The sequence below is a fragment of the Ensifer sp. ENS03 genome, assembly GCF_014852035.1.
GTDB classification, from domain to species: Bacteria; Pseudomonadota; Alphaproteobacteria; order Rhizobiales; family Rhizobiaceae; genus Ensifer; species Ensifer adhaerens.
The window spans coordinates 113,439-226,732 of record NZ_JACVAV010000011.1 but is presented as its reverse complement, the minus strand read 5'-3'; the positions used below and the strand labels follow the sequence as shown (position 1 = coordinate 226,732).

Below are 113,294 nucleotides of genomic sequence, written 5' to 3'. Positions count from 1 at the left end.
GGGGGGAGCCCATCGCGCGAGCGTCAGGATGGCTGCGCGATGGCCTCGTTCATTTGGGCCTGCTGACCGTAGAACACGCGAATGGCAAGAACGACACCAGCGATGAGCACAGCGACGCCGGCTGCCTCCATCATCGTCGGCCAACGTGCATGGACAACAAGTCCGCCAACTACGCCGAAGGCCGTTTCCGACACGATCAGCTGTGCCGCGAGCGCAACAGGAAGCGTCCTCGACGCGACATTCCAAGCCCATACCCCGCACACGGTCGCCATCAGTGCCAGCGACGTTCCCCATAGATAGAGGGAGCCGGCGGCTTCCCAACCGAAACCGAGCTTCGGAAGCTGGAAAAGGTCCATCGCCGCACCAACCGGGTAGAAAACCAGCATCTGGAGACCACCGCCGATCAGGATCAATGCGGACCATATGCCCGACGGCATCGCCGGGCGGATTGCGAGCGCTGCCTGATTGGCGATCGCGAACCATACCCATAGACCGACCGCGGCCAGGGCAAGCGGAATACCAATCCAAAGCGAGCGAACGGAACCGAGACTATCTGCGGTGAACGCCGTGCCGTTGACCAGCACGAGACCGATTGCCACCAGTGCAAGCGGTGTCATCAAGAAGCGCCATGGCAGTGACGCCTGACCCCGGTTTCCAATGACGGCAAGCACAATCGGAACCAGGCCAAGGAAGGCAGGCGCAATGACCGGGCCGGCGTAGATTGCCGCTCCCGTTACCGTCAGGAAGTAGCCGACATAGCCGATGAAGGCCAATCCCGTGGCAGCCATGGCGTTTTGGAACGTCAGGTGGCGCAATGCCGTCTCGCGTTCTGAAAACAGAATGAAGACCCCAACCGTCGCCGAGACCACATGCCGGATAAGAGCAAAGTCGAACGTGGAGAAGTCGCCGATTATGAACGGCACGACGAAATTGAGGGAGAAGGCAAAGGCTGCAAAGAGCGCGGCAAACACGCCGACCGAAAACTGCCTGTTCATCATGAGCATAGCCTCAGAGTTTTGATCGAGCTTTGCCGATTTTTCGTTGCCAAGCTCCGTTTCCACGATCCTTAAAGGGATAATCCTTCCCTTCACGCGCTTCGACGCATAAGTTCGCAAGAGGGTTTTCGAAAAACAGAAACATGAACTGGAACGATGTCCGCTACTTCCTTGCAGTGACACGCCAGGGCGGCCTCACCGGCGCTGCGCGTGAAGTGAAAGCGAGCGCTTCGACGGTGGCGCGACGGATAGAGACCCTGGAATATGCACTGAAGACGCGCCTGTTCGAGCGCCGGCCGGACGGCTACGAGCTCACTGACGCAGGACGGGCGATGGTCGAGAAAGCAACGGCGATTGAAACCGCCATGCGCGAACTGGAAGGCAGCTTTTGCGGCCAGGACGGTCGCGTCTCGGGGGCGGTTAGGATTATCACCGTCGACACGCTCGCACATCACCTGCTGATGCCAAACCTGCCTGCTTTGCAGGAAGCCTATCCCGATCTTTCGTTGGGCGTTTCGGTCAACGCCACGTCCTTCGCCCAGATTCCACAGCGAGAGACGGATATCGGCCTTCGGCTCTGCCGCCCTGAACAGGGCAACTATGTGGTGCGCCGGATCGGCACGATCGCGTTCGGCCTCTACGCGTCGAAAGCCTATCTTGAGAGCCACCCCGTCCGGGAAAATCATTTGCCGATCACCGGCCATAGGCTGATTACCTGGGGCGATCCCCTGTCGTTCCTTGTCGTGCCCAAGACCCTGCGCTCGTGGGTCGAAAGCGGCATCGCCAACCTGACGGTCGATACGATGCAGGCGCAGGTGCTCGCGATGAAGGCGGGCAACGGCCTCGGCGTATTGCCGTGTATCCTTGCCGACACGGAGGACGAGCTTGTCCGGGTCAAACCAGACCTTTGCAGGCAGGAGGAAGCCATTTGGCTTGTCGTTCATGAAGGGGTTCGCGACACCAAACGCATTCGTGTTGTTGGCGATTTCCTTGAGACGATCGTGAAGCAAGGGCAGCGCGCGCTTTCCGGTCGAATTTCGGAACAACTGCAGGTGAAGTGACGCATGAGTGTCTTGTCTTTTGGCAGGGCGAAAGGGGCGTCACGGCGCGAAACAATCAGCGGTCACGTTGGCGGGGGTATCATGGATCGCTTCGAAGCAATGAAAATGCTGCTCGCAGTCGTTGATGCCGGCAGCATCTCCGCGGGAAGCAGGAAATTGAATGCTCCACTGCCAAGCGTCAGTCGCAAGGTTGCCGAACTCGAACGGCACCTGGGGGCGAGCCTCATCGTGCGCACCAGCCGCAACCTTCAACTCACCGATGCGGGCCGGGAATATGTCGAGGCTGCCCGAAAGATCATGGTCGATCTGGAGGAGGCGGAGCGGCGAGCCTCGGGCGAATACCAGACACCGCGCGGCACGCTGACGATCACCATGCCGGTCGAGTTCGGCGCCCGCTACATCATGCCGATCGCCCTTGGTTACATGGAGAGGCACCCGGAGGTATCGCTGAACCTCATTTCGCTCGACAGAACGGTCCATCTTGTCGAAGAGCAGGTCGATATCGCCATTCGTCTCGGCGACCTTGCGGATAGTTCTCTCTATGCGGTCAAGGCCGGAGAGTTTCGCCTGCTGACCTGCGCCAGCCCGGCATATCTTGAGCGTCGGGGTGTGCCGACGCATCCGGGCGATCTTGAAGGCCATGACGGAATACTCTTCAACAAGCGGACGTTCTTCTGGACGTTCGATGTCGACGGCCGCCCGATGGAGGCCGTTCCCCGCAATCGTCTTGAGGTGAATACCGCGGCCAATTGCGTGGCCGCGGCGGTCGGCGGAGCCGGCATCGCCCGCTTGTTCGATTACCAGATCCCGGACGAGTTGTCGTCAGGCGCCCTCGTGCCGGTTCTGGAGGGTTTCGACGGCGCGTCAAGACCGATCCACATCGTCTATTCCGGTCAGGGCATGCTCACGTTGAAGGTGCGCTCCTTCATTGACTGGGCCCTCCCTCGCCTTCGCACTGTCTTCGGGCGGAGTGAGGCCTTGAAGGCCTAGTCGGCGAAGGCGCGGCGAACTTCGTCGACTGCTCGTGACGGATCCTGAAGGTGGGGGAAGTGGCCAACACCCTTCAGAACGGCGAATTTCGAACCGGTTCGATCGGCGAACTCCTTGCCCATCTCCGGTTTGATGTAGATGTCCTTTTCGCCCCAGATCACCTTGATCGGGGTCTTGAGCCTAGACAGATTGGCCTCAAGATAATCTTCATCCCGCGTGAAGTGGGCGTAATAGAATGCGAAGGCGTCGGCTGTCGTCACACCGTCGCGCATCCAGGATTCCTTCATGTCCGATTGCACCTCGGACGGCAAGTCGAACTGGTTTTCCGGTGCAAGGCCACGCCGATGTACGTTCTCCAAGATCTCGTCGCTTGTCTTGTTCATATAGGCGCGCGTTGGTATTGCCGTCGGTTCGGCCTTCAGATTTTGAAGGCTCTCGTACATCCAATGCGGCCTGTTGAACGGCGCAAAGTCGCCGACGATGATCTTCTTCGCGACCGTCGGTTCTTCCAGTGCAAGAAGCAGAGCGGGAAGACTGCCGATGTCCGAGGCGTAGATCACCAAATTCGATCGGTCGATGCCCGATCTGTCGATATAGGCTTTGAGAACCTTGGCGTAGTCTCTTGGTGAATAGGAGAACCGCTCCGGGGAAGGGCGCGACGACTGGCCATAGCCAGGCCAATCGAACGCATGCACTTCGTACTGTGCGCCCATAGTTTCCGTGATCTTCGCCCAGACGCCCAGCGTCTCGGGAAAGCCGTGCAGGAAGAGAACCGTGCCGTTCGGATTGCCCTGACGGGAAACCATTCGTCGGAGCGTTATGTTCTCGTCGATCGTGATGAAGTCGATTTTCAGGGCCGTTGCGGAGCCGATTGGGCCTGCGTGTCCTGGTGCGGTCGATGCCATGATCGCAGAAGCTGTTGCGACGACGGTCTTGAGCGATGCCATGTCTTTAAGTCCTTCCGGTCTCTGAATGGTGAGTGTGACCAGAGCATCGGGCATCGAGCAGTCCGTCGGCAGATGCAGTTTTTGAGAGGCACCCTCTTGAACTCGGGCAAATTCGCTCTCGAGTGGACGCCAGGGCATTCAAGCGAGAGGATGGCTCTCAGATTTGCTCAGTACCGGGCAGCAGGTGCGATCCGTAGATTCCCGTCATTCATGGATCGCCGGGTTTAGCGACGATCCCGAACGAAGCAGCGAGACGAGACCGTCACTCGCGACGAAAGGAATGAGGAAAATGAACGACATCACGGCCTCCCCGCACAAGGAGATCGCGGAAAAGACAAGAGCGCTCGCCGGCCACTCTACCGTCGGCACGAACGACCTCGATGCCGCAGCGGCGTATTATGACAAGCTCCTTGCCGTCTTCGGCATCGGCCGCGTGCTCGTCCAGCCCGGACGCGCTGTCTATTACGGCCACCGTACCCTCGAATTCGGTGTGACGAAGCCCTTCAACGGAGAGACAGCGGTTGCCGGCAATGGCACCATGGTCGCCTTTGAAGCGCGCTCTCGAGCCCAGGTCGATCAGGCTCATGCCACGGCACTGGAAGCAGGAGGTTCCGACGAGGGTGCTCCCGGCCCGAGAGGCCCGGACGGCGGTGACCCCTATTGTGCCTATTTCCGAGATCCCGAAGGCAACAAGTTTCTCGTCTACCGCAAAGGCCCCGACGAGGTTTGATGATCAATGGAGTGCGGGGGCCGTCGCGCGGAGCGAGCCCCCCGCTCGACATGTTTCCGCGCATCTTTTGAACAAGAGCTCTGCGCGGATCTCTCCAATGCGCCTTCTGGATTAGCGGACAGGAGTTTTTTGAAATGAACCTGGAAAACAAGGCTGGCGACGGGCCGCTCACGCGGCGCTCGTTTCTGTTTCGGGGCGCCGCGATCGGTGTAGCCGCCGCCGTGCTGCCCGGAACCGGCATCGCAGCCGACATCGTGAAAGCGACGGCGACGGGCGATGCCATCCAACCATTCAAGGCCGACATTCCCGAAAATGCCCTCATTGACCTCAGAAGGCGCCTGGTCGCAACCCGTTGGCCGGACAGCGCGACCGTCTCGGATCGGTCCCAGGGCGTCCAGCAGCGCAAGCTTCGTGAACTCGCGCAGTATTGGCAGTCCTCCTATGATTGGCGCCGGGCAGAGCGTAAGCTGAACGCGTTTCCCCAATTCCTGACGAAGATCGACGGGCTCGACATCCATTTCATCCACGTACGCTCCCGCCATGAGAACGCTCTTCCGCTGATTATGACCCACGGGTGGCCGGGTTCGATCTTTGAACTGCTTGACGTCATTGATCCGCTGACGGATCCGACTGCACATGGCGGCAAGGCCGAAGACGCCTTCCATCTCGTCATCCCTTCAATCCCAGGCTTCGGCTTTTCGCAAAAACCAGACACGACCGGTTGGGAGGCGCAACGGATCGCCCGTGCCTGGGACGCCCTCATGAAGCGGCTCGGCTATAACAGCTATGTCTCGCAAGGCGGTGATTGGGGCGCAATCATCAGCGATGCCCTGGCGCGTCAGGCGCCAGCCGGACTGCTTGGCATCCACGTCAACAGGGTGGAGCGTTCGACGACGCTTCCAGCGGACGCTGCCAAGGCGTTGAAGAACGGCGGGCCGGCTCCCGAGACCATGTCTGCCGACGAAAAGAAGGTTTTCGACGAGGCTCGCGACTTCCTGAACAATGGTTTCGGCTACGCCTCGATCCTCAGTACGCGCCCGGAAACGATCGGCTACGGCCTTGCCGATTCACCGGTGGGACTTGCAGCCTGGCTCTTGGACAAGATCGCCGACTGGGTGTTCACGCGTGGCGATGCGGAACAGGCGCTCGGCAAGGACGCCATCCTCGACAACATCACCTTGTATTGGCTGACCAACTCAGGGCCCTCAAGCGGACGTATCTATTGGGAGAACGTCAAGGCAGGCGCGAAGCTCACGCCAGCCAGGGTTCCTGTGGCCGTCACCGTCTTTCCGGGCGAGGTCTATCGGCCACCGAGACAATGGCTGTCAAAGGCTTATCCAAAGCTCGTCTACTACAACCGCGCCTTAAAGGGTGGGCACTTCGCCGCCTGGGAGGAGCCCGAAATCTTCGTCGAGGAGATCAGAGCAGGCTTCAAGTCTATGCGCTCTTAGACGACGGATCGCCATTCCAAGAAGCCAAGCAAGCTCCACGCGGATTGCCGCGCGGTCACCAAGGGAGCCGATCTCAGCCGGCATCGGCATCCGCTTCGCAACAGAATACTGAAGTCGAGTAGTCAGTAGCCGACGTGCTTGATCCGATGCGATACCGGGATGTCGATGATGGCGAGGAATTTGACGACCGCGTCGAAAGCTTGCGTTAGCGCAACGAGGCCTGACGCCAAACATCTAGCAAGGAGCAGCCGGGTTTCGCGGATCGAGCACATTGGAGGGCTCAAATCATGGTCGAGATGGAACAGAGGGATCTAACGTTATGCGATTGCACGATTGAGGTTGCTGAACTGTTTGCCAGCATCCCGGCTGCTGGCATTGACGACGGCTTTTTGCTCGATCTTCTTAGCGTTCGCCTTGAGGCATCACGGGACCGTCTGACGCGGCCTCATCCGCGCGCGAGGGACGACACGTCATCCGAAAGAAAAGCTCTATGCTGACACTGACAAACCGACGAGTTTTGCGCGTCGAGCGCGACGCCAGTGGCGATTTCTCCGTGCCGGCGGCGACCATGTCGTCGGCGCTGCGTCTGCCCCCGACTGAGCTTAGAAATCGCCTCGACCGGGGAGAAGTCAAGAGCCAGGTTGAGATCGGTCAAGGGGAGCACCTGGGCACATTCCGGTTGACGCTTCGGTGCGGCGGGCGTCTCTGGAATGCAACCGTATCTTCCGATGGTACGGTGATCGATGAAGTCTTCACGTTCGATCGCGAGCGCTTGGTGAACTGGCGCCGTCGCCACGGCACCAGCGGCAAGGGCCCTTAACGGTCATTCAGATCTTCAACGATTGCGATCCTTCCGGAATAAAGTTGCGTTTCGACAAAGAACGATCGGAAGAACTGCCCCAGCTTCTCCCTTGAACAACGATCATGGATCGCCCGCTTTGAAATCGATTGCGGATCATGACCTTTTAGGCGCCAAGGAGAGCACATTGACCGAATACACATTGGACACAGCCGTCGGAGTGATTGCGTGCGAGCTTCCCGGTGCCGCGGAACTCTTCAGACAGCACGGTATCGGATTTTGCTGTGGTGGCGATGTACCGCTTGCGCAAGCGGCCGCGGATGCCGGCATAGAGGCCGCTGATCTGCTCGATCGGCTTCAGGCGTTGGAGCTTGCCGCAAGACGCGAGGCTCCGGATGCTACAGGCGAGCTTATCGCTCATATTCTGGACCGTTATCACCAGACCCACCGCACCGATCTGGAATGGTTGATCCCGCTTGCCCAAAAGGTGGAGCACGTCCACGGTGCTCATCGCTCCGCGCCACTTGGTCTTGCCGACGCGCTGGCCGAGCTCAAGGACCACCTTCTTCCCCACATGGCGCGGGAAGAGCTTGCGCTCTTTCCGATGATGCGCCATGAGCCCGATCCGGACATCCGACATCTGATTGCCGGCATGCGGGACGATCATGCATGCGAGAGCCGGAGCCTCGCCGTGATCGAGCATTTGACGCATGGTTTTACACTTCCGGACGGGGCCTGCAGGTCCTGGACGGCGCTCTATGTCGGAGTTCAAAAATTCTGCGACGATCTCGTTACACATATGCATCTGGAAAACAGCGTTCTGTTTCCGCGGTTCGCTGGCATTGATGCATTTGAGGGTTCCGCTCTCTCGCCAGCAGCGCGTTCCACGGGGTGAGGCCCTGACAGGTCTTTCCGGCATCGCTTTGCCCAACGGGAGGAGGCGGAACTTCACACATCTTTTTGCACGCAATCCGACCCGGCGCTTAGCGCCGGGCACACTTTCACTGTTTTGAGCTGGCGCCGACGTGCCCCCACGAGGCACCGCGGCGATCAATTTGCTCTTCGCGAGCCGAGCTCACAGGGCGGAACTTGTTCGCAAGACGCGCAGTAGTTGTGGGTGGCGGGCTGCCTGCCGTCCCCTGGCAGATATCGCGGGGAGGGCAGGCCACGGGCCGGGCGATCCGACTTCAAAGGTATTGTTCTTGCGCCGGTCGGCCGCCGGCTTGACGCGAAGTCCTTTCCCCAGCTCCACCTGAGCATCAATCCGTGCACGACATGCGACAATCAAGGATTGCAATCAACGAAGCTGTCTTTGTTTGAGCTAGATCAAAGAATGTCCCGCGCCAAAGTTTCAATGCTCCGGCAACGATTTGCGGGAAAACACCCTGGAATGAAACTCTTCCGTCTTGTCCTTCTTCTCTGCCTCAGCCTGTGGGGCGCTGTATCCGCCAGCGCAGCATCGGTGCTTCAGGAGTTTTTGCCGACCACCACAGCCTCCGATCTTGTGCCAGGAGCGGACGGTTTTGGCGCTGTGCGTGATGATGTGGCGGCGGCCCCGGTGCTGAAGGGCGGTCAGACGGTGGCGTGGGTTTTCGTGACCTCGGATTTCGTCGGAACGACCGGCTATTCCGGCAAACCCATCCATACGCTCGTGGCGGTGGACAAGGATGCGAAGATCGTCGGCGTCCGGCTGGTGAAACATTCGGAACCCATCGTCCTCATCGGCATTCCGGACGCCAAGGTGAAGGCGCTTGTAGCCGGCTACGCAGGCCTTGATCTCGTCGCCGAGGCGAAATCCGGCGGTACGACCCACGAGGTAGATATCATCTCGGGCGCGACGGTGACGGTCATGGTCATCGACGATTCGATCGTCCGGTCCGGGCTAAAGGTTGCGCGCGCGCTCGGGCTTGGCGGATTGACACCGGAAGCGGACAATGCCGGCCCGCGCTTCGAAATCGATCCCGCGGCTACCGCGCCGGCCGACTGGGTCGAGGCAGAAGGTGACGGCACGCTGCGCCGCCTGTCGCTCGACGTTGCGCAGGTCAATGCTGCTTTCGCCGGCCATCCCGATGAGCGCGCCCGCGAGCGCGCGATTGCGCAAGCGCCGGAAACGACATTCATCGAGATGCAGGCGGCACTGGTCTCGGTCCCTTCCATCGGCAAGGCCTTTCTCGGGGCAGCCGAAGAGAAAAACCTTCAGGCTTGGCTTGGCGAAGGCGAACACGCGATCGCCGTGGTCGGACGCGGGCTCTATTCCTTCAAGGGATCAGGCTATGTGCGCGGCGGCATCTTTGATCGCATCGTGCTGATCCAGGACGATGTTTCCGTTCGCTTTCGTGATAGCGACCACCGTCGCCTGGGCGCAATCTCGCTTGCCGGTGCGCCGGAATACAACGAGATGGACCTGTTCCGCATTAAAGCAGGCCTCGGCTTCGACCCGACAAAACCTTTCCGCATACAGCTCCTGGCCCAACGTGAGGTTGGACCGGTCGAAAAAGTCTTTCATACCTTCGATCTGGGTTACCAGCTTCCGCAGAAGTATCTGCGTGCTGTCGCGCCACCACCGGTGAAGGACGTTGCAGCCGTTGCTGATCGTGACGAGGAGACTGCACAGTCCGACCTGTGGAAACGCATCTGGGACGACTCGAAGCTGAAGATTGTCGTGCTCGGCGCCATGTTGGTCGTGCTGACGGGCGTGTTCTTCTTCCAGACCTATGCGGTCAGGAACGCGCGAGCGTTCTACATCTTTCGCATCATCTTCCTGACAGTAACGCTGGTCTTTCTTGGCTGGTATGCCAACGCGCAGCTTTCTGTCGTCAATCTGATGGCGCTCTTCGGCAGTCTCGTCAACGGGTTCAGCTGGCAGGCTTTCCTGCTCGATCCGCTCACCTTCATCCTGTGGTTTGCCGTTGCCGCGGCACTCCTGTTCTGGGGACGAGGAGCCTATTGCGGCTGGCTCTGCCCCTTCGGCGCACTGCAGGAGCTGACCAACCAGATCGCACGCAAGCTGCGTATCCCGCAATGGACATTGCCATGGGGCCTGCACGAGCGGCTCTGGCCGATCAAATACATGATCTTCCTCGGCCTTTTCGGGGTCTCTCTGATGAGCGTCGAGCAGGCAGAGCATCTGGCCGAGATCGAGCCATTCAAGACAGCGATCATCCTGAAGTTCATCCGCGCCTGGCCGTTCGTGGCCTATGCCACAGCACTTCTCGTCGCCGGGCTCTTCGTCGAGAGGTTCTATTGCCGCTACCTCTGCCCGCTCGGTGCGGCGCTCGCGATCCCTGCGCGCATACGCATGTTCGACTGGCTCAAGCGCTACCATGAATGCGGCAACCCCTGCCAGACCTGCGCCCACCAATGTCCGGTGCAGGCGATCCACCGGACCGGCGAGATCAATCCGAACGAGTGCATCAACTGCCTGCACTGCCAGGTGCTCTACCAGTCCGAAACCGTCTGCCCCGTCGTGATCAAGAAGATGAAGTCGCGGGCGAAGCTTGCGGCAAGCCCGGGCGGCGTGCCGACCCATCAACCCGCAGCCAAAGTTTAATCGAAGCCAAGGTTCAAGCAAAAAGGAACCAGATCATGGAATCAAAGGAACACAAGGGACTAAGCCGGCGAGCACTTTTCAGCGCGACTGCAGGCAGCGCCATTCTGGCGGGCACTGTAGGGCCGGCCGCACTCAGCCTCGGCGCTGCAGGATTGGCGACACCGGCCCGTGCGGCCACGGGTGCCGACGGCTCGGTCGCACCGGGCAAGCTCGACGATTACTACGGCTTCTGGTCCTCCGGTCAGACCGGCGAGATGCGCATTCTCGGCATTCCCTCGATGCGCGAACTGATGCGCGTGCCGGTGTTCAACCGTTGCTCGGCCACCGGTTGGGGGCAGACCAATGAATCGATCCGGATCCATCAGCGCACGATGACGGAAAAGACGAAGAAGCAGCTTGCCGCCAACGGCAAGAAAATCCACGACAACGGCGACCTGCATCACGTCCATATGTCCTTCACCGACGGTAAATATGACGGTCGCTACCTGTTCATGAACGACAAGGCCAATACGCGCGTGGCGCGCGTGCGCTGCGACGTGATGAAGACCGACGCCATCCTGGAGATCCCCAACGCCAAGGGCATCCACGGCATGCGTCCGCAGAAATGGCCGCGTTCAAACTATGTGTTCTGCAACGGCGAGGACGAGGCCCCGCTCGTCAACGACGGCTCGACGATGACGGACGTGGCGACCTACGTGAACATCTTCACCGCCGTCGATGCCGACAAGTGGGAAGTGGCGTGGCAGGTGAAGGTCTCGGGCAACCTCGACAATTGCGATGCCGACTACGAGGGCAAGTGGGCGTTCTCCACCAGCTACAACTCCGAAATGGGCATGACGCTGGAGGAGATGACCAAGTCCGAGATGGACCATATCGTCGTCTTCAACATCGCCGAAATCGAGAAGGCCATTAAGGCCGGCCAATATGAGGAGATCAACGGCGTCAAGGTGGTGGACGGGCGCAAGGAGGCAAAGTCGCTCTTCACGCGCTACATCCCGATCGCCAACAACCCCCACGGCTGCAACATGGCGCCGGACAGGAAGCATCTGTGCGTTGCCGGCAAGCTTTCGCCAACCGTCACCGTGCTGGACGTGACGAAGTTCGATGCCCTGTTCTACGACAATGCCGAGCCGCGCAGCGCGGTGGTTGCGGAACCGGAACTGGGCCTTGGCCCATTGCACACCGCCTTCGACGGGCGCGGCAACGCCTATACCTCGCTGTTCCTCGACAGCCAGGTGGTAAAGTGGAACATCGATGAGGCCATCCGCGCCTACGCCGGTGAGAAGATCAACCCGATCAAGGACAAGCTCGACGTTCAGTATCAACCCGGCCACTTGAAGACGGTGATGGGCGAAACGCTCGATGCCGCCAACGACTGGCTCGTTTGCCTGTGCAAATTCTCCAAGGACCGGTTCCTGAATGTCGGCCCGCTGAAGCCGGAAAACGATCAGTTGATCGACATTTCCGGTGACAAGATGGTGCTGGTCCATGACGGCCCGACCTTCGCCGAGCCGCATGACGCCATCGCCGTCTCCCCCTCGATCCTGCCGAACATCCGCTCGGTCTGGGATCGCAAGGATCCGCTGTGGGCCGAAACCCGCAAGCAGGCCGAGGCCGATGAGGTCGACATCGACGAATGGACTGAGGCCGTGATCCGCGACGGCAACAAGGTTCGCGTCTACATGACCTCGGTCGCACCCAGCTTCAGCCAGCCGAGCTTTACGGTGAAGGAGGGCGACGAAGTCACGGTCATCGTCACCAATCTCGATGAGATCGATGACCTTACCCATGGCTTCACCATGGGCAATCACGGCGTGGCGATGGAGGTCGGCCCGCAACAGACGAGCTCCGTTACCTTCGTTGCGGCCAATCCTGGCGTCTACTGGTACTATTGCCAATGGTTCTGTCATGCCCTGCACATGGAAATGCGCGGCCGCATGTTCGTGGAACCGAAGGGCGCCTGATCGATGCGGCTGTCCGTTCTCCTGATCGGCTTTCTTCTCGCCTCTCCGCTCTTAGCGGCGGAGCGCGCAGTCGTGCCGGATGCGGGCAGTCTTGCCGCAGCCATCGCCGGGGCCCAACCCGGCGATGTGCTGGTGTTGACCGACGGGGCCTATGACGGCCCCGTCACCATCGACCGACCACTGACCATCACCGGTCCGCGTGGAGCGGTGGTGAATGGGCTTAAGCAGGGTAGCGTGGTGACGATTGCCGCGTCGGACGTCACCTTGACGGGGTTCACCGTCACCGGTTCGGGTCGCATCAACCAGGATCTCGACGCCGGGGTCAAAATCGTTCAAGGCGCCGATCGCGCCCGTGTCGAAAAGCTGCTCGTCACCGACAACATGCACGGCATCGACGTCCATGGCGGCCGCGACACGATTGTCTCCGGAAACGAGATCATCGGCACGCGCAGCGCCCGCATGAACGAGCGCGGTAACGGCATCTATGTCTGGAACAGCCCCGGTACGCTGCTTCAAGACAATATTATCCGCTACGGTCGCGACGGCATCTTTTCGAACGCCAGCGCCGACAGCATCTATCGCCGCAACATCATGCGCGACCTGCGCTTTGCCGTGCACTTCATGTACACCCGCAACACCGAGGTTTCCGACAACATCTCGATCGGAAACCATCTGGGCTTTGCGATCATGTTCTCCAACCGCGCGAAGATCCTGAACAATCTCAGCCTCGGCGACCGCGAGCATGGGCTGATGCTGAACTATGCCAACAATGCCGACGTGTCAGGCAATCTGGTGCGCGGGGGCACGAAGAAATGCCTGTTCATCTACAACGCCCACAAGAATCTGGTCTGGGGAAATCGCTTCGAGAGCTGCGGCATTGGCATACATTTCACCGCCGGTTCGGAAAAGAATGTGCTGACAGGCAACGCCTTCATCGCCAACCGCGAGCAGGTCAAATACGTCGGCACCCGCAATATGGAATGGAGCCATGAAGGCCGGGGCAATTTCTGGTCCGATCATCCGGCCTTCGACCTCAACGGCGACGGCGTTGCCGACAGTTTCTACCGCCCCAACGACCTGATGGACCAGATCCTCTGGTCGCAGCCCGCGGCAAGCCTGCTCACCGGCTCGCCGGCCGTGCAGATCGTTCGCTGGAGCCAGCGGGATTTTCCCGCCACGCTGCCTGGAGGCGTGCGCGACAGCGCGCCGCTGATGCGCCCCCTGACCATCCCTGTCCCGCTCGAAATCCTTGCCTATGAGGCCGAGGCCGCAGGGCGCTGGACTGAAGGAAATTACGATGACACCGACGCTGACAATCTCCAGGCTCACTAAGCGTTTCCAATCGGTGGAAGCGCTCAAGTCCGTGTCCCTTGCGCTGGAGCCGGGACGGCGCGCGGCACTGCTCGGCCATAACGGTGCGGGCAAGTCGACGATGATGAAGATCGTGCTTGGCCTCATCCCCTTCGACAGCGGCGAGGTTTCGGTTTGCGGCTCGGCGCCCGGTTCGCCCGCCGCGCGGACCCAGGTGGCGTATCTGCCGGAAAATGTCGCCTTTCACCCGGCTTTGACGGGAGAAGAACAGCTTCGCCACTATCTCGCACTGCGTGGCGAAAACCCGAAGCAGGCCACAGAGCTTCTTGCGAGGGTCGGACTTGGCCATGCGGCGCGGCGTCGGATCGGTACCTATTCCAAGGGCATGCGCCAGCGGGTGGGTCTGGCCCAGACGCTGATCGGCCGCCCCCGTCTCCTGGTGCTGGACGAACCGACCTCGGGCCTCGACCCGGTGTCGCGACGGGACTTCTATGACCTGCTCGACGGGTTGGCCGCAGAAGGAACCGCCATCCTGCTCTCCTCCCACGTGTTGACCGAGGTGGAGGCCCGCACCGACAGCATCCTCATCCTTTCCGGTGGGGAACTGGTGGCAGAAGGTACGCTTGCCGATCTTCGCACCCGCGCGGCACTTCCGGTCGCCTTTTCCGTTCGCCCCGCACCGGGCCATGCGCCGGCGCTGGCAGCGACCTTTCCCGAGGGGGTGGAAGGGGAGGACGGTCTCTTGCGCCTTCGCGGGTCGCAGTCGGAAAAACTGCCGCTCCTTGCCCGCATTGCGGCGCTTGGGAGCGCCATTGCCGATCTCGATGTCATCCCGCCCAGCCTCGAGGACATCTACAGCCACTTCAGCCGGAGGGACGGGCAATGAGCCGCATCCTTGCCACCGCCGTCAGCGAATTCCGTATCGCTTTGCGCAATCGTTGGGTCTCTATCGCCACCGGCATGATGGTGCTGTTCGCCCTGGTGCTGGCCGCCGCCGGCTCTGCCCCGACGGGCGATGTCGGCGTCGACCGGCTCTCCGTAACGGTCGCCTCGCTCACTTCGCTTGCGGTCTATCTGGTTCCGCTTTTGGCATTGCTGATGAGTTTCGATGCGGTGGCTGGCGAAGTGGAACGCGGCACGCTGCCACTGCTTCTCACCTATCCCGTCTCACGCCTGCAGATTCTGCTCGGCAAACTGCTGGCGCATCTCGCAATCCTCGGTCTTGCCGTGACGCTTGGCTACGGCGCGGCGGCGCTCGCAGCCGTCTGGTTCGATCCTGGAGCAACCGCAGGGCTTGGCGCCCTATGGCGGCTGATCTGGTCCTCTGTGCTGCTGGGTGCGACCTTTCTTGGCACCGGCTATGCGCTTTCGGCTTTGGCGCGACGGCCGTCGGGGGCGGCGGGCTTGGCCATCGCGCTCTGGCTGGTGGCGGTGGTGCTCTACGACCTCGCCCTGTTGGCGTTAATCGTGACGGATGGAGGCGGTGCCTTCACCACACACGCATTGCCCGTTGCGCTGCTTGCCAACCCTGCCGACGCCTTTCGCATCTTTAACCTCTCGGCCGCACAGGCCGTTTCTGCCGCAGGCGGACTGGGTGGCGCCGCCGGCACGATCCCGCTCTGGCAATCGGCAGCCTCCCTTCTCGCCTGGCCACTCGCCGCCATAGCCCTTGCCGCCGCAGCCTTCCGAAAGGTGACCCCATGAGGACCCGACTTCGCTTCGTGCTCGTCGCGGCCGCTCTGGCGCTGCTCTCCGCCTGCAAGGAGGACGTCGCCCAAAGCATCGTGCCGCAGGACATGACGCCCGAGACCCTCGGTCATTACTGCCAGATGAACCTTCTGGAGCACCCCGGCCCGAAGGCCCAGATCTTTCTGGAAGGAAGCCCCGCGCCGCTCTTCTTCAGTCAGGTGCGCGATGCGATCGCCTATGCGCGTGGGCCGGAGCAGATTGCGCCGATCCTCGTCATCTATGTCAATGACATGGGGGCTGCGGGGGCAACGTGGGACCAGCCCGGTGACGGCAACTGGATCGCCGCCGACAAGGCGTTCTACGTGGTCGGCTCTGCCCGGCGAGGCGGCATGGGTGCGCCCGAAGCCGTGCCGTTTTCAAGCCGCGACGAGGCTGCGGCCTTCGTTCTTGCCGAGGGCGGCCAGGTGCTTGCGCTCGCCGATATTACCGATGCCATGGTTTTGACGCCGGTGGAGACCGGCTCGGAACCGCGAGCGGACGACGAAGACTATCTCGGCCGTCTGCGCGCATTGCCCCATCCAGCCGGAGGTTGACCCCATGCTGCTGACCCGACGCCGCTTGATTGCAATTTCTGCAGTTCTCGCAACGGCGCCCGCCATCGCCCACGCCAACGCGGCAACCCGCTTCTGGACAGGTCAGGCTCTTGGCGCGCGTGCCTCGATCCGCATTGCGCACCCCGAGGCCGGGACGATCGTCTCCAGGGTCATGGCGGAGATCGACCGTCTGGAAAACATCCTTAGCCTCTACCGTGCCAACAGCGCGCTTTGCCGGTTGAACCGCGACGGTCATCTTCAAGACCCGCCATTCGAGCTTTTGGAATGTCTGTCACTGGCCGACGCAGTCCACCTGGCTAGCGGCGGGCGCTTCGATCCGACGGTACAGCCGCTCTGGACGCTCTGGGCTCAATCGGCTGCAAACGGCACGCGACCCGGCCCGGCGGACGTTGATCGCGTGCGTGGCAACGTCGGCTGGGGCAAGGTCAAGCTCGATGCAGCAGCGATCACGTTGCATCCGGGCATGGCGCTGACGTTGAACGGCATCGGCCAGGGGTATGTCGCCGACCGCGTAGCAGCAATGCTTGAAGCTGAGGGACTGACGGACATTCTGATCGATACCGGCGAGTTCCGTGCGCTCGGGGGACGACCGGGCGGCGGCGGATGGCCCGTCCGGCTGGAAACAGGCGAGCGCCTGCCGCTGCGCCAGCGGGCGGTCGCCACCTCCGCCCCTCTCGGCACGACCTTCGATCAAGCAGCCAGAGACGGACATATTCTCGACCCCCTGACCGGAATGCCCGCGCCAGCAAACTGGCGCTCTGTCTCGGTGTCGGCATCATCCGCTGCCATCGCCGACGCGCTGGCGACGGCTGCATGCCTGATGCCTGATGCCGGATCGATCGTTGCGATGAACGCGCGTTTTGACGGCGTCCGCCTGGAAGCCGCCTCCGTTTAAGGTGGGCGACCAAGGAACGTCATCGGGGGCTTGAGAAGGGTCGGATCCGTCTCGGCCCCGATCGGCGAAAGGTAGGCGGCTGCGACCGCAGCGACGATCGCCTGTGATGGTGTTGGTGTTCTTCCTGAGCGCGCCGAAGGGGCAGTGCTTGCGGACTACCTCGCCTCCACTGGTCCTGTTCCGCGCCCATCGAGAAGCCAGGCAATGTTGACCTGCAGGATGCCGGCCATCATGTCGAGGCGGTTGGCCCTCGGTTCTGCGCGGTCATTTTCCCAGCTGATCCAGGTCTCTTCGGTAACACCCGCGATTGCGGATATCTCTTCGATCGAAAGCTTGATGGCATCGCGGGCAAGCGAAATGCGGCCACCGATCGTGTCGTCGGTGGCGTCGGCCGTGGCGCGGGGTGCAAGCATGTCGTTCATGATGTCGATGATCCTTCTGTCGGGAGGTACGCCCGCAACGAGATCGCGGGCGTCGGTTGTGGACGCGAGTGGCAGAGCTTAGCCACCGTCCTTGGCGAGCCAGGCTTTGATCTGGTCGGGATGATCCGCGATGTACTGGTCGACAGCCTTTTCGTAGGAGGTCTGCTGGGCGTTAAACATCGCGGCTTCAAGATCGGCGATCGGCAGCTTCATGCGCGACAGCAGGCCTGAGACTTCGGGGTTGTCTTTTTCGATGTCCTTGCGTGCCAGCACGTCCACACGTTCGGCCTTGCCGAGCGCGTTCTTCGGATCCGCTATATAGCGAAGCTCGTACTTGCCGAACATCCAATGCGGGCTCCAGGCCGTGGCGACAAACCAATCCTTCTTGCGCATCGCGCGGTCAATGGTCGTCAGCATGCCGGCCTCACTGGAGATCTGCAGCTTGTATCCGTCGAGCGCGTAGTTCTTGACTGCCTGCTCGGACAGACGCGTAAGGCCCGCGCCGGGATCGATGCCCTCGATCCTGCCCTTGAGCTTCTCCTTCACATCGTCCTTCTTGAGGTCGTCGATCGAGGCGATTGCGTCTTCGGGAATGTATTTCGGAACCACCCAGCCGAGCCTGGCGCCGTCGTAAACGGTCCCGAGGGTCGTTACCTTGCCCTTCACCTTGGCGAAGTAGTCGGCGTGGGTTTCCGGCAGCCAAGCCATCATCATGGCATCGAGGTCGCCGCGGCTGACACCCTGGTAAAGCGGAGCGATGTCCGTTTGGACCAGTTCGACCTCCTGGCCGAGCTCGTCCTTGATCAGTTTTGCGGCGAGCTTGGTGACGAACTCGGCGTCCGACCAGGCGGCCCAACCGATCCTGACGGGTGGCTTTTCCTCTGCGGCAGCCGCGCCAAACGTACCGGCGGCAATGCTGGCCGCAAGGCTGATGGTCGCAAGGGTCTTGAACATGGATGTTCCTTTCTTGAACGTTTGCAAGCGGCAGCACGAACGCTGCCAGATGGATGGGAAAGTCCGCAGCGTCAGGCAGTGACGGGGGAGGTCCGGGGTTGTTCCTGTCGCCGGCGGAACAGGACGCGCCACGGGCTGGCGCGCTCCTTGCCGAAGCTCTGGGTGATCCGGTCGAGAATGACGGCGAGAATGACGACAGCGAGACCGCCTTCGAAACCGGTTCCGACGTCGAGACGCTGGATGCCGGTCAGGACCGTGTTGCCGATGCCGCCCGCACCGATCATCGAGGCGATCACCACCATGGAGAGAGAAAGCATGATCGTCTGGTTGATGCCGGCCATGATCGAAGGCATGGCGTTCGGCAGTTGCACCTTCACGAGCAGCTGCCAGGCGGTGCAGCCGAAGGCGTTGCCGGCCTCGATGAACTCCACATGCACCTGACGGATGCCGAGATTGGTGAGCCGCACGACCGGCGGCATCGAGAAGATCACCGTAGCGATCGTCCCGGGCACGGCGCCAAGGCCGAAGAACATCGCCGCCGGGATGAGGTAGACGAAGGCCGGCATGGTTTGCATGAGGTCCAGCATGGGTCGCACGGATGCCGCGACGCGATCGCTGCGCGCCATGGCGATGCCAAGCGGCAGGCCGATGAGCATGGCAACGAGCGTCGATGCGATGACGAGCGACAGGGTTTCCATCATCGCGGACCAAAGGCCCATGTGTTCGACCAGCATCAGTGAAAGGGCGGTAAAGACCGCAAAGCCGAAGCCGACGCGCCATAGCGACAAAAGCACGAAGATCGCGAGCCCGAGGGCCAAGGGGGCGGCGAGAAGTGCCGCCTGGATGCTGTTGGTCACGGTGCCGATGGCGGCAGCGATCAGATCGAGCAGCGGTGCGAAATTGTCGAGGATGTAGTTGACGGCGCTGTCGACGCCGTCACCGATATCGAAAGTCATGAATTGTCTCCGAAGGACTGGATCAGGCGGTGCGATCGAGCGTTTCGAGTAGCGCGGATTTGCTGATCGAGCCGAGGTAGCGGTTGGCTTCGTCGATGACAGGCATTGGGAACGCGCTTGCAGCCACCTTCCCAAGCACGTTGGACAAGCTTTCCGACGCCGGGATCGGCTCGATATCCGGCAGGAAGGCGCGCCGATAGGGGTCGGCGGCGCCGTCGCGGGCGGTTGCGATCAACGAAGACCGGCTGATCATGCCGTGATAGGTCTTGTCGCGGCCGAGAATGATGGCGACCTCGCGATCGTAGTGTTCCATGCGCTCAAGTGCAGCTGCGGCCGAAACACCCTGTCGCTCGATGATCGTTACCTGCGTCTTGCGGGCCACGTCGCCGGCGCGGAAGACCTGAGAGACATCGACATTGCGGAAGAACGACCGCACATAGTCGTTGGCGGGCTTCAATACGATTTCGTCCGGGGTGCCCACCTGCACGACCTCACCATTTTGCATGATGCAGATGCGGTCGCCGATCCGCATGGCTTCGTCGAGATCATGGCTGACAAACACGATGGTCCGACTGTGTTCGGCCTGAAGGCGGACAAGTTCGTCCTGCATCTCGGTGCGGATCAGCGGGTCAAGGGCAGAGAAGGCTTCGTCCATGAGGAGCACGGAGGGCTCGGCGGCGAGCGCTCGCGCAAGGCCGACGCGCTGCTTCATGCCACCGGAGAGCTGGTCGGGGCGGCTGTCGTCGTATCCTTCCAGCCCGACAGCGTGCAGAGCCGTTCGGGCGCGGGCCTTGCGCTCGGCCTCGCCGACGCCAGCGACCTCGAGGCCGAAGGCCGCGTTGTCGATAACGCTGCGGTTCGGCAGCAGCGCGAAGGACTGAAAGACCATGCTTATGTCGCGGCGGCGCAAGGCGATCAGTTCGCTGCGCGGCAAGCGTGCTACGTCTTTGCCATCGATCTCGATGGAACCGGAGGTCGGTTCGATCAGGCGGTTGAGGAGGCGCAGCATCGTCGACTTGCCGGAACCCGAAAGCCCCATGATCACGAAGATCTCGCCGGCCCGAATGTCGAAGGTCGCGTTGTTGACGCCGATGGTGCAACCCGTCTCGGCGTGGATCTGCGCCTTCGTGCTGCCGGCTTTAAGAAGGCTCAGCGCCTCGTCCGGCCGCTCGCCAAAAACCTTGAAAACGTTCTTGATACTGATCTTGACCGGTTGCTCGTCGGCCGAGCGGTCGCTCTCAGTTTGAAATGCCATATGTTCTGGGCCCGGCTCCGGAAGCGGGGCACTCTCCTTTGTGTTTGAAAGGCTGATGAAACGATCAGCGAAACGGAGAAGCGCACGACCAGAAAGGCCTGCGCAAATACGACATCATGTCGCAATCCGATTGTCTTTTGGCACGCTCGTGCAGAAATGTCCACATTGTGAGAATAGAAAACTAAGTCATGGCGGTATTTGTCGCAGAAAATGGAATGCTTTCGCGCATTCTGAATGCGGTTATTCGGTGGCGGATGTGCAGGCGCCCGAAGACGAAAACGCGTTCGCCGGAGAAGCGAACGCGCGCGGCAGGGCCGGTCACTATTTCTTCAGCTTGCCGTAATCGAATTTTGGTGCCTTGGAGAGGTCATCCTTGTTGGTGTCGACATAGGCCTTCCAAGTGCCGTTGTCGTTGGCAAGTGCAATTGACGCCGGGTCGATGACGACATAGCTCTCGCCCACGCCGAGGAAACCGCCGACGCTTGCGACGATGCCGATGACGGACTTGCCGTCGCCGATGACGACGTCGGAAATCTCGCCGATCGTCTCGTTCTGCTTGTTGTAGATATCGACGCCGATGAGCTGTGAATTGACGATATCGGTGTCTTTAATTTCCACATATTTCAGCGGCATCGTTGCGGTGGTGCCCATCGTGATGCCAGGGCCGACCAGCATCGCATCTGCGCCGTTTGCTGCGGGTTCTTGCGCGAAGGCAGCGCTGGAAACGAGGGCAAGGGAAAGCGCGGCGGCGGTCACATAATTCATGCATATCTCCTGTTCAGTCTCGCCACCGACCGGGGCGGTCGTGGCGGCTTCTAAACGGAGCCTGCTCAAAAAAGTTCCACGGAATCATTGGTATAAGCAATCTCGCGAAGTCTTCGATCTTTTCGCCTTCGTCCCCTATCCCTGCACAATCTCTACCGGAGACCCGCGACCGGGCGGTCGATCGCAGCTATCCCGCCTGTGGCGCGCTGGCACCGGCTGTTCGCACAGGCGCGAGGACCCCGCGGTAGCAACCAATAATTTTCACTTGAAGCAATTTCACCCAGGGTTACTTGTAAACGATTGCTGGATGCGAAACCGCTCTTTGCGAACTGTTACCCGCTCGCCAGTTCCTCGACGCTGAGCGCGATCGTTCCGGTCACAGTCTGGAGAGGCTGCAGGCGGACGAGGCCGCCGTCGCGTTGATCGCGGTGCGCGTTCGGCCGATGGCTCATCGGCTCGAAGCAAAAGAAGCTGCTTGTCGCCGACGGCGAGTAGAGAACGAAGAACCGAAAATGCCCATCGGCCTCGAGCGAAGCGGCAAGCCCCGTTTCCGGCCATTCGATGCGGGCTCGTCCATCCCAGCCGTCGAAGGCATTGTTCAGCCAGGTCGGGGGCAAGGGGGAACCGGATGCAAAGTTCATGTTCTGAGGGATGGGGTCGGGGCGGTCTGGCAGATGACCTTCCCGTTCGCTCCAATATCGGTCGGCACGGGCAATGAGGCGCGTTTCAGGCGTGCGCGGAAAGAATGGATGGAAGCCCAGTCCGTATGGCAGGGCCTGGTCGGCGCGGTTGGTGATGGAGAGCGAGAGGATCAGGCGCGGTCCGTCGATGGCGATCGTCTCTATCGCTTCATAGGCAAAGGGTGTGGCAACGCTTGCCTGCTGGTCCAAGCGAAGGGTGAGCGATTGCCGATCGCGCTGCAGGATCGACCAACGTCCAAGCCAGCCGTCTCCGTGCAAAACGAGCGGATCGGTCGTGTTTGCTTCCAGCCTGTAGTCGCGACCGTCAAATTGGAAGCCATTGGCCTCAATGCGGTTGCCAAAGGGCACCAGCGGAAAGCAGGCCTCGGCGCCGAACACTTGCGAGGCAAGCCCCGGTGCCGACGTCGGCGCCAGTAAATGAATACCGCGCCAGCGGGCCGACAGGATCGCGCCGCCAAGCGGGCTCACCTCGACAGTGAGCCCTTCTTCGTTTTCGAGGAGGACGATGTCTTCCGTCATGCCCTAACTGCGACGACCGGCGGCGGCCGAGCGCAGATTGTCGAGCAGCACCGCGAGCAGAAGGATCAGACCGCGCACGACATACTGGTAGAAGGCCTGGATGTTGAGCAGGTTCATGACGTTTTCGGCAATGCCCATGATGAGAACACCGACGATCACGCCGGTCATCGCCGCCCGGCCGCCGGCAAGCGAGACGCCGCCGAGCACACAGGCAGAAATGACCGAGAGTTCGAGACCGGTTGCCGCATTCGGCTGGCCTGACGTGATGCGCGAGGCGAGCAGCACGCCGGCAACAGCGCAGACGAGGCCCTGCAGTGCGAAGATCCATATGCGCATGTTGGAGACATTGACGCCGGCGAGGCGTGAGGCTTCCGGGTTGCCGCCGATCGCGAGCGTGTTCTTGCCGAAGACAGTGCGGTTCAGCACGAAACCGAAGACGAGGAAGAAGCAACCCATCACCCAGATTGGCGTAGGGATGCCCAGGAACTTCGACAGTGCCAACTGATAGAAGCTCGGGTCGTTGATGCCGACGGCGCGACCGTCAGACGCAATCAGCGCGAAACCGCGCACGATCTGCATGGTGGCAAGCGTCGTGATCAGCGCGTTGATGCGGAAATGCGCAATCACCACGCCGTTGACGAGGCCGACGAAGCCGCCGCACAGGAGTGCCGCAATCAGGCCGACGAGGATCGAGCCGGAGGCGTTCGATGCCATGACGGCGGCCATGCCCGAGAAGGCGACGGTCGAGCCGACCGAGAGGTCGAAGTCACGCGAGGCCAGGCAGAACATCATCGTGCAGGCGACGATGCCGATGGTGACGACCGACTGCAGCAGGCCGAGCATGTTGCGCTCAGTCAGAAAGTTCGGAACCGTCAGCGCCACGATGGCGAAGGCGACGGCGAAGATGACGACCAGACCCTGTTCGCCGAGAAGAAGTTTTTTCAAGGAAGTCATGACGGCTGAACCTGCTCGGTTGGAACATCGGGAAGGGCGGCGGCGAGGATGCGTCGTTCGTCGAAATCGGTGCGCGCGAAATCGGCGGCGATCCGGCCCTGGCACATGACGAGGATACGGTCGGTAATGCCCATCACCTCGGGCAATTCGCTGGAGATGACGACGATCGCCATGCCCTGACCGGCGAGTTCGTAGAGGATTTCATAGATCTCCGACTTGGCGCCGACATCGATGCCGCGCGTCGGCTCATCGATGATCAGCACCTTCACGCCCTGTTCGGAGAGCCAGCGGCCAAGGATGACCTTCTGCTGGTTGCCGCCGGAGAGATTGATGATGTCCTGCTTGCGGGACGGCGTGCGCACCCGAAGTTTGGCGATGAAGCGGTCCGCCAGTTCCGCTTCCTTCTTGCGGTTCAGGATGCCGAAGGGCGAAAAGTGCCGGCGCGACGAAATCGCCATATTTTCTTCGATGCTGCGCCCCTGAACGATGCCGTCGAACTTACGGTCCTCTGGGCACAGGACCATGCCGGCGCGGATCGATTGTGGCGGGTTGTCGGCCGGCACGATCGCGCCGTCGATCGTCACGGTTCCCTGGTGGCGTCTGTCTGCGCCATAGACCAGCCGGGTCATCTCGCTGCGGCCAGCGCCGATCAGGCCGAAAAAGCCAAGGATCTCGCCGCGCCGGACCGAGAAGCTCAAGGGTGTCTTCAGCTTCGGACCGCAGATCGCGTCGACGCGCAGACGTTCCGCGCCGAGATCGCGGCGCCGCCAGCCCCAGATGTTTGAGATCTCGCGTCCGACCATCTCGGCGATGATCTGGTCGCGCGTGACCTTGGAAATGTCAGGATGATGGGCGGCGAGCTTGCCGTCGCGCAGCACAGTCAGGCTGTCGCAAAGCCGGAAGATCTCGTCGAGCCGGTGGGAGACATAGAGGATCACGGTGCCATTCGAGCGCAAGCGTTCGATCAGGGCAAAGAGGATTTCGCTTTCGCGGGACGACAGCGACGAGGTCGGCTCGTCGAGCGCGATGACGCGCGCATCAAGCATGACGGCCTTGGCGATCTCGACCATCTGGCGCTCGCCGATCGAGAGCGAGGCGATCTTGGCGGACGGATCGACGTCAATGCCGATTTCCGCAAGCTTCTCGCCGACGACGCGAAGCAACTGGCGCCGATCGATTACCCCGCCCTTGCCGGGGAAGTGGCCGAGCCAGAGGTTTTCGGCGACCGTCAGTTCCGGAACGAGCTGCAGTTCCTGGTGGATGACGATGACACCGGCGCGAAACGCATCGCGCACGGAGCGATAGCCTTGTGCTTCGCCTTCAATACGGATCTCTCCGTTATCGGCAGACTGGTCGCCCGAGAGCAGGCGGATAAGCGTCGACTTGCCCGCGCCGTTCTCGCCCATGAGGCCATGGACGGCGCCCTTGCGCACAGAAAACGAGACGTCCGACAGCGCCTGGACGCCGGGATAGCCCTTGGAGATCGATTGGAATTCGAGGAAGTCGTGCATATGCGGCTCCGATACGGAACGCCAGGCAGCCGAGCCGCCGGGCCGATAGAGCGGGATGAGGAAAGTGTGCGCGGTTTTCCGCCCGCATCCCGCTCTAAACTACCAGAATCGATCACGTTGATTGTTTGGGGTCGCTCCGACCCAAACAATCGTGATCTCGTGTCGCAACCAGCGATTACTCGATGCCGAGATCCTTGCGTACGGCCTCGTAGTTGTCGCGCAGCGCAAGCTGGCCGGCGGTCAGGGTCAGCTTTTCCGGTTCCTTGCCGTTGGCGATCCACTCATACATGTTGAGTGCGGTCTCGTAGCCGTGGCGCTTCGGCGAGATGATGACGGTGCCGAAGAAGCCGGTCGCTGCAGGCTTCTTGAACTCGTTGATCGCCGAGTCCGCGCCGCCAATGCCGACGCCGATCATGCTGTCGGGAGCAATGCCGACCGTCTCGGTCGCGCGCACGGCGCCGAGTACCGCTTCGTCATTGAGGCCGATCGCAACCCACTTCTTGATGCCGGCGTTCTTATTGAGCACGATCGTCGAGGCGTTAAGTGCTGCCTCCGTATCGGTCTTGGCCTGCGGCGCGTCGAAGATGTTGGCTTCCGGGAAGCCGTTGGCCTTGAGAACTGAAAGTGCGCCCTCAACGCGGTCGACCGCCGTCGGGAGCTGGTCGTAGGAAACGCGGATCGCGCCGACGTCCTTCATGTCCCAGCCACGCTTCTTGATTTCGTCGACCAGGGCTTGACCAACAGCTTCGCCGATTTTCGTCGCCGAAATGCCCATGTGGGGCACGTCTTCGATCGGGCTGCCGTCGGCGTTGACCAAACGGTCGTCGACCGTCATCAACTTGAGGTCGTTGGCGGCCGCTTTCGCGACGATGCCGGGGCCGAGCTTGACGTCAGGGGTGCAGACGATGAAGCCCTGCGCGCCCTGGGCGCCGAGATTGTCGATTGCCGACTGAACCTTCTCGCCGTCTTCCGCACCGATCTTGACCAGCGTGAAGCCCTTTTCCTTAGCGGCGACGTCGGCGAACTTCCATTCGTCCTGGAACCACGGCTCTTCCGGCTGCTTGACGATGAAGCCGATTTTGACGTCGGCAGCGAACGCCGAGGTTGCCGCAAACACGGCGACGGTACCAGCCAGAATGGCTGCCTTGATAAAGCGCATGATGTCTCTCCCTGGTGAACTGCCTCCTGCAGTGAGCATTTGTGTATGATGAATCATCATATTCGTCAATTGCCTTTGTATGATGAATGAGATAGTGATGTATAACGATAATGTGCTTCGCTGCGTTGTCGCCTCCAAGCGTCTGCGCTATGGAGCGACAGGGAGACGGGAGCGGGAGGAAAATGGCGGTGGAAGAGCAGGACTACAGCAACGGCGCGCAGGAGCGCGGCCAGCGTCGCCCTCGGGTTCAAAAGAATGTGACGCGCGCCATCGCCTCGGACATCTGCGCCGACGTCTTTCCGGTCGGCTCCTTCCTGCCGCGCGAAAACGACCTTTGCGAACGTTATGGCGTCAGCCGGACCGTCATCCGCGAAACCTTGAAGGTGCTGGAATCGAAGGGCATGGTCCGCGGCCGTTCCCGGGTGGGCACGATCGTCTGCAACAAGGACGAGTGGAACATCCTCGATTCCCAGGTGCTCGAATGGATCGGCGAGCGCATCTTTGAATTCGATCTTTTGAACTGCGTTCTGGAGGCGCGTCGCGCGATCGAGCCGGCGGCCGCTGAGTTTGCGGCCGAACGCGCGACCGTCCAGGAAATTGCCGACCTCGAGCGCGCCTGGCAGGCGATGCGTGACGGCGAGCGCGATGTCGTCGGCTTCACCGATGCCGACGTCGCCTTTCATACCTGCCTGCTCAAGGCCAGCCATAACCAGGTCTTCCTGCAACTCGTCGGCATCATCCAGGCGGCGCTGAAGTTCTCGCTGTATGCCTCCAATGAAGTTGCCGAACGTCGTGACGAAGCAATCGATATCCATGGCGAACTGGTCGAGGCACTGCGTCTGCGCGACAAGGCGAGGGCGCGCGACTGTTCCACGCGCATGCTGGATCTTGCCGCCCGCGACCTCAAGCTTGCCGTAGAACGTCACCGGCCCGCCCCGTCGGCGCGCTGAAACCCCTTCCCGGCGGCCGACGTCGTCGCCTTGTTTGACCCAGCGGATATCGCACCATGAAGATCACCAAGCTCACCACCTACATCGTTCCGCCGCGCTGGCTGTTTCTGAAGATCGAGACCGACGAGGGCATTGTCGGCTGGGGTGAGCCGGTTGTCGAAGGCCGCGCCCTGACCGTGGAAGCCGCCGTCAACGAGCTTGCGGACTATCTGATCGGCAAGGATCCGCTGCTGATTGAGGACCACTGGCAGGTGATGTATCGCGGCGGCTTCTACCGCGGCGGTGCGGTCCACATGTCGGCGATTGCTGGCATCGACCAGGCGCTCTGGGACATCAAGGGCAAGGCCTATGACCAACCGGTGCATGCGCTGCTTGGCGGCCAGGTGCGCGACCGCATCAAGGTCTATTCCTGGATCGGCGGTGACCGTCCGTCCGATGTCGCCAAAAATGCCCGCGACGTCGTCGCCCGCGGCTTCAAGGCCATCAAGCTCAATGGCTGCGAGGAGATGCAGATCGTCGACACCTGGGAGAAGGTGGAAAAGGCGGTCGAAACCATTGCGACGATCCGCGAGGCGATCGGCCCGCATATCGGCATCGGCGTCGATTTCCACGGTCGCGTGCACCGGCCGATGGCGAAGGTCCTGGCGAAGGAACTTCAGCCCTTCAACCTGATGTTTATCGAAGAACCGGTGCTTTCGGAAAACCGCGAGGCGCTGAAGGAAATTGCCAACCATTGCTCGACGCCGATCGCGCTCGGTGAGCGGCTCTATTCGCGTTGGGACTTCAAGTCGGTGCTGGCCGACGGCTATGTCGATATCCTGCAGCCGGACCTGTCGCATGCCGGCGGCATCACCGAATGCCGCAAGATTGCTGCGATGGCGGAGGCCTACGACGTGGCGCTGGCACCGCATTGCCCGCTGGGACCGATTGCGCTTGCCGCCTGCCTTCAGGTCGATGCCGTCAGCTACAACGCCTTCATCCAGGAACAGAGCCTCGGCATCCACTACAACGAGGCCAACGACATTCTCGACTACATCTCCAACAAGGAGGTGTTCCACTACGCGGACGGCTTCGTGTCTATCCCGCAAGGCCCTGGCCTCGGCATCGAGGTGGATGAGCAATATGTCATCGAGCGCGCAAAGGAAGGCCATCGCTGGCGCAACCCGATTTGGCGCCACGCCGATGGCAGCGTAGCCGAGTGGTAGGGAGCGCGGATATGGCGGGTCGTCTTGAGGGAAAACGCGTCGTTGTCACCGGCGCAGCGCAAGGCATCGGCCTCGCGATCGCTGAAGCCTTCCTTGGCGAGGGGGCGGGCCTCTTCCTCATCGACCGTGATGGCGACCTCTTGGCGAGCGAAGCCGAGCGCCTGCGTATGTCGGGCGGGAAGGTCGGCTACGCCACGGCCGATATCACCGATGCCGATGCCATCGAGCAGGTCGTTGTTGCCGCCGCCCGTGAGATCGGTCAGCCGAATGCGCTCGTCAACAATGCCGGCGTCAACGTCTTCTTCGAGCCGTTGAAACTCTCGGATGCCGATTGGCAGCGCTGCTTCGACATCAATCTCAAGGGTGCGTGGAATTGCAGCAAGGCTGTGCTGCCGGGCATGATCGAGGCGGGCGGCGGCGTCATCCTCAATATTGCCTCGACCCACGCCTTCACCATCATCCCGCACACCTTCCCCTATCCGGTCGCCAAACATGCGCTTCTCGGCATGACCAAGGCGCTGGGGCTCGAATATGCCGGGCAGGGCGTGCGCGTGAATGCGCTGGCGCCGGGTTATGTCCGCACGCAGAAGGCCGTGGAATACTGGAACAGTTTCCCCGATCCGGTCGCCGCCGAGGCCGATACCATGAAGCTCCATCCCGGCGGCCGCATCGCAACACCGGAGGAAATCGCCAAGGCTGCACTCTTCATGATCTCGGACGAATGCCCGTTCATGAACGCCACCTGCCTGACGGTCGATGGCGGTATGAGCGTGCTGCACCATCCCTGAAGGGCCACTTCGACAGCTTCCCTCCACTTTTTTCGACCTCCGGCCTCACCAGCCGGAGGTTTTTCTTTGCCTTCACGTCACGCCGGTCATCGCTTGACCTGAAATAACTCCGATTATATGAGAAATGAAAAGAGCGCGAGCGCTCGAGGTAATCGGGGAGGACACATGTCCAGGAAATTAAGATCGCAGCATTGGTTTGGCGGACTGGACAAGGACGCCTTCATTCATCGCAGCTGGATGAAGAACAACGGGTTGCCCGACGACGTCTTCGACGGGCGGCCGGTGATCGGCATCTGCAACACTTTCTCGGAGCTGACGCCCTGCAATGCGCATTTCCGCGCGCTGGTCGAACACATCAAGGCAGGCGTGCTCGAGGCCGGTGGCCTGCCGCTGGAGTTCCCGGTGTTTTCCTGCGGCGAGTCCAATCTGCGGCCGACCGCCATGCTTTTCCGCAACCTCGCCTCGATGGACGTAGAGGAGGCGATCCGCGGCAACCCTATCGACGGCGTCGTGCTTATGGCGGGCTGCGACAAGACCACGCCGTCGCTGGTGATGGGGGCCGCCTCCTGCGATCTTCCTTCGATTGTCATCTCCGGCGGGCCGATGTTGAACGGCCGCTTCAAGGGTCGCACGATCGGCTCAGGCACCGATGTCTGGAAGTTTTCCGAAGACGTGCGTGCCGGTGTCATGTCGCAACAGGATTTCATGGCGGCCGAAAGCGCCATGTCGCGCTCGCCAGGCCATTGCATGACGATGGGCACCGCCTCGACCATGGCGTCCATGGTTGAAGCGCTCGGGCTTGCGCTGCCCGGCAATGCCGCCTGTCCGGCGGTTGATGCGGGCCGCGCCCGGCTGGCGCGGCTGACCGGGCGGCGGATCGTCGAAATGGTTGCCGAGGACCTGCGCCTGTCGAAGATCCTGACCCGTGACGCCTTCGCCAATGCCATCCGCGTCAACGGTGCGATCGGCGGCTCCACCAACGCCGTTGTGCATCTCCTGGCAATCGCCGGGCGGATTGGCACGAAGCTCTCTCTCGACGACTGGGACCGGCTCGGCCGCGATATTCCGACCATCCTCAACCTCATGCCTTCGGGGCGCTATCTGATGGAGGATTTCCACTATGCCGGCGGGCTGCCCGCCGTCATGAAGGAGATTGCTGCGCTTCTGGAACTCAGCGCCCTGACGGTGACCGGCCAAAGCGTCGGCGCCAACATCGAGTCTGTCGAGAACTACAACGACGACGTCATCCTGCCGCTCGATCGGGCCCTGACGTCGAGTGGCGGCATCGCCGTGTTGCGCGGCAACCTTGCGCCTGACGGCGCGATCATCAAGCCTTCCGCGGCGACCCCGGCGCTGATGCAACACCGCGGCCGCGCTGTCGTGTTCGAAACCATCGACCAATACAAGGCGCGGATCGATGACCCGGATCTTAACATCGACGAGACCTCGATCATGGTGCTGAAGAACTGCGGCCCGAAGGGCTATCCGGGCATGGCCGAGGTCGGCAACATGGCTCTCCCGCAGAAGCTCCTGAAAAAGGGCGTGCGCGACATGGTGAGGATCTCGGATGCCCGCATGTCGGGGACGGCCTTTGGCACCGTCGTCCTGCACACGGCACCCGAAGCTGCGGTTGGCGGCCCGCTGGCCCTGGTAAGGGATGGCGACTGGATTGAGCTCGACGTTGCCGGCCGCCGCCTCCACCTCGACGTGAGCGACGAGGAACTGGCGCGCCGAAAAACCGCCTGGACCGCGCCACCCCCGGAAATGGTCGGTGGTTATCAGGGCCTCTATGTCGAGCGCGTGATGCAGGCCGACACCGGCGCGGATCTCGATTTTCTTGTCGGCGGCCGCGGCCACGCAGTTCCGCGCGAAAGCCATTGAGGAGGCGACGGTGGACGACTTTCGTATCGAAAGCCTTCATGGCATCCACGCCATCCTCTACGCGCTTTTCGACAAGGACGAAAAGCTCGATCGCGCCGCCATGCGCCGCCAGACGGAGATCTGCCTGGCAAGCGGCGTGCACGGCATGGCAGGGCTCGGCCTTGCGACCGAGGCCTCCAAGCTCGACGAGGCCGAGCGCATGGCAATCATGGAGTGGCTGGTCGAGGATACGGCCGGCCAGGTGCCGGTCGCCCTGACGATCTTTGGCGCGTCGGTCGAGGAACAGGTGCGCCAGGCGCGCCATGCGGCACGGGCCGGCGCCGACTGGCTGATCCTCCAGCCGCCGATGGTCGGCCAGTTCTCGGCCGCCGAGTACATCCGCTTCTTCGGCCGCGTCGCCGATCAGACCGAGCTGCCGCTTGCCATTCAGAACGCCCCGGCCCTGATGGGACGAGGGCTGACGGCCGCCGATATTCGCGAGCTGGTGCGCCAGCACCCGAACATCCGGCTGGTCAAGGGCGAGGGGCCTGTCGTCGACATCGCCCATCTCATCGAGGTTACCGAGGGCCGGCTGCCGGTATTTAATGGTCGTGCGGGCCTCGAGCTGCTCGAGAACCTGCGCATCGGTTGCCACGGCCTGATCCTTGCGCCAGATTCGATCGACTATGCCGTGCGCGCCTACGAGTTCTTTTCAGACGGTTGGGACGAGCACGCGCAAGAGGCTTATCGGCGGATGCTGCCCGGCGTGGTCTTCACCATGCAGGGCATCGAGACGCTGCTTTGTTACGGGAAGCGACTTTTCGGCGAACGGGCGGGCATAACCATCCACGACCGTGCGCCGGCCATGCGACCGACCGCGATTGGCATCGAGATGACCCGCCGCTACGCGGCCGCGATGGGTGGCTTTTCCTGATCGGGGCGACCGGCTATGAACGGGGCGGAGATGCAATGGAGAGAGTGGGCATGAAGGCAATCGCTCGGGAGGATCGCGGCCTGCCTGCTCGCATCGCAGGCGATATTGGCCGCCGCATCACGCTCGGCGAGCTGAAGGTGGGCGATACCCTGCCGAAGGAAGCCGACATGCTGACGACACTCGGTGTCAGCCGCACGACGCTGCGCGAAGCGCTGAAGATCCTGTCGACCAAGGGCTTCATTGAGGCAAAGCCCCGGCTCGGGACACGCGTGCGGGCGGCCGAACACTGGAACACCCTCGATCCCGTCGTGCTTTCGTGGCAAAGTGATGCGGAGGATCAGGCAACGCTTGCCGAAGAACTGTTCGAGCTCCGCCTGTCGATCGAACCGCTTGCTGCACGCCTTGCCGCCAGACGCGGATCTGCGGCCGAGCATGCAGAGATTCGGGCGGCTTTCGCACGAATGGCGGAAGGCGGCGCTCGTGTCGAAGACGCGATCGAGGCTGATATCGCCTTTCACCTCAACATCTTTCAATCCGCCCACAACCGCTTCCTCTTGCCGGTTGCTTCCGTCATTCGGGCAGCGCTCTCCATCAGCATCCCGAAGACGATGGCGGCTACAGGCGGTTTCGGCCAATCCCTGGCCCAGCATGAGGCGATCCTCGTCGCGATCGAAGAACGCGACGAGGACAAGGCATTCGAACGCGCTGCAGCGTTGATCGCGTCGACCTACAAGCGCAATTTCGCCTCCTAACCAGTTGCTCCGGCGATACCGCCCGCAAGTTCGAGATCGTCACCGCGGCTCACGGGGAGACCTGATCCAGGAAAATCAGGCGCAGAGGTTCTTCAAGGAGGGTATCGATTTCGGTCGCGAAGGCTTGAAAATGGGGTGTCGCGAAGTGCGCGTCGAGCGCAAGCTGGTCGGCGAAAGCTTCGCGCATGTAGAAGGTACCGGGCTCATCCCGCAGCTCGAACAAGACATAGTCGAGGTTGCCGGGTTCTGCCCGCGTTGGAGCGATGAGACCAAGCAGGCCTTGCCGGAGGGCCTCGCGTTGGTGCGGTTTGGCCTTCAAAATCGCGATGGAGATTACCTTTTCTGTGGTCATGACGGTTCCTTTCGTCGGGCGCTGGTGCGAACGATCTCGGGGGTGGTTCTGCGGATTGATGGTGTGAACGGGTTTGAAATGCCGTGGGCTGATCGGGGTGCATCGACCACGAGTGACGGTAGTACCGTTCAGCCCGGTCCGATAATCCGTCACGGACAGAAATGTTATTTCGGAGTTGGCGAATAATCTGTGCTCGCGTTGCCGGATCGCCGGCCTCGGTTCCGGCGGCAGGCCGCTGCGTAGAGCAAATCTCCTAGAACTCGACCGCCGACGTGCCCCTCGTTTTCTATGATCGGATGGCGTCGAGGACGGTCTGTATCAGTCGGCCAGACGACACGTTGCGTGGCCTGAGCAAACCGATCTCACGGCTCGGCGCATTCGGTAGCGGTAGCCGGGCGACGCGCAGCTTGTCGAAGAGCGGCGAGCGCCAGTCGGGCATCAGCGACACGCCGAGCCCAGCCTCAACCATCATCGATATGGCTTCAAGTGAATCAAGCTCCAGCCACTCTCGAGGGAGAATTCGCTGGGTTTGAAGGTAGGTATCGGCCAGTCGGCCACCCCAGTTGCTTCTGTCGTATCGAATGAACGGTTGCTCGCGAAGCAGGCGGTCGACGGGGGTCTCTGAAAGGTCCGGGGGGGCCAGGAGTACGAACCGTTCCGACCGGATGAGGTCCCAGTTGAGCGTCTTTGGAATGGGGAAGGGCGGTTTGACAAGGATTGCCGCGTCGATCTTCTCTTCAGCGACACTGTTATAGAGTTCGGCCGACGTGCCCGGCAGCAGGAAGATGTCGATGCCCGGCGTCCTGTCGAAAACCCGCCGCAAGGCGTTCGGAAGAAGGCCGGTCAGAACCGTCGAGATGGCGCCCAGACGGAGTTCTCCGAATGCCTGGTCGTCGCGCGCCACGCCTTTCAACTGCCTGACTTCGGCGAGAACGCGCCGGCTCTTTTCCAGGATTGCGAGGCCCGCTTCGGTTGGCTTCACCCGCCGGCCTGATCGCGCAAGAAGAGGCAGTCCGATCTCGTCTTCCAACGCCTGGATCCGTTGCGCGACCGCCGCTGGCGTGACGCCCATGCGGCGTGATGCCTCGGCGAGCGAGCCATGCTGAACCACCGCCAGAAAGGTTTCGAGAAAGCGCGTTTCCATCGTTATTTTTACTATCGTCTGAAGGGATAAAAAGGAAGGTTTTTCTTCCGTTTCCGCCTTGGCATAGTGCCGTCAAACAACAGGAGGAAGAGTTGGATCTTCAGTTGAACAGCAAGACGGCGCTCATATTCGGCGCCGGTGGTGGGCTTGGCGGCGCGATCGCCAGGTCGCTCGCGGCCGAAGGCGTTTCCGTCGTTGTCGCCGACATCCACGAGGAAAGCGCCACGGCGACGGCAGAGGCAATCAGCGGCGCAGGCGGCAAGGCCATTCCGCTCGTTTGGGACATCGGCGACCTTTCCCTGATCGGTCAGAAGCTCGATGCCATAAAAGCTGCGTTCGGACCGGTCGACATCCTTGTCAACAACACCGGGGGGCCGCCGCCAACGCCCGCCGCCGGACAGTCGCCCGACGATTGGTCGAAATATTTCGACCTCATGGTTCGCTCGGTGATCGCGGTCACCGATGCCGTGCTTCCGGGTATGCGCGAGCGCCAATGGGGACGCATCATTACCTCGACGTCCTCCGGCGTCGTCGCGCCGATTGCAAATCTCGGGATATCGAACAGCCTGCGCCTGGCCTTGGTCGGCTGGTCGAAGACCCTGGCGCGTGAGGTTGGTCGCGACGGTATCACCGCAAACATCGTACTGCCGGGGCGTATTGCCACCGGTCGGATCGTCTTTCTGGACGAACAGAAGGCCAAGCGCGAGAACCGCCCCGTCGCCGATGTCACGGCTGAAAGCACCGGGTCGATCCCGGTCGGCCGCTACGGCGATCCGAAGGAATATGGCGACACCGTCAGCTTCCTTGCGAGCCCCCGCGCATCCTATATCACCGGCTCAGTCATCCGTGTCGATGGCGGGCTGATCAACAGCATCTGATGTGCGAGGTTTCTAATGACACTTGAGCCTCACGTCGTTGAAACCCTGAAGAGCGTCTCCACCGCGACGCTCACCACGGTTCTCCTGAAAAAAGGGCTTCGCAACATCTGGCTGCGCGGCACGAAACCACTGAAGCCCGGCCAGGGACGGGTTGTCGGCAAGGCCTTTACGCTGCGCTTCATTCCTGCCCGGGAAGACCTCGCCACGCCTGCGAGCTGGGCGTCGCCAATCTCCACGCGGGCGGCGATCGAAGCGATGCCAGAGGGCTGCATCGCCGTCGCCGATGCAGTGGGCGTCAGTGATGCCGGCATCTTCGGCGACATCCTGTGTGCCCGCATGGCGAAACGCAAAGTTGCCGGCCTCGTTACCGACGGCGTGATGCGGGACGCCGAGGGGGTGCTGGCGAGCGGCATGAAGGTGTGGTGCAATGGTGTTGCGGCACCGCCTTCAGTCGCAGGCTTGACCTTCGTTGGATGGCAGGAGCCAATCAATTGCGGCGGCGTTGCTGTTCTGCCTGATGATATTGTCGTCGTCGACGACGACGGCGCAGTCCTGATCCCGGCCGCGCTTCTCGAAGAGGTGCTCGCTGAGGCACCCGAGCAGGAGCGTATGGAAGCCTGGATCATGACTGAAGTGGATCGGGGCGTGCCGCTTCCCGGTCTTTACCCGATGAACGCTGAAACGAAGGCCCGGTACGAGGCCTGGAAGGAAAGCCAGAAATGACGTTCAGCACGCAATCCAAGGGCGTCTACGCCATCGCGACGACACCGTTCTTCGAGGACGGCTCGATCGATTTCAATTCGATCGACAAGTTGACAGACTTTTATGAGGAGAGCGGTTGCACCGGCGTCACGATCCTTGGAATCATGGGCGAGGCCCCGAAGCTCGAACCGGAGGAAAGCAGAGCCATCGTCAAGCGGGTGGTCTCCCGGTCGAAGATTCCTGTCATCGTCGGGGTATCCGCTCCAGGTTTTGCCAGCATGCGCTCGCTGGCGCGTGACTCGATGGAGATGGGTGCTGCCGGCGTCATGATCGCTCCGCCACCTGCGCTGCGCACGGATGATCAGATCGTCAACTATTTCGCAGGTGCGGTGGAAGCGGTCGGCGAAGATGTGCCGTGGGTTTTGCAGGACTATCCGCTGACCCTCACGGTTGTCATGGCGCCTGGCGTCATCGCGAAGATCATCGCCAACCATTCGTCCTGCCTGATGCTGAAGCACGAGGACTGGCCCGGTCTTGAGAAAATATCAAAGTTGCGCGCCATGCAGAAGGCGGGCGAACTTCGCGAATTTTCCATCCTGTGCGGCAATGGCGGCCTCTTCCTCGACTTCGAGCCGGAGCGCGGTGCCGATGGTGCCATGACCGGCTACGGCTTTCCGGACATGCTTACCGAACTGATGGAGCTTTCTGCGGCCGGGAAAAGGGATGAAGCGCACGATCTATTCGACGCGCACCTGCCGTTGATCCGTTACGAGCAGCAGCTCGGGATTGGCCTTGCCATTCGCAAGCACGTTCTGAAGCGTCGCGGCGTTATCGCCACCGACGCGCAACGCAAGCCAGCCCAGATGCTGACCCCGACAGCGCGGGCGGAAGTGGACTATCTGCTTGCCCGTCTCGCGAGATACGACAGGCGAGCTGCTTTCTAGGCCGCTTCTTCTCCCCGGGGGCCCCCGTCCGTCTCTGATCTGAAGCGGCGGACGGGTTTTTAAAGGTCGTTCCCGTTCTGCGACTTGTCATTGCGGTCTGTGCTCGCGCTCGCGCGCCTGATACTCTGACCTTGCCGATTGTCGATACACCTGTTTCAGAACGAGGTTTGACGATGCAGGGCCAGGAAACTTTCCTTGAAAGAACGTTGCGTATCGGTGTGATCGTTGTGGTCGCGATCCTGCTTGCGGCGATCCAGTACGTGGTGTCTTCGCGAGGCCTCTATCCGGTTCTCTGAGAGAAAATCGCGACCTCCTGAGCTGGCGGCCTCGGAAATTATCCTTGCGGCCTCATCTGTATATCGAAACAGCCCCGCCGCCCAACACCGAGATGGATGTTGGAGGCCGGGGCTTGCCTCACATTTAAGCGAGCGTGTAGGCCGTCTTGACGGTGGTGTAGAACTCGGCGGCGTAGCGCCCCTGCTCGCGTGAGCCGTGGGACGAGCCCTTGCGCCCGCCGAAGGGCACGTGGAAATCGACGCCCGCCGTCGGCAGGTTGACCATCACCATGCCGGCTTCGGCATTGCGCTTGAAATGGGTCGCGTGCTTGAGGCTGGTGGTGGCGATGCCCGAGGACAGACCGAAGGGCGTGTCGTTGGCGACCGTGAGCGCCTCATCGTAGTCCTTGACGCGGATGACGGATGCGACCGGCCCGAAGATCTCTTCCCGAGAAATGCGCATCGCGTTCGTCGCTTCGGTAAACAGCGCCGGCTGCAGGTAGAAGCCGGGCGTGTCGCGCTTCAGAAGCTCGCCGCCGAAGGCAAGCTTGGCGCCTTCCTGGCGGCCGATGGCGATATAGTCGGTGTCCTGGTTGAGCTGGCTCTCATCGACCACCGGACCGATCTGGGTGCCGGCCTTCAAGGCGTCGTCGATCACAAGCCCCTTCATCCGTTCGCCCATGGCCGCCACGAAGCGATCGTGAATACCCTCGGTGACGATGAGCCGGGAAGACGCCGTGCAGCGCTGGCCGGTCGAGAAGAAGGCGGAATTGACCGCCGCCTCGACCGCGACCGCAAGATCGGCGTCGTCGAGCACGACGAACGGGTTCTTGCCGCCCATCTCCAGCTGGTATTTGCGATTGTGTTCGACGGAGGCGAGCGCCACGCGTTTGCCCGTGCCGGTCGAGCCGGTGAAGGTGATGGCGTGAATGTCGGGACTGTCGAGCATCGCCTGGCCGACGACCGAGCCCTTGCCCATCACGAGGTTCAACACACCCTTCGGCAGGCCGGCGCGGTGAAGAATGTCGACGATGGCCCAGGAACTGCCGGGCACAAGTTCGGCCGGCTTGAAGACGACGGTGTTGCCGTAACAGAGCGCCGGCGCGATCTTCCAGGCGGGAATGGCGATCGGAAAGTTCCAGGGCGTGATGATGCCGACGACACCGACCGGCTCGCGGGTGATCTCGACGCCGATATTGGGTCTTGCCGACGGCAGCACTTCGCCCGCCAACCGCAGGCACTCGCCGGCGAAGAAGTCGAAGATCTGGCCGGCGCGCACCGTCTCGCCGATGCCTTCGGCCAAGGTCTTGCCTTCCTCACGCGACAAGAGCTTTCCGAGTTCGTCCTTGCGGGCAAGGATCTCGTCGGCGGTCTTCCTCAGGATCGCGTGGCGCTCGAGAATACCGGAGCGCGACCAGGCCGGAAACGCCGCCTTGGCGGCAGCGATCGCCAAACGCGCATCCTCGGCTGACGCGCGGGCATATTCGCCGACCACGTCGTTGGTATCGGACGGGTTGATGTTGCGGAACGCTTCGCTACCGGCGATCCATTCCCCATCGATCAGGTTTTTCTGCACCATATCTATCCTCCGCGGCGCTCACACTTTGATCATGTCTCTGCTTATCGGATGCGATGGATCCGGCAGAAGGAACAATCTTTCGACCCCGCCATTGCCAAAACGGCAAACCCTAATCGCGACCCGAGCGTTGCCGTATCGGCAATGCCAACCGCTAAAAATTGTGCTTTATGAGATGCCGAATTCCATCATCATCGCTCCCATAACAAGCAAGGGGAACGATATGTCTCGTTTTATGATGAACCGCCGAGGTTTCCTTTCGAATGCGGCCGCAATGGGCGCGATTGCCGCAACTCATAGCCTCATCAATGTTTCACCAGGCCTTGCGGCCGATTCCGCGACGATACGCATGCAGCTCGGTTGGCTGCCATCGAACGGGCTTCTCGGAGAGCTCGTGGCCCGCAAGAAGGGTTACTACGCCGAGAAGAGCATAGAGCTCGAAATCGTGCCCGGCGGACCGAATGTCGATGGTGTTGCGGGTGTTGCCGTTGGTCAGTCGACCATCGGTCAGATTTCCTCCAGCCCGTCAGTCATGCTGGCTCGTTCGGCCGGCGCACCGATCAAGGCATTTGCCGCCGGCTACCAAAAACATCCCTTCGCCTATTTCTCTCGCAAGGCAAATCCGATCGCCAAGCCTCAGGACATGATTGGCAAGACGATCGCCGCGATCCCGACCTCGGTCATTCTTCTGCGCGCGCTTCTCGCCAAGAACGGCATATCGGAAGACCAGGTCAAGATCGTCAACATGGGCTCGGACATGAACCAGCTCGTGACCGGCCAGGCCGATGCGGTCTGTGGCTGGCTGACGAACGTCAACGCCCTGAAAGTGCTTGGGGATGACCGGGTCGATCTGACGCTCTGGGATGGCGGTATCCGGCTTTATGCCAACGTCTACTATACCACCGACGACCAGTTGCAAAATCACGCGGACCAGCTCGCAGCCTTCGTATCCAGTTCGGCGCGCGGGTGGGGTTATGCCCGCGACCATCAGGAAGAGGCCGTCGACATCCTGCTTGAATCCTACCCCAACCTCGACAAGGCGAGCGAGCTGGAGGCCATCGGACCGCTGATGAAGTTCGTGTTCAACGAAACCACCGCGAGCGAGGGTTGGGGAGGCATGGACCAGGCAAACTGGGCGGAGCAAATCAAGACCTATGCGGACCTCGGCCAGTTCACAGGTCCGGTTCCCAACGTCGACGACGTCTACACAATGGCAATCCTGGATGCGACAGCCGATGTCCGCAAGAGCGTAGGATAAGGCGATGTTGGAAACGCTTATCAGACCCGGCCAGGCTTCGCTCGGCAACGCCGCGGTGTCGGTGAAAAACCTTCACATTCGCTTTGGCGCGGATGATTCAGGCTTCACCGCACTCTCCGATGTCTCGGTCGAGATACCGGCCGGCTCGCTCGTGACAATGCTCGGCCCATCCGGCTGCGGCAAGTCGACTTTGCTGCGTACGGTCGCGGATCTCGTGCACATCACCGACGGTTCGGTGTCCGTCCATGGCCAGACACCGCGCAAGGCGCGCGAGGGACGCGATTTCGCCTTCGTCTTCCAGGAAGCGACGCTGCTGCCGTGGCGAAATGTGATCGACAATGTGCGTCTCCCGCTGCTGGTGGGGAAACGCGAACCGGGCGCGACCTATGCCGATCCGGAAGAGCTTCTCGCCCTCGTGGGCTTGAAGGGGCGCGAGAAGGCGATGCCGCACGAATTGTCGGGCGGCCAGCGCCAGCGCGTGGCGATCGCCCGGGCACTGGTGACCCGCCCGCGTATTCTCTTGATGGACGAGCCTTTCGGCGCGCTCGACGAGATCACGCGCGACAAGCTGAACGAAGAACTGCTGCGCCTCTGGCAGGAAACCGGCACGACGATCCTCTTCGTCACCCATTCGATCCCCGAGGCCGTCTTCCTCGGTCAACATGTGCTGATGCTCGCCGCCCATCCCGGCCGCGTCAAAGAGTTCATGAAAGTCGACTTGCCCTACCCGCGAACTCTCGCGATGCGCGACACGGTCGAGTTCATCCAGGTGACCGCCCACCTGCGCAAACTTTTGGGAGAATGCTGATGGCGAATGCCCTTCCTTCACAGGCGGAAGGCCGCGCTTTGACCGACGGCAACCGGTTCCGGATACTCGATGGTCTTGCCGCTGCGATCCTGCGACATCTTCCGGCGACACTCGCGATCCTTGGCTGCATCCTTTTGTGGCAACTCGTCGTCTGGGGTTTTTCGGTGCCGACCTTCATGGCGCCCGGACCGGTCGACGTCATCAAGGCCTTCGGCGAAAACGCCGGCGTGCTCTGGACGAACTTCTGGCCGACGCTCATGGAGGCCGTTCTCGGTTTTATCTTCGGCAATGTCATCGCCGTCCTTCTGGCGGTCTGGTTCGTCTATAGCCCGCTCGCGGAACGCGCCTTCTATCCGATCGCGGTCATCATCAAGTCGATCCCGATCATCGCGCTTGCCCCGATCCTGGTGCTGCTTGTCGGCAACGGCATCGCGCCGAAGATCATCATCGCCGGCCTGATCTGCTTCTTCCCGACGCTGGTCAACATGGTGCAGGGACTGAAGTCGGCGAGCCCCGCAATGCTCGACCTGATGCGCATCCTGTCTGCCAGCAATTCCGAAATCTTCTGGAAGGTTCGCCTGCCGGGCTCGCTGCCCTTTCTGTTCGCCGCGCTGAAGATTGCGGCAACCAGCAGCGTGATGGGCGCGATCGTCGCCGAATGGATCGGCTCCAGCTACGGTCTCGGTGCGCTGATCATCGAGGCGACCTACAATTTCCGCTCGCCGCTGCTTTACGCGACGGTGGTGATTGCGGCCTCGCTTGCCGTGGTTCTCTTCTTTGCCGTCTCCTACGCGGAATCGAAGATCGTCCGCTGGAAACCGACGACAGACCACTGACCCCCAAACCCTTTGCTGCCGGACCTGGATAACCGGGTCCGGTCAACGACGAAGTCACTGGCTGTGAGCTCCTCACATTTCGCCGGACACGTCCCCTATGGAGGAACGACCATGGAAACAATCAGAGAACCCCTGCGCAATGCCCGGGTCGTCGACCGCTCGGACGTCGTCGTCGTCGGCGGTGGACCGGCTGGGATCTCCGCCGCGGTTTCGGCGGCACGCACCGGAGCCAGCGTCACGCTTATCGAACGCTATCCCTATGTCGGTGGCCTTGCCGCAGGCGGTATGGTTCTGGTGCTCGACGACATGGTCAACGGCGTCGAAATCACCGTGCGTGGCATCTGCATGGAAATGATCGAACGGATGAAGACGCTCGGCCTTTGCGTCACGCCGACGGATGGCGACCGCCAGCTCGATATTCGCGATACGCCGGAAGCCTGGCAAAGATGGGCGCGCTGGGGCCTGTTCGACTTCCACACGCCGTCTGCGCCGCACCCGATCTGCTATGCGGCCGCCTTCGATCCGGACGCCTTCAAGCGCGTCTCCTATGACATCCTGCGCGAATCCGGCGTGAAGCTGAGGACCCATAGCTGGTTCTCCTCGGCGATCGTCGAGAACGGCACGATCAAGGGTGTGGTTTGCCAGACGAAATCCGGCCGCGAGGCCATCATGGGCGACGTCGTCATCGACGCCTCGGGCGACCTCGACGTCGCGGCCGATGCCGGCGCCCAGCATACGGACGGCAATTTCATCCTGACGACGGTTTCCCGCTGGGGGGGCATCGACACTGAAGCCGCCGAGCGCTTCGAATTTGAGGAACCCGAAAAGTTCAAGGCAATCGACCACGAGGCCAAGCGTTTGATTGGCGGTTGCTGGTCGTTCTGGTGGCTGAAGACCCCGCTGCCGGGCGTCATCTGGCTCAACTGCCCGCACATGCCGAAGCTCTCTGGCCTCCGTGTCGAAGACTTAACCTATGCGGAACTCGAGGGCCGTGGCCGCATTGCCCGCCTGCTCGACTTCGCCCGCGCCAACCTGCCGGGCTTCGAAAATGCCCATGTGATCGACTTTGCGCCGCAGACGGGCGTGCGCCAGTCGCGACTGCTCCAGGGCGAATATGTCGTCACCAAGGACGACGTGATGAACCGCCAGCACTTCACCGACACAGTGTGCCGTGGCCGCGACTACTACACGCCCTATAGGGCCATGCTGCCCAAGGAGGTCGATCAGTTGATCGTCGCAGGCCGGCATTATTCCGCGACCATTCAGGCGCAAAAATCGAGCCGCGAGATCCCGCCCTGCATGGCGATGGGCGAGGCGGCCGGTGTTGCCGCCACCGTCGCGCTCAATGCCGGCGTCAAGGTGCGAGACGCCGACGTCAAGGCGATCCAGAAGCAGCTGCGGGCGCAGGGCGCCGATCCCGGCGACGTACCATCCGAAAATGCAACCTATCTGGAGGCCGCAGAATGACGTCTCTTCCCCTCGACGGTATCCGCGTCGTCGACTTTACCCAGGTCATGCTTGGCCCGTGCTGCACGCAGATGCTGGCCGATTACGGCGCCGAGGTCATCAAGGTCGAAAAGGCCAAGATCGGCGACCTCTCGCGCTGGTCGCTGGGCTCCGACCCGGATGGCCTCAACAATCCGGTTTTCTCCTCGCTCAACCGCAACAAGAAGAGCCTTGCACTCGACCTCAAGCAGGACGAGGCGCGGGCAGCCGTCCGCGCGCTGATCGACACTGCCGACGTGGTCGTCAACAATTTCCGTCCTGACGTCATGGAGCGCATGGGTTTCGGCTATGAAGAGCTGAAGCGGACAAACCCACGGCTGATCTACGCCGTCGGCACGGGCTTCGGCCTTGAAGGCCCCTACCGGCACAAGGGCGGGCAGGACATCTTGGCGCAGGCGCTTTCGGGCGTCATGCGGCGCAAGTCCGACGCGAGCCATCCGCTGTCGATCTACGCGACGCCGCTTGCCGACTACTCGGCCGGCATGCACCTGGTGCAGGGCATTCTGCTTGCCTTGCTGCATCGCGAAAAGACCGGGCACGGCCAGCAAGTGGCGGTCAGCCTCTACAGTTCGATGCTCGCCATGCAGATGCAGGAAGGCACCACGCACATGATGCGGGAAAAGGACCTGAACTGGGGCGCCTTCCCGCTGACGGGCGTGTTCGAGACGACCGACGGCGCCATCGTCATGGTCGGTGCCTTCAAGCAGAATCCGCTGCGCGACATCTGCAATGCCCTTGAGATCGAGGACCTGTCCCTCCAGCCGCAATTTGTCGATTTCGACGCGCAGATGCAGCGCCGTCCGGATTTGCAGCAAATCTTCCGCGAGGCGTTCGCAAAAAACAGCAGCGCCCATTGGCTCGGCCGCTTGGAACAGGTGGACATTCTCTGCGCACCGGTACGCTCGCTTCCCGAAGCCCTTAACGACGAGCAGACGACGATCAACGGCATGATCCTGGACGCGGGAGAGACGAAGGCCGGTCCGATCCGGCTGGTTGGTTCGCCGATCGACATGTCGGCGGCGACCGTGACGGTTCGCATCGCGCCGCCGACGCTCGGCGAGCACAATGACGAGATCCTTTCGGGGCTTTCGGTTCGTCAGGGAGATGCGGCATGAGCGTCACCTTCGTGGTAGAGGATCGCGTCGCAAGCGTCACTCTCAACCGTCCCGAGCGGATGAACGCGGTGTCTGCCGCAACCGAGCGCGAACTGGATGCGATCTGGGAGGAGATCGAAGCACGCGACGACATCAGCTGCGTCGTCTTGACGGGCGCCGGCGAACGGGCGTTCTGCGCCGGGGCGGATCTGAAGGGGGCTGAAAAGACCGGCCTTGATTACTGGACCGAAAGCCGGCCGAACGGCTTTGGAGGACTGGCCTTTCGCCGCTCTCTGGATGTTCCTGTCATCGCGAGGGTCAATGGCTATGCGCTCGGTGGTGGATTCGAGATGGTTCTAGGCTGCGATATTGTCATAGCTTCGACGGAGGCGGCCTTCGGCCTGCCCGAGGCTCGCGTCGGGCGCCTGCCGCTCGATGGCGGCATGGTGCTTCTTCAGCGCAGGATCCCGCACAACCTTGCCATGGGTGTGCTGTTGACCGGTCGGCGGTTCTCGGCCGCCGAGATGCACGCCTTTGGTATCGTCAACGAACTTGCCGAACCGGACGAGCTCGACGCGGCCGTCTCCCGCTGGGTGAAGGAAATCGTCGCCTGTGCGCCGCTTTCGCTGCGCGCCATCAAGCAGACGGTCAATCGCACCGGACACCTGTCTCCGGCGGAAGCCCAGGCATTACGCACGCCCGCGCTTGTGAAGGCGCTGAACAGCGAGGATGCGCTGGAAGGTGTGCGCGCTTTTCAGGAGAAGCGCGCGCCCGTTTGGAGGGGACGGTGAGCGTGTTATAGGTCGGGGCCCAGGGGAGGAGGGGTCCAATCGAATGCACGCCAGCATCCTGAAATACTTCGTCTCGGTCGCTCGGTCCGGGTCCATTCGCAAGGCCTCCGAGGAGCTTCATGTCGCATCCTCGGCGGTCAGCCGGCAGATCAAGAAACTGGAGGACGAGCTTGGGATCGCGCTCTTCGAGCGGCTCTCGAATGGTCTGAGGCTGACTGTTGCCGGGGAAAACGTGCTGCGCCACGCCCGGGTGACGCTGGAAAATTTCGAACTGCTGCGCAGCGACCTCGGCGCCCTGCAGGGGAAAAAGACCGGTCGCGTGCAGATGTCCTGCCTCGATAGCCTGGCGATCCAATTCCTGCCGGACATGGTCAACGCGTTCCACAGTATCCATCCCGGCGTGAGCTTTCACATCCACACCGCCGGCCACGGCAATATCAGCAGCCTGGTCGCCGAGGGCGATGTCGATATGGGCCTGACCTTCGATCTGGCCCGGCCTGACGATACCGAGATGCTCTTTCGCGTGCCGATGCCGCTGATGGCCTTCGTCGGACGGGAACATCCGCTGGCCAAACAGCGGCAGGTTTCGCTTGCCGAATGCGCCCAGTACGACCTTCTCCTGCAACTCGACACGCAACCGATCCGCTCGCTCATCGAAATCGAACTCTCGGTCTTCGAGCGGACCGGGCGGCCTTTTGTTCTCTCGAACAGCCAGATGATGCTCAAACCTTTCATCCTGTCCGGTCAGGGCGTGGCTTTCTTCACGCCGATCGGTTTCCTCGCCGAGATCAGATCGGGCGATCTCGTCGCCATACCGCTTTCCGGCTCGCGCCTTCAGAACCTGCATGTCGGGATTCTGGTGCAGCGACGCCGGCAGCGCACGCATGCGGCGGAAGCCGTCATCGAATTTGTCGGCGCGGAACTGCAGAGGTTCAGCGACCAGATCATGGAGGCGATCCATCCGTGAATACAGCATCCGTTCCCGGGCGACTTCTCTTGCGACCGGGCCACGAGGCCGCAGGGCGCACGCAAAATCTGTTGGATCATTTGCCTGAGGGCGCCTCATGGACGACGATCCCGGCCGGTGCTTTGCTTATGCCGCCGCCCGTCAACGCCCATGACCATGGTTATGGCATCCGCACGCTCGATTTTGGCAACGCGGACGATGCCCTGGAAGTGTGGATCCCGGGACTTCGGCTTCGACCGCGAACCGAGCCCTATCTGGAAGCGCTGGTGGCCTTCTCAAGGTTGGCGCAAACGGGCGTCGGCGCGACCATGCATTGCCATAATTCTTTGAACATCGACCGTCTCGTCGACGAGGCAGGCGCGGTCATGCGCGCGGCGTGCGACGCAGGCATTAGGCTTGCGCTTTCCTGCCCGCTTCTCGACAACGATCCGTGGGCCTATGACGGCGGGCCTCAGCGATTGCGGCCATATCTTGATCCGGCAGACTGGGACGATCTCAGCGGCTCGATCCCGAGCTATGCGTCGCCATCGGTGCAGATCTCGGCAGCCGACGCGGTCGCTGCGGCCAACACAAGTCCGTTGATCGATGTGCAGTATGGTCCGATCGGGCCGCAATGGTGTTCCAATACACTGCTCGAAGCGATCGCCGAGGCCTCTCACGCAACCGGCCGGCGCATTCACATGCATCTCCTTGAAAGCCCGAAGCAGAGGCAATGGCTGGATCGGCGCTTTCCGCAAGGGGTTGTCCGATACCTCGACGAGATCGGCTTCCTGTCGCCCCGCCTCGCCGTCGCCCACGGCGTCCAGCTGCGACCGGACGAGTTGGAGCTGCTGGCTGCGCGTGGCGTGCAGCTCGTTTCGAACCCGTCGGCGAATTTGCGCCTGCGTTCAGGCGTGGCGCCGGTCGCCACCATTCCGCCAAGCGGCCCCGCTTTCGCGTTCGGCCTCGACGGAACGGGCTTTGACGATGACCAGGATCTCTGGCGCGAATTGCGCCTTGCCCATCTGCTGCATGGCGGCCGCGACCTGACGCGAACCCTTACGGCGGGACGTGTCTTCGATGCCGCGATCCATGTCGGCGCCAAGGTGGTGAACGCCCCGGCGAACGAAGACCTGGTGCTCGTGGACTATGCTGCGCTGATTGCCGACAGCCTGATGGACGACCTGGATGAAGCGGAGGTGCTGCTTACCCGGATGACCGCCGCGCATGCAAAGGCGCTCTATGTCGGCGGACAGGAGATCCTGTGCGATGGACGGTTGACCCGGGTCGATTTCGAGGCTGCCCGGGCCGAACTCCTGCAGCAGGCGCGCGCTGACCTTCCGCGGCTGACCGCCGAGCGCGGACGCGTGACCAAACTGGCCGCGGCAACAAGGGCCTATTACGCCAGCTGGTGAGCGCGGCGACAAGGCGGTAGGCGTCACCCTCTGGTCTCCTATAGGGGGCGGACTTGCTAAGCGATCGCGGCTGCCTTCTCGAATGCGGCAACGAAAGGATGGTCCTGCGTCGTGGAGCACTCCTTGCTCCAGCCGCCGGGCGACCCCATCCCCGTGACATCGGACCCGAAGAACTCCTTGTTCACAGCGATGAAGTGGCGCTGGTTGTTTGGTATCTCCTGATCCCAGGCAATGGCATCGACGGGACAGATCGAAAGACAGAGCCCGCAATTTATGCATTCGTCGGGGTGGATGTAGAAGGTGCGGCCACCCTCGTAAATGCAGTCCACAGGGCAGGCGGCGGTGCAGTCGCCATCCTTCACGTCGATGCAGGGTTCGGTAATGACATAGGCCATCTTGCGGATCTCTGAAGAGTTGTTTGCACGGCCAATTATTCAGAGTTTCCCTTGCCGAAGAAGCACAGATATTCGCAAGGTCGATTGCCAAAAAGGCAACGTCCGGGGCCCGTTCTTTCGTGCTTGGGCCTGTCGCCATGGCGAAGTGCTGCACAAGCGCGAGCCGTGGAACGCGCGTGATCGCCCGAACGTAGAGAGAGCCGGCAATCCCGAATGCGAGCTCGGTTGAGAGGCGTCGGTGATCGCTGCGGCAGTTGTCGCGATCCGATCTCGTGGTGGCAACGGGACGAGAAGACAACAGGCCAACGATTCCCGGGCGCGTTGATTGCAGCTATCAAAAACCGAGAGAAAAAACGGACGACCTACTTTGGATTTGCCGATTTTTGTCAATTTTCAATTGACATTTGCAGCTTTCATTAAAGTATCAGTGGCGATAACTTTACAGACGCGCTACAATGTCAAACATGAGTGGACAAAGCGAGACAAAGCTAAAGCAGCTTCTCCAAGCCGTGCCACCTGGATTCCTGGTGGACACTGCGTGGATGGCTCGTCACGCCATCTCGCGACAATCGGTTTCGGGCTACGTCAAACGCGGTTGGTTGGAACCAGCATTGACGGGCCTCTATCGACGTCCATTTTCGCCAGACACGAACCCGGATGCCGTTACGGGATGGAAGATCCCTTTGCTTTCGGCCGTATGGCTGATGCGGCACAAATTCCACGTTGGCGGGGCAAGTGCTCTCTCCCTGCGGGGCCACAGTCACTATCTCTCGCTCAGCGGCGAGTTCGTTCTTTGCCTCTACGGCTCCGACATTCCGTTGTGGCTGTCGAAACTGCATACCGATGCGCGGATCCTGACCAGAAGCGCCAATTTGTTTGGAGACGCGGCCCTCGGCGTTGAACATTCTGATTTCAATCTATCGGACGATGCCGACGGCGAGCTCGCCCTGAGCCCGTGGCGCTGGCCGATCCCGATGTCGTCTCCTGAACGCGCGATCATCGAAATGCTCGATGAGCTGCCAAAGAGCGAAAGCTTCCACACCGTCGACATGGCGTTCGAGAGCCTGGCCAATCTGCGCCCGAAGCTGCTGACAAGACTTCTGGCGGAGTGCCGAAGTGTAAAGACCAAGCGCCTCTTCTTCGTTTATGCAGACAAGCACGGGCACGCCTGGCGCAGGCACATCGACATGTCGGCGATCGATCTCGGCACGGGCGACCGAGCACTCACCCCAGGTGGTCGGCTTCACCCGGCTTACCGAATCACCATTCCAGACGAGCTGATGCCAAAGGAGACGCCCCGTGGCGCGTGAGCAATATATGCGGCAAGTGGAACTCCTGGTGAAGACCCTTCCTTTCATTGCACGTCAGGAAACCTTTGCCCTTAAAGGTGGCACGGCGATCAACCTCTTCTACCGCGACATGCCGCGACTATCAGTCGATATTGATCTGACCTATCTCCCGATCGAGGATCGCGAGACGACGCTGAAAGGTATCGACACCACACTCGAGCAAATCCGCGACGACCTACTGCGAAACCTCCGGGGTGTCACGGTGCAGAGGATAGCCGGCGGAGGCAACAACGACACGCGCGACGTTCCTCGTTTATGTCGCAAGCTCCGGCCGACCGCCGCACGAATTGGTGCGTCCCTCGCTCGTGAAGCTCGACGAGGCTTTCGTAAAAGAGTTCGAGGGCATGACATCGGAAGCAGTCAGCCTTAACGAGTTGGAAGGGGTGAGGAACCGATTGGCCGGCGATATTCTCGCAAGGCTGGATGAAAAGGCCATGCGGTTCCTTCTAACGCTCCATGACGGCGAGCCCGATTTCGACGCGATCGGCCTTCCACAGGCAGCGGAGCTTCCGGCTGTCCGCTGGAAGGTCCTCAACCTCGTAAAGCTGAAGGAACAGAACCCCGCGAAACACCTCGAACAGCGCCGTGAAATACAGGGCATTCTTTCTTAAATCTGGCTCAGCGGTTCTGGGTATCTCACATCGCCGACATGCCTCACATGCCCAAGCCCAGTCCCTTCTTCAGCCCGCACGTGAGTTCATAGGCCCGGCTCAACTCCGCCCAGTGTGTCCTATTGACAAGGCTGGCGACGTCCTTGATGCGGTCGACTACGGCCGGATCTTTCAACCCCAGACGATCGAGCTCCTTCTTGAAACTTCGCGGATCCGAACTGCCAAGACGTCGCTCAAGAGCGCGGGCCAGGGCCTTGGCCTCTTCCAGCACCTGGCGGCCTTCCGGCGTGCCGGAGAGCTCCGCGAGCAATGGTGGCGGCGGAGAGAGTTTTTTGCCGACACCACTTCATCCAGGATCAACAGGACGGACGTCTGCTCCGCCGATGGGGCTATCGAACCCCAGCATGCCCAATGCCGCCTCGCGCCTCTACTGAACGGCAATCCGGATCGGCTTGCGTCGCGGCTGGCGGCCGCTCAAGTGGATCGCCACGACCGACAGCCATCTTTGTGATCACGGCTGCTCGTACACCTGGCCGATACTCCTCATTTTTGCCTTTCCGTTTCCCGGGACCGGCCGCCCGACCCTGCAGTTGGCAGTTTCGCAATAGGGTCTGCTGGGCGGAACCGTTCGCTCGCTGCTGCGTTGGGACTAGCCTTTGACGGCCACAAAAGTCGGAGGCTCGGGTGATGGCCCCGCTTGTGCCGCGTCGTAAGGCGCGCCGTTCGTACAGCGCCAACGGGCGCTCGGGTCTCCCAGTAACAGGAGTGAAAATCATGTCGATGCCTTCCAAACTTTTCGCAACGGTGGCCCTTCCAGTCTTCGCCGCATCATTCGTGATACAGCCGGCGCTGGCCGAGAGCCTGAGGACGCCGTTCCAGGTCGCTCAGGAAGGCGTCGACCAGCAGTCACCCGAGGATTTGCTGCTGCTCAGGAAGCGCAAGAAGCAGCAGGACGCGGGGGAAGGGCAGGTAGAACAGCAGCAACCGCAGGCCGAGGAGCCGCAGCGCCAGGCAGAAGAGCCGTCTCGCAAGAAGCGCAAGCAACAGGCTGAAGAACAGCAGCCCGGTACCGAGGAAAGCGCGCCACGGAAGGCAGAAGAACAACAGGCGCCCGAACGCAAGAAGCGCAAGCAGCAGGCAGAAGAACAGCAACCCGCCATCGAGGAAGGCGCTCCGCGGCAGGCTGAAGAGCAACAGGCGCCTCAGCGCAAGAAGCGCAAGCAGCAGGCGGAAGAACAGCAACCCGCCATAGAAGAAGGCGCGCCGCGACAGGTTGAAGAGCAACAGGCGCCCGAGCGCAAGAAGCGCAAGCAGCAGGCAGAAGAACAGCAACCCGCCATAGAGGAAGGCGCTCCGCGGCAGGCTGAGGAACAACAAGCACCTGAACGCAAGAAGCGCAAAGAGCAGGCAGAAGGACAGCAACCCGCTATAGATGAGAGCACTCCGCAGAACGCTGGGGAAGCGCAGGTACCGGTGCCCAAGAAGCGCAAGCAGCAAGCTGAACGCCAGCAGCCGGAAGAGCAAAAGCCGGCGCCACAGACCGGTGAGAGTGAGCCGCAGCCCGTTCCAGGGTCTGAACAGCCCGCGACGGCCGAGCAGCGCCAGAGTGAGGAGCCTCTGGCCAAGCCTGCACCTGTTGTCGTCGACAAGCGCACGAAGGCAGACAAGCGAAAGATCGCCCAGGATCCGGCGGCGACCGACGAAACCGTTGTGCTTCCGGTCGATAACGGCGCGGCCGTGCTCGATAGTGACAAGGACGCCGACAAGTCCGGCGGCAACCAGGGGCGCGAGGCTCGGCGCAAGCAGCGCGAAGAATTGCGCGTCCAGGGGAAGAACATAGCGCCGCCGACAGATGACGCCGCGGCTCAGGCTGAAATCCCGGCCGACGTGCGGCAGGCGGCCCCGCAGAGGATCGAGGCCGGGATGAAGGAGGAAGGTCGACGCGTTGACGCGGCGCCAGCCTTCGCGGTTCCGGACACGACGAACATCGTCAACAAGACCGTCATCAACAATACGGTGATCAACAACAGGACTGTCAACAACACCACGAACAATGAGGTGACTGAGGTGCACGTGGTCGAGAGGCTCGACGATCGCGTCGTCCTTGGCGTCGGCGACCAGATCTTCGTGCGTGGTGATGATCGTCCGCGCCTGCGCCACGACGCGCGGGAGGCGTACTACGACGAGCTTCCGCGCGGCCGCGTGCGTGAAACGATCGTGCGCCCGGGCGGCTACCGGATCGTCACCGTCTATGACCGTTACGGTGACGTCTTGCAGCGCTCGCGCGTCGACAGCGACGGCAACGAATATGTGTTGATGTACGCGCCGGACTATCAGGACGAAAGGCGCCCGGCGATCGTCGACGTCGGCTATGACCTGCCGCCGATGCGCCTGACGATCCCGGTCGATGACTACATCGTCGACTATTCGCAGGAGCCGGATCGAGATTACTACGCGTTTCTGTCCGAACCGCCGGTCGAGCGCGTGGAGCGTGTCTATTCCATCGATGAAGTCCGCAATTCGGCCCGTCTCCGTGACAAGGTCCGGCGCATCGATCTCGACACGATCCATTTCGAAACCGGCAGCGCCGAAGTGTCGATGTCACAGGCAAAGACGCTGCGAACGGTCGCCGACGCCATGCAGAAGGTGCTCGGCAAGGATCCCGGTGAAACCTTTTTCATCGAGGGGCACACGGACGCTGTCGGTTCCGACCGGTCGAACCTCGTCCTCTCCGACGAGCGTGCCGAGTCCGTCGCGGTCCTCCTGACGGAAGTCTACGGCATCCCGGCGGAGAACCTGGTGACGCAAGGCTACGGCGAGCGTTTCCTCAAGATCAGTACGCCCGAGCCGGAGGAAGAGAACCGCCGCGTGACCATCCGACGCGTGACGCCACTGGTACGCCCAGTCGCACAGCGATAACGCTCGCGGCGTCCAGCCACCATGCGTTCGCGACGGCGCCCGGGAAGCTCAGCGTTGTTCGGTCCTATGACGTGGCGCCCTTAGACGAGAGCGGCGAAAACCGTCGCAGTCCTCGTGATCGAGGCTTATGGCATCACGCCGGGAAACCTGCCGTTGCCAGGCTATGGCGAGCGCTTCCTGAAAATAGGCACACGGAAGCTCAAGGACGAGAACCGATGCCTAACATCGGCCGCGGCAGAGTGCGCCTAATTTGTAATTTCCTTCCAAAAAATGTTGACATTTCAATATAAAATGGACAATTGAAGATAACAACAAATCGTCTGGATTTTGAGATGCTCGTCATTGTCGCTGATGATCTGACCGGCGCTCTGGATGCCGCGGCGCCCTTTGCCGCGAGGGGCTTTTATGTCGAAGTCGCTTTGGCGCCCGAAGCGATCGATGATGTCCTGAAAACGGGGCCGGACGTGGTTTCGGTCAATCTCGGATCGCGAGAACACAGCCCCGCATCCGCCCGGCAACGAACAGTTGCCACGCTCGCTGCGCTGCCTTCGGGTTCGCGCATCTTCAAGAAGGTCGACTCCCGTCTTAAGGGCAACATCGTTTCCGAACTCGACGCAATGTCTTTCGGATCGGCGCTCGTGGCGCCCGCCATCCCGGCCTTCGGTCGGGTTGTCATGTCCGGCAGCGTGCAAGGCTTCGGAGTAGATGTGCCCATCTCCGTTGCCGAGAAGCTCGGCCGGCATGCGGCCAAGGCCATCATCCCGGACGTATCCACTGAAGCCGAGATGCGCGCCTTGCTTGAGAATGCGGAAAGAAGTGGTACGGATCTGCTGATTGGAGCGCGCGGTCTGGCCGAGGCGCTTGCCGAACGGATGAGTGGCGGTCAACAACCGCGGGCTGCCCAGGTGATTGCCGGTAGGGCTTTGTTCGTCATTGGGTCCCGAGACCCGATTACCCTTGCCCAGATCGACACGCTTCGCAACGACCTTGCCTTATCCTATTTGCCCGCGCCCAACGGGCGGCTTTCGGCCGCAGACGACACCGGCGGCGCAATCACGCTCGTTCAGGCGGTGCCGGGTGAAGGGGAGGTGACGCCGGAGGCCGTTTCCGAGGCGCTTGCCGAGAGCGTCTGTCCGGGCCTTGTCGAACGGGCAGGGACACTGCTTCTGTCTGGCGGTGCAACTGCAGAGGCAGTTTTGAGGAAAATGGGCATCCAGCGTTTTCGCCTGCTGGGCGAGTGCCTGCCCGGCCTGGGCTTGGCTGAGGTCGATGGACGTTGCATCATTGCCAAGTCCGGCGGATTCGGCGCGCCGGATACGCTTAAGGAAATCGCGGAGGCTGTCCTTCGCAAGATGGGATGACGGATGGGACTGGAGAACGGAACAGCACGCAAGAGCCTCGGCGATCTCGTCTTTGAGCGCATGCACCGTGCGATCAAGTCCGGCGCCTACAAGCCGGACGAGCGCTTGCCGACCGAGCACGAACTGGCAAGTGAATTCGAGGTTTCCCGTCCGATCATTCGAGAGGCGTTGCGCCGGCTGCGCGAGCAGGGTTTCATCTATTCACGCCGCGGCGCCGGCAGTTTCGTTCGTGCTGTCGGCATGCGTGAGCCGCTGGGCTTCGGACAACTGGAAAACGTCGCCGATCTTCTGAACTGCTACGAGTTCCGATTGACGGTCGAGCCGGCTGCCGCGCAGGCTGCTGCCGAGCGGCATGACGCGGCCAGCTTGTCCGCCATCCGCCAGGCGTTGGAACTGATGCGGGACGCCACCAACCGGCAATCGCACCGGGAGGATGCGGACTTCCAGTTTCATCTTGCGATCGCACGTGCGGCCCAGAACAGCTATTTTTTCACGGCAATGGAAGCGCTCAAGGATCACATCGCGGTCGGGATGCGGTTTCATGGCGCCTCGGTCAAACGGGAGACGACCGGGCTGACGCGCGTTTTCGGGGAGCACGAAGCGATCGCGGAAGCGATTGCCGCGCGTGAAGGCGTAAAGGCGAGACAACTCATGCATGACCACCTTTCCGGATCCCGCGAACGTCTGTTCCAAGCGACCAAGTAATCGACAAAGCAAAAACCCCGGCAGACGCCGGGGTTTTGTTTTTTGCATGGTCTATGGATCAAAAGGCTGCCTTGTAGACGGCAAGCACGTCCTCCACACTCATATCGCTCGGGTTGTTGTCCATGAGCCTTCGGTTGGCATGGGCCTCGCTTGCATAAAGCGGCAAGTCGTCGGCACTTGCGCCGTGAGCGGCAAGCGACATCTCGATGCCGAGATCACGGCAGAAGCCACGGGCAGCGCCCAGGAGTTCCTGGGAGGAGAGATCTTCGCCGAGACCGAGCGCCTTTGCGACTTCTGCCGTCTTGGCCGCGGCAACCGGTTGGTTGAAGGCGAGCACATGCGGAAAGATGATGGCGTTTGCCAATCCGTGGGGCAGGCGAAGCCGCGTTCCGAGCGGATAGGCGATGGCATGGCCAGCCGCGGTATTGACCGGCCCAAGGCAGATGCCGCCGTAGTAGGAAGCAAGCATCATCCCTTCTCGCGCCTCGGTATCGGCTCCATCCCTGACTGCGCGGGCGAGATGTTTGCCCACGAGCTTGAAGCCCATTCGGGCAAAGCCGTCGATCATCGGATGGGCGCGGCGATTGGTGAAGGCTTCCACGCAATGGGCCATGGCGTCGACGCCGGTGGCGGCGGTTACCGCCGGCGGCACGGAATAGGTGAGTTCCGGATCGAGAACAGCCAGGTCGGCAATCATGTGCGCGCTTTCGACCGCGATCTTGTTTCCCTTGGCCGGGTCGGTGATGAGCGAGCGGATCCCGGCTTCCGAGCCGGTGCCGGCGGTCGTTGCGACCTGAGCCAGGCGGGTGTTGCGGCCGAGTACGCGGTTTGGCCCGGCGACATCGGCAAGCGTCTGCTCGGAGTCCCAAAGCACGGCGACAAGCTTGGCGACGTCGAGCACCGATCCGCCCCCAAGGCCGACGATGAGGTCCGGGCTGTTTTGGCGCGCGAAGTCGAGTGCGGCATCGAGCGTGTCGACATCGGGTTCGCCCGGGATGGCGTCGAACACCGCAACGCGGCCGGAAAGCTTCAGGCGGTCGACGAAGCCTGCGGTGATCGGCGTGGCGATGACGAGCACTGAACGGGCATCGGCCGCCCAGGCGCCGACCTCTGCGATTGTGCCGGCGCCGACGGCGAGGCGGCGCGGCTGATAAAGGGTGATGGGAGCGATGGTCATGGTGTCATCCTCGCTTGGCGTCGCCTGCCACCAACTTGCGGGCATAGGCGATGGCGGAGTTCATGTTGCCGTGGTTGGCGATCCCCTTGCCGGCGATGTCGAAGGCCGTGCCGTGATCGACCGAGGTTCGGTCGATCGGCAGGTCCACCGAGACGTTCACGGCGGTGTCGAAGGCGACAAGCTTCACGGGGATGTGCCCTTGGTCGTGATACTGCGCGACCACGAGGTCGAAGGCGCCCGAATAGGCGCGATGGAACACCGTATCTGCTGAAATCGGCCCGTAGGCATCGATGCCTTCCGCGCGTGCTTGCGCAACGGCCGGCACGATCTGGTCGTCATCCTCGGTGCCGAACAGGCCATTTTCGCCACAGTGGGGATTGATGCCGGCGACCGCGATTTTGGGCGCTACGTAGCCGATACGCTTCAAGTGAGCGTCGCCGGCGCGGATCGTGGCGAGCACCCGTTCGGTCGTCGAGCGTCGGATCGCCTCCTGCAGCGCCACGTGGGTGGAAACGTGGATAACCTTGAGGCGCTCGGAGGCAAGCAGCATGTAGGCGGCCTTGGAGCCCGTGAGGCTGCGCAGCATTCCGGTGTGGCCGTCATAGTGATGACCAGCAAGGTTTAGCGCTTCCTTGTTGATGGGCGCCGTGACGATGCAACCGATCACACCGGCTTCTGCGTCGCGCACTGCCTTTTCGATGAAGCGAAAGGCCGCGTCGCCGGCGACAGGGCTCAGCTGTCCCCAGGCAAGCGGCGCACCTTCAATCGGCAGATCGACGACATGTCCGGTGAGATCAACCTCAAGGCCGAGAGCGGCGCGGGCCGCTTCGAGCGTCGCGAGATTGCCGTAGATCCGGACCGTATCGCGTTCTTGCGGCGACATGTCGGCCAGCGCGCGCACCGAAATCTCGGGGCCGACGCCGCACGGGTCGCCCATGGTTATGCCGATGATATTGCTCATGAAGGTCTCCGTTGGTCAGCGTGGTCCCAGCCAGGCGCCAGGCGGACATATTTGATGGCGCGCCGGTGGTAGGTGTAGGCAAGGTGCATGGCGCCGTCCGGCCCCTCCAGCAGCCAGGGATAGGACATCTCCTTGTTGCGGCCGTCGGTCGAGTCATTGGAAAGGCATGTCCCGGGGCCGTCCTCGATCAGCAGGCGCACGGGAAATGTCTTGCCGCCATCTTGAGAGAGGCATAGAGAGACTGGCGCGCGCCGGACACCCCAGATCGGAACGCAACCGCCCGTGGGGTCGGCGTCCGGGCGGTTGTCGTCCTCGCCGAGCTCGTCATAAAGCGACGTGCGTCGTTCGGCGGTGTCGGCCGCGCTTACGGGGTTGCAGATCATCGCGATCCGGCCGTCTTTCAGACTGAGAGCGGCGATCGAGGAATTGTTGTTCGGGATGTCACTGGCCTCGGGCCTGGACCAGGAGCGGCCCTCATCGAGGCTCTCGGTCCTGTAGACCCAGTCGGCCTGCCGCCGGCGGAAGAAGGCAGCAAGACGGCCTTCGCCAAGCGACACCGGCGACATGTGCACGCAGCCAATGGACTGATCCAGTTCTTCCAGTTGCCAGGTCTCGCCCTGATTAAGCGAAATGCCGACGGCTGCCGTATCATGGCTGCCGTTCCACTTCTGCCCGGGGCGCTGAACGCAGCGAAAGATCGGCAGCAGCCACGCGCCGTCACCGCGCACCACGAGCGGCGCGCGGATGAAGCAGCCACGGGGAAGGTCCAGATAGCGGCCTTCGCTGGTCGTTAGTACCAGCGGATCGGAAGCATCGCGGCGGACCTCAGCCATCCGGATCCGGCACTCGTCCTGATTGCCTGAGGGTTGGGAGGTGTGAAAGAGCCACAGCCTGCCATCGGGCGCAGTGAAGAGCACCGGGTTTTGCTCCGAATGCGCGGCATCGAAGCTGAGGCGCTGCGGCGGTCCCCATTGCGTCGCGCCCTTGGGCAGCACCGAAGCAAAGATGGAAATGTCCGATTTGCCCTCGAGCGTGCCGCCGAACCAGGCACAGGCGATCGCGCCGTCTGAAAGCAGATGCAGGAAGGCTGCATGGTTCTGGATCATCGGCGACGGCAACAGCGCTTCCATACGCTCGGGCGACACGGTTTGAAGCCGGCCATTCATGCGGCGGGCGATTTCTTCAGGGTCCATGAGTTCCTCCTGTGTGCTTCGAAAATCACCCAATTTTCAAAGTTGTCAAGTTTGATAAAGTTACAAATAGACATGTTCTCGTTTGCTATTACGCATAACGCACTGATTTTACTGAAACATTTACTGTGACTATTTCCATATAAAATTTACATCGCGAATTAATTTGACAAACTTTGGTGAAAGGTGGATGGTCTGAACAAGCCGGCAAGAGGATGCCGGGAGGAGGTCTGATGCTGGAAGCCAGCCCGAAGGGGGCTAAGATGGCGGTCATGTTCGCGGTTGGTGCAGCGATCCTTGCTGCCGCCGACGCGGTGATCGTGCGGGCGCTGAACGGCGCCGTGCATCCTTTCGTCATCGGCTTCTTCCGCGCGTTCTTCGGCGCGCTCATCCTTCTGCCTTTTGTTGCCCTGCGCCCATCGGTGCTCAAGTCGAGCCACCCCTTGCGTCAGCATGCGGTCCGTGCCGGCTTCAAGCTGCTCGCCATGGTCGCCTTCTTCGCTGCCTTCAGCTGGGGGCCGCTTGCTGACGTGACGGCCATCGCTTTCATGTCGCCGATCTTCCTTTTGCTCGGTGCCGCACTGGCGCTGGGCGAAAGGCCTGGCCCGGCTATGATCGGTGCGGTGGTGCTCGGTTTTGGCGGCGCGATGCTGATCATCGGCCCCTCGGGAACCGGCTTCAGTCTCGCCATCCTTCTCGCCCTCACTGGCGCGGTGCTCCAGTCGACCATTCAGTTGATCCTGAAGTCCATGTCGAAGGGCGATAAGACCTCAACGCTGGTCGTCTGGAATCTCCTTTTGACCGTTCCGATCGCGCTTCTTTTCGCCTTGCCGTTCTGGACCATGCCTGGGGCGAGGGAGATGACGCTTCTGGCGCTGCAGGGTGTCGTGGGAACTGCCTGCATGGGTATGATGACCCATGCTTTTTCACTCGCGCCCGCCACGATCGTCGCGCCGGTCGATTTTTTGCGCTTGCCGCTCGTGGCGCTCGGCGGCTTCGCGCTTTTTGGCGAACAGATCGCCCTCACCACCCTTTGCGGCGGCGGGCTCATCGGTTGCGCGGCGCTAATTGCCGCGCGATCCGGAAAAGCAACATCCAGCTGAACGAATTTCACTAGGGAGGAAATGCCGTGAAGAAATTATTTGTCTTGAGTGCACTCATGTTGAGTTCGGCCCTGTCGCCCGCATTCGCCGGGTCCGGCCCCATTAAGATCGTGCTGGCCGAGGAGGCCGACCTGCTGGAGCCCTGCATGGCCACGCGCTCGAACATCGGCCGCGTCATCATGCAGAACGTCAGCGAAACGCTGACCGAACTCGACGTTCGCAGTGACAAGGGCGTCATGCCGCGCCTGGCCGAAAAATGGGAGCAGAACGAAGACAGCAGCTGGCGCTTCCACCTGCGCAAGGGCGTCAAGTTCTCCGACGGCACGACCTTTGACGCCAAGGACGTCAAGCACAGCTTCGATCGCATCATGAGCGACAAGAACACCTGTGAATCGCGCCGCTACTTCGGCGGCATCACGGTGACCCCGACGGTCGTCGACGACTACACCATCGATTTCAAGGCCGACCCGGTTCAGCCGATCCTGCCGCTGCTGATGTCTCTCGTCACGATCGTGCCGGAGGAAACGCCGCTTGAGTTCGTGCGCGAACCGGTCGGCACCGGTCCGTACAAGCTGACCAACTGGACGCCGGGCCAGCAGATCGTGCTGACCAGCCGTGACGACTATTGGGGCGCAAAGCCCGAAGTGACGGAAGCCACCTATCTGTTCCGCGCCGACCCGTCGGTGCGCGCAGCCATGGTGCAGACCGGCGAAGCCGACCTTTCGCCGTCGATCTCGCAGCTCGATGCCACGAACCCGGCAACGGACTTTTCCTACCTCGACAGCGAAACCGTCTACCTGCGCATCGATCACAACATCGAACCGCTGAACGACGTTCGTGTCCGCCGCGCGCTCAACGTCGCCATCGACCGCCAGGCCTTCCTCGGTACCCTGGTTCCCGAAAGCGCATTGCTCGCCACCGCGATCGTGCCGCCACCGACGCTTGGCTGGAACCCCGACGTAAAGGTCTTCCCCTACGATCCGGAAGGCGCAAAGAAGCTGCTTGAGGAAGCCAAGGCCGATGGCGTCAAAGTCGACACGCCCATCACCATCATTGCCCGTTCTGCAAACTTTCCGAACGTGACCGAGATCATGGAAGCCATTCAGGCGCAGCTTGAGGAAGTCGGCTTCAAGGTCGAGCTGAAATTCGTCGAGGTCGCCGAGCACGAGCAGTACTATTCCAAGCCCTTCAAGGAAGGTCGCGGCCCGCAGATCGTTGCCGCCATGCACGACAATTCCAAGGGCGATCCGTCGTTCTCGATGTTCTTCAAATACGCAACCGAAGGCACCCAGTCCGGCTTCTCCGATCCGAAGGTCGACGACCTGATCAAGCGCGCGTCGGCTGCCGTCGGCGACGAGCGTGCCAAGCTCTGGTCGGAACTGATCGCCTATGTGCATGACGATGTCGTTGCCGACGTCCTGCTCTTCCACATGGTAGGCTTCTCCCGCGTTTCCGAGCGGCTCGAATTCAAGCCGACGATGGCGACCAACGGGACGCTGCAGCTCTCGGAGATCAAGATCAAGTAATCTGCCCTGGCGAACGACAGGTTCGCCAGTCACAACAGCAATCAAGGCGGTGGGCTGATCCCGCCGCCGGATTTCTTCGAGGGCGCCATGCTGAAATTCGTTCGAAAACGCGCCGTGGCCAGTCTGATCTCGCTCGTCGGGCTGCTCGTCATGGTCTTCTTCCTGTCGCGGTTGACAGGTGATCCGGCCGCCTTGTTCCTGCCGGTCGAAGCCTCCGCAGAGATGAAGGCGCAATTCCGCGAGCTGCATGGCTTGAACGATCCAATGCTGGTGCAGTTCGGACGCTATGTCAGCGACGTCGTCACCGGCGATTTTGGCGAATCCCTGCGCAAGGCGCGTCCTGCTCTGGACGTGGTGCTTGAGGCCTTCACCTGGACGCTCTGGCTCGCAGTCATCACCATGACGCTGGTCGCTGGTGCTGCGATCGTCGTCGGTTCGCTTGCCGCCTTCCGCGCTGGAGGCTTCTTCGATCGGCTCTCCTCGCTGATCTCGCTGGTCGGCGCTTCCGTTCCCGATTTCTGGATCGCCATCGTCGCGATCGTCGTCTTTTCGGTAAACCTCGCCTGGCTACCGACTTCGGGCACGGGGTCGCTGCTTCATTGGATCCTGCCGATCTCGGTTCTGTTCATCCGGCCTTTCGGCATCATCGTCCAGGTGGTGCGCGGCTCGATGATCGGGGCGCTTTCTTCGGCCTATGTGAAGACGGCGCGCGCCAAGGGCGTCAAATCCGGGCCGATCATCTTCGTGCATGCGCTGCGCAACGCCATGCTGCCGGTCATCACCGTCATTGGCGACCAGGCCGCGAGCCTTTTGAACGGCGCGGTAATCGTCGAGACGATCTTCGGGTTTCCGGGCGTCGGCAAGCTGATGATCGATTCCATCTTGCAGCGCGATTTCAACGTCGTGCTCGCCGCCATCCTCGTCACGGCGCTGGCGATCTTCCTCATGAACCTGCTGATCGATCTGGCCTACGCGCTGCTCGATCCGCGCATCCGGCACTGAGGAGGGGACCATGACCCTGCAGACCGCCGATACCGTTGTTACCGAAGAACCGCGCTTTGCCACCCGCATGTTCCGCATGCTGCTTGCCGACAAATTCGCGCTTTGCGCCGCGATCTTCCTGCTTTTCGTTCTCATCATCGCAATCATCGGGCCGACCTGGCTCGGCGATCTCGCGACCAAACAGAACCTTAGAGGCCGCAACGCCGTGCCTTTCGACTGGGAGCGCGGCTGGGTCTGGTGGATGGGGGCCGATGCCCTCGGGCGGCCGCTGCTTGCCCGCATCATCGTTGCCACCCAGAACACGCTGATGGTGGCCGCCGGTGCCGTCGCGCTTTCAGCAACCGTCGGCACCTTCCTCGGCCTTGTCGCCGGCTTTTCCTCGCCGCGCGTCAATCAGATCATCATGCGGCTCGCGGACGTGATCATGTCCTTTCCGTCGCTGCTGATCGCAGTCATCGTTCTCTATATTCTCGGCTCGTCGATCCTGAACCTCATGCTGGTGCTGGCGATCACACGCATCCCGGTTTACCTGCGAACCACACGCGCCGAAGTGCTGGAAATCCGTGAACGCATGTTCGTGCAGGCCGCGCGCGTGATGGGCGCATCAAGCAAGCGCATCCTGTTCCGCCACATTCTGCCTGTCGTGCTGCCGACGCTGACGACGCTTGCGACGCTCGACTTCGCCTATGTGATGCTGGCCGAAAGCGCGCTTTCGTTCCTCGGTATCGGCATCCAGCCGCCGGAAATCACCTGGGGCCTGATGATCTCGCAGGGACGTCAGTACCTCACCAACGCATGGTGGCTTTCGTTCTGGCCCGGCCTTGCGATCATCCTTACCACCATGTCGCTAAACCTCTTGTCGAACTGGCTGCGCATCGCGCTCGACCCAGTGCAGCGCTGGCGTCTTGAAATGAAAGGTCGCAAGAATGGCTGACCATCTCCTGGAAGTTCGCGACCTGTCGGTCGAATTCCACACCGCAGTCGGCGTCGTGAAAGCGGTCCGCAATATCTCCTACCATCTCGACCGTGGCGAGACGCTCGCAATCCTTGGCGAGAGCGGATCCGGTAAGTCGGTCTCCTCCTCGGCGATCATGAACCTGATCGACATGCCGCCGGGACGCATCAGCTCGGGCGAGATCCTGCTCGACGGCGTCGACCTGCTGACAATGCCGGCGCAGGAAAGGCGAAAGGTCAACGGGCGCCGTATCGCCATGATCTTCCAGGACCCGCTGAGCCATCTCAACCCGGTCTATACCGTGGGCTGGCAGATCCGCGAGGCGCTCACCACCCACGGGACCGACGCCGCGAAAGCCGCTTCCGAGGCGTTGCGGCTGTTGACCCGGGTCGGCATCCCCGACCCTGAGCGCTCGCTCGACAAATATCCGCACGAATTCTCCGGCGGCCAGCGCCAGCGCGTCATGATTGCGATGGCATTGGCACTCAGGCCAGATCTCCTGATCGCCGATGAGCCGACGACGGCGCTCGACGTCACCGTGCAGGCCGAAGTGCTCGCGCTGCTTGAGGAATTGCAGCGAGAGACCGGCATGGCGGTCCTCATCATCACCCACGACCTCGGCGTGGTCGCGGAGATCGCCGATCGCGTGGTGGTGATGGAAAAAGGCGTCCTGGTCGAAGCCGGCACGGTGCGCGAAGTCTACAAGAACCCGCAGCATCCCTATACCAAAAAGCTGATTGCCGCCGCTCCAGGCAAGGGCGAGATGCATGTGCCAGCCGCTCGCGCCGAACCCGTTCTTTCAGTTCGCGACGTGCGCAAACGCTATGGCTCCTTCGAGGCGCTGAAGGGCCTGTCCTTTGACCTCATGCCCGGCGAGACCATGGCCGTCGTCGGCGAGAGCGGGTCAGGCAAGTCGACGCTGGCGCGCATCCTGCTTCGCCTCGACGAACCGGATAGTGGCAGCGCCTTGTGGAAGGGCCGCGACCTCTTCACCATGTCGCCGGCCGAACTCTACAAGCTGCGCCGCGACCTGCAGATGGTCTTCCAGGACCCGACGCAGTCGCTCAATCCGCGTATGACCGTTTACCAGCTCATTTCCGAGGCCTGGGTCATTCATCCGGATATCTTGCCCAAGGCGAAATGGCGCGAGCGGGTGGCTGATCTGCTTGTGCAGGTCGGTCTCGGCCCGGAGCACATGGGCCGCTACCCACATCAGTTTTCCGGCGGCCAGCGCCAACGCATCGCAATTGCCCGCGCACTCGCACTCGAGCCGCAGCTGATCATCTGCGACGAGGCGGTCTCGGCGCTTGACGTTTCGGTGCAGGCGCAGGTGATCGCGCTGCTCGACCGGCTGCGCAAGGAAATGGGCATCGCCTTTATCTTCATCGCCCACGATCTGCCGGTGGTGCGCGACTTTGCCGACCACGTCATGGTCATGCAGAAGGGCAACATCGTCGAGCTTGGCACGGTGCGCGAGGTGTTCGACGCGCCGCAGCAAGACTATACGCGTGCGCTGCTTGCAGCCGGCCTCGACCCCGATCCCGACGTCCAGGCCGCTCATCGCGCCGCCCGTCTTCAGCGCGCGTCCTGAGGCGCCGTCCATTGAGAGGAAAATCCGCATGACCAAGCAAGCCTTCGTCGCCCTCGTGACCTGCTTCAACGAGGACGAGACCATTAACTACCAGGCGACGCGCGCCCAGGTCCGCCGACAGGTCGCATCCGGCAACAACATCATGTGCGCCGGAACCAACGGTGACTTCACCGCGCTGACATACGAGGAAAAGGTGCGCCTCACGGAGGAGGTGGTCGACGAGGTCGGCGGCCGCGTCAAGGTGATCGTCAATGCCGGCATGCCGGCCACCTTCGAGACGGTAAAGCTCGCCCGAGAATTCGACCGGATCGGCGTCGACGGGATCGCAGTGATCACGCCGTTCTTCATTGCCTGCACCCAGGATGGCCTTGTCCGTCATTTCTCGACCGTCGCCGATGCCGTGAAGACGCCAGTCTACCTCTATGACATACCCGCCCGCACGCAGAACCATATCGAGCCCGACACGGCGCGCGCCCTTGCCGGCCACGGCAACATTGCCGGCATCAAGGATTCCGGCGGTGCGAAAGAAACGCTGGAAGCCTATCTGCAGGTTGCCAACGAGGTCGATGGTTTCGAAGTCTACTCCGGCCCCGATCATCTCGTGCTCTGGGCACTGCAGAATGGTGCGGCTGGCTGCATCTCGGGCCTCGGCAACGCCATGCCGGATGTACTTGCAGGTATCTTGAAGGCCTTCAATGCCGGCGACGTTGTCGAAGCGCAGAAGCAGCAGGCAACCTTTGCTGCCTTTCGGACCGACCTCTATGCACTCGGCTTTGCCCCGGCGATGGTCAAGCGCGCCCTCTACCTGCAGGATGCATCTGTCGGCGCAAGCCGACAGCCAGCACTTCTGCCAAACAAGGCACAGGACGAACAGATCGCTGAAATCCTTGAACGCTACCGCCTTCTCCAGCGGCTCTAAGACACGCAGGCGAATTTGGCCGGCACCGATCACTCAGGTCGCCAGCCCGATCAAGGCCGCCACTTGGCGATATCGGGCGATGACGTCGGGTGTGAAGTGGAAGGCGTCGAGGAAATTGTCCGTCCGGTAATCCGGGTTCTGCAGGCGGATGCGGGCCGCGTAGCTGCGAGCCTCACTGAGGCGTCCGGCGAGCGCAAGACAATGGGCTGCGATCGCGAGGATGTGCACATGCGCGTTCGGGCGGGCTGCCGCCTTGATCGCCCAGTCTGCAGCCTCCTCGAAGGCGTCCAGCCGGATGAGGGCAATCGCGCGGGTGCCGAGCATGCCGAACAGCAGCGGGTCGTAGGGGCTCAAAAGCCGCGAGTAATCGGATGCGGTGATCGCCGCTGCGGGGTCGCCGGACTGCGCGTGCACGAAGGAGAGCGCGTAGTGGCCGAGGGCGAAGTTGGGGCTGAGATGGACCGAGTGCTCCAGTTCGCGCACCGCCTGGTCGTGGTCTCCGGTCAGCCAGAGGGCACGCCCCATCGACCAATGCGCGGCGGGGTTCTGATCGTCAACCAAGAGGCTCTGCCCGGCGGCCTTGAGCGCGTCCCGGGTCTCGCCGTCGCGGTCGCCCCAGCGCTGGAATGCCCTTTGCCAGTGGGTGAAGGACAGCCCTGCATGGGCGCGTGAGAAGGTTGGATCGAGGCGTGTCGAAAGGCGGAAGAACTCGGCGGCGCGCTCGTTTTCCTCGGCGGTGAAGCGAAACATGTGCCAGAGGCCGCGATGATAGGCCTCCCAGGCGTCGAGCGAATCCGGAGGCTTCAGGATCGCGCGGTTGCGCTCTTCGTTCTCGATTTCAGCGGCGATCGACGACACGATGCTGTTGCTGATCTCGTCGACGACGGCAAAGTGCTCGGCCGCGCGCGCCTCGAACCTCTCAGTCCAGACGATATGGGCGGTGGCCGCCTCTGCGACCTCCACGTTCACGGCGATCCCGAGTTCGTGCTGTTCCAGGAAGCCGGTGGCGACATAGTCGACGCCGAGCCGGCGGCCGATTTCCGGCAGTTCGAGCCCTTCGCCAGCGATGGCAAAAACAGAGCCTCGGGCAATAACGAAGAGACTGCGCAGGCGCGCCAGCTTGCTGATGACGTCATGCGCGACCGCGCTGCCGAGATCGTTCCGGCCCGCCCCGCCCGCGACAAGTTCGCGGAACGGCATGACGGCAATCGAGGCGCGGCGCGCGACCGTCACGTGGATGGGCTCGGAAGGTCTGCCAACACCGTCAGAAACGACGACGACCGCCGGTTGTCGGGACAGGGGCCTGAGGCGTTCCCATGCCTCTCGGATCGGCGCGAAGTCCTCGCCCTCATCGGCAAAGAGGCGCGCTGCCGCATCGAGATGCCGGTTGCAGGCGTCGCCCATCCGCCTGCGGGACAGTTCCGCCAGGAAGCGGAGATTTGCGTCTGCGTCGAGCGGCGCGAGGTCGAGCCATTGCCGGGCTGCCGGCAAGCCGTCCTCACCGCCGACGGGTGTTTTCTTGCCGATTTCTGCCGCGATCTCCAGCGCGTATAGGCGAAACTCGCTCCGCACCGATGTCAGCCAGTGCTCGAAGGCAGGGCTATTGTCGATCTCGACCCCTTCGAGCAGATCGCCTCCGCATCGTCCAGCAATCGGCCGCAACGCCTCCAGATCGAGGTTTCCGATACCGCGCCGCCTTGCTTCCTGGATGTGGCGTGCGTCGATGTCACAGTCTTCGAGATCGAGTGAAATCCGGTCGTTAGCCGTGATCACGCGCTTGCGGCCATCCGTGTCCATGAGCAAGCGGATTTTGCTCAGGCTCCAGCGCAATTCACCGCGCGGATCGCTCGGCACTTGCCAGAGCAGATGGCAGAGCCGTTCCCGAGGAACCGAACCTGGCGTCAGGGCCAGATAAGCGAGCAGCGCGCGCACCTTGCGCGACGGCGGTAACGGCACGGCCACCCCGCGGCGCATGAGTTTCATCGGCCCGAGCAGCCGCAGTTCCAGCTCCTTTGCCGAAAAAACCACGTCCGGGCCATCCGTTTCCATGCGCACTCCCACGCCGGCTCCCACGCCAGCACTTTAGCATCCCTCGCCGAACCTAGCATCCGGAAGAGTGAGAGGACCCATGCCAAACAATTCTGGACTGAGAACCACGAGCGGCCGCGGGCGGCTTTTCGACAGCGTGCTGGAGACGATCGGCGACACGCCGGCGATCCGCGTCAACAATCTCGGGGTCGGCAACGCGACCATCTATGTCAAGGCGGAGTTCTTCAATCCGGCTTCGTCGGTGAAGGACAGGCTGGCGATTGCGATCATCGAGGAGGCCGAGCGCACAGGCAAGCTGAAGCCCGGACAGACCGTAGTCGAGGCCACCAGCGGTAACACCGGCATCGGACTGGCGATGGTCTGTGCGCAAAAAGGCTATCCGCTGGTTGTCACCATGGCCGATAGCTTCTCCGTCGAGCGCCGCCGGCTGATGCGCATGCTGGGCGCCAAGGTCGTTCTGACGCCGCGCGCCGAGAAGGGCCTGGGCATGTATCGCAAGGCGATCGAACTCGCAGAGAAGAACGGATGGTTCCTCGCCCGGCAGTTCGAGACCACAGCCAACGCCGCGATCCACGAGGCGACGACCGGCCGGGAAATCGTCAACGACTTTGCCGGCTCCCGTCTTGATTACTTCGTCACAGGCTACGGTACCGGCGGCACGGTGGTTGGCGTCTCCCGGGTGCTGCGGCGTGAGCGTCCGGAGACGAAGATCGTGCTTGCCGAGCCCGCCAACGCGCAGTTGCTCGGCAGCGGTCATGCGCAACAGCGCGGAACGGGCGGTGCGCCGGCCGCCAGCCATCCCGCCTTCGAGCCGCATCCGATCCAGGGCTGGACCCCGGACTTCATACCCGACGTCCTGCAGGAGGCGATTGACAACCGCTACTATGACGAACTCGTCCCCATTGCCGGTCCGAAGGCGATGGAATGGGCCAAGGCGCTCGCACAGAAAGAGGGCATCTTCACTGGCGTTTCGGGCGGCGCGACCTTCGGCGTTGCGCGCCAGATCGCGGAGCACGCGCCGGCCGGCTCGGTGATCCTGTGCATGCTGCCTGACACAGGGGAGCGCTATCTGTCGACGCCGCTGTTCGAAACGATCCCGGCGGACATGGATGACGAGGAGATGGAGCTGTCGCGATCCACGCCCGGCTTCCAGCTCGCCGCCGAATAGGGAGAGGAACGATGGGAGCGCGATCACCGAGGCAAAGCGTGGGAGCCTTCACGCAACCGGAACTCCTGGCTACGCTCGAGACCCTCGACCCACCCGATTGGTCGTCCGTCTCGGCGCTCGCCCACCGGATCATCGACGATGCCGTCGGCCATCTCGGCCGCGTGCGCGACCGTCCGGTCTGGCAACCGCTGCCGGACGAGATCGAAGCGCTGTACCAGGCGCCGGTCCCGGATCGGCCGACGCCCCTCGAGGACGTGTACCGACAGGTGAAGGACACGGTGCTCGCCTATCCAATGGGCAACATCCATCCACGGTTCTGGTCCTGGTACATGGGCTCCGGCAACTTCACCGGGGCGCTCGGCGATTTTCTCGCAGCGATCCAGGGTTCCAATCTCGGGGGCGGACGCCATGCCGCTGCCCTCGTCGACCAGCAGGTCGTCGGATGGCTGCGCGACATGATCGGCTTTCCCGAGGCAGCGAGCGGCACGCTGGTCAGCGGCGGTTCGGTGGCCAACCTCGTCGGGCTGACGGTTGCCCGCAACGCCATGGCGGGCATCGATCTGCGCGAAGAGGGCGTTGCGGCCCTCACGGAACCCATGCGCTTCTACGCCTCGGATCAGGTTCATTCCTGCCATCGCAAGGCGGTCGAGACGCTCGGCCTCGGCAACAAGGCACTTAGACGGATCCCGACCGATTCCCGATACCGCATCGACCTTGAGGCGCTTCGCGCGGCGATCGCCGAGGATCGCGGGCGGGGCTTCAGGCCTGCCTGCGTCATTGGTACTGCCGGTACGGTCAATTCCGGTGCAGTAGACGATCTCACCGCCTTGGCCGGGATCGCCGCGGAGGAGAACCTGTGGTTCCACGTAGACGGGTGTATCGGAGCGCTGCTTTCGATCGCGCCCGAGAACGCCTGGCGCGTCAAGGGCATCGAGCGGGCGGATTCCGTCGCGCTCGACCCGCACAAATGGCTGCATGCCCCGTTCGAAGTCGGTTGCGCGCTTGTCCGGGACCGGGCAAAGCACCGGGAAACCTTTGCGGTGTCGCCGGAGTTTCTGCAGGGCATGCCGCGTGGCATCGCCTCCGGTCAGTGGCTGCACGAATTCGGCTTTCAGACCAGTCGCGGCTTCGTGGCGCTGAAGGTCTGGATGGCGCTGATGGAGCACGGCATCGCCAAGTTCGGCCGGCTGATCGACCAGAACGTCGCGCAGGCCGCCTTCCTCGCCGATCTCGTCCGTTCGAATCCGCCTCTGGAACTCATCGTTGAACCGGAGATCAACATCGTCTGCTTCCGCTATGCGCCCGAAGGTCTAAATGAGGAGCGACTGAAGGAGACCAACCTCGAGATCATGCTGCGCCTGCAGGAAACCGGCGTGGCGGCGCTTTCCGACACGACGATCCGGGGCAAGCATTGCCTGCGCGCGGCGATCTGCAATCATCGCACCCGCCCGGACGACCTGAACCTTTTAATCTCGGAGGTCCTGCGGATTGGCAGCGAGATTGCGCAGTCGTGAGCCCGGTCGTTTTGCGCATGAACACAGTCACTGACTGCGTAGGGTTTGCCTCGGCCCTAAGGTTTCGTCGCGCGAATGGCGTAGCGATGCTGCGACTGTCGCGCCAAGCCCTTGAAAAGGTTCCAATTCGCGGCCTGGGTGCGATGGATTTCGCGAAGGTCCCTGTCGATCGTAATCTCGGTGAAGCCGGCCTCGCGCAACAGCGCGACGACGGCCTCGGCGCGGGCGCCTTGTGCGAAATGCACGCGGGAGAGGATGCTGCGGTGCGTCGCCGTCATCTGCGGGGAACCGGTTGGCGTCTCAGCCTTGAACAGGCCGAGGCGCTGTCCCCATGTGCTGAGCTTGGAGAACAGCCGCTCGAGCGCGGTTGTATTGACGAAGTCGCCATCGACGATCAGCAACATGCCGCCGGGCTTCAGGACCCGTAGCCATTCGCCAAAGGCTGCGGCCGGGTCCACGAGCGTCCAGACCAGATGCCGGTTGACGATTACATCGTAGTGGTTGTCGGGCTCCATGGTATTTTCGGCGTCGCCGAGGGCGAAGCGGATCGCTCGCCCGCGCTTGCGCGCCTTATCCCTGGCGCGTTCGAGCATCGGCTCGGCCCAGTCGAGGCCCTGCACCTTGAAGTCGAGTTCATCGAGAAGATGCGAGATGACGCCGGTGCCGCTCGCAAGATCGAGCGCGGCACGCCCTGCGCCCGGCCCAAGGTGACGGAGAAACAGTTGATGCCAGGCCGCGCGTTCTTCCTCCGAGAAGATCTCGTGGCCCGGGGACAGATCGAAGGTAGCCGCGCGGTCCGACCAGTAGGCCTTGATTTCATCGCGCAGGTTGTAGTTCTGCCGCTCCGTCACATCGCTCATGTCGATACCGCTCGTTCCTGTTTGGAGGCGTTCTAAAAGATAAATGTTGACTAATAAAGTCATGAAACATTAGATCGCCTGAATTTTCCAGCGGAGCTAAAACAATGCGGTTTTTCAACAGGGTGGCTGCGGCCGCCGCAAGCCTTTGCGTGCTTTTTTCTACGGCAGCCCTCGCTGATGTCGTGACGTTGAAGGATGTCACGGGCCGAGATGTCGAGGTCAACGTACCCGTCGAGCACGTGATTCTCGGCGAAGGGCGGCAGATCTATTTCCTCGGCGCGCTCGACCGCGACGAGCCGTTCAAGCGCGTCGTCGGCTGGCGCGATGATCTGGCAAAGGCAGACCCTGAAAGCTATGCCGCCTATCTCGCGAAGAACCCTGGCATTGCCAAGCTGCCGACCTTCGGCGGCATGAAGGATGGCACCTTCGACATCGAGCAGGCGGTTGCCTTGAAACCCGATGTCGTTCTGATGAACGTCGACGCCAAGACGGCGACGGAGGAGGCTGGCTACATCGAGAAGCTCGCCAAGGTCGGTATCCCGCTCGTCTACGTCGATTTCCGCGAAAAGCCGATGGAAAACACCGAGCCGAGCATGCGCGTGATGGGCAAGCTTTTGGGAAAGGAAGAGAAGGCCGAGGAGTTCATCAAGTTTCGCGCCGAGAGCATCGCCAAGGTGACAAACGTTTTGGCGAAGGCCAATCCGAAGAAGCCGCTCGTTTTTGTCGAACGCGCCGGTGGTTACTCCGACGATTGCTGCATGTCTTTCGGTAACGAGAACTTCGGCAAGATGGTCGAGTTCGCCGGCGGCGTAAACATGGCAAAGGACATCATTCCCGGCACCTTCGGCGTGGTCAATCCGGAGCAGATCATCGCTGCCAATCCCGATCAGATCATCATCACCGGCGGCAACTGGCAGGGTTATGTGCCGGGTGGTGCCTGGGTTGGCGTCGGCTATGGCGCCGATGAGAAGGAAGCGGCCCGCAAGCTCGAAAACCTGACCAAGCGCCCGGCTTTCACCGGCGTTGAAGCCGTGAAAGACGGCCAGGTTCACGCCATCTGGCACCAGTTCTACAACAATCCCTACCAGTTCGTGGCCATCCAGCAGATCGCCAAGTGGCTGCACCCGGATCTCTTCGCGGACCTCGACCCGGAGGCGACGTTCAAGGAGTTGCATGAGCGCTTCCTGCCGCTTCCCTACAAGAGCGGCTACTTCGTCTCGCTGACGTCAGCCAAGTAAGCGGTTCGATAGCTGGAGGAGGGGAGGACTCCGGCGTCGCAACTAAAAAGGAATGAGAATGTCGATCTTCGGGAAAATCGCGTCGGCGATGGTCGCAGCCTTGGTATTGGCGGCTTTGCCCGCCAGTGCGGCTGAAATCGTCGACGTCACCGGCCGTCGGGTCGAAATTGCGCTTCCGGCCAAGCGCGTCCTGTTGGGCGAGGCGCGGCAGATCCACGTGGCCGCAGCGCTGAAGGGCGAGCATGTCTTCGACACGATCGTCGGTTGGCGCGATGATCTTTTGAAGAAGGATCCGGACTCCTACGCTGCCTATGTGGAGCGCTTCCCCGAAATCGAGAAACTGCCGCGGTTCGGCTATATCCCTTCGGGCGATTTCAGCCTCGAGGCAGCGATTGCGCTCAAGCCTGACGTTCTGACGCTCAATCTCGAAGCGCAGCAGGCGGTCGAAGAATCGGGCTTCATCGAAAAGGCCGCTGCCGCCGGCATTGCCGTCGTCTATCTCGATTTCCGCGTGGATCCTGCCGCCAATAGCGAAAAATCGGTCGAAATCCTCGGCCAGCTCTTCGGTGCCGAAGCGAAGGCCCGCGAATTCATCGACTATCGCAATGCTCAAATCGCGCTGGTGACGGACCGCCTCAAGAAGGCGGGGGAATTTGCGCGGCCGAAAGTCTTCATCGAGCGCTCTCCCGGCATCACCGGCGACGTTGTCTGCTGCCGCACCTTCGGTCCGGCCAACTTCGGCAAAATGGTGGAAGAGGCCGGCGGCCACAATATCGGTTCTGACGTCATCAAGGGGACCTTCGGCGACCTCAATCCTGAGCAGCTGATCGTCAGCGATCCGGATCATGTCATTATCACCGGCAGTAACTGGTCGGCGGAATCCGATCTCAACCAGTTCGTTAGCGTCGGACGCGGCGCCGATGCGGCGGCGGCAGAAGATCGCCTGCGCGGCCTTATGCAGCGCCCGGGCTTTCCCGGCCTGAAGGCGGTGAAGGAGGGCAATGTGCATGCCGTCTGGCATCAGTTCTACGGCGCCCCTTACGAGTTCATTCCGATCCAGCAGTTTGCCAAGTGGTTCCATCCGGAGCTCTTTGCCGACATAGACCCGGACCGGACTTTCCGCGAGTTCCATGAGAAGTTTCTGCCGGTGACCTACCGCGCGGGTTACTTCGCCTCGCTTCCAAAGAGTGGTGAATGATGGTTGCCATGACCGAACAAGTATCCGGCGTTGAAGGGCGAGGGCGCTACCGCTCTCTCGTTTTGCGCCGCTTGGTGTTGATCTTCTGCCTCATCGTCGCGCTCTTTGCGTCGGTTGCAGTCGACATGGCTCTCGGGCCTGCGAACTATCCACTCGCGGATGTGCTGACCGCGCTCTTTCGACCGGAAACTGTAAGCGACCAGCTCCGGGTGGTGATCTGGGACATTCGCATGCCGATCGCCCTGATGGCCGTGACGGTGGGTGCCTCATTGTCGGTCGCAGGCGCGCAGATGCAGACGATCCTTGCCAATCCACTGGCAAGTCCATTCACGCTCGGCATTTCCGCTGCTGCCGGCTTCGGTGCGGCCCTCGGTCTCGTTGCCGGCGTGGCGGTTTTTCCCGTCGCCGTCCAATACATGGTGCCGATCAATGCCTTCCTGATGGCAATGCTTGCGGCGCTCTTCATCCATTTCGCCTCCACCATGCGCGGCGTTACGGTCGAAACGATTGTCCTACTCGGCATTGCGCTCGTCTTCACCTTCAATGCCGCGCTGTCGCTGCTCGAATATCTCGCCTCCGAACAGGCGCTGGCCGCCGTCGTCTTCTGGACGATGGGCAGTCTCACCAAGGCAACCTGGCCAAAGGTCTGGATCACCGGCGCCGTGCTGCTGTTCGCCTTGCCGCTGTTTGCACGGCACGCCTGGGCGCTGACCGCGCTTCGGCTTGGTGACGATAAGGCTGCGAGCTTCGGTATCAATGTTCGAAGGCTCCGGCTCGAAGCAATGATGACGGTCAGCCTGCTTGCGGCGATCCCGGTCTCTTTCGTTGGCACGATCGGCTTTGTTGGTCTCGTCGCTCCGCACATCGCACGCATGCTGGTCGGCGAGGATCAGCGCTTCTTCCTGCCAGCTTCTGTGCTGTGCGGCGCGCTCCTTCTTTCGGTCACTTCGGTCGTCAGCAAGATGATTATTCCGGGTGCCGTCCTGCCGATTGGAGTCATCACCGCGCTCGTTGGCGTGCCCTTCTTCTTCGTGCTGATTTTCACCAACAGGAGGCGCGCATGGTAAGCCTGTCGCTGGAAAAGGTCGGCGCGAATTATGGCCGGCGCACGGTGCTCTTAGATGTCAACACCGGTGTCTTGCGCGGCGGTGGCCTGACGGCGGTGATTGGTCCTAATGCGGCCGGCAAGTCGACGCTGTTCAAGCGCATAGCAAACCTGACCTCCGGTCCCGGCACTGTCCACCTGTCCGATACGGCCAAGGGGTCCGAAGGCATCTGCTACATGCCGCAGGATACCGGCGCCAATGCCGTGCTGACCGTCTACGAGTCGGTGCTGTTGTCGGCCAAGCAAGGCTCAGGCTGGAAGGTAAAGGACGCCGAACTCGCCGAGATCGACCGAGTGCTGGGCGAACTCCGGATCGCCGATCTCGCCTTTCGTGGCCTTGGTGAGCTCTCAGGCGGCCAGCGCCAGCTCGTCTCCATCGCGCAAGCTCTCGTGCGTAAGCCCGAAGTGCTGTTGATGGACGAACCGACCTCGGCGCTCGATCTCTTTCGCCAGATCGAGGTCCTTGGCTTCATGAAGCGTTTGTCGGCGCAGTCGGGTATGGCGGTGTTGATCGCGCTGCACGACCTGAACCATGCGCTGCGCTATTGCAACGACACGATCGTCATCAGTGGCGGGTCGGTGCTGGCGAGCGGCCCCACCCACGACGTCATCACCGCGGATATGCTGCGCTCGGTTTATCGCGTCGAGGCGCGGGTGGAGGCCTGCTCCCTGGGGCGACCGGTCGTCATTGTCGACGAATCCCTTTGAGGGCGTGGACGCGCGGGTCGTTCACGTTCGAGCTCGTCACCCCTGCAAATCTGAGCAGCTACGAAAGCCGCAACTAGAACGTCCTCCCAAGGGGCCGCACGGCGCGGCACGCGGCGAGACCGCGTCGCCGTGCCGTGCCGAGGGCATTGAAATAAAAACTTCCGAAGGAGGGCTTGCAGCAGCGGCCCCGTAGCGTGTCGACGCCAGGCGCCGGATTGTCAGTCGCGGCTCGGCATGAGCGTTTCATGAAACACGCGCAGGTTCGGGACCTCTCTCTGGTGAAACGTCGCTTCACATACGCAATCGGCGGCCCCCTGGAGCCGATGCAGCACCCTCTTCATGGGGGCGTCGCCGTCCCCTTTTGGTTGGCCATTGTTGGCCGAGCGGCTGGTCGGCTGGAGTGCTTGGCCGATAAAAACGATTAGTGAAAACTAAAAAGCGACAAGAATGGACGGATTCGCGGCAAAGCGTACTGGACAGTACTCTCAAGGTTTGCTTGTTCTGCTGTCGCATTGTTGAGGGACAAGGCATTGCCTAGTCGGCAGGAGAGGACAGACAAGCATGGCGATTAAAATTGGCGCGCCGCGGGAGGTAACCGCAAGCGAGGCGCGCGTGGCGCTGACACCTGACAGCGCGGTGCAACTTGCGAAACTTGGCTATAGCAGCATCATTGAGACGGGCGCGGGCGTTGCGGCCGGTTTTTCCGATGATGCCTATCGGGCCGTGGGCGTCGAGGTGGCCCCGTCGGCAGAGGCGCTGTGGGCTTCGGCAGATGTGGTCGCCAAGGTACGGCCGCCCGAGCCGAGCGAGGTCGCTTATCTGTCTGCGGACAAGACGCTGATCTCGTTCTTCTATCCGGGCCAGAATGCCGAACTTCTGGAGCTTGCCAGGGAAAAGGGCGCCAACGTCATCGCCATGGACATGGTCCCGCGCATTTCGCGCGCCCAGAAGATGGATGCGCTGTCGTCGATGGCCAATATCGCCGGCTATCGCGCGGTGATCGAGGCCGGCAACAATTTCGGCCGCTTCTTCACCGGCCAGGTGACGGCCGCCGGCAAGGTGCCGCCGGCCAAGGTCCTGGTGATCGGTGCGGGCGTCGCCGGTCTTGCGGCGATCGGTGTCGCCACCTCGCTTGGTGCTCAGACCTATGCCTTTGACGTGCGTCCCGAGGTCGCCGAACAGATCGAGAGCATGGGAGCCGAGTTCGTCTATCTCGATTTTGCCGATGGTGAGGGGGGCGGTCAGCAGGATGGCGCTGCCACCGGCGGTTATGCGGCTCCCTCTTCGCCGGAGTTCCGCGAGAAGCAGCTTGCCAAGTTCCGCGAGCTTGCGCCTCAGATCGATATCGTCATCACCACGGCGCTGATCCCCGGCCGTGATGCACCGAAACTCTGGCTTGCCGACATGGTCGCCGCGATGAAGCCGGGATCGGTGGTGGTCGATCTTGCGGCCGAGCGTGGCGGCAACTGCGACCTGACCGTCGCCGATCAGCGGGTCGTCTCCGACAACGGCGTCGTCGTCATCGGCTATACCGATTTCCCGAGCCGCATGGCCGCGCAGGCGTCCACGCTCTATGCCACCAATATCCGCCATATGCTGACGGACCTGACGCCGGGCAAGGACGGCAAGCTCGTCCACAACATGGAGGACGACGTCATCCGTGGCGCGACCGTCACCTTCGAGGGTGCGATCACCTATCCGCCGCCACCGCCGAAGATCGCCGCGATCGCGGCGCAGAAACCAAAGGAGAAGGTGAAGGAGCCGACGCCGGAGGAAAAGCGTGCGACCGAGGCCGCAGCCTTCAAGGCCCAGACGAAGAGCCAGCTGACGCTTCTCGCCGTCGGCACGGCGCTGCTGCTTTTGGTCGGCGCCTTTGCTCCGCCTGCCTTCATGAGCCACTTCGTCGTCTTCGTGCTCGCCTGCTTCGTCGGCTTCCAGGTCATCTGGAACGTCTCGCATTCGTTGCACACCCCGCTGATGGCCGTCACCAACGCGGTTTCCGGCATCGTCATTCTCGGGGCGCTGCTGCAGATCGGGTCTGGCAACTGGCTGGTGGTGCTGCTTGCGGCGCTGTCGGTGCTGATCGCCACGATCAACATCGTCGGCGGCTTCCTCGTCACGCGGCGCATGCTCGCCATGTTCCAGAAATCCTGATCGGGCAGGGGTAAACATTATGATGATCGGTATCGTATCGGCCGCCTATATTGCGGCAGCCGTCCTCTTCATCCTCTCGCTCGGCGGGCTTTCGGGCCAGGAAAGCGCCAAGCGCGCCGTCTGGTACGGCATGACGGGCATGGCGCTTGCCATTGTCGCCACGGTCTTCGGACCTGATGTCGGCAACTGGTTCATCATCGCGCTGATGATCGCGGGCGGCGCCGTGCTCGGCCACTTCGTCGCCTCCCGCGTCCAGATGACCGAGATGCCGCAACTCGTTGCAGCACTCCATTCCTTCGTCGGTCTTGCCGCAGTCTTCATCGGCTTCAACGCCCATATCGAGGCGGCTGATGTCGCCGGCCTCGATGCGGCGGCCCGCTCTGCATTGACCGGCTTTGCCGCGATCCTTGCCCACAAGGAACCGGTGGAACTGTCGATCATGAAGGTCGAGGTCTTCCTCGGCGTCTTCATCGGTGCTGTCACCTTCACCGGCTCCGTCATCGCCTTCGGCAAGCTTGCCGGCAAGGTCGACGGCAAGGCCAAGAAGCTGCCGGGCGGTCACCTGCTCAATGCCGGTGCTGCCCTTCTCTCGCTCGTGCTGCTGGTGCTCTACGTCAATGGCGCCGGCACCTGGACGCTGCTTGTCATGACGCTCGCCGCCTTCTTCATCGGCTATCACCTGATCATGGGCATCGGTGGCGCCGACATGCCGGTGGTCGTGTCGATGCTGAACAGCTATTCCGGCTGGGCGGCCGCGGCTATCGGCTTCACGCTCGGCAACGACCTGTTGATCGTCACCGGCGCCCTGGTCGGCTCCTCGGGCGCGATCCTCTCCTACATCATGTGCAAGGCGATGAACCGCTCGTTCCTGTCGGTCATCCTCGGCGGCTTCGGCGCGACCACGGGTCCGGCAATGGAAATCACCGGCGAGCAGATCGCCATTGATGCCGATGGCGTGGCCGCAGCCCTTAACGACGCCGACAGCGTCATCATCGTGCCGGGCTACGGCATGGCGGTGGCGCAGGCACAGCAATCGGTCTCCGAGCTCACCCGCAAGCTGCGGGCGGCCGGCAAGAACGTGCGCTTTGCCATTCATCCGGTCGCCGGACGTCTGCCGGGCCACATGAACGTGCTTTTGGCCGAAGCGAAGGTTCCCTACGACATCGTGCTCGAGATGGACGAGATCAACGAAGACTTCCACGAAACCGATGTCGTCATCGTCATCGGCTCGAACGACATCGTCAATCCGGCCGCCCAGGAGGATCCGAACTCACCGATCGCCGGCATGCCGGTGCTCGAAGTCTGGAAGGCCAAACAGGTCTTCGTCTCCAAGCGTGGCCAGGGAACCGGTTACTCCGGCATCGAGAACCCGCTGTTCTACAAGGACAACACCCGCATGTTCTACGGCGACGCCAAGAAGAGCATCGACCAACTGCTGCCCGCGCTGGCGTGATGACGCCCTGAAAGAGAACTCATCGCTCCGCACATAGGGGCGGTGAGTTCAACTCCGTTGATGAGCGACCGATGCGTCCGATGGCGTCGCCCTAGGCGCCGAGTAGGTCGGGTTTGACGACCATCAGCGCTATTATCAGAGCAAAAAGCGAGATCGATGCCAGGCGGCCGCCCAAAGCGCGCTTGTTTCTAAGAAGCGTTCGGACTTCCAATTTGTCGATCGTGCCTTCAAGGGCTGGATGCACCTGTGCCTCCCATGGCCGCACGACCCTGCTTTCGACAATCATCAAGGCGGCGATCAGGGTGAATGACATCAGTAGCCAGGGTGTCGATAGCGGCCACCCACCCAAAACGATGAGGCCAATGCCTCCGGCAATCCCTATGCCGGTGAGCAGGCCTGCAATCCTGTTTGCGGTCAGGGCCAACTTTGCAGCCCCGATTTGCCCTCGCCGGGCAGAAATGAAAAGGAGCTCCCTTGCTGCAAACAGCAGAAATGCCGTGCCCATGGCCGCGGCATGAATTATCACGACGTGTGCGTACATCTCTTGTTACCTTGGTATGGAGCTTCGAGAAGCGGTCGTTCGACCGCTCGTGCTGCATTTGATTTCGACACGAGGTTGGCTGTCGGACTGGCCGCGTGCAGCCTCAATTGTGAGCGATCACTCGCAAAAATCTACTCGCGTTCGAGAAGCTGTCTCTGCGAGCGCTCCACGTTCATATTCCCCCGGTAGTTCGCGCAGTTGGAAGCCGGCGCTCACGGAGCGACGTCAAATCGCCAAGACCCAGCTCGCATCTTGGATGTCTGCTACCCGAAGGACGTTACTTCAGGTAGCGCGTGATCAGCGTCGTCACTTCGTTGATGAAGGCGTCGACGTTCCCATCGTTTAGCTTCTCTGGACTGTCGACCACCGCGCCGTGCGTCAGCGCCTCCGTGCAGCTGACGCAAATGTAAGCGGCCAGATCCAGATCCATCGGCCGCAGTTCTGCCTTGTGCAATTCGAGATAAGCCCTGATCAACCCGTAGAACTCTCTGTCAAAACCGTCGATCGTACCGATCCGCCCTGCACGTGGCGTTTCCTCGACCAACACTCGATGAAGGTCCGGGTTCACACGATGAGCATCGATCATCGTCTTGACCAGTTCGCGCACGGCACTGTCGAGCGGCAGCGTCGCCACTTTGGCCAGCGTACCCCGCAAGACATCCACCATCTCGCTCTTGTGGCGTTCGATGACGGCAACGACGAGCGCTTCCTTGCCCGGAAAATACTGATAGAGAGAGCCGATGCTGACGCCGGCCTCTTCGGCAATCCGGTTTGTGTTGGCGCGTTCAAATCCTTCTTTGATCAATGCACGCGCAGTCGCTTCGACCAAGGCCTCGATCATCGCTCGCGAGCGTTGCTGCGAAGCGACCTTTCGTGGCGTCAGGAGAGCTTTCTTGTCCATTCGGCTTTGATCCGGTCGCGGCGGCCCACTTTCAGTTGGCGATCGATAGCGACTGACGCGGCGTTTCCATTGGCGAAAACCCGAAGCGCTTCTTGTAACAGGTGGCAAAGTATTGGCTCGATGAGAAGCCGCAATCAAAGGCGATGTTGGTGACCGATTGCGCGCCGCTTTCAAGAAGCAGCCGTGCGGCGTTGAGTCGGAGCGTCTGGAGGTAGCGGACAGGCGTCATGTTGGTCAGCACCTGGCAATGCTGCGAAAATTGCGTGCGGGAAAGATTGCACTCCGCCGCCATGTTCTCGAGCGTCCAGTCCTCGTCGAGCGCATGACGCAGCCGCTTCAGGAAGATCTCGACCGTGCGCTTCGAGCTTGCAAGAGCAAGATCGAGAACCGGTGCCTGGCTTTCCAGCATCTGGCGGAATTGCAGCAGCATCATCGAAATCAAGAGGCGCAGGTGCGCCTCTCCACCGTCGATATCGCCGCCTGCCACCACCTCGTGGATGTCGAGGAAGGTGCGGGTAACCTCGCGGGAGGCGTTGTAGGAAATCTGTTCGTTCTTCGACAGAAGTTCGCTCAGGCGCTTTCGGTCGCGCTCGGGCCAGCCGATCCATTCGGGCCACAGCCAGGTTTCGTGTGGTCGGCGCACGCCCATATCCATGAGCACCCAGATTATGTGGCTGGCACCGACATTGGGATCGCCGAGCGCGTGCAACTGCCAGGGCCGCACGACGAACATCTGGCCTTCATTGATCGTCGTCCTGCGGCCATCCATGGTGATCGTCAATGAGCCGCGCGCCAGATAGGCGATCTTGACCCCCTCGTTGCAATGTTCGCGCAGGCCCCAGTCCTGCGGGGTCGTCGCATCCCATCCGCCGACGGAACAGACCTGCGGCAGCGCCGCGCCGAGGTCGATGCCGGGATAGCCGCGTCGCGTCCAGGCGTTGAGCGACACCTGGCCGGCAAGCGAGGCCTTCATCAGGTCCTGGCAATTGCCGGCATAGAGCAGGGCGCCCGGCTCGCGGAAGACAGCGGGCCGATTGACGGCCCGTTCGTTGCTGCTCTTCGTCATTCCGCTCCCCCGCTGATGTTTAAAATTTACCAGTCGTCTATTTCGAACGCAGGCAGCGATTTATTGCGCAATGCTTGGACATCATCAAGCTCCATTTTGGAGACGCTGATGATTTGCCATTGAAACTCAATGGCATGGGGGAAATTGGGAGGATTTTGCCGGTGCGGATAGGCTTCCACACGGACGCGTTCAACTCGGCCTACTGGTCGTTTGAAAAATGCCTGGAATGGGCAAGCGACAACGATTTGCACTTCATCGAGTGTGGTCTGATCGACGGCGTGAGCTGGATCCACGGACTGGGCTATCAACCGCATGTCGCGCTCTACGAGGACCCGGTCCTCTTGCGTCGCAAGATGGAGCGTTACGGCGTGCGCTTTTCCCAGGTCGATGCGGCCTATCCGCTGTCTGGTGAGGACGGACCGCTCAGAGGTGTGCCCTATGTGCTGAAGTCGATTGCCTGGGCCGCGCAGGCCGGCAGTCCCTGCGTCGACACGACCGACGGGCTCCACATGCCGCGCGGACTTACCGAAGAAGACTCGATGGCGCTGATGAAGCGCAGCTACGAAAAGATCGTCGAAGTCGCCGAAGCGCACGAGATCGTCGTCAACATCGAGCCTCATGGTCATTTCACGACGCGTCCGGAATTCATGGAGCGCATGCTCGCCTTCGCAGACAGCAAGTGGCTGCGCATGAACATGGACACCGGCAACACCTTCATCGCCGGCCAGGAACCGCCGCAGTTTCTGTCGCGGTTCATCGACAGGGTGTCTCATGTCCATCTTAAGGACGTGTCGCCGTCGCTGGCAGCGGCTGCCCGTGGCGGACAGACCGGGATCGCGGTCAGCCATTGTGCGCTCGGCGATGGCGTCAATGCCGAGAACATCAAGACCTGTCTCGCCATGCTTCGCGACCACGGCTACGACGGCGTACTCAGCCTCGAATGCGAAGGCGCCGCCGGCCCGATGATCGAAACGTCACTGGCCTGGATCCGCGCGACGTGTCGCGATCTCGGCATTTCGCTGAAGTGAGCGCGTCATGAAGCTTGGTATCAATCTCCTTTGCCTGACCGATTTCGTCGAGGAGAGGCATCTCGACAATATCGGCCGGTTGCGCGATCTCGGCTATGATGGCGTCGAAGTGCCGGTTCTGTCGGGCAAGGTCAGTCACTACGAACGCCTGGGCCGCGAACTGGACGGGCTCGGCCTTGGCCGATCCACCACATCGATCGTCCCGACGCCTGAGGCAAACCCCGTCAGTTGCGATGCCGAAGTGCGGGCGCGCGGGCTTTCCCATCTCGACTGGGCGCTGGATTGCGCAATAGCGCTGGGTGCTGAAAGCATGGGCGGGCCGTTTCATGCCCCGATCGGCTTCTTTACCGGCAGGGGCGCCAGCGAAGACGAGTTGAAGTATGGGGCAGACGCGCACCATGCGCTCGCAGAGCGGGCGGCGGCCAACGGCATGCATTTGAGCCTCGAGCCGCTCAATCGCTTCGAGACTTATTTTCTCAACACGATGGAGCAGGCGCGTGCCTATGTGGATCGCGTGGCGCATCCTGCCTTCAAGATCATGTACGACACGTTCCATGCCAATGTGGAGGAGCGTCGGCCGGAGGCGGCGATCCGCCTGATTGGCCAGGATATCGGGGTCTTCCATGTCTCCGAGAACGATCGTGGCATTCCCGGGCGGGGGCATATCGAATTTGGCGCGATGTTCACGGTGTTGAAGGAGATCGGCTATGACGGTTGGCTGACGCTTGAGGCATTCGGCGCCGGGCTGCCGGCGATCGCGACGGCGACCCGCGTCTGGCGGCCGCTGTTTCCCGACTTCGATACGCTCTTTTCCGAGAGCGCGACATTCATCCGCAAGACATGGGCTGCTGCATGAACACGAAACACCCCGCTATCGAGATGCGCGGCATCGCCAAGAGTTTCCCCGGTGTCAAGGCGTTGAAAAACGTCAGCTTCTCCGCGCATTGCGGTGAGGTCCATGCGCTGGCGGGAGAAAACGGTGCCGGCAAGTCGACGCTGATGAAGATCCTCTCCGGCATCTATCGGCCGGACGCAGGTGCGGTTGTCGTAAACGGTGAGGAACGGCATTTCACGCATCCGCTTGCGGCGATCCGCGCGGGCATTGCCGTCATCTATCAGGAATTCTCCCTGCTGCCCGAGCGAACCGTCGCACAGAACATCTTCCTCGGCCGCGAGCCGACGCGCCGCGGTCTAATCGACCACAGGGCGATGAACGACGAAGCGCGGCGCGTGCTTGCGCTCTTCGGCTCGGCGCACCGGATCGAGCCGAGCACCGTTGTCGCTGACCTCGACGTCGCCAGCCAGCAACTGGTGGAGATCGCCAAGGCGGTGTCGCTAGAGGCAAAGGTGATCGTGATGGACGAGCCGACGGCAGCGCTGAACGAGGCCGAATGCGAGGTGCTCTACGGTCTCGTCGACACCTTGAAGAAAAGCGGTGTGGCTATCGTCTACATCACCCACCGCATGCCCGAAATCACGCGGCTGGCCAATCGTGTTACCGTGCTCAAGGATGGCGAGGTGGCGGTTCGCTTCGACCATGTGCCTGAGCCCGAGGCGATCGTACGAGCCATGGTGGGCCGCGACCTTGGCGATTTCTATGCGGAACCGGCAGCACCGCAGGAGATCGGCGACGTCGTGCTCTCAGTCCGCAACGCCGGCAACGAACGGCTGAAAAATGTGTCCTTCGAACTGCGCGCAGGCGAGATCGTCGGTTTTTCGGGCTTGCAAGGGGCAGGGCGCGTCGCGCTCGCGCAGGCGATATTCGGCCTTTCTCCCTTCACCAAGGGTGAGATCACCCTTTCCGGCAAGCCGGCGCGGTTCACCAGTCCGCGCGAGGCGATCCGCGCTGGGGTCGGGTTGCTGCCGGGCGATCGCAAGGCCGAAGCGCTGGTGTTGATGCAATCGGTCGTCGACAACGGCATGCTTACGTCTCGCGCACTCTCCGGCCTTTCCGGCAATGCCAATGCGACGCCTTTTGTTTCGGCGGAAGCGATGGAAAAGCTGCTGCGCGAACTCGACGTGCGCGCCGGCAGCTTTGCCCAGGACATCAAGGCGCTGTCGGGCGGCAACCAGCAGAAAGCCATCGTTGCGCGCTGGCTGGCGCTGGCGCCTCGGCTGTTGATCTTCATCGAGCCGACACGCGGCATCGACGTCAATGCCAAGGCCGGGATCTACCACCTGATGCGCGATCTCGCGCGCAAGGGCACGGCCATCATGATGGTCTCGTCCGATCTCCCGGAGGTTCTCGGCGCATCCGACCGCGTCCTTGTGATGCGGAACGGCGAACTCGTCGCGGCGTTTTCGCGCGGGGCCTCTGAAGCCGATGTGATGTTGGCGGCAACCGGCGAGGAGGCGGTGGCAGCATGAACAAGGCAACTCTCACCCGGCGTCCGGCCTGGCGCATGGAACACTACGCGCCGGCGCTTCTGCTCGGTCTGGCCGTCCTGATCTATGCGGCGATTGCGCTCAGCCTCGGCCTGACACGCTTCCTGACACCGGAGGCGACCGTCTCCATCCTTAACAGGTCCATCGCGCTCGGCATCACCGCCGTTGGGCAGACCTTCACCATCCTCGTCGGCTCGATCGACCTGTCGGTGGCCCATCTCATCTCGGCCTCGGCCGTGGTGTCCTCTGCGATCATGAACGGCGACCCGGCGATGATGGTGCCGGCCGTTGCTGCGGTGCTCGTGATGGGGACGGTGGTCGGAACCCTCAACGGGCTCCTGATCACCCGCCTCGATGTCAACCCGCTTATCGCGACGCTCGGCATGGCGCTGATCATTCAGGGCTGTCTTGCCTCCTTTCATGGCCGGTTCGGCGGCTCGGTACCGGATGCGTTCCAGTATTTCGCCTATGGCGAGGTGCTCGGGCTGCCGGTCAGCCTGGTCGTTCTGGCGCTGCTGGTCCTTGGCGCATGGATCGTCCTGCGCTTCACGCGCTTTGGCTCCAACATCTACTCGGTTGGAGGCAACCGCGACACGGCGCGCGCGGCCGGCATCAACACGACGCGGGTCGTCATGGCGAGCCATATCATCTGCAGCCTTTGCGCGGCGCTCGCCGGCCTCTATTTGGCCAGCCGCCTGAAATCCGGTTCGCCCTGGATCGGCACGGAGGGCGCCTATGATCTGGAATCGATCGCCGTCGTCGTCATCGGCGGCACAATCCTCTCCGGCGGCAAGGGTGGGATCTGGGGCACTGTTGCCGGCGTGATCATTTTCTCGCTGATCGATTCCATCTTCAATCTCGCCGGCATCGATGCCTTCGCCAAGCAGGTAATGCGCGGCATCATCATCGTCGCCGCCGTCGCCTTCTACGCAGTCCGTTCAAAGAGGATAGTGGCATGATCCAGGAAACCGTCGGCTCCGCAAAGACGCGCGGCGTGGCAAGCATTGGGCGGCTGCCGAAGATCAATCCCGTCTTCTTCGTGCTGGCAGCCCTTCTCGTTGCCATCACATTTTCGAACCCGAACTTCATCGAGCCCACAGGCTACATGAATTTCCTGAAGCGAGCCGCTCCTCTTGCAATCCTTGCGGCCGGCCAAATCTACGTCATCGTCTCCGGCGGCTTTGACCTTTCGGCTGGCTCGCTCATCACGCTGACGGTCGTCGGCTCGTCGATGCTGCTCGACAACAGTGCCGATGCGACCTGGTGGGTGATTGCGGTCATGTATGCGGCGGGGTTCGCCGTCGGCGTGGTGAACGGCCTGGTCGTTTCCTATCTGCGGGTGCCGTCATTGATCGCCACGCTCGGCATGATGATCACGCTCAATGGTGCTGCCTTCATGTGGTCGAGCGGATCACCGCGCGGCTACCTGCCGGAGACGTTCCGCTTCTTCGGGCGCGCCAGCCTTCAGGGCATTCCATTGATCCAGTTCCTGCCGGTGGCATTGCTGGTGCTGTTGGTCGTCGGCTTCGTCTTGTTCTGGCTCATGCATCGCACCAATCTCGGGCGCATGCTGCATGCGCTCGGCGACAATCCGCGCGCGGCGCAAATGTCGGGTGTGCCGATCGAGAGGGTACGCATCATCGCCTTTGTCGCCTCGTCGCTGAGCGCGGTGACGGCCGGCATCCTGCTCGGTGGATTTGCGGGCGTTTCAACCGATGTCGGCGTCGGCTACGAGCTGCAGGCGATCACCGCCTGCGTGATCGGCGGAGCGCAGCTTCTCGGCGGCCGCGGCTCCGTGCCCGCCTCGATTGCAGGCGCGCTGACGCTGACCGCCATCTTCACGCTGCTCAACTTCATCGGACTGCCGAAGCCGACGCGCGATGTCGTCCAGGGCTTGATCCTGATCGCCGCAGTCGTGCTTGCAACCTACCGGCGCAACCGCGCCGGCGGGACCTGATTTCGAGGGTCAGAGCGGGTTGCGGGCGCTTTCCGCATTCCGCTCCAGGCCATCGGGAGGAACTGAAAAATCATGATCAATGGGAGTGAGACATGAAAAAATTGCTGACCGCCGCACTTTCGGCTGCGCTCGTCGCCGGCACGGCGCATAGCCAACAGCTGAACTTCGACGATACTGCCGAGTTCGACAGACAGCGGACGCTGCTGACGGCCAAGGCCAATGGTCCGGAAGGGGAGCCTTGGGAGCAGTACTACGGCGACCAGATGGTCGATACCGCAAAGCACAAGAAGCCAGGTCCCTACACGATCTGCTTTTCAAACGCCGGCGTGAACAATGCCTGGCGGGTAACCGGCTGGACGAACATGCAGGCCGAAGTAAAGCTCCATCCGGAAATCAAGGAGCTCATTCACGTCGATGCCGAAGGGTCCGACGACAAGCAGATCGCTGACATCGACGACCTCATCAACGGCGGCAAATGTTCGGCCCTGATTGTCTCGCCGAATACGACGGCAGCCCTGACGCCTGCAGTCGAGAAGGCTTGTGCGAAGCTTCCGGTGATCGTCTTTGACCGCGGCGTCAACACCAAATGCCCGGTCACCTTCATCCATCCGGTGGGTGGTTACGGCTTCGGTATCCAGGCAGGCGAGTTCGTGGCGGCCACGGCACCCGCGGGCGCCGACGTCCTGATGCTGCGCATCGTACCGGGTGTCGATGTGCTCGAGACCCGCGCGTCCGCGGCCAAGCGCATTTTCAAGGAGACAGGGCTGAACGTCATCGGCGAGGAATTCACCGAGGGCGACAATGCCAAGACCAAGTCGATCGTCGAAGACTACCTGCAACGCGGCAAAATCGACGCGATCTGGATGGACGCTGGTGCCACAGCAGTTGCAGCCCTCGAAGCCTTCGAGGATGCGGGCCTGCCGCCCCCGATCATTACCGGCGAGGACCAGCAGGACTTCCTGGTCAAGTGGAAGTCGGAAGGCTTCAAGGCGATAGCCCCGACCTATCCGACCTACCAATGGCGCACGCCAATCATCGCGGCAGTGAAGGTGCTGCAGGGCGAGGCGGTGCCGGGTCCGGAATGGGTAATGCCGCAGCCGGCGATCACGGCAGAAACGCTCGATCAATATGTCGACGCCAAGATGCCCCCGCTGCATCACGCGATGTGCGGATGCGAGAAGCTGCCGGACTATCCCGCCGCCTGGGGTGGAAAATAAGCTTGAAGACCGAGCCGCTTGCGGCTCGGTCTCAGTCCCATCAGCTGAGTAGCAAACCCAGCTTTCTCATTGTCTTGAGCGGCCTTCGGCTGACGGCACGAAGCGTGCAGCCGCTACGGCCGTGTCAACAGCATCGAGATGCCCTGTCCGACGCCGATGCACATGGTGGCGATCGCACGCTTGGCACCCTGCGCTTCGAGCTCCAACGCGGCGGTCAACGCCAGGCGTGCACCGGACATGCCGAGCGGATGGCCGAGCGCGATGGCGCCGCCGTTCGGATTGACACGGGGCGCATCGTCGGCAAGCCCCAGTTGCCGCATGCAGGCGAGCGCCTGCGCTGCAAAGGCCTCGTTCAACTCGACGACATCGATGTCGCCGATGCCGAGACCAAAACGTTCCAGGAGCTTGTGCGTGGAAAAGACCGGTCCGATGCCCATGATGCGTGGGGCAACACCGGCCGTTGCCATGCCGTCGACGCGGGCCAAGGGCTGAAGTCCGTAGCGCTCGACCGCGCCGGCTGAGGCGAGAATGAGCGCGGCCGCGCCGTCGTTGACGCCCGATGCGTTGCCCGCGGTTACCGTGCCATTGGCGCGGAAGGGCGTCGGCAGGCTCGCAAGCTTTTCGAGCGTCGTCTCGCGCGGATGTTCGTCGTGTTCGACGTGGGTCGTCTCGCCCTTGCGTCCCTTGATCGCGTAGGCGGCGATCTCGCGGGCGAGACGCCCGCTCTTTTGCGCAACTGCCGCGCGCGCCTGGCTGCGCAGTGCAAAGGCGTCCTGATCTTTGCGGGAGATGGAAAATTCGGCGGCGACGTTTTCGGCGGTCTCCGGCATTGAGTCGATGCCGTATCGGTCTTTCATGGCCGTGTTGATGAAGCGCCAGCCGATCGTCGTGTCGTGGATCTCGGTGCTGCGCTGGAACGGGCCTTCGGCCTTCGGCATGACGAAGGGCGCACGCGACATGCTTTCGACGCCGCCGGCGACCATGATTTCGGCCTCCCCCAGCCGGATCGCGCGAGCGGCATAACCGACTGCATCGAGCCCGGAACCGCACAGCCGGTTGATGGTCGTTCCGGCGACCGTCTCCGGTAGCCCGGCGAGCAAGGAGGCCATGCGGGCGACGTTGCGATTGTCCTCACCCGCCTGGTTGGCGCAGCCAAGTACGACCTCGTCGATCGCTTCGGCCGGAATGGATGCTACGCGCGCCAGCGCCTCGCGGATGACATGGGCCGCAAGATCGTCCGGGCGGGCGCTCGAGAGTGCCCCGCCGTAGCGGCCGATGGGGGTGCGCACGCCGCCGACGATGTAGGCTTCAGCCATGAGATTTATCGTTTGCTTTGCCCGGCTGCAAACATCGGCCCTCCCTTGTGCGCGGGAAATCCGTAGCCGTTGATCATCACGAGATCGATGTCGCCGGGACGTGCGGCGATGCCTTCGGCGAGCAGCGCCTTGCCTTCGTCGCACATGGCGTTCAGAAGCCGGTTCATGATCTCATCGGATTTAAAGGCGCGCGGCGTGATGCCCTTGGCTGCCCGCGCCGTTTCGATCGTCGCCGTGACGTCGGGATCAACGGTGCGCTCACCATCGGGATAGGCGTACCAGCCGCGGCCACTCTTGCGGCCGAGACGGCCGGCCTCGCAGAGCCTGTCGGCGATTTCGACATAGCGTGCGGCAGGATCGCGTGTTGCCGCCTGTCGCTTGCGTCGTGCCCAGGCAATCTCCAGTCCGGCCATGTCGTTGACGGCGAAGATGCCCATCGGAAAGCCATAGGCCTCGAGCGCGGCGTCGATCTCCTGCGGGAGTGCCCCATCTTCCAGCATGAACTCCGCCTCGCGGCGATAGGCCGAGAAAATGCGGTTGCCGATGAAGCCTTCGGTGACCCCGGTTACGACCGGCAGCTTGCCGAGGCGTTTGACGAAGGCAAGCGCCGTCGCCAGGACGTCCGGCGCGGTCTTGGCGCAATCAACGACTTCGACGAGCCGCATCACGTTGGCGGGCGAAAAGAAATGCAGGCCCACCACCCGTGATGGATCGACCGTCGCCGCCGCGATCGCATCGGGGTCGAGATAACTGGTGTTGGTCGCGAGGATGGCGCCCGGTGCGACTATGTCGTCAAGCTTCTGAAACAACTCCGTCTTGACCTGGAGGTCGTCGAACACCGCTTCGATGACGAGGTCAGCTTTCGCGAGCTCAACGGCTTCTGCGGTGGTCTGCAGCCGCGCGAGGCATTCGTCGCGTCCGTCAGCAGTCAATCGTCCAGCCCGCACGGTCTTGTCGAGCGTCTCGGCAATGCGTGCCCGTCCGCCGGCTGCGGCTTCTTCCGTCTGCTCCAAGGCGACCACGCGGTAGCCGGAGATCAAGGCGGAGACCGCGATGCCGGACCCCATCAGCCCGGTGCCCACGACACCGACGATCGCGATCGGCCGAGGCGAAACCTTGTCGAGCCTTTCGACCTTGCCGGCGGCGCGCTCTGCAAAAAACACATGCCTGAGGGCCGCTGACTCGACCGAATCCCGGAGACGCCGGAAAGTCGCGCGTTCCTCAGCCAGTCCTTGCTTCAGGTCGAGTTCACCGGCTGCCTTAACGAGGCGGATTGCCTCGGCGGGGGCAGCCTGGCCGCGGGCCTTTGCCAGAACCTTCGCTTCCACCGCGCCGACGGCTTTGGCGTGCGCAGGCGGGACGGCGATCATGCCGGTCCGACGGAGCGGCTTGCCAGCTTGCTCTTGAACGAAAGCCAGAGCGACAGCGACAGGATCGGCGGCAATGCTGTCGGCAAGCCCAAGCGCCACAGCTTCGGCGGCCTTCACGGCACGACCGGTTCCGATGAGATCGATCGCCATGACCGTGCCGATCAGGCGTGGCAAGCGCTGCGTCCCGCCAGCACCCGGGACAAGCCCGAGCTTTACCTCGGGCAGGCCGAACGACACCTTCTCGCCGGCAATCCGGCCGTGGCAGGCAAGCGCCACCTCGCAGCCGCCGCCAAGGGCGGCGCCGTTGACGGCTGCGGCAACCGGCTTGTCGAAGGTCTCGATGCGCTCGATCACTTCGGGAAGCAGCGGGTCGACCGGCGGTTTGCCAAACTCCCTGATATCCGCGCCGCCGATGAAGGTATTGCCGGCGCCGGTGATGACGAGACCCGCAATCGTCGGCCGTTCGGCAACATGGTCAAGCGCCGCCATCAGGCCGGAACGGACATGCGCGGAGAGCGCGTTGACGGGCGCGTTGTCGATGGTAACGACGAGAACGCCACCTTCAAGTCGGGCGAAAACGCTTTCGGAAAATCGGATCCCGGCCATGCTGCCAAACCTCAATCGGGGACGACGGCCGTTGCCTGGATCTCGATCTTGGCGCGGTCTTCGACGAGCGAGACGACCTGCATCGCGGCCATGGCCGGGAAATGCCGGCCGATGATGTCGCGATAGGCCTGACCGATGCCGCGCAGATTGCCGACATATTCCTGCTTGTCGGTGAAGTACCAGGTCATGGTGGTGATGTGCTGCGGATCGGCGCCGCCGGCCGCAAGCACTGCGACCACGTTCTTCAGCGTCTGGCGCACCTGCTCGACGAAATCGTCGGTCTCGAACTCGGACTGCGCGTTCCAGCCGATTTGGCCGCCGATGAAGACGGTGCGGCCTTTGGCCGAGACGCCGTTGGCATAGCCGATGGGCTTAGCCCAGCCTTCAGGTTGCAGGATGGTGTGCATCGGTCGTCTCCAGATGTTGTGTCAGCGCGGCGCGGATATCGTCCGGCCAGGCACAAGAAGCGTGATTGTCGAGCGAGGTGGCAACGACCCGCTGTTTTGCTGTCCAGAGCACGGTGCCTCTCGCCGAGACCGTGTGCTCCATGTCGAGCGACGAGCGGCCAATGCCGCGCACCGCCAGCGCGAAATCCAGATCGTCGCCCTGGAAGCCCGGTCGAGAGAAGGTGAGATCGAGGCGCACCGTCGGCACGCCGATCCGCCGCTCGTCGTTCATGGCTTTCCAGGGAAAGCCGAGCGAGGCGAAGAAGTCCTCCGTCACCCCGACAAGAATATTGAGATAGGACGGGAAGTAGGCGATCCCCGAGGGGTCGCAGTCTCCGAACCGCAGTGGTCTCGTGTTCCTGAACATCGATGCCGACCTCAGTTCGCAAAGGCGGCAATGCCGGTGATGGCACGGCCGAGGATCAGCGCATGGATGTCGTGCGTACCCTCATAGGTGTTGACCACTTCCAGATTGACGAGGTGGCGGGCCACCGGAAATTCGTCCGAAATGCCGTTGCCGCCGAGCATGTCGCGCGCAGTTCTGGCGATTTCCAACGCTTTTCCGCAGGAGTTGCGCTTGAGGATCGAGGTCAGTTCGACCGGCGGATTGCCTTCATCCTTCATGCGCCCGAGGCGCAGGCAGCCCTGCAGGCCAAGGGCGATTTCGGTTGCCATGTCCGCAAGCTTCTTCTGGATCAGCTGGTTGGCGGCAAGCGGCCGGCCGAACTGCTTGCGGTCGATCACGTATTGCCGCGCCGTGTCATAGCAGGACTCGGCTGCACCAAGGGCGCCCCAGGCGATGCCGAAGCGCGCGGAGTTGAGGCAGGTGAAGGGGCCCTTCAGTCCTGTCACCTCGGGCAGCATGTTTTCGTCCGGCACGAAGACCTCGTCCATGACGATCTGGCCGGTGATCGATGCCCTTAAGCCCACCTTGCCGTGGATCGCCGGCGCGCTGAGACCCTTCCACCCCTTTTCGAGGATGAGGCCGCGGATGGCGCCATCTGATGTCTTTGCCCAGACGACGAACACGTCGGCGATCGGCGCATTGGAGATCCATGTCTTTGAACCGGACAGCAGATAGCCGCCATCGACCTTGGCGGCCTTGGTGATCATCGATCCGGGATCAGAACCGTGGTCTGGCTCGGTCAGGCCAAAGCAGCCGATCTTGGTGCCGGCAATCAGTCCTGGCAGGTATTTGCGCTTCTGCGCTTCACTGCCGAAGGTATGGATCGGCACGATGACGAGCGAAGACTGCACGCTCATCATCGAGCGGTAGCCGCTGTCGATGCGTTCGACCTCACGGGCGATCAGGCCGTAGGAAACGTAGTTGAGGCCGGCGCCCCCGTATTCCTCCGACACCATCGGACCGAGCAGGCCGAGTTCGCCCATCTCGGCAAAGATCGACGGATCGGTTTTCTCGTGGCGGAATGCCTCCTGGACGCGCGGAGCCAGACGGTCTTCGGCATAGCGCGCAGCGGTCTGGCGCACCATGCGTTCTTCTTCGCTCAACTGCTGATCCAGGTTGAACGGGTCCTGCCAGTCGAATGACGCCTTCGAACCATGCATGTTCGACACCCCTTGTTATCGTCCCGTGCCCTTCATCAGCTCGCGGCCGATGATGAGCTTTTGAACCTCGGTCGCGCCCTCGTAGATTCTGAGCGCGCGGATCTCGCGATAGAGCCGCTCGGTGATCTCGCCGACGCGCACGCCGCGGCCGCCAAAGAGCTGCAGCGCCTGGTCGATGACCCATTGCGCGTTCTCGGTCGCGGTCATCTTGGCCATCGCCGCTTCGCGCGTCGTTGGTCGTTTCTGCACGTCGCGTTGCCACGCCGTGCGGCCGGTCAGGAGTGCTGCCGCGTCGATGGCGGTCGCCATCTCGCCAAGCGTGCTTTGCGCCGTCGGCAGATCGCCAAGGGTCGCGCCGAACATCCTGCGGCTCTTCGCGTGGGCCATCGCCTCGTCAAGCGCGCGCCGGGCAAATCCGATCGCGGCGGCTGCCACGGACGGGCGGAAAATGTCGAGGGTGCGCATGGCGATCTTGAAGCCTTCGCCCGGCGCGCCCAGAAGTTGCGACGCCGGGATGCGGCAATTGTCGAAACGAAGGCGGGCGAGCGGATGCGGCGCAATCGTCTCGATGCGCTCGGGGATGGTAAAGCCCGGCGTATCGGCGAAGACCACGAAGGCGGAAATGCCGCGCGTACCCGGCGCCTCGCCTGTGCGGGCAAAGACGGTGTAGACGTCGGCGATGCCGCCGTTCGAGATCCAGGTCTTTTCACCGTCGAGTACGAAATGATCGCCATCCCGGCGCGCAGCGCACGCCATCGCCGCGACATCCGAGCCGGCCTCGGGTTCGGAAAGCGCAAAGGCGGAGATCCATTCGCCGCGGGCGACCTTGGACAGGACGGCGTGTTTCAACGCCTCGGAGCCGGACAGGCTGATCGCACCCGTCCCGAGGCCCTGCATGGCGAAGGCAAAGTCGGCAAGCCCGTCTGTGTAGGCGAGCGTTTCGCGGATGAGGCAGAGCGACCGGCTGTCGATCTCGTCGCTAACACCGCCGAACGCCTTTGGCACGCAATGGCGAAGCACGCCTGCAGTACCGAGTGCCGCGACCAGCTGCTTGCAGGCGGCATCGACATCAGCGTGATCGATCTCGCCGAGGCCGCCACGAGCCACGAAGGCGTCGAGTTCCGCAGCGAGCGCACGGTGACTGTCATCGTAGAACGGCCAGTCGAGATGATCGCGGGAAGGTGGGCGCAAGGTCGTGCCATGGGAACTCATGCTCAGTTCCCCTTGAATTCAGGCTTCGCCTTGGCGGCAAAGGCCTCGAAGGCGCGGCGGAAGTCGCCGGTCGCCATGCAGATCGCTTGTGCCTGGGCTTCCGATTCGATCAGTTGGTCGATACCCATCGCCCATTCCTGGTCGAGCATCTTCTTGGTCATCGCATGGGCAAACCAGGGGCCGTCGGCGATACTGCGTGCAAATTTCTGGGCTTCGGCAAGCAGCGACGGACGCTCATGCAGAGCATTGTAGAAGCCCCAGGCGTGGCCTTCCGTCGCGGTCATGACGCGGCCGGTGAAGAGCAGTTCGGCGGCGCGGCCCTGGCCGATGATGCGGGGAAGAATGCCGCAGGCGCCCATGTCGGCGCCGGCCAGCCCGACGCGGGTAAAGAGAAAGGCCGTCTTCGCCTCGGGCGTTGCCACACGGAAGTCCGAGGCCATGGCCAGAATGGCGCCGGCGCCGGCGCAGATGCCGTCGACGGCTGCTATGACCGGCTGCGGGCAGGCGCGGATCTGGCGGACCAGTTCGCCGGTCATGCGGGTAAAATCCAGAAGATCGGGCATCGGCATACGCGTCAGCGGCTCGATGATCTCGAACACGTCGCCACCGGATGAAAAGTTGTCACCGGCGCCGGCCAGCACGACCGCGCGCACGTCGCTGGCGCGGGCAAGCGAGCGGAAAAGATCGCAAAGTTCCTCGTAGCTTTCGAAGGTCAGCGGGTTCTTCTTTTCCGGACGGTTGAGGGTGATCGTGGCGACGCGTGCGTCAGCATCCGTTTCGAACAGGAAGTGCTTGGCCTTGTGGTCTTTGAAGGCGCGCTTCTTGGCCTGCATCGGGTTTGTCATCTCTATCCTCCAAGAACTTCGCCGCCGGCGACAGCGATCGCCTGACCAGTGATTGCCGTCGCCTTTTCCGAGACGAGCCACGAGACCGTGTGGGCGACTTCTTCCGGCGTCACCAGGCGTCCCTGCGGGTTGGAGCGAGCAAGGCTGGCGCGCGCTTCCTCGCGCGAACGGCCGGTCTTTTCGCTGATCGTATCGAGCGCGCCGTCGATCAGCGGCGTGTCGGTGAAGCCGGGGCAGACGGCATTGACGGTGACGTCGGTGCGCGCAAGCTCAAGCGCCAGTGCCCTCGTCAAGCCGATGACGCCGTGCTTCGACGCGCAATAGGCCGAAACATAAGCATAGCCGGTCAGGCCCGCGGTGCTCGCAACGTTGACGATCCGGCCGTTGCCGGCCCGCCGCACGGAGGCAAGCGCTGCCTGCGTCACCAGATAGACGCCGGTGAGGTTGATGGAAAGCACCCGCTGCCAAAGCGCGAAGTCGGTCTTTTCGAACGGCGCCGAGGGCGCTTCGCCGGCGCAGTTGACGAGAACGGCAATCTCTCCGGCTTCAGCGATCGCAGCCGTGATACCTTGCTCGACGGCCTGCGGGTTGGTCACATCGAAGCCGTCACGGACAAAGGCCTGTCCGCCGGCAGCAAGGATGTCGCCCCGTACCGCTTCAAGCGGCGCTGCGCGCCGACCGGCGAGGCTGACGATGTGGCCGTCGGCGGCGAGCCTAAGGGCAATCGCCTTGCCGATACCGCTGCCGGCGCCTGTGACGAGGGCGTGCCTTATCATGGCTTGCCTGCCGTCGTTGCGGCGCGCGCCAGGTTGTTCACGTACTGGGCCCGAGCCGAATGGTACTGTTTCGGCCAGGGCTCACCGTCATAGCCAATCTTTGCCGCCTCGTGCATCACGAAGGACGGATCGGCCAGATGCGGGCGGGCAATCGCGCAGAGATCGGCTCGACCGGCTGCGATGATCGAATTGGCGTGGTCGGCCTCGGAAATCGCCCCGACCGCAATGGTCGGAACCTGGATCTCGTTGCGGATCTTATCGGAAAATGGCGTCTGGAACAGGCGGCCATAGACCGGTTTTTCTTCTTTCACCACCTGGCCGGACGAGCAGTCGATCATGTCGGCGCCCGCCTCCTTGAACAGGCGGGCGAAAATTGCCGCGTCCTCGGGCGTGTTGCCGCCCTCGTGCCAGTCATGGGTTGAGAGGCGAACCGACATCGGCCGGTCCTCGGGCCAGACTTTACGCACTGCGTGGAACACTTCGAGCGGGAAGCGGGCGCGGGCGGCGTGATCGCCGCCATAGTCGTCGGTGCGCAGATTGGTAAGCGGCGACAGGAAGCTCGACAGCAGGTAGCCGTGCGCGACGTGCAGTTCGAGGATATCGAAACCGAGGTCACGGGCCCGTTCGGTGGCCCGCACGAAATCGGTGACGACCCGGTCCATATCCTCCCGCGTCATTTCGCGCGGCATGTCCGAATGCTTGAGGTAGGGCAGGGCGGACGCGGAAATGAGTGGCCAGCCGCCTTCGGCCAAGGGCTGATCGATCCCCTCCCAGGCGACCTTTGTCGCGCCCTTGCGGCCGGCATGGCCGAGCTGGATGCCGATCTTGGCGGGGGTCTGCTGGTGTACGAAGTCGACGATGCGCTTGAAGGCCTGGGCCTGCTCGTCGCTCCAGAGCCCCAGACATCCGGGCGTGATGCGGGCATCGGCCGACACACAGGTCATTTCCGGGAAGACGAGCGCCGCACCGCCCATGGCGCGCGCGCCGAGATGAACGAGATGAAAATCGTTCGGCACGCCGTCGGCTGCCGAATACATCGCCATCGGCGAAACCACGATGCGGTTCTTCAGCGTCAGGCCGCGGAGCTTGAACGGCGTAAACATCGGCGGCGGAACCGCCCCGTTCGCCGCCGGCGCCACACCGGCGCGTTCGGCAAACCAGCGCTCGAAGCCTTCGAGCCAGTCCTTGTCGCGCAGGCGAAGGTTCTCGTGGCTGATGCGCTGCGAGCGGGTCAGCATCGAATACATGAACTGTTCGGGCTCCAGCGTGTCGGCATAGCGCGTGCCGACCACTTCGAACCATTCCATCGCATTGCGGGCCGCATTCTGGATGCGGGCGACATCGACGCGGCGCACCTCTTCGTAAGCCGACAGCACGGCGGGAATGGTTGCCTTGTCGTGGCCCAGAATATCGAACTGGCGGGTGAGTTCGATCGCGTCATCGATCGCAAGCTTGGTGCCCGAGCCGATGGCGAAATGGGCCGTGTGGGCACTGTCGCCCATCAACACGACATGGCTGTGGCCGTTGAAGTGGCTCCACTTTTCGCAGATCAGCCGGCCGAAGTTCAGCCAGGCGGAGCCGCGCAAGTGCCGCGCATTGGTCATCAGCTTGTGGCCGTCGAGCGTGCCTTCAAAGAGCTTTTCGCAGAACGCGATCGACTGGTCCTGGTCCATCTGGTCGAGGCCATGGGCGCGGAAGACGTCGTCGGTGGTCTCAACGATGAAGGTCGAGGTGTTCTCGTCGAAGCGGTAGATATGCGCCTGGAACCAGCCATGCTCGGTGCGCTGGAAGTCGAAGGTGAAGGCGTCGAACTTCTTGTCCGTGCCGAGCCAGACATAGCGGTTCGGCCGGATCACCATGTCCGGCTTGAAGATGTCGGCGTATTTGTTGCGGATCCTTGAGTTGACGCCGTCGGAGGCGATGATCAGATCGGCGTCGGCGAACTGCTCGTCGCTTTCCACGTCCTGCTCAAACAGCAGTTCGACGCCGAGTTCGAGGCAGCGTTCCTGGAGGATGTTGAGCATCTTCTTGCGGCCGATGCCAACGAAGCCGTGGCCGGTCGTGCGGATCTTGCGGCCCTTGAAGACCAGCTCGATGTCGTCCCAATGGTTGAAGGAAACCTCGATCGCCTCGGCGGTCTCCGGGTCCCATTGCCGCATCGACTGCATGGTCGCGTCCGAAAAGACGACGCCCCAGCCGAATGTGTCAAAGGGGCGGTTCCGTTCGACGACGGTGACGTGATGCTCCGGATGCTGCCGCTTCATCAGCAGCGCAAAATAAAGGCCGGCAGGCCCGCCACCGATACAGACGATCCGCATGTCGTTCTCCTCCCGAGTTCCGGCTGCGCGTCACCGTCGAGCTGGCACAAGTGGCCATGCTGGACTGTTGCAAGCAGGGTGGACTCGTTCAGGAGAAATTTCAAGCTTAAAATTGTTTTGGGCAGATGGGAAGCCGACGCCGGGCGCTCGCAGCGCCGCCGAGCGGCGTCGCATCGCTTCGGGGCCGGTGCGGCAGAAAGTAAGGCAGTTGTAGGCAGAAGCGCCGTGAACTCAGGAATTTCGCGCGAGCGAGGCGATGATCGACCGCTTGAGTGTGGCAAGCTCATCCATCAGCACGCCGCCTTCCTTGGCCGGAAGGCCGGCAAACAGATCCGAGATCCAGTCGGCATGGCTTGCTGCCATCTTCTCGAATTCGGCGCGGCCGAAGGGGGTAAGCGCGATGATCTGGACACGCCGGTCGGTCGGAAGCGTCGTGCGGCTGATGTGGCCGCTCTCGGTCAGCCGTTCCACCAGCACCGTGATGTTGCCGGGGGAGACCATCATGCGCTTGGAGACTTCGCCAAGCACCATGCCGTCAGGCGCACGCTCGAGCTGGGCCATCAGGTCGAAACGCGGCAAGGTCGAATCGAATTCTTCCCGCAACCGCCGACGGATTTCGCTTTCGACAAGTGTCGAACAGGTCAAGAGACGCAGCCATAGCCTGAGCTCTGCACGGTGATCGCCCGGAGCCTCGAGCGCCTTGGTCTCGCCATCGACCCATTCCGGCGAGGTGTCGAACTTGTCTTCACCCATCATTCCCAACGTCCGCTTCCAACCCTTGGCCGCAAATCAGCGGCTCTTTCGTTTTTCTGCTTTTAGAGAGGTAAGCAGGTCTTGGACAGGTTGTCACGGGCCGTCATTTGGACGCAAGCCCAGGTACCGACTGGGCGAGCAGCGGCGACGCGCGACCGCCATCCTCGGACTGGACATAGACGTTGACGGTAAAGCCGATGTGCTCGGCCATCAGGGTGCGGGCACGCTCGATATCGCGATCGAGTGCTGCCTCCATCAGCTCGGTATGGTGCTCGATCGCCATCGCGTCCTCAAGCGCCGAAACGGCCTCCTCGTAGCCTGCGCTCATACCGGCGGCGGCCCTAATCGTCGGCGCCAGACTTAGGAAGCGGTGGTGACGGCGAAGCTGGTCGGAGATCGTCGCCTGAAAGCGCGTGAGCCAGCGCGACCTCGCAGCGCTGATCAAAGCCGCATGAAACCCGGCATGCTTCTCGTCCCACTCGTCGACTTCGCTCTCGGAGAAACGCTCGACGGAAACCTTGCAGCGCGACAGCCGGTAGTGTGCCGTGACGACGGCGGATTCCCAGGCGCTGTCGCCGTTCTCGATCGACTCGATGAGCAGCGGCATTTCGACGGCAAGGCGGGCGCGGGTGAGGTCGTCGAGTTCCTCGCGTGACACCGGAGCAACAGCAAAGCCGCGATTACTGATGGCGGTCACCAGCCCTTCCGCCTCCAGCCGCGACAGAGCCTCGCGTAGCGGCGTCCAGCCGATCCCGTAGCTTTCGCGCAGCGTGCTCAGCTTCATCGGCGCGCCCGGCTTCAGCCGCGTCGAAAGAATGTCGCGGCGCAGCAACCGGTATGCCGATTCCGTTTTGGTCGACTGTTCGTGGTCTTGCATCAGGTTCCCTTAGCGCCCACACCGGGTCGATACAAATATATATAGTTCTGCGCCTCATGTGAAAATATATATATTAATTTGACAAGAGGCCGGAGCGGTTCCATGATCCGCGCAAGCCGCCGAGGAGGGCGGTAACGCTCGTCAAATTCTGGGAGGGATGTATGAGCAGGCTTAAGAGCACGTGGCTTTCGGGATTGGTTGTCGCCGGTGCAATGGCATGGGGACTGGGAGCAGCGGCCGCTGATCCGATCCGCATCGGCATCGCCAATTTTGGCGAGCATCCGCAATTGAACGCATCGATCGCCGGCTTCAAGAAGGCGCTGGCCGAAAACGGCTTCGTCGAAGGCAAGGACGTCGTCTACACGGAGAGCCACACCAATTTCGACGCCTCGCTGGTGCCGCAGATGATCGCCAAGCTGCAGGCCGAACAGCCGAAACTGGTCTACACGATCACCACGCCCGTCTCGCAGATCGCCAAGAAGGCGCTCGCCGGCTCCGGCATTCCGGTCGTCTTCTCCGCCGTTACCGATCCGGTGGCCGCCAAGCTCGTTCCGTCTTGGGAGGCCGGTGACGACGGCATGACCGGTGCGACCGACCTTCAGGACGTGGCCGCCGTCATGGCCTTCACCCACAAGCTGCTGCCGAACGCGAAGCGCTTTGGCGTGCCCTATAATCCGGGTGAGGCGAACGACCAGGCCCTGCTCGACAAGATCAAGGAAGCAGCGCCTGACGCAGGCTTCGAGGTCGTGGAGGTCGGCGTCGACAATGTCAACGACATCCAGCAGCGCATCGCCTCCTTCGCCGGCAAGGCCGACGTGATCTATACGCCCGCATCGAACCTGTTGCAGCCGGCGATCGGTGCTGTGTCGGCAGCCGCGCGCCAGGCGCAGATCCCGATCGTAAACTCCGACGACGGTGCAGTGCGTGACGGCGTCGTACCGGCAAGCTTTGCGGTCAACTATGAGCAGGTCGGCGTCAATGCCGGCAAGATCGCTGCTCAGATCCTCAAAGGTGCAGACCCGAAGACGATCGCGCCGTCGCGCCCGGCCTATGAGGATCACGCGCCGCTGATCTCGAAGAAGGCTGCCGCTGCCTTCGGCATCGAAGTGCCGGCAGCGCTCGCGACCGAATGCAACTGCGTGGTCGATTGATCTCCGTCTTGTCTCTTCAGTGACGGCGCCCCGAGCGCCGTCATCTCATAAGTTAAGGGGGAGCCAATGCTGGAAATCAGATCGGCCCGCAAAGTTTTCTACAAGGGGCAGGCGGACGAAAAAGTCGCGCTCGACGGCCTCAATCTCAGCCTTGCCACGGGCGAATTTGGCGTCGTCATCGGTTCCAACGGCGCCGGCAAGAGCAGCATGCTCAACGCCATTTCGGGTGCATTGGTGCTCGATAGCGGCCAGATCGTCATCAATGGCGACGACGTGACCGCAACGCCCGTACACAAGCGCGCGATGCGGCTTGCCCGCGTGTTCCAGGACCCGATGCGCGGCACCGCTGCCTCTATGACGGTGGCCGAAAACATGCTGCTTGCCGAATTGCGCAGCAACAAACGCACCCTGCGGCGCGGCCTGAACGCGACGCGGCTCGCCACCTACAGGGAACGCCTGTCGCTGCTCGGGCTCGGCCTTGAAAACCGCCTCGACACACGGGTGGAGCTGCTTTCCGGCGGCCAGCGGCAATCGCTGTCCTTGATCATGGCGGTCGGCGGCGAGCCGGAACTGCTGCTGCTCGACGAACACACCGCAGCGCTTGATCCGCGCACCGCCGATATCGTCATGCAGGCGACGATCCGCGCGGTCGAAGCCCTGAAGCTGACAACGCTGATGGTGACGCACAACATGCAGCACGCGGTGGATTTCGGTCACAAGGTCATCATGCTCGACGCCGGGCGCGTCCGTCTCGAAATCGACGGCAAGGAAAAGGCGCAGACGACCGTGCCGGATCTGATCGGCCACTTCTCCGTCAAAACCGACCGCATGTTCCTGGCGAGCTGACGATCATGGATATTCTTCAAAATACCTTCGCGAGCTTCGTCTCGCTCGTTCCCGTCACGCTCGCGCAGAGCCTGATCCTCGCCTTCGTCGTGCTCGGGATCATGATCCCGTTCCGCATGTTGAGCTTCCCGGATCTGACCAGCGAGGGTGCGTTTCCGCTCGGCGGCTGCGTCTGCGGCGTGCTGATGGCGGCGGGCATGTCGCCGCTCGCCGCGATCGCCATCGCACTTCTCGCCGGATTCGTTGCCGGCTGCTGCACGGCCTTCATCCATCTGCGGTTCCGGATCCACACGCTGCTCGCCGGCATCCTGATGATGACGATGCTTTATTCGATCAACCTCAGGATCATGGGTCGCTCGAACCTCTCGGTCTTCGGTGCGCCAACGGTGTTCGACTGGGCGCCGGGGCTGCAGCCGGGCTTCCCCGCAAGCAAGATCGTCGTCGCGGGCCTGATCGCACTCATCGTCTTCGTCCTGCTCTACCACTTCTTCCGCACGGAGAAAGGCACGGCCGTTCGCGCCGTCGGCGCCAATCCCGATATGGCTGAAGCTCAAGGGATCAATGTCTGGATGGCGACGATCGGTGGCGTCGGGCTTGCGGGTGCGTTTTCGGCGGCAGGCGGCGCGCTGATGGTGCAGTCGCAGGGCTTTGCCGACGTCAACATGGGCCTCGGCATCCTGATCAACGGCCTTGCGGCGCTGATGATCGGCGAGGCGATCGTCGGCAAGCAGAGCGTGGCGCGCCAGCTCGCTGCGCCGTTCGTAGGTGCGATCGTCTACTACCAGCTCGTCTCCTTCTGCCTGGCCGCCGGCATGCCACCGCCGGACCTGAAACTTGCGACCGGCCTCTTCGTTCTGGCCATGCTGGCTCTTCCGAGCCTCAAGCGAATCCGCGGCCCTGCGCCCGCCCGCGAAACCGTTCGCGAATAAATGAGGACCACCTTCATGAATGCAGTTCCTGATCTTGCCGCGATAAAGGCCATGGATGCGGCCGATGTGCTCAGCCCGATGCGCGAGCGTTTCATCCTGCCGCCGGGTCTCATCTATCTCGACGGCAACTCGCTCGGCGTTGCCTCGTCCGCCGCCTTCGACGAGCTTCGCAAGGCCGCCACCGAGGAATGGGGGCAGGACCTCATCCGCAGCTGGAATACGGCCGGCTGGTTCGAGATGCCGCTGACGCTCGGCGACCGGGTCGGGCGGCTGATCGGGGCGGCCGCCGGCCAGACCGTCGTCTGCGACACCACGTCGATCAACATCTACAAGGCCCTCCATGCGGCCATGGCCTTGCGGTCCGATCGGTCGGTGATCGTCAGCGAAGGCGGCAGTTTCCCGACCGATCTCTACATGGCCGAAGGCGTGGTCTCGACGCGTCCGGGCGCCTCGCTCAGGCTCGAAGGGGTCGATGCGCCCGCGATCGAGGATCTGATCGATGGCAGCGTCGCCGTCGTTCTCGTCAACCACGTCAACTACAAGTCCGGCGAGCTGCGCGATATGGCGGCCCTGACCCGCAAGGCGCACGAACATGGCGCACTGGTCATCTGGGACCTCTGCCATACGGCCGGCGCGTTGCCAGTCGATCTTGACGACGCCAATGTCGATTTCGCGGTCGGCTGCACCTACAAGTACCTGAACGGTGGCCCCGGAGCCCCCGCCTTCATCTATGCAGCCACCCGTCACCACGGCGATATCCGCCAGCCGCTCACCGGCTGGTGGGGACACGCCCGTCCCTTCGCCTTCGAGAAGCACTATGCTGCCGGCGAGGGCATCCGCCGTTTCCTCTGCGGAACACAGCCGATCCTGTCGCTGCGGGCGCTAAAGGGCGCGCTCGACGTCTGGGACGAGGTCGACATGAAAGCGCTGCGCGAAAAGAGCATCCAGCTCACGGATCTCTTCATCGCGCTCGTTGAGGCGAAATGCGGTGCCCACGGTCTGGCGCTCGAAAGCCCGCGCGACGGAACCAAGCGCGGAAGCCAGGTATCGTTCAAACACCCGCACGCTTACGAAATCATGCAGGCGCTGATTGCCCGTGGCGTTATCGGTGATTTCCGCGCGCCGACGACGATGCGCTTCGGCTTCACGCCGCTCTATGTGAGCTACGCCGACGTCTGGCAGGCCGTCGAAATCCTGGAGGACATCCTCAAGACCGGTGCATGGCAGGATGCGCGCTTCGCGGTCCGTGCGGCCGTAACCTGATTGATGGCACCAAAGAGCAGCGGGCGGTATTTCGCCCGTTGCCTCTTGTTCAGACACATACCGAGGCTGCCGCCCCCAAGCGGATTCGTTCAGAGCCATTGTGCCTGGAGGCGAGAGGACGGCTAACGGGGGACTTAAGCAATGATCGCGCCACACCGCCCGACCCCGGAGGAAATCGCCGATGCTCGTAAACGCATCGCGCCGCATTTCGCGCGCACACCGCTCGTCAGGCTCGATCTTGGGTTTCCGGACCGTCAGATATTCCTGAAACTGGAGACGCTGTCGCCAATTGGCGCGTTCAAGCTCCGTCCCGCCTTGAACGCTGTGTTGTCGCGCGATCCGGCCGAACTCGAAAGCGGCGTCGCAGTCACCAGTTCCGGCAATATGGCCTATGGCATGGCCTGGGCGGCACGCCTCATCGGTGTGCCGATGGTTGCCTACATGTATCGCGGCGCACCCCAGACCAAGATCGACGGTGTGCGTGCGCTCGGCGGAGAAGTACGGTTCGTCAGTGCCGAGACCTGGTGGGACTACATCACTGGCGCCGATCATCCGGATGCGCTGGAACTGCTGATCAATCCGGTGACCGATCAGGCGGTGCTGGCCGGGAACGGCTCCATCGGTGTGGAGATCATCGAGGATCTGCCCGATGTCGACGTCGTGCTTACCCCGTATGGCGGTGGCAGCATGACCACCGGGGTGGCCAGCGCTATCAAGGCCGCTTCCGACCGCTGCCGTGTCTTTGCGGTTGAAGATGACAGCGCCGCCCCTGTTTCGGCGGCCCTGGTCGCTGGCCAAATCGTGACGATCGAAACCCGCCCCTCCTTTATCAAGAGCATCGGCGCGCCGTCGCTGGTGCCTCAGATCTGGCCGGTGGTCGGTGACCTGATCGATGGGGCGATTGCGGTCAGCCCGGGGCAGGTGACCGAAGCGATGCGGATTCTCTTCAAGAAGGCGAAGATCGTTGCCGAAGGCGCGGGTGCTGCCTCGCTTGCCGCCGCAATCGCGCGACCGGATCTCAAGGGAAACATCGTCTGCGTGGTCTCGGGCGGAAACATCGACGCGGCTGCCTATTCCACAGTGCTCGGCGGTGGCATTCCCTCGGCCTGAGCGACCGATCAAACGCCGAGATAGCGATCCTGGAGTTCTGGCGTCAGCGCAAGCGGCGCTCCCTCGAACACGGTCGCGCCCTTTTCCAGGACGAAGCAGCGGTCGGCAACGGGCAGGAGTTCCGAAAGCGTCTTGTCGACGACGAGGATCGACTGCCCTGCCGCCTTCAGAGTGCGGATCGCCGACCAGATATCCTGGCGAATGACCGGCGCCAGCCCTTCCGTTGCCTCGTCGAGAATGAGCAGGCTGGGATTGGTCATCAAGGCCCGGCCGATCGCAAGCATCTGCTGCTCCCCGCCCGAAAGCGTGTTGGCATACTGATCGCGCCGCTCGCCGAGGCGAGGGAAGAGCGCGGTCACTTTCTCGAAGGTCCATTCGTTTCCGCGAGCCGTGGCGACGAGGTTCTCCATGACGGTGAGATTGGGAAAGCAGCGCCGTCCTTCAGGAACGAGACCGAGGCCGAGCCTTGCAATCCGGTGCGGGCGCAGGCCGGAGATGGTCTTGCCGGCAAAGGAGATGGCGCCTGAACGCGGGCGCACGAGCCCGAGGATCGAGTTGATCGTCGTCGTCTTGCCCATGCCGTTGCGGCCCATGAGCGCGACGACCTCGCCCTCGCGCACATCGAGGTTGACGCCAAAGAGCGCTTGGGATGCGCCGTAGAAGGTTTCGAGACGTTTGAGTTCGAGCAGGCTCACGCGGCTTCTCCCAGATAGGCCCGGCGCACATCCGGATCGCTGCGGATTTCATCGACTGTGCCTGACGCGATGATGCGGCCGTAGACCAGCACGGAGATGCGATCCGCCAGCGCAAAGACCGCATCCATGTCGTGCTCCACCAAGAGCATTGGCGCTTCGTGGCGCAGCCCATCAAGGAACGAAGTCAGCCGCTTGGAGCCCTCCGGTCCCATGCCGGCCATGGGCTCGTCGAACAGAAAGACTTTCGGCGACAGCGCCAGCGCGATGGCGATTTCGAGTTGCCGGCGTTCGCCGTGCGAGAGTTCGGCCGCCGGCACGTGGGCACGCGCAGCAAGATCGACGCGCTCCAGCATCGCCATCGCCGGTTCGGTCAGTTCCTTGTCGTTGCTGACCTGGCGAAAGAAGTGGAAGCTGCTGCCGTGGCGCGCCTGCACCGCCAGCATGACGTTGCGAAGAGCCGAGAATTCCTGCGCCAGCGAGGAGATCTGGAAGCTACGGGCAAGGCCGAGCCTTGCGCGGGCGGCCATATCGAGGCCGCCGATATCCTGGCCGAGAAAACGGATCGTGCCGCTGTCGGCCCTGAGCGATCCGGCAATCTGGTGGATCAGCGTGCTCTTGCCGGCGCCGTTCGGGCCGATCAGCGCATGGATCTGCCCCGGGTGAAGCTCGAGGCTGACGCCATCAGTCGCTTTAAGGGCGCCGAAGGATTTTCTGAGGTCGCGGATTTCGAGAACGGGCTCAGACATGGCGCGGCTTTCCGGAGAGGAGACCCAGCAGACCGCCGCGGGCAAACAGCACGATGCCGAGCAGGATGAGGCCGAGGAAGAACTGCCAGCGCTCGGTGATGCCGCCGAGCACATATTCGAAGAAGACGAAGATCATCGCGCCGGCAACCGGGCCGAACAGTCGGCCTTTGCCGCCGAGGATGATCAGCACGATCAGTTCACCCGACATGTGCCAGGAGAGCATAGAGGGACCGACGAAGCGATTGAGGTCGGCATAGAGCGCGCCGGCAAACCCGGTGATCATCGCCGAGACGGCGAAGGCGACGAGGCGGATGTTGAAAGGTGCGATGCCGACTGCGGCAAGGCGGGTACCGTTCTGTCTCGCCGCCTGCAGGGCGCTGCCGAAGCGTGAACCCTCGACCACGCGAAACAGAAGCAGCGCCGCCATCAGTGCCGCGTAGCAGATCAGGAAATAGGGCAGGGGCTTGGCCGTGTTGACGCCGGGAAAGGCGTTGCGCATCGACAGCGACAGGCCGTCCTCGCCGCCATAGGCCGGCCAGGAAACCGCGAAGTAGTAGATCATCTGCGCGAAGGCGAGCGTGATCATGATGAAATAGACGCCTGAGGTGCGCAGGCTGATCGCACCGATCGGCAACGCGATGAGCCCGGCGACCGCGACGGCGACGACCCAGATCAGCGGCATGGATGTCGTCGCCGGAATGCCGGCAAAGAGCGGTTCGGCATTGAAGGCGTGCGTGGCGAGGATGCCGGCGACATAACCGCCGAGCCCGAAAAAGGCCGCATGCCCGAAAGAGAGCAGCCCACCAAGCCCGAGCGCCATATTGAGGCCGACGGCGGCAAGCGCCAGCACGACGATGCGGGTTGCGAGCGTCACGTAGAAGGGTTCGCCCAAGCTTGCAGCCAGTATCGGCGCACCGAGAAGCAGCAGGGCGAGAAGCAGGTTGATTGTGGTTTCGCGGGTCATCTTGGCCTCATGACTGTGCCGAAAACAGGCCACTCGGCCTGAAGGCGAGGATAAGGGCCATGACGACGTAGATCAGCATCGAGGCGAGCGCCGCACCGATCGTGGTCGCCTGTGATGCGGGCATGGTGAGTGCCAGAAGCGATGGGAGCAGGAAACGGCCCATCGTGTCGACGACACCGACGATGACAGCGCCGACCAGTGCCCCCTTGATCGAGCCGATACCGCCAATGACGATGACGACGAAGGCGAGGATGAGGACCGGTTCGCCCATGCCGACCTGCACCGATTGCAATGCACCCACCAATGCGCCGGCAAGCCCGGCAAGCGCTGCACCGAGTGCGAAGACGACCGTATAGAGCGTGCCGATGTCGACACCGAGCGCTCCGATCATCTCTCGATCGGACTCGCCCGCCCGGATGCGCATGCCGAGCCGGGTTCTGGAGATCAACAGATAGAGGCCGATCGCAACGGCAATGCCGACGCCGATGATCGCCAGGCGGTAGAGCTGGTACTGGCCGCCGCCCGGCAGCGGTACGGCACCCTGGAGCGAGGGCGGAATGTCGAGATAGAGCGGGAAGGAGCCGAAGAGCCAGCGGGCGCCTTCCGACAGGATCAGAATCAGCGCGAAGGTCGCAAGGACCTGATCGAGATGATCGCGGTCGTAGAGCCTGCGGATGACGGCAACCTCGATGATCGCGCCGACACCAGCTGCAGCTGCAAGGCTGGCGATGAGGCCGATCCAGAAGGAGCCGGTGGCGGCTGCGACCGTGGCGCAGGCAAAGGCGCCGATCATATACAGTGAGCCGTGCGCCAGGTTGATGAGGCCCATGACCCCGAAAATCAGGGTCAGGCCGGCGGCCATCAGAAACAGCATCACACCGAGCTGGAGCCCGTTGAGCAGTTGTTCGATCAGAAGTGCGGTGAACAAGAGACCGGTCCAAGCTTGATGTCAGGAGGACATGGATCATCGACCGGATGGCGGCATCAAGGCCGCGCACCCGGGCAAACGACAGGTGCAGGGCACTACATGCTGCACTTCTCGGCGTAGGCGTCCTTGTGGTCTTCGAAGGCGGTGGCGATAATCTTGTTGGTGAGCACGCCGTCGGCTTCCTTCACCACCTCGCGGACGTAGATGTTCTGGATCGGGTGGTTGTTGTTGTTGAAGACGAATTTGCCGCGCACCGACTGGAAGTCTGCTGCCTTAAGTGCTGCGCGGAAGGCGTCCTTGTCTTTGACGCTTGCCTTGGACAGCGCGGCGAGGATCAGGTTTGCGGTATCCCAGCTCTGCGCCGCGTAGATCGAGGGCAGGCGCTTGTACTCGGCCTTGAAGGCTTCGACGAACTTCTTGTTGGCCTCGTTGTCGAGGTCCTTCGACCAGGTCGCCGAGTTCTTGACGCCAAGCGCCGCGTCGCCGATCGCCGGCAGGACGTCCTGGCTAAAGGAGAAGCCCGGGCCCATGACGGGGATGTTCACGCCCGACTGGGCATATTGCTTCATGAAGGCGATGCCCATGCCGCCGGGCAGGAAGAAGTAGACGGTGTCGGCACCCGAGGCGCGGATCTGGGCGATTTCGGCAGCGTAGTCCGTCTGCCCGACCTGCGTGTAGATCTCGCCGGCAAGCGCGCCCTTGTAATAGCGCTTGAAGCCGGTCAGCGCGTCCTTGCCGGCGGGGTAGTTGGGGGCGAGGATGAAGGCGTTCTTATAGTCCTTGTTGGCGTATTGCCCCATCGCCTCATGGAAATTGTCGTTCTGGTAGGCGACGTTGAAATAGTTCGCATTGCAGTTCGCACCGGCAAGTGCCGAGGGACCGGCGTTCGGCGACAGATAGATCACGTCCTGTGCCACCGTGTTCGGCACGACGGCCATCGCAAGGTTCGACCAGATGATCCCCGTCATCAGGTCGACCTTGTCGCCCTGGATCATCTTCTCGGCGATCTGCACCGCAAGTTCCGGCTTCTGGGCATCGTCCTCGATCACCAGCTCGACGTCCTTGTTGCCCGACTGCTTGATCGCCAGCGTGAAGGCGTCGCGCATATCGATGCCGAGGCCGGCGCCGCCGCCCGACAGCGTGGTGATGACGCCGATCTTCACCGGCTCGGCATGGGCAAGGCTTGACGTTGCAAGTGAAAGGCCAAGAAGGCCTGCTGCCAGAATGCGGTTCATGCTGTTCTCCTCTTTGTTGGTTCCCTTTTGGGTTGTGTTCTATCAGAGACCCGTGCGCACGTGCCAGAGCTCGGGGAAAAGTTCCACTTCGAGCATCTTTTTCAGATAGGACGCGCCGGATGTGCCCCCGGTTCCGCGTTTCATGCCGATGATGCGCTCGACGGTCGTGACGTGGTTGAAGCGCCAGCGACGGAAGTAGTCCTCGAAATCGACCAGTTTCTCGGCGAGCTCGTAGAGCATCCAATAGCGCTCGGGATCGCGGTAGACGATCTGCCAGGCGGCGAAGACCTTTTCGCTTTCCGTGCGCGTCTCGCGGAAATCGCTCTTGTCCGCCTCCGCGCCGACATCGAAACCGTTGCGCGAAAGAAGCCGGATCGCCTCGTCGTAGAGCGACGGCGCTGCCAGGATCGCTTCCAGCTTTTCCATGATGTCGGGGCGGTGCGCATGCGGCCCGAGCATCGCGACATTGCGGTTGCCGGCGAGGAACTCGATCGCCCGGTACTGCCAGGACTGGAAGCCGGAGGATTGGCCGAGCGATTCACGGAACGTGGTGTATTCGCTGGGGGTCATCGTTCGCAGCACATCCCAGGCGCTGTTCAGCTGCTCGAAGATGCGGGCGACGCGCGTCAGCATCTTGAATGCGGGCTCCAGCCGGTCGTCGCGGATCGAGCGGACCGCCGCGTTGATCTCGTGCAGCGCGAGCTTCATCCAGAGCTCGGACGTCTGATGCTGGATTATGAACAGCATCTCGTCATGGGCTTTGGAAAGCGGCTCCTGCGCATCCAGTACCTTTTCCAGCATCAGGTAGTCGCTATAGGACATGCGTCCCTCGAACGACATCTGGGCGCCTTCTTTCGAAGGGTCGTATGATTTGCTCATGTTTTCAGTTCTCCGACCGCAATCGGAACCGCTGGATCTTGCCCGTGGCTGTTTTCGGCAGGTTGTCCAGGAACTTTACCGATCGCGGATATTTGTAAGGCGCGATCGTCGCCTTCACATGATCCTGCAGACGCTTGATCGTTGCGTCGTCTGCCGACACGCCAGATATCAGAACGACATAGGCTTCGACAATCTGGCCGCGTTCCTGATCGGGCGCACCGACGACGGCGCATTCTGCGACCTCCGGGTGGGAAATCAGGGCGGCTTCGACCTCGGGGCCGGCGATGTTGTAGCCGGCGGTGATGATCATGTCGTCCGAACGGGCGGCGAAATGGAAGAAGCCGTCCTCGTCCTGATAGAAGGCGTCGCCGGTCAGGTTCCAGCCGTCGCGCACATAGTCGCGCTGTCGGCTGTCGGCCATGTAGCGGCAGCCGGTCGGGCCACGCACCGCAAGCCTGCCGATCGTGCCGCGGGGGACTTCCTGCATGTCGTCATTGACGATCCGCGCTTCGTAGCCGCCGACCGGCTTTCCGGTCGAGGCGGGCTTGCGGTCCTCGAAGCGGTTGGAAATGAAGATATGCAGCATCTCGGTCGCGCCGATCCCGTCGAGGATCGGCTTGCCGGTCTTGGCCGTCCATTCCTCGAAGACCGGACCGGGCAGGGTCTCGCCCGCCGAGATCGCGACGCGCAGTGATGAAAGATCGGCGCCGTTATCCATCGCCTTCATCATTGCCCGATAGGCGGTGGGGGCGGTAAACGAGATCGTCGCTTTGTACTTCTCGATGATCTCCACCATGTTGGCCGGCGTCGCATGCTCGAGCAGTGTCGCTGCGGCTCCAAAGCGCAAGGGGAAGATCGCAAGGCCGCCAAGGCCAAAGGTGAATGCGAGCGGCGGCGAGCCGACGAAGATATCGTCGGGCGTGACCCCGAGCACTTCGCGGGCATAGCCGTCGGCGATCGCCAGGAGATCGCGGTGAAAGTGCATGGTCGCCTTCGGAATCCCCGTCGTGCCAGAGGTGAAACCGAGCAGCGCCACATCGTCGCGACCGGTATGCACCGCCTCGAAGACCACTGATTTGTCGAGCGCAATGCGGTCGAGTTCGGCGTCGTGGTTTGCGGTCCCGTCGAAACTCACGACCTGCTTCAGGAAGCGGCTGTCCTTGGCGCAGACGATCATTTCTTCCATCAGTCGCGTGTCGCAAAGTGCTAGGCTGACTTCGGCCTTGTCGACGATCTTGGCGAGTTCCCCGGCCCGGAGCATCGGCATGGTGTTGACGACGACGGCGCCGGCCTTGGTGGCTGCCAGCCAGCAGGCAACCATGGCCGGATTGTTGGCGGAGCGGATGAGCACGCGGTGCCCGGGCTTCACACCGTAATTCTCAACCAGCGCGTGGGCGAGACGGTTGGTCCAGTCGGACAGTTCCTTGTAAGTCCGGCGCCGGCCATTGCCGATCAACGCGGTATGATCGCCGAAACCCTTGGCAACCATGGCGTCCGTCAATTCGACGGCGGCGTTGAGGTGATCCGGGTAGTCAAAACCTTCGAGAAGAAACTCCGGCCATTCTTCCTGTGGCGGAAGATGGTCGCGGGTGAACGTATCGACGTGCGAAGTCGGTCCAAGCATGTGGCGGCTGTTCCCTAATTTCGTTCGTGCCTGTTGCCCAGGCATTGTTCAAAGCCGGCGGAAAGTCTTGCGGTGGTTCAAAGCCCTGGTCTGCGGACAAGCGGCAAGCGTCGCGGCACTATTCAAAGTGACACGGGCCGTCGCCGACGCGACTCCAGTTATGGCGATAGGCACAGCGAGACCTCCACTTCTCGGCTGAACATGGGGCAGCATCGCACCAGTCCAAAATTATTTCAAGCCTAAAGTTTTTTCGATGGCCGGCATTGCCTTTCCCGGTGGGGCAGGCGATTGCTATCTGTGAGGAGACATCAAAGGGAGGATGAAATCGATGCTGGAACACCGCATTTCCGACTGGGACGACGCCTATGCGAACGGCTCGAACATCGCGCGCGGCGATCGCTGGCCGGAAGCCTGGGTCAAACCGGCCGAGGCGTTCCGCAACGCCCTCTTGAGCGCCGGACGCGCCAAACTCGACCTTGCCTATGGCGATCGGCCGAGGAACCGTATGGATCTCTTTCTTCCCGACGGTTCGCCCAAGGGCCTGGTGGTATTCGTCCACGGCGGGTACTGGCTACAGCTCGACAAGAGCTTCTGGTCGCACCTGGCGGCCGGAGCAGTGGAGCGCGGCTATGCCGTCGCGATGCCGTCCTACACGCTCTGCCCAAAGATTCGCATTGCCGGGATCGTCGAAGAGGTCGCCGCCGCTATAAGCGAGGCATCGAAACGCGTCGAGGGTCCCTTGATGCTGACCGGCCATTCGGCCGGCGGCCACCTCGTCAGCCGAATGATCACGACGACCGCGCCGCTTTCGCCTGACGTCCAGGGCCGGATCCGCAACGTCGTCTCGATCTCCGGCGTGCATGACCTGCGCCCGATCATGTCGACGGCCATGAACGAGAAGCTCGCGATCGACGAGGCCGAGGCACTTTCACAGAGCCCGGCACTGCTGCGGCCGATGCTAGACGCCCGCATCACCTGCTGGGTCGGAGGCGGCGAGCGTGCGGAGTTCCTGCGTCAGAACGCGCTTCTTGCCAATATCTGGACCGGATTGGGTGCAACGACGGCTGCTGTCGCGGAGCCGGACCGGCACCACTTCAACGTCGTCGACGGCCTTGCCGACGCCAAGCATCCCCTGGTGCGGACGTTACTGTTGGGCGTGTGAACGTCGGGCTGGGTCGCTCCCGTATTCCCTTGATAAGGGTATGAAGCGCTTCTATCTGCGCCATATCTCGGTGTTTGTATCGCTACTATATCCGTCAAAACTGACTAGAGTGCTCCTCCCGGTCTCGCCGGAAGCGAGCGACGCAAAATGAAGGCAAGCATGGAG

General features: G+C 62.3%; 106 protein-coding genes (1 of these 106 only partly in view). 64 read left to right on the top strand and 42 right to left on the bottom strand.

Features of this window, described 5'->3' with window-relative positions; all coding sequences use genetic code 11:
• Window positions 1-23 precede the first annotated feature (23 nt).
• Window positions 24-995, bottom strand: a complete 972-nt coding sequence (locus IB263_RS29410) for a DMT family transporter (RefSeq protein ID WP_192439371.1) — start codon at window positions 993-995, stop codon at window positions 24-26.
• 143 nt (window positions 996-1,138) lie between these two features.
• On the opposite strand from IB263_RS29410, the gene IB263_RS29405 reads away from it, so the two are divergent.
• Both IB263_RS29405 and IB263_RS29400 read left to right on the top strand, forming a co-directional pair.
• Entirely contained in the window at window positions 1,139-2,056 is a 918-nt protein-coding gene (locus tag IB263_RS29405) for a LysR family transcriptional regulator (protein WP_192372136.1), read from the top strand.
• Between the two features lie 81 nt (window positions 2,057-2,137).
• Window positions 2,138-3,046, top strand: coding sequence for a LysR substrate-binding domain-containing protein (locus IB263_RS29400; protein WP_029742924.1), 909 nt, complete (start codon window positions 2,138-2,140; stop codon window positions 3,044-3,046).
• On the opposite strand, the gene IB263_RS29395 is transcribed toward IB263_RS29400, so the two are convergent.
• Window positions 3,043-3,993, bottom strand: a complete 951-nt coding sequence (locus tag IB263_RS29395) for an alpha/beta fold hydrolase (protein ID WP_192439368.1) — start codon at window positions 3,991-3,993, stop codon at window positions 3,043-3,045. The genes IB263_RS29400 and IB263_RS29395 overlap by 4 nt on opposite strands.
• A 289-nt stretch (window positions 3,994-4,282) precedes the next feature.
• On the opposite strand from IB263_RS29395, the gene IB263_RS29390 reads away from it, so the two are divergent.
• The 11 genes from IB263_RS29390 (at window position 4,283) to IB263_RS29340 (ending at window position 16,996) form a co-directional block, all read left to right on the top strand.
• Complete coding sequence (locus IB263_RS29390) at window positions 4,283-4,723, top strand: VOC family protein (RefSeq protein ID WP_029742721.1); 441 nt, start codon at window positions 4,283-4,285, stop codon at window positions 4,721-4,723.
• A 134-nt stretch (window positions 4,724-4,857) separates the two neighbouring features.
• Window positions 4,858-6,174 carry an epoxide hydrolase family protein gene (locus tag IB263_RS29385; RefSeq protein WP_192439367.1) on the top strand — a complete coding sequence of 439 codons (1,317 nt, stop codon included), beginning with the start codon at window positions 4,858-4,860 and terminating at the stop codon, window positions 6,172-6,174.
• 490 nt (window positions 6,175-6,664) lie between these two features.
• The gene (locus tag IB263_RS29380; RefSeq protein ID WP_192439366.1) at window positions 6,665-6,994 is read left to right on the top strand and encodes a DUF6522 family protein; all 330 of its coding nucleotides are present in this window, start codon (window positions 6,665-6,667) and stop codon (window positions 6,992-6,994) included.
• Window positions 6,995-7,160: 166 nt separating this feature from the next.
• On the top strand, window positions 7,161-7,868 hold the full coding sequence (ric, locus tag IB263_RS29375) for an iron-sulfur cluster repair di-iron protein (RefSeq protein ID WP_192439365.1): 708 nt from the start codon (window positions 7,161-7,163) through the stop codon (window positions 7,866-7,868).
• 495 nt (window positions 7,869-8,363) lie between these two features.
• The gene (locus tag IB263_RS29370) at window positions 8,364-10,523 is read left to right on the top strand and encodes a NosR/NirI family protein (protein ID WP_192439364.1); all 2,160 of its coding nucleotides are present in this window, start codon (window positions 8,364-8,366) and stop codon (window positions 10,521-10,523) included.
• A 35-nt stretch (window positions 10,524-10,558) separates the two neighbouring features.
• Window positions 10,559-12,487: a TAT-dependent nitrous-oxide reductase gene (nosZ, locus tag IB263_RS29365; RefSeq protein ID WP_060520860.1), complete on the top strand. Its 1,929-nt coding sequence runs from the start codon at window positions 10,559-10,561 to the stop codon at window positions 12,485-12,487.
• A 3-nt stretch (window positions 12,488-12,490) separates the two neighbouring features.
• Complete coding sequence (locus IB263_RS29360) at window positions 12,491-13,819, top strand: nitrous oxide reductase family maturation protein NosD (RefSeq protein WP_192439363.1); 1,329 nt, start codon at window positions 12,491-12,493, stop codon at window positions 13,817-13,819.
• Window positions 13,785-14,684 carry an ABC transporter ATP-binding protein gene (locus tag IB263_RS29355; protein WP_060530200.1) on the top strand — a complete coding sequence of 300 codons (900 nt, stop codon included), beginning with the start codon at window positions 13,785-13,787 and terminating at the stop codon, window positions 14,682-14,684. The genes IB263_RS29360 and IB263_RS29355 overlap by 35 nt, the downstream gene beginning before the upstream one ends.
• Window positions 14,681-15,502 carry an ABC transporter permease gene (locus tag IB263_RS29350; RefSeq protein WP_192439362.1) on the top strand — a complete coding sequence of 274 codons (822 nt, stop codon included), beginning with the start codon at window positions 14,681-14,683 and terminating at the stop codon, window positions 15,500-15,502. The genes IB263_RS29355 and IB263_RS29350 overlap by 4 nt, the downstream gene beginning before the upstream one ends.
• On the top strand, window positions 15,499-16,080 hold the full coding sequence (locus IB263_RS29345; RefSeq protein WP_029742711.1) for a nitrous oxide reductase accessory protein NosL: 582 nt from the start codon (window positions 15,499-15,501) through the stop codon (window positions 16,078-16,080). The genes IB263_RS29350 and IB263_RS29345 overlap by 4 nt, the downstream gene beginning before the upstream one ends.
• A gap of 4 nt (window positions 16,081-16,084) precedes the next feature.
• Entirely contained in the window at window positions 16,085-16,996 is a 912-nt protein-coding gene (locus tag IB263_RS29340) for an FAD:protein FMN transferase (protein ID WP_192439361.1), read from the top strand.
• Between the two features lie 155 nt (window positions 16,997-17,151).
• Here the strand turns inward: IB263_RS29340 and IB263_RS29335 are convergent, their stop codons facing one another.
• The 9 genes from IB263_RS29335 to IB263_RS29295 all read right to left on the bottom strand — a co-directional run bounded on the left by IB263_RS29335 (window position 17,152) and on the right by IB263_RS29295 (window position 26,192).
• Window positions 17,152-17,418 (bottom strand): helix-turn-helix domain-containing protein, encoded by a 267-nt coding sequence (locus IB263_RS29335; protein ID WP_226020894.1) that lies wholly within the window; start codon window positions 17,416-17,418, stop codon window positions 17,152-17,154.
• Between the two features lie 78 nt (window positions 17,419-17,496).
• Window positions 17,497-18,372, bottom strand: a complete 876-nt coding sequence (locus IB263_RS29330; RefSeq protein ID WP_060644246.1) for a glycine betaine ABC transporter substrate-binding protein — start codon at window positions 18,370-18,372, stop codon at window positions 17,497-17,499.
• A gap of 71 nt (window positions 18,373-18,443) precedes the next feature.
• Window positions 18,444-19,328: a proline/glycine betaine ABC transporter permease gene (locus tag IB263_RS29325; protein WP_029742707.1), complete on the bottom strand. Its 885-nt coding sequence runs from the start codon at window positions 19,326-19,328 to the stop codon at window positions 18,444-18,446.
• A 22-nt stretch (window positions 19,329-19,350) separates the two neighbouring features.
• On the bottom strand, window positions 19,351-20,583 hold the full coding sequence (proV, locus tag IB263_RS29320; RefSeq protein ID WP_060520864.1) for a glycine betaine/L-proline ABC transporter ATP-binding protein ProV: 1,233 nt from the start codon (window positions 20,581-20,583) through the stop codon (window positions 19,351-19,353).
• Window positions 20,584-20,904: 321 nt separating this feature from the next.
• Entirely contained in the window at window positions 20,905-21,348 is a 444-nt protein-coding gene (locus IB263_RS29315) for a PRC-barrel domain-containing protein (RefSeq protein WP_210333416.1), read from the bottom strand.
• Between the two features lie 332 nt (window positions 21,349-21,680).
• Window positions 21,681-22,568: an aldose 1-epimerase gene (locus tag IB263_RS29310; protein ID WP_192439360.1), complete on the bottom strand. Its 888-nt coding sequence runs from the start codon at window positions 22,566-22,568 to the stop codon at window positions 21,681-21,683.
• A gap of 3 nt (window positions 22,569-22,571) precedes the next feature.
• Window positions 22,572-23,522 (bottom strand): L-arabinose ABC transporter permease AraH, encoded by a 951-nt coding sequence (gene araH / locus IB263_RS29305; protein WP_029742703.1) that lies wholly within the window; start codon window positions 23,520-23,522, stop codon window positions 22,572-22,574.
• Complete coding sequence (gene araG, locus IB263_RS29300; RefSeq protein WP_192439359.1) at window positions 23,519-25,033, bottom strand: L-arabinose ABC transporter ATP-binding protein AraG; 1,515 nt, start codon at window positions 25,031-25,033, stop codon at window positions 23,519-23,521. Before araG ends, araH begins: the two co-directional genes overlap by 4 nt.
• A 175-nt stretch (window positions 25,034-25,208) precedes the next feature.
• Window positions 25,209-26,192 (bottom strand): arabinose ABC transporter substrate-binding protein, encoded by a 984-nt coding sequence (locus IB263_RS29295; protein ID WP_029742701.1) that lies wholly within the window; start codon window positions 26,190-26,192, stop codon window positions 25,209-25,211.
• Between the two features lie 182 nt (window positions 26,193-26,374).
• Here IB263_RS29295 and IB263_RS29290 point away from each other — a divergent pair, with 182 nt between their 5' ends.
• The 6 genes from IB263_RS29290 to IB263_RS29265 all read left to right on the top strand — a co-directional run bounded on the left by IB263_RS29290 (window position 26,375) and on the right by IB263_RS29265 (window position 32,681).
• Window positions 26,375-27,142, top strand: coding sequence for a FadR/GntR family transcriptional regulator (locus tag IB263_RS29290; RefSeq protein WP_090301412.1), 768 nt, complete (start codon window positions 26,375-26,377; stop codon window positions 27,140-27,142).
• A 56-nt stretch (window positions 27,143-27,198) separates the two neighbouring features.
• A complete protein-coding gene (gene dgoD / locus IB263_RS29285) occupies window positions 27,199-28,347 on the top strand; it encodes a galactonate dehydratase (RefSeq protein ID WP_029742699.1) in 1,149 nt (382 codons plus the stop codon).
• Between the two features lie 11 nt (window positions 28,348-28,358).
• Window positions 28,359-29,135: an SDR family oxidoreductase gene (locus IB263_RS29280; protein ID WP_060520869.1), complete on the top strand. Its 777-nt coding sequence runs from the start codon at window positions 28,359-28,361 to the stop codon at window positions 29,133-29,135.
• Window positions 29,136-29,300: 165 nt separating this feature from the next.
• Window positions 29,301-31,016, top strand: a complete 1,716-nt coding sequence (araD, locus tag IB263_RS29275; RefSeq protein ID WP_089046168.1) for an L-arabinonate dehydratase — start codon at window positions 29,301-29,303, stop codon at window positions 31,014-31,016.
• A gap of 10 nt (window positions 31,017-31,026) precedes the next feature.
• On the top strand, window positions 31,027-31,929 hold the full coding sequence (locus IB263_RS29270) for a dihydrodipicolinate synthase family protein (RefSeq protein WP_029742697.1): 903 nt from the start codon (window positions 31,027-31,029) through the stop codon (window positions 31,927-31,929).
• Window positions 31,930-31,979: 50 nt separating this feature from the next.
• Window positions 31,980-32,681 carry a FadR/GntR family transcriptional regulator gene (locus IB263_RS29265; RefSeq protein ID WP_192439358.1) on the top strand — a complete coding sequence of 234 codons (702 nt, stop codon included), beginning with the start codon at window positions 31,980-31,982 and terminating at the stop codon, window positions 32,679-32,681.
• 49 nt (window positions 32,682-32,730) lie between these two features.
• On the opposite strand, the gene IB263_RS29260 is transcribed toward IB263_RS29265, so the two are convergent.
• Together IB263_RS29260 and IB263_RS29255 are read right to left on the bottom strand one after the other, a co-directional pair.
• Complete coding sequence (locus IB263_RS29260; RefSeq protein WP_060520872.1) at window positions 32,731-33,033, bottom strand: putative quinol monooxygenase; 303 nt, start codon at window positions 33,031-33,033, stop codon at window positions 32,731-32,733.
• A gap of 286 nt (window positions 33,034-33,319) precedes the next feature.
• Window positions 33,320-34,177: a LysR family transcriptional regulator gene (locus IB263_RS29255; protein WP_113553851.1), complete on the bottom strand. Its 858-nt coding sequence runs from the start codon at window positions 34,175-34,177 to the stop codon at window positions 33,320-33,322.
• A 92-nt stretch (window positions 34,178-34,269) separates the two neighbouring features.
• Here IB263_RS29255 and IB263_RS29250 point away from each other — a divergent pair, with 92 nt between their 5' ends.
• From IB263_RS29250 to IB263_RS34520, 4 genes are all read left to right on the top strand, one after another.
• A complete protein-coding gene (locus IB263_RS29250; RefSeq protein ID WP_113553850.1) occupies window positions 34,270-35,055 on the top strand; it encodes an SDR family oxidoreductase in 786 nt (261 codons plus the stop codon).
• A gap of 15 nt (window positions 35,056-35,070) precedes the next feature.
• Window positions 35,071-35,778, top strand: coding sequence for a ribonuclease activity regulator RraA (locus IB263_RS29245; protein WP_060520875.1), 708 nt, complete (start codon window positions 35,071-35,073; stop codon window positions 35,776-35,778).
• Entirely contained in the window at window positions 35,775-36,701 is a 927-nt protein-coding gene (locus IB263_RS29240; RefSeq protein WP_192439357.1) for a dihydrodipicolinate synthase family protein, read from the top strand. Before IB263_RS29245 ends, IB263_RS29240 begins: the two co-directional genes overlap by 4 nt.
• Before the next feature lie 173 nt (window positions 36,702-36,874).
• On the top strand, window positions 36,875-36,997 hold the full coding sequence (locus IB263_RS34520; RefSeq protein WP_255381371.1) for a hypothetical protein: 123 nt from the start codon (window positions 36,875-36,877) through the stop codon (window positions 36,995-36,997).
• Between the two features lie 124 nt (window positions 36,998-37,121).
• Here the strand turns inward: IB263_RS34520 and IB263_RS29235 are convergent, their stop codons facing one another.
• Entirely contained in the window at window positions 37,122-38,555 is a 1,434-nt protein-coding gene (locus tag IB263_RS29235) for an aldehyde dehydrogenase family protein (RefSeq protein ID WP_192439356.1), read from the bottom strand.
• A 220-nt stretch (window positions 38,556-38,775) separates the two neighbouring features.
• Here IB263_RS29235 and IB263_RS29230 point away from each other — a divergent pair, with 220 nt between their 5' ends.
• From IB263_RS29230 to IB263_RS29195, 8 genes are all read left to right on the top strand, one after another.
• The gene (locus IB263_RS29230) at window positions 38,776-39,810 is read left to right on the top strand and encodes an ABC transporter substrate-binding protein (RefSeq protein ID WP_060518084.1); all 1,035 of its coding nucleotides are present in this window, start codon (window positions 38,776-38,778) and stop codon (window positions 39,808-39,810) included.
• Window positions 39,811-39,814: 4 nt separating this feature from the next.
• Window positions 39,815-40,618: an ABC transporter ATP-binding protein gene (locus tag IB263_RS29225; RefSeq protein ID WP_034796056.1), complete on the top strand. Its 804-nt coding sequence runs from the start codon at window positions 39,815-39,817 to the stop codon at window positions 40,616-40,618.
• Window positions 40,618-41,454, top strand: a complete 837-nt coding sequence (locus IB263_RS29220) for an ABC transporter permease (RefSeq protein ID WP_034796058.1) — start codon at window positions 40,618-40,620, stop codon at window positions 41,452-41,454. The genes IB263_RS29225 and IB263_RS29220 overlap by 1 nt, the downstream gene beginning before the upstream one ends.
• 111 nt (window positions 41,455-41,565) lie before the next feature.
• Entirely contained in the window at window positions 41,566-42,921 is a 1,356-nt protein-coding gene (locus tag IB263_RS29215; RefSeq protein ID WP_113188472.1) for an FAD-dependent oxidoreductase, read from the top strand.
• A complete protein-coding gene (locus IB263_RS29210) occupies window positions 42,918-44,075 on the top strand; it encodes a CaiB/BaiF CoA-transferase family protein (RefSeq protein WP_060518083.1) in 1,158 nt (385 codons plus the stop codon). The genes IB263_RS29215 and IB263_RS29210 overlap by 4 nt, the downstream gene beginning before the upstream one ends.
• Entirely contained in the window at window positions 44,072-44,845 is a 774-nt protein-coding gene (locus IB263_RS29205; protein WP_192439355.1) for an enoyl-CoA hydratase-related protein, read from the top strand. Before IB263_RS29210 ends, IB263_RS29205 begins: the two co-directional genes overlap by 4 nt.
• 43 nt (window positions 44,846-44,888) lie before the next feature.
• Complete coding sequence (locus IB263_RS29200; protein ID WP_034796085.1) at window positions 44,889-45,812, top strand: LysR family transcriptional regulator; 924 nt, start codon at window positions 44,889-44,891, stop codon at window positions 45,810-45,812.
• Window positions 45,813-45,940: 128 nt separating this feature from the next.
• On the top strand, window positions 45,941-47,206 hold the full coding sequence (locus IB263_RS29195; RefSeq protein ID WP_192439354.1) for an amidohydrolase family protein: 1,266 nt from the start codon (window positions 45,941-45,943) through the stop codon (window positions 47,204-47,206).
• A 56-nt stretch (window positions 47,207-47,262) separates the two neighbouring features.
• Here IB263_RS29195 and fdxA read toward each other — a convergent pair whose 3' ends face one another.
• On the bottom strand, window positions 47,263-47,601 hold the full coding sequence (gene fdxA, locus IB263_RS29190; RefSeq protein WP_034796100.1) for a ferredoxin: 339 nt from the start codon (window positions 47,599-47,601) through the stop codon (window positions 47,263-47,265).
• Window positions 47,602-48,056: 455 nt separating this feature from the next.
• On the opposite strand from fdxA, the gene IB263_RS29185 reads away from it, so the two are divergent.
• The 3 genes from IB263_RS29185 to IB263_RS34285 are packed head-to-tail and all read left to right on the top strand — an operon-like array spanning window position 48,057 to window position 49,561.
• Window positions 48,057-48,911 (top strand): type IV toxin-antitoxin system AbiEi family antitoxin domain-containing protein, encoded by an 855-nt coding sequence (locus tag IB263_RS29185; protein WP_371273321.1) that lies wholly within the window; start codon window positions 48,057-48,059, stop codon window positions 48,909-48,911.
• Window positions 48,901-49,320: a nucleotidyl transferase AbiEii/AbiGii toxin family protein gene (locus tag IB263_RS34290; RefSeq protein ID WP_371814270.1), complete on the top strand. Its 420-nt coding sequence runs from the start codon at window positions 48,901-48,903 to the stop codon at window positions 49,318-49,320. The genes IB263_RS29185 and IB263_RS34290 overlap by 11 nt, the downstream gene beginning before the upstream one ends.
• Window positions 49,295-49,561 carry a hypothetical protein gene (locus IB263_RS34285; RefSeq protein WP_246811107.1) on the top strand — a complete coding sequence of 89 codons (267 nt, stop codon included), beginning with the start codon at window positions 49,295-49,297 and terminating at the stop codon, window positions 49,559-49,561. The genes IB263_RS34290 and IB263_RS34285 overlap by 26 nt, the downstream gene beginning before the upstream one ends.
• Window positions 49,562-49,604: 43 nt before the next feature.
• Here IB263_RS34285 and IB263_RS29175 read toward each other — a convergent pair whose 3' ends face one another.
• Window positions 49,605-49,871 carry a hypothetical protein gene (locus tag IB263_RS29175; RefSeq protein ID WP_246802698.1) on the bottom strand — a complete coding sequence of 89 codons (267 nt, stop codon included), beginning with the start codon at window positions 49,869-49,871 and terminating at the stop codon, window positions 49,605-49,607.
• A gap of 464 nt (window positions 49,872-50,335) precedes the next feature.
• On the opposite strand from IB263_RS29175, the gene IB263_RS29170 reads away from it, so the two are divergent.
• From IB263_RS29170 to IB263_RS29160, 3 genes are all read left to right on the top strand, one after another.
• Window positions 50,336-52,480 (top strand): OmpA family protein, encoded by a 2,145-nt coding sequence (locus tag IB263_RS29170; RefSeq protein WP_112985006.1) that lies wholly within the window; start codon window positions 50,336-50,338, stop codon window positions 52,478-52,480.
• A 332-nt stretch (window positions 52,481-52,812) separates the two neighbouring features.
• A complete protein-coding gene (locus IB263_RS29165) occupies window positions 52,813-53,841 on the top strand; it encodes a four-carbon acid sugar kinase family protein (RefSeq protein WP_112985007.1) in 1,029 nt (342 codons plus the stop codon).
• A 3-nt stretch (window positions 53,842-53,844) separates the two neighbouring features.
• Window positions 53,845-54,546, top strand: coding sequence for a FadR/GntR family transcriptional regulator (locus IB263_RS29160; RefSeq protein WP_034796126.1), 702 nt, complete (start codon window positions 53,845-53,847; stop codon window positions 54,544-54,546).
• A gap of 58 nt (window positions 54,547-54,604) precedes the next feature.
• Here IB263_RS29160 and IB263_RS29155 read toward each other — a convergent pair whose 3' ends face one another.
• Genes IB263_RS29155 through IB263_RS29145 form a run of 3 tightly spaced genes read right to left on the bottom strand, consistent with a single transcriptional unit; the run spans window position 54,605 to window position 57,877 of the window.
• Window positions 54,605-55,723: an iron-containing alcohol dehydrogenase gene (locus IB263_RS29155; protein ID WP_089046184.1), complete on the bottom strand. Its 1,119-nt coding sequence runs from the start codon at window positions 55,721-55,723 to the stop codon at window positions 54,605-54,607.
• A 4-nt stretch (window positions 55,724-55,727) separates the two neighbouring features.
• Complete coding sequence (gene pdxA, locus IB263_RS29150) at window positions 55,728-56,684, bottom strand: 4-hydroxythreonine-4-phosphate dehydrogenase PdxA (RefSeq protein ID WP_060580796.1); 957 nt, start codon at window positions 56,682-56,684, stop codon at window positions 55,728-55,730.
• Window positions 56,681-57,877, bottom strand: coding sequence for an exo-alpha-sialidase (locus tag IB263_RS29145; RefSeq protein ID WP_112985008.1), 1,197 nt, complete (start codon window positions 57,875-57,877; stop codon window positions 56,681-56,683). Before IB263_RS29145 ends, pdxA begins: the two co-directional genes overlap by 4 nt.
• Window positions 57,878-58,107: 230 nt before the next feature.
• Here IB263_RS29145 and IB263_RS29140 point away from each other — a divergent pair, with 230 nt between their 5' ends.
• From IB263_RS29140 to IB263_RS29115, 6 genes are all read left to right on the top strand, one after another.
• The gene (locus tag IB263_RS29140) at window positions 58,108-58,977 is read left to right on the top strand and encodes a DMT family transporter (protein ID WP_063894913.1); all 870 of its coding nucleotides are present in this window, start codon (window positions 58,108-58,110) and stop codon (window positions 58,975-58,977) included.
• A gap of 56 nt (window positions 58,978-59,033) precedes the next feature.
• Window positions 59,034-60,503, top strand: coding sequence for an ABC transporter substrate-binding protein (locus tag IB263_RS29135; RefSeq protein ID WP_210333340.1), 1,470 nt, complete (start codon window positions 59,034-59,036; stop codon window positions 60,501-60,503).
• A gap of 87 nt (window positions 60,504-60,590) precedes the next feature.
• A complete protein-coding gene (locus tag IB263_RS29130; RefSeq protein ID WP_060603520.1) occupies window positions 60,591-61,505 on the top strand; it encodes an ABC transporter permease in 915 nt (304 codons plus the stop codon).
• Between the two features lie 10 nt (window positions 61,506-61,515).
• A complete protein-coding gene (locus tag IB263_RS29125) occupies window positions 61,516-62,439 on the top strand; it encodes an ABC transporter permease (protein ID WP_034796145.1) in 924 nt (307 codons plus the stop codon).
• Window positions 62,432-64,051: an ABC transporter ATP-binding protein gene (locus IB263_RS29120; RefSeq protein ID WP_112985009.1), complete on the top strand. Its 1,620-nt coding sequence runs from the start codon at window positions 62,432-62,434 to the stop codon at window positions 64,049-64,051. Before IB263_RS29125 ends, IB263_RS29120 begins: the two co-directional genes overlap by 8 nt.
• A gap of 28 nt (window positions 64,052-64,079) precedes the next feature.
• Window positions 64,080-64,970 carry a dihydrodipicolinate synthase family protein gene (locus IB263_RS29115; RefSeq protein WP_112985010.1) on the top strand — a complete coding sequence of 297 codons (891 nt, stop codon included), beginning with the start codon at window positions 64,080-64,082 and terminating at the stop codon, window positions 64,968-64,970.
• A gap of 33 nt (window positions 64,971-65,003) precedes the next feature.
• Here IB263_RS29115 and IB263_RS29110 read toward each other — a convergent pair whose 3' ends face one another.
• Window positions 65,004-67,019: a transcriptional regulator gene (locus IB263_RS29110; protein ID WP_112985011.1), complete on the bottom strand. Its 2,016-nt coding sequence runs from the start codon at window positions 67,017-67,019 to the stop codon at window positions 65,004-65,006.
• 79 nt (window positions 67,020-67,098) lie between these two features.
• On the opposite strand from IB263_RS29110, the gene IB263_RS29105 reads away from it, so the two are divergent.
• Together IB263_RS29105 and IB263_RS29100 are read left to right on the top strand one after the other, a co-directional pair.
• The gene (locus tag IB263_RS29105; RefSeq protein ID WP_060518054.1) at window positions 67,099-68,187 is read left to right on the top strand and encodes a PLP-dependent cysteine synthase family protein; all 1,089 of its coding nucleotides are present in this window, start codon (window positions 67,099-67,101) and stop codon (window positions 68,185-68,187) included.
• Window positions 68,188-68,198: 11 nt separating this feature from the next.
• Window positions 68,199-69,701: an aspartate aminotransferase family protein gene (locus tag IB263_RS29100; RefSeq protein ID WP_112985012.1), complete on the top strand. Its 1,503-nt coding sequence runs from the start codon at window positions 68,199-68,201 to the stop codon at window positions 69,699-69,701.
• A 56-nt stretch (window positions 69,702-69,757) separates the two neighbouring features.
• Here IB263_RS29100 and IB263_RS29095 read toward each other — a convergent pair whose 3' ends face one another.
• A complete protein-coding gene (locus IB263_RS29095; RefSeq protein ID WP_034796179.1) occupies window positions 69,758-70,561 on the bottom strand; it encodes a class I SAM-dependent methyltransferase in 804 nt (267 codons plus the stop codon).
• 104 nt (window positions 70,562-70,665) lie between these two features.
• On the opposite strand from IB263_RS29095, the gene IB263_RS29090 reads away from it, so the two are divergent.
• The 6 genes from IB263_RS29090 (at window position 70,666) to IB263_RS29065 (ending at window position 78,417) form a co-directional block, all read left to right on the top strand.
• Window positions 70,666-71,799 carry an ABC transporter substrate-binding protein gene (locus IB263_RS29090; RefSeq protein ID WP_112985014.1) on the top strand — a complete coding sequence of 378 codons (1,134 nt, stop codon included), beginning with the start codon at window positions 70,666-70,668 and terminating at the stop codon, window positions 71,797-71,799.
• A 58-nt stretch (window positions 71,800-71,857) separates the two neighbouring features.
• Window positions 71,858-72,997: an ABC transporter substrate-binding protein gene (locus IB263_RS29085; RefSeq protein WP_112985015.1), complete on the top strand. Its 1,140-nt coding sequence runs from the start codon at window positions 71,858-71,860 to the stop codon at window positions 72,995-72,997.
• Window positions 72,997-74,064, top strand: coding sequence for an iron ABC transporter permease (locus IB263_RS29080; RefSeq protein WP_226020927.1), 1,068 nt, complete (start codon window positions 72,997-72,999; stop codon window positions 74,062-74,064). Before IB263_RS29085 ends, IB263_RS29080 begins: the two co-directional genes overlap by 1 nt.
• The gene (locus tag IB263_RS29075) at window positions 74,058-74,810 is read left to right on the top strand and encodes an ABC transporter ATP-binding protein (protein WP_060518046.1); all 753 of its coding nucleotides are present in this window, start codon (window positions 74,058-74,060) and stop codon (window positions 74,808-74,810) included. Before IB263_RS29080 ends, IB263_RS29075 begins: the two co-directional genes overlap by 7 nt.
• Before the next feature lie 567 nt (window positions 74,811-75,377).
• On the top strand, window positions 75,378-76,964 hold the full coding sequence (locus IB263_RS29070) for a Re/Si-specific NAD(P)(+) transhydrogenase subunit alpha (protein WP_112985060.1): 1,587 nt from the start codon (window positions 75,378-75,380) through the stop codon (window positions 76,962-76,964).
• A gap of 19 nt (window positions 76,965-76,983) precedes the next feature.
• The gene (locus tag IB263_RS29065) at window positions 76,984-78,417 is read left to right on the top strand and encodes an NAD(P)(+) transhydrogenase (Re/Si-specific) subunit beta (protein ID WP_060580786.1); all 1,434 of its coding nucleotides are present in this window, start codon (window positions 76,984-76,986) and stop codon (window positions 78,415-78,417) included.
• 91 nt (window positions 78,418-78,508) lie between these two features.
• Here the strand turns inward: IB263_RS29065 and IB263_RS29060 are convergent, their stop codons facing one another.
• From IB263_RS29060 to IB263_RS29050, 3 genes are all read right to left on the bottom strand, one after another.
• The gene (locus IB263_RS29060) at window positions 78,509-78,958 is read right to left on the bottom strand and encodes a DUF2269 family protein (protein ID WP_112985017.1); all 450 of its coding nucleotides are present in this window, start codon (window positions 78,956-78,958) and stop codon (window positions 78,509-78,511) included.
• 277 nt (window positions 78,959-79,235) lie between these two features.
• Window positions 79,236-79,799, bottom strand: coding sequence for a TetR/AcrR family transcriptional regulator (locus IB263_RS29055; RefSeq protein ID WP_246811106.1), 564 nt, complete (start codon window positions 79,797-79,799; stop codon window positions 79,236-79,238).
• Window positions 79,800-79,890: 91 nt separating this feature from the next.
• Window positions 79,891-80,925, bottom strand: coding sequence for an AraC family transcriptional regulator (locus tag IB263_RS29050; RefSeq protein WP_112985019.1), 1,035 nt, complete (start codon window positions 80,923-80,925; stop codon window positions 79,891-79,893).
• Window positions 80,926-81,086: 161 nt separating this feature from the next.
• Between IB263_RS29050 and IB263_RS29045 the strand changes: the two genes are divergently transcribed.
• The 6 genes from IB263_RS29045 (at window position 81,087) to IB263_RS29020 (ending at window position 87,512) form a co-directional block, all read left to right on the top strand.
• Window positions 81,087-81,953, top strand: coding sequence for a sugar phosphate isomerase/epimerase (locus tag IB263_RS29045; protein ID WP_162727335.1), 867 nt, complete (start codon window positions 81,087-81,089; stop codon window positions 81,951-81,953).
• A 7-nt stretch (window positions 81,954-81,960) separates the two neighbouring features.
• Entirely contained in the window at window positions 81,961-82,809 is an 849-nt protein-coding gene (locus tag IB263_RS29040; RefSeq protein ID WP_060518036.1) for a sugar phosphate isomerase/epimerase, read from the top strand.
• Entirely contained in the window at window positions 82,806-84,320 is a 1,515-nt protein-coding gene (locus IB263_RS29035; RefSeq protein ID WP_112985021.1) for a sugar ABC transporter ATP-binding protein, read from the top strand. The genes IB263_RS29040 and IB263_RS29035 overlap by 4 nt, the downstream gene beginning before the upstream one ends.
• Window positions 84,317-85,297: an ABC transporter permease gene (locus tag IB263_RS29030; protein ID WP_082566303.1), complete on the top strand. Its 981-nt coding sequence runs from the start codon at window positions 84,317-84,319 to the stop codon at window positions 85,295-85,297. Before IB263_RS29035 ends, IB263_RS29030 begins: the two co-directional genes overlap by 4 nt.
• Window positions 85,294-86,295: an ABC transporter permease gene (locus tag IB263_RS29025; protein ID WP_112985022.1), complete on the top strand. Its 1,002-nt coding sequence runs from the start codon at window positions 85,294-85,296 to the stop codon at window positions 86,293-86,295. Before IB263_RS29030 ends, IB263_RS29025 begins: the two co-directional genes overlap by 4 nt.
• 92 nt (window positions 86,296-86,387) lie before the next feature.
• Complete coding sequence (locus tag IB263_RS29020) at window positions 86,388-87,512, top strand: substrate-binding domain-containing protein (RefSeq protein ID WP_112985023.1); 1,125 nt, start codon at window positions 86,388-86,390, stop codon at window positions 87,510-87,512.
• A 113-nt stretch (window positions 87,513-87,625) separates the two neighbouring features.
• On the opposite strand, the gene pcaF is transcribed toward IB263_RS29020, so the two are convergent.
• From pcaF to IB263_RS28965, 11 genes are all read right to left on the bottom strand, one after another.
• Window positions 87,626-88,828 (bottom strand): 3-oxoadipyl-CoA thiolase, encoded by a 1,203-nt coding sequence (gene pcaF / locus IB263_RS29015; RefSeq protein WP_112985024.1) that lies wholly within the window; start codon window positions 88,826-88,828, stop codon window positions 87,626-87,628.
• A 5-nt stretch (window positions 88,829-88,833) separates the two neighbouring features.
• Window positions 88,834-90,804 carry a 3-hydroxyacyl-CoA dehydrogenase NAD-binding domain-containing protein gene (locus IB263_RS29010; protein ID WP_192439353.1) on the bottom strand — a complete coding sequence of 657 codons (1,971 nt, stop codon included), beginning with the start codon at window positions 90,802-90,804 and terminating at the stop codon, window positions 88,834-88,836.
• Between the two features lie 11 nt (window positions 90,805-90,815).
• Window positions 90,816-91,211: a RidA family protein gene (locus IB263_RS29005; protein ID WP_112985026.1), complete on the bottom strand. Its 396-nt coding sequence runs from the start codon at window positions 91,209-91,211 to the stop codon at window positions 90,816-90,818.
• Complete coding sequence (locus IB263_RS29000) at window positions 91,189-91,617, bottom strand: thioesterase family protein (RefSeq protein WP_060580776.1); 429 nt, start codon at window positions 91,615-91,617, stop codon at window positions 91,189-91,191. The genes IB263_RS29005 and IB263_RS29000 overlap by 23 nt, the downstream gene beginning before the upstream one ends.
• An 11-nt stretch (window positions 91,618-91,628) precedes the next feature.
• The gene (locus IB263_RS28995; RefSeq protein WP_112985027.1) at window positions 91,629-92,816 is read right to left on the bottom strand and encodes an acyl-CoA dehydrogenase; all 1,188 of its coding nucleotides are present in this window, start codon (window positions 92,814-92,816) and stop codon (window positions 91,629-91,631) included.
• A gap of 15 nt (window positions 92,817-92,831) precedes the next feature.
• Window positions 92,832-94,028, bottom strand: a complete 1,197-nt coding sequence (locus IB263_RS28990) for an acyl-CoA dehydrogenase family protein (RefSeq protein ID WP_112985028.1) — start codon at window positions 94,026-94,028, stop codon at window positions 92,832-92,834.
• A 2-nt stretch (window positions 94,029-94,030) separates the two neighbouring features.
• Window positions 94,031-94,873, bottom strand: coding sequence for an enoyl-CoA hydratase family protein (locus IB263_RS28985; protein ID WP_112985029.1), 843 nt, complete (start codon window positions 94,871-94,873; stop codon window positions 94,031-94,033).
• A gap of 2 nt (window positions 94,874-94,875) precedes the next feature.
• Window positions 94,876-95,649, bottom strand: a complete 774-nt coding sequence (locus tag IB263_RS28980) for an SDR family NAD(P)-dependent oxidoreductase (RefSeq protein WP_060580773.1) — start codon at window positions 95,647-95,649, stop codon at window positions 94,876-94,878.
• Window positions 95,646-97,967, bottom strand: a complete 2,322-nt coding sequence (locus IB263_RS28975) for a bifunctional salicylyl-CoA 5-hydroxylase/oxidoreductase (protein WP_060580772.1) — start codon at window positions 97,965-97,967, stop codon at window positions 95,646-95,648. The genes IB263_RS28980 and IB263_RS28975 overlap by 4 nt, the downstream gene beginning before the upstream one ends.
• A gap of 231 nt (window positions 97,968-98,198) precedes the next feature.
• Complete coding sequence (locus IB263_RS28970; protein ID WP_226020898.1) at window positions 98,199-98,723, bottom strand: MarR family winged helix-turn-helix transcriptional regulator; 525 nt, start codon at window positions 98,721-98,723, stop codon at window positions 98,199-98,201.
• 100 nt (window positions 98,724-98,823) lie between these two features.
• Window positions 98,824-99,597 (bottom strand): GntR family transcriptional regulator, encoded by a 774-nt coding sequence (locus IB263_RS28965; protein ID WP_112985030.1) that lies wholly within the window; start codon window positions 99,595-99,597, stop codon window positions 98,824-98,826.
• A gap of 161 nt (window positions 99,598-99,758) precedes the next feature.
• Between IB263_RS28965 and IB263_RS28960 the strand changes: the two genes are divergently transcribed.
• From IB263_RS28960 to IB263_RS28940, 5 genes are all read left to right on the top strand, one after another.
• On the top strand, window positions 99,759-100,748 hold the full coding sequence (locus IB263_RS28960) for an ABC transporter substrate-binding protein (RefSeq protein WP_034796266.1): 990 nt from the start codon (window positions 99,759-99,761) through the stop codon (window positions 100,746-100,748).
• A 66-nt stretch (window positions 100,749-100,814) separates the two neighbouring features.
• Window positions 100,815-101,594: an ABC transporter ATP-binding protein gene (locus tag IB263_RS28955; RefSeq protein WP_034796269.1), complete on the top strand. Its 780-nt coding sequence runs from the start codon at window positions 100,815-100,817 to the stop codon at window positions 101,592-101,594.
• Window positions 101,595-101,599: 5 nt separating this feature from the next.
• The gene (locus IB263_RS28950; protein WP_192439352.1) at window positions 101,600-102,523 is read left to right on the top strand and encodes an ABC transporter permease; all 924 of its coding nucleotides are present in this window, start codon (window positions 101,600-101,602) and stop codon (window positions 102,521-102,523) included.
• Window positions 102,524-102,538: 15 nt separating this feature from the next.
• The gene (gene kynU / locus IB263_RS28945) at window positions 102,539-103,786 is read left to right on the top strand and encodes a kynureninase (protein ID WP_112985061.1); all 1,248 of its coding nucleotides are present in this window, start codon (window positions 102,539-102,541) and stop codon (window positions 103,784-103,786) included.
• Between the two features lie 141 nt (window positions 103,787-103,927).
• On the top strand, window positions 103,928-104,896 hold the full coding sequence (locus tag IB263_RS28940; RefSeq protein ID WP_034796273.1) for a threonine/serine dehydratase: 969 nt from the start codon (window positions 103,928-103,930) through the stop codon (window positions 104,894-104,896).
• Between the two features lie 8 nt (window positions 104,897-104,904).
• Here IB263_RS28940 and IB263_RS28935 read toward each other — a convergent pair whose 3' ends face one another.
• The 7 genes from IB263_RS28935 to IB263_RS28905 all read right to left on the bottom strand — a co-directional run bounded on the left by IB263_RS28935 (window position 104,905) and on the right by IB263_RS28905 (window position 111,967).
• Window positions 104,905-105,591: an ABC transporter ATP-binding protein gene (locus IB263_RS28935; RefSeq protein ID WP_060580770.1), complete on the bottom strand. Its 687-nt coding sequence runs from the start codon at window positions 105,589-105,591 to the stop codon at window positions 104,905-104,907.
• Window positions 105,588-106,337, bottom strand: a complete 750-nt coding sequence (locus IB263_RS28930) for an ABC transporter ATP-binding protein (protein WP_034796279.1) — start codon at window positions 106,335-106,337, stop codon at window positions 105,588-105,590. Before IB263_RS28930 ends, IB263_RS28935 begins: the two co-directional genes overlap by 4 nt.
• A complete protein-coding gene (locus tag IB263_RS28925; RefSeq protein ID WP_112985031.1) occupies window positions 106,330-107,301 on the bottom strand; it encodes a branched-chain amino acid ABC transporter permease in 972 nt (323 codons plus the stop codon). The genes IB263_RS28930 and IB263_RS28925 overlap by 8 nt, the downstream gene beginning before the upstream one ends.
• A gap of 7 nt (window positions 107,302-107,308) precedes the next feature.
• Window positions 107,309-108,229: a branched-chain amino acid ABC transporter permease gene (locus IB263_RS28920; protein WP_060530166.1), complete on the bottom strand. Its 921-nt coding sequence runs from the start codon at window positions 108,227-108,229 to the stop codon at window positions 107,309-107,311.
• 95 nt (window positions 108,230-108,324) lie between these two features.
• Complete coding sequence (locus IB263_RS28915) at window positions 108,325-109,464, bottom strand: ABC transporter substrate-binding protein (RefSeq protein ID WP_060518003.1); 1,140 nt, start codon at window positions 109,462-109,464, stop codon at window positions 108,325-108,327.
• A 42-nt stretch (window positions 109,465-109,506) separates the two neighbouring features.
• Window positions 109,507-110,343: a tryptophan 2,3-dioxygenase gene (gene kynA / locus IB263_RS28910; protein WP_060580767.1), complete on the bottom strand. Its 837-nt coding sequence runs from the start codon at window positions 110,341-110,343 to the stop codon at window positions 109,507-109,509.
• 4 nt (window positions 110,344-110,347) lie between these two features.
• The gene (locus tag IB263_RS28905) at window positions 110,348-111,967 is read right to left on the bottom strand and encodes a benzoate-CoA ligase family protein (protein WP_034796293.1); all 1,620 of its coding nucleotides are present in this window, start codon (window positions 111,965-111,967) and stop codon (window positions 110,348-110,350) included.
• A 328-nt stretch (window positions 111,968-112,295) separates the two neighbouring features.
• Between IB263_RS28905 and IB263_RS28900 the strand changes: the two genes are divergently transcribed.
• Both IB263_RS28900 and IB263_RS28895 read left to right on the top strand, forming a co-directional pair.
• Entirely contained in the window at window positions 112,296-113,129 is an 834-nt protein-coding gene (locus IB263_RS28900; protein ID WP_112985062.1) for an alpha/beta hydrolase, read from the top strand.
• A gap of 159 nt (window positions 113,130-113,288) precedes the next feature.
• A protein-coding gene (locus tag IB263_RS28895; RefSeq protein WP_034796355.1) for a DUF2721 domain-containing protein crosses the window boundary here: on the top strand, window positions 113,289-113,294 show its 5' end (the start). 447 nt of this gene lie beyond the right edge of the window; only the first 6 of its 453 coding nucleotides appear in the window; it begins with the start codon at window positions 113,289-113,291; its stop codon lies off the right edge, out of view.

Bases quoted from the DNA above. Each gene is read 5' to 3' on its own strand.
- IB263_RS29410 (WP_192439371.1), bottom strand. From the start codon at position 995: ATGAACAGGCAGTTTTCGGTCGGCGTGTTTGCCGCGCTCTTTGCAGCC.
- IB263_RS29405 (WP_192372136.1), top strand. From the start codon at position 1,139: ATGAACTGGAACGATGTCCGCTACTTCCTTGCAGTGACACGCCAGGGC.
- IB263_RS29400 (WP_029742924.1), top strand. From the start codon at position 2,138: ATGGATCGCTTCGAAGCAATGAAAATGCTGCTCGCAGTCGTTGATGCC.
- IB263_RS29395 (WP_192439368.1), bottom strand. From the start codon at position 3,993: ATGGCATCGCTCAAGACCGTCGTCGCAACAGCTTCTGCGATCATGGCA.
- IB263_RS29390 (WP_029742721.1), top strand. From the start codon at position 4,283: ATGAACGACATCACGGCCTCCCCGCACAAGGAGATCGCGGAAAAGACA.
- IB263_RS29385 (WP_192439367.1), top strand. From the start codon at position 4,858: ATGAACCTGGAAAACAAGGCTGGCGACGGGCCGCTCACGCGGCGCTCG.
- IB263_RS29380 (WP_192439366.1), top strand. From the start codon at position 6,665: ATGCTGACACTGACAAACCGACGAGTTTTGCGCGTCGAGCGCGACGCC.
- IB263_RS29370 (WP_192439364.1), top strand. From the start codon at position 8,364: ATGAAACTCTTCCGTCTTGTCCTTCTTCTCTGCCTCAGCCTGTGGGGC.
- nosZ (WP_060520860.1), top strand. From the start codon at position 10,559: ATGGAATCAAAGGAACACAAGGGACTAAGCCGGCGAGCACTTTTCAGC.
- IB263_RS29360 (WP_192439363.1), top strand. From the start codon at position 12,491: ATGCGGCTGTCCGTTCTCCTGATCGGCTTTCTTCTCGCCTCTCCGCTC.
- IB263_RS29355 (WP_060530200.1), top strand. From the start codon at position 13,785: ATGACACCGACGCTGACAATCTCCAGGCTCACTAAGCGTTTCCAATCG.
- IB263_RS29350 (WP_192439362.1), top strand. From the start codon at position 14,681: ATGAGCCGCATCCTTGCCACCGCCGTCAGCGAATTCCGTATCGCTTTG.
- IB263_RS29345 (WP_029742711.1), top strand. From the start codon at position 15,499: ATGAGGACCCGACTTCGCTTCGTGCTCGTCGCGGCCGCTCTGGCGCTG.
- IB263_RS29340 (WP_192439361.1), top strand. From the start codon at position 16,085: ATGCTGCTGACCCGACGCCGCTTGATTGCAATTTCTGCAGTTCTCGCA.
- IB263_RS29335 (WP_226020894.1), bottom strand. From the start codon at position 17,418: ATGAACGACATGCTTGCACCCCGCGCCACGGCCGACGCCACCGACGAC.
- IB263_RS29330 (WP_060644246.1), bottom strand. From the start codon at position 18,372: ATGTTCAAGACCCTTGCGACCATCAGCCTTGCGGCCAGCATTGCCGCC.
- IB263_RS29325 (WP_029742707.1), bottom strand. From the start codon at position 19,328: ATGACTTTCGATATCGGTGACGGCGTCGACAGCGCCGTCAACTACATC.
- proV (WP_060520864.1), bottom strand. From the start codon at position 20,583: ATGGCATTTCAAACTGAGAGCGACCGCTCGGCCGACGAGCAACCGGTC.
- IB263_RS29315 (WP_210333416.1), bottom strand. From the start codon at position 21,348: ATGAATTATGTGACCGCCGCCGCGCTTTCCCTTGCCCTCGTTTCCAGC.
- IB263_RS29310 (WP_192439360.1), bottom strand. From the start codon at position 22,568: ATGACGGAAGACATCGTCCTCCTCGAAAACGAAGAAGGGCTCACTGTC.
- araH (WP_029742703.1), bottom strand. From the start codon at position 23,522: ATGACTTCCTTGAAAAAACTTCTTCTCGGCGAACAGGGTCTGGTCGTC.
- araG (WP_192439359.1), bottom strand. From the start codon at position 25,033: ATGCACGACTTCCTCGAATTCCAATCGATCTCCAAGGGCTATCCCGGC.
- IB263_RS29295 (WP_029742701.1), bottom strand. From the start codon at position 26,192: ATGCGCTTTATCAAGGCAGCCATTCTGGCTGGTACCGTCGCCGTGTTT.
- IB263_RS29290 (WP_090301412.1), top strand. From the start codon at position 26,375: ATGGCGGTGGAAGAGCAGGACTACAGCAACGGCGCGCAGGAGCGCGGC.
- dgoD (WP_029742699.1), top strand. From the start codon at position 27,199: ATGAAGATCACCAAGCTCACCACCTACATCGTTCCGCCGCGCTGGCTG.
- IB263_RS29280 (WP_060520869.1), top strand. From the start codon at position 28,359: ATGGCGGGTCGTCTTGAGGGAAAACGCGTCGTTGTCACCGGCGCAGCG.
- araD (WP_089046168.1), top strand. From the start codon at position 29,301: ATGTCCAGGAAATTAAGATCGCAGCATTGGTTTGGCGGACTGGACAAG.
- IB263_RS29265 (WP_192439358.1), top strand. From the start codon at position 31,980: ATGAAGGCAATCGCTCGGGAGGATCGCGGCCTGCCTGCTCGCATCGCA.
- IB263_RS29260 (WP_060520872.1), bottom strand. From the start codon at position 33,033: ATGACCACAGAAAAGGTAATCTCCATCGCGATTTTGAAGGCCAAACCG.
- IB263_RS29255 (WP_113553851.1), bottom strand. From the start codon at position 34,177: ATGGAAACGCGCTTTCTCGAAACCTTTCTGGCGGTGGTTCAGCATGGC.
- IB263_RS29245 (WP_060520875.1), top strand. From the start codon at position 35,071: ATGACACTTGAGCCTCACGTCGTTGAAACCCTGAAGAGCGTCTCCACC.
- IB263_RS29240 (WP_192439357.1), top strand. From the start codon at position 35,775: ATGACGTTCAGCACGCAATCCAAGGGCGTCTACGCCATCGCGACGACA.
- IB263_RS34520 (WP_255381371.1), top strand. From the start codon at position 36,875: ATGCAGGGCCAGGAAACTTTCCTTGAAAGAACGTTGCGTATCGGTGTG.
- IB263_RS29235 (WP_192439356.1), bottom strand. From the start codon at position 38,555: ATGGTGCAGAAAAACCTGATCGATGGGGAATGGATCGCCGGTAGCGAA.
- IB263_RS29230 (WP_060518084.1), top strand. From the start codon at position 38,776: ATGTCTCGTTTTATGATGAACCGCCGAGGTTTCCTTTCGAATGCGGCC.
- IB263_RS29225 (WP_034796056.1), top strand. From the start codon at position 39,815: ATGTTGGAAACGCTTATCAGACCCGGCCAGGCTTCGCTCGGCAACGCC.
- IB263_RS29220 (WP_034796058.1), top strand. From the start codon at position 40,618: ATGGCGAATGCCCTTCCTTCACAGGCGGAAGGCCGCGCTTTGACCGAC.
- IB263_RS29215 (WP_113188472.1), top strand. From the start codon at position 41,566: ATGGAAACAATCAGAGAACCCCTGCGCAATGCCCGGGTCGTCGACCGC.
- IB263_RS29210 (WP_060518083.1), top strand. From the start codon at position 42,918: ATGACGTCTCTTCCCCTCGACGGTATCCGCGTCGTCGACTTTACCCAG.
- IB263_RS29205 (WP_192439355.1), top strand. From the start codon at position 44,072: ATGAGCGTCACCTTCGTGGTAGAGGATCGCGTCGCAAGCGTCACTCTC.
- IB263_RS29200 (WP_034796085.1), top strand. From the start codon at position 44,889: ATGCACGCCAGCATCCTGAAATACTTCGTCTCGGTCGCTCGGTCCGGG.
- IB263_RS29195 (WP_192439354.1), top strand. From the start codon at position 45,941: ATGCCGCCGCCCGTCAACGCCCATGACCATGGTTATGGCATCCGCACG.
- fdxA (WP_034796100.1), bottom strand. From the start codon at position 47,601: ATGGCCTATGTCATTACCGAACCCTGCATCGACGTGAAGGATGGCGAC.
- IB263_RS29185 (WP_371273321.1), top strand. From the start codon at position 48,057: ATGTCAAACATGAGTGGACAAAGCGAGACAAAGCTAAAGCAGCTTCTC.
- IB263_RS34285 (WP_246811107.1), top strand. From the start codon at position 49,295: ATGACATCGGAAGCAGTCAGCCTTAACGAGTTGGAAGGGGTGAGGAAC.
- IB263_RS29170 (WP_112985006.1), top strand. From the start codon at position 50,336: ATGTCGATGCCTTCCAAACTTTTCGCAACGGTGGCCCTTCCAGTCTTC.
- IB263_RS29165 (WP_112985007.1), top strand. From the start codon at position 52,813: ATGCTCGTCATTGTCGCTGATGATCTGACCGGCGCTCTGGATGCCGCG.
- IB263_RS29160 (WP_034796126.1), top strand. From the start codon at position 53,845: ATGGGACTGGAGAACGGAACAGCACGCAAGAGCCTCGGCGATCTCGTC.
- IB263_RS29155 (WP_089046184.1), bottom strand. From the start codon at position 55,723: ATGACCATCGCTCCCATCACCCTTTATCAGCCGCGCCGCCTCGCCGTC.
- pdxA (WP_060580796.1), bottom strand. From the start codon at position 56,684: ATGAGCAATATCATCGGCATAACCATGGGCGACCCGTGCGGCGTCGGC.
- IB263_RS29145 (WP_112985008.1), bottom strand. From the start codon at position 57,877: ATGGACCCTGAAGAAATCGCCCGCCGCATGAATGGCCGGCTTCAAACC.
- IB263_RS29140 (WP_063894913.1), top strand. From the start codon at position 58,108: ATGCTGGAAGCCAGCCCGAAGGGGGCTAAGATGGCGGTCATGTTCGCG.
- IB263_RS29135 (WP_210333340.1), top strand. From the start codon at position 59,034: ATGTTGAGTTCGGCCCTGTCGCCCGCATTCGCCGGGTCCGGCCCCATT.
- IB263_RS29130 (WP_060603520.1), top strand. From the start codon at position 60,591: ATGCTGAAATTCGTTCGAAAACGCGCCGTGGCCAGTCTGATCTCGCTC.
- IB263_RS29125 (WP_034796145.1), top strand. From the start codon at position 61,516: ATGACCCTGCAGACCGCCGATACCGTTGTTACCGAAGAACCGCGCTTT.
- IB263_RS29120 (WP_112985009.1), top strand. From the start codon at position 62,432: ATGGCTGACCATCTCCTGGAAGTTCGCGACCTGTCGGTCGAATTCCAC.
- IB263_RS29115 (WP_112985010.1), top strand. From the start codon at position 64,080: ATGACCAAGCAAGCCTTCGTCGCCCTCGTGACCTGCTTCAACGAGGAC.
- IB263_RS29110 (WP_112985011.1), bottom strand. From the start codon at position 67,019: ATGGAAACGGATGGCCCGGACGTGGTTTTTTCGGCAAAGGAGCTGGAA.
- IB263_RS29105 (WP_060518054.1), top strand. From the start codon at position 67,099: ATGCCAAACAATTCTGGACTGAGAACCACGAGCGGCCGCGGGCGGCTT.
- IB263_RS29100 (WP_112985012.1), top strand. From the start codon at position 68,199: ATGGGAGCGCGATCACCGAGGCAAAGCGTGGGAGCCTTCACGCAACCG.
- IB263_RS29095 (WP_034796179.1), bottom strand. From the start codon at position 70,561: ATGAGCGATGTGACGGAGCGGCAGAACTACAACCTGCGCGATGAAATC.
- IB263_RS29090 (WP_112985014.1), top strand. From the start codon at position 70,666: ATGCGGTTTTTCAACAGGGTGGCTGCGGCCGCCGCAAGCCTTTGCGTG.
- IB263_RS29085 (WP_112985015.1), top strand. From the start codon at position 71,858: ATGTCGATCTTCGGGAAAATCGCGTCGGCGATGGTCGCAGCCTTGGTA.
- IB263_RS29080 (WP_226020927.1), top strand. From the start codon at position 72,997: ATGGTTGCCATGACCGAACAAGTATCCGGCGTTGAAGGGCGAGGGCGC.
- IB263_RS29075 (WP_060518046.1), top strand. From the start codon at position 74,058: ATGGTAAGCCTGTCGCTGGAAAAGGTCGGCGCGAATTATGGCCGGCGC.
- IB263_RS29065 (WP_060580786.1), top strand. From the start codon at position 76,984: ATGATGATCGGTATCGTATCGGCCGCCTATATTGCGGCAGCCGTCCTC.
- IB263_RS29060 (WP_112985017.1), bottom strand. From the start codon at position 78,958: ATGTACGCACACGTCGTGATAATTCATGCCGCGGCCATGGGCACGGCA.
- IB263_RS29055 (WP_246811106.1), bottom strand. From the start codon at position 79,799: ATGATCGAGGCCTTGGTCGAAGCGACTGCGCGTGCATTGATCAAAGAA.
- IB263_RS29050 (WP_112985019.1), bottom strand. From the start codon at position 80,925: ATGACGAAGAGCAGCAACGAACGGGCCGTCAATCGGCCCGCTGTCTTC.
- IB263_RS29040 (WP_060518036.1), top strand. From the start codon at position 81,961: ATGAAGCTTGGTATCAATCTCCTTTGCCTGACCGATTTCGTCGAGGAG.
- IB263_RS29035 (WP_112985021.1), top strand. From the start codon at position 82,806: ATGAACACGAAACACCCCGCTATCGAGATGCGCGGCATCGCCAAGAGT.
- IB263_RS29030 (WP_082566303.1), top strand. From the start codon at position 84,317: ATGAACAAGGCAACTCTCACCCGGCGTCCGGCCTGGCGCATGGAACAC.
- IB263_RS29025 (WP_112985022.1), top strand. From the start codon at position 85,294: ATGATCCAGGAAACCGTCGGCTCCGCAAAGACGCGCGGCGTGGCAAGC.
- IB263_RS29020 (WP_112985023.1), top strand. From the start codon at position 86,388: ATGAAAAAATTGCTGACCGCCGCACTTTCGGCTGCGCTCGTCGCCGGC.
- pcaF (WP_112985024.1), bottom strand. From the start codon at position 88,828: ATGGCTGAAGCCTACATCGTCGGCGGCGTGCGCACCCCCATCGGCCGC.
- IB263_RS29010 (WP_192439353.1), bottom strand. From the start codon at position 90,804: ATGGCCGGGATCCGATTTTCCGAAAGCGTTTTCGCCCGACTTGAAGGT.
- IB263_RS29005 (WP_112985026.1), bottom strand. From the start codon at position 91,211: ATGCACACCATCCTGCAACCTGAAGGCTGGGCTAAGCCCATCGGCTAT.
- IB263_RS29000 (WP_060580776.1), bottom strand. From the start codon at position 91,617: ATGTTCAGGAACACGAGACCACTGCGGTTCGGAGACTGCGACCCCTCG.
- IB263_RS28995 (WP_112985027.1), bottom strand. From the start codon at position 92,816: ATGCATGGTTCGAAGGCGTCATTCGACTGGCAGGACCCGTTCAACCTG.
- IB263_RS28990 (WP_112985028.1), bottom strand. From the start codon at position 94,028: ATGAGTTCCCATGGCACGACCTTGCGCCCACCTTCCCGCGATCATCTC.
- IB263_RS28985 (WP_112985029.1), bottom strand. From the start codon at position 94,873: ATGACAAACCCGATGCAGGCCAAGAAGCGCGCCTTCAAAGACCACAAG.
- IB263_RS28980 (WP_060580773.1), bottom strand. From the start codon at position 95,649: ATGATAAGGCACGCCCTCGTCACAGGCGCCGGCAGCGGTATCGGCAAG.
- IB263_RS28975 (WP_060580772.1), bottom strand. From the start codon at position 97,967: ATGCGGATCGTCTGTATCGGTGGCGGGCCTGCCGGCCTTTATTTTGCG.
- IB263_RS28970 (WP_226020898.1), bottom strand. From the start codon at position 98,723: ATGATGGGTGAAGACAAGTTCGACACCTCGCCGGAATGGGTCGATGGC.
- IB263_RS28965 (WP_112985030.1), bottom strand. From the start codon at position 99,597: ATGCAAGACCACGAACAGTCGACCAAAACGGAATCGGCATACCGGTTG.
- IB263_RS28960 (WP_034796266.1), top strand. From the start codon at position 99,759: ATGAGCAGGCTTAAGAGCACGTGGCTTTCGGGATTGGTTGTCGCCGGT.
- IB263_RS28955 (WP_034796269.1), top strand. From the start codon at position 100,815: ATGCTGGAAATCAGATCGGCCCGCAAAGTTTTCTACAAGGGGCAGGCG.
- IB263_RS28950 (WP_192439352.1), top strand. From the start codon at position 101,600: ATGGATATTCTTCAAAATACCTTCGCGAGCTTCGTCTCGCTCGTTCCC.
- kynU (WP_112985061.1), top strand. From the start codon at position 102,539: ATGAATGCAGTTCCTGATCTTGCCGCGATAAAGGCCATGGATGCGGCC.
- IB263_RS28940 (WP_034796273.1), top strand. From the start codon at position 103,928: ATGATCGCGCCACACCGCCCGACCCCGGAGGAAATCGCCGATGCTCGT.
- IB263_RS28930 (WP_034796279.1), bottom strand. From the start codon at position 106,337: ATGTCTGAGCCCGTTCTCGAAATCCGCGACCTCAGAAAATCCTTCGGC.
- IB263_RS28925 (WP_112985031.1), bottom strand. From the start codon at position 107,301: ATGACCCGCGAAACCACAATCAACCTGCTTCTCGCCCTGCTGCTTCTC.
- IB263_RS28915 (WP_060518003.1), bottom strand. From the start codon at position 109,464: ATGAACCGCATTCTGGCAGCAGGCCTTCTTGGCCTTTCACTTGCAACG.
- kynA (WP_060580767.1), bottom strand. From the start codon at position 110,343: ATGAGCAAATCATACGACCCTTCGAAAGAAGGCGCCCAGATGTCGTTC.
- IB263_RS28905 (WP_034796293.1), bottom strand. From the start codon at position 111,967: ATGCTTGGACCGACTTCGCACGTCGATACGTTCACCCGCGACCATCTT.
- IB263_RS28900 (WP_112985062.1), top strand. From the start codon at position 112,296: ATGCTGGAACACCGCATTTCCGACTGGGACGACGCCTATGCGAACGGC.